This is a genomic window from Citrobacter sp. Igbk 17, from assembly GCF_028069775.1.
GTDB lineage: Bacteria > Pseudomonadota > Gammaproteobacteria > Enterobacterales > Enterobacteriaceae > Citrobacter.
This window is the reverse complement of record NZ_JANEWI010000022.1, coordinates 1-83,945: the sequence shown is the minus strand read 5'-3', so window position 1 is coordinate 83,945 and position 83,945 is coordinate 1. Positions and strand designations below refer to the sequence as shown.

The following is an 83,945-nucleotide window of genomic DNA, read 5'->3' as shown; positions in this document are numbered from 1 at the left end:
ATTATAAACAGTAAATAATTTCATTTCTTGCCATCTAATTATCCTAAATCTCCGACCGGTCTAATTTGCATACTTTGGTTGTGTATACTCGATCTCGCCCGAAATTCTTTTGGGTAAATCTCCATTCATGCAATGAAGGGAATTTGTGATGAAAAAAGTTCTGTATGGCCTGTGGGCTATATCTGCGCTTGCGGCGACCTCTGTTTATGCCGCCCCCGTTCAGGTGGGGGAGGCCGCAGGGTCGGCAGCGGCGTCGGTTTCGGCAGGAAGTTCCTCCGCAACCAGCGTGAGCACCGTAAGTTCTGCGGTGGGGGTCGCCCTGGCGGCAACCGGTGGTGGCGATGGTTCTAATACCGGAACAACCACTACTACAACCACCAGTACCCAGTAGTACCGGTACGTTTAACCATAACCACACTTCGGTGTGGTTATTTTGGATTGCCATAAGCCTGTGGGATTTGTAGGCCGGGGTAAACATAGCATCACCCGGCAATAATGCGGAGAAGCGTCGTGAAGCGACCAGCGCTGATATTGGTTTGCCTGTTATTACAAGCGTGTTCAGCTACCACCGAAGGGCTGGGTCATTCGCTGTGGGAGAGTGTGTTTGGGTCACCTGGCGTTCTGATGACGGATGATGATATCCACAATATGCCCTACGCCAGCCAGTATATGCAGCTCAACGGTGGTCCCCGGCTGTTTGTCGTGCTCGCTTTTACCGAAAACGGGCAGCAGAAATGGGTGACTCAGGATCAGGCCATTCTCGTGACGCAGCATGGGCGACTGGTGAAAACGCAACTCGGTGGCGACAACCTGATCGAGGTGAATAATCTGGCGACAGATCCACTGTTCAAGCCCAATCAGATAGTTGATGGCGCAACGTGGACCCGAACGATGGGCTGGACTGAGCATCAACAGGTCCGTTACGCCACTGCCCACTCGATTTTCAAATGGGATGGCCCTGATAGCATCAGCGTGGGCAGCGAAGAGACCGCGGTTCGGGTGCTGGACGAAGAGGTGACGACCGATCAGGCGCACTGGCATAACCGCTACTGGATCGACAATGAAGGGCAAATCCGTCAGTCAGAGCAGTATCTGGGTGCACATTTCTTCCTGGTGAAAACCACGCTGATTAAGGCGGCAAAACCATGATGAAACGGACAATTACCGCGTTGCTCGTCAGTCTGAGTATGTCATCTGTTTTTGCCGCAGGTGACGTAAAAGTGATGATCGCAGGCCACTCAGAACCGCAGATGTTGACCGGTGCTGAACATCTGATCGACCTGGTGGGGCAGCCACGATTAAGCAACAGCTGGTGGCCGGCAGCGGTTCTCGGTGAAGCGCAAGGCACTATCTCGGCACAACGCCAGCAGCAGGCATTACTGGCGCGCCTGGCAGTGCTGAGTGCAGAGGAAAGTGGTGAGGATGCTGCAGCGATTAACGCGCTACGCCAGCAGATTCAGGCAGTGAAGATAACCGGCAGACAGAAGATTAACCTCGACCCGGATGTTGTGCGCGTCAGCGAACGAGGCAACCCGCCGTTGCAGGGTAATTACTCGCTGTGGGTTGGTCCACAGCCAACGGAGATAACGCTATTTGGCTTACTAAGTCGTCCGGGTAAACAACCGTTTATGCCCGGCCGTGATGTGGCCAGTTATCTCGCTGAACAACATCGGCTCAGCGGTGCAGATCGCAGCTATGCGTGGGTGGTCTATCCCGACGGACATATGCAGAAAGCGCCAGTGGCTTACTGGAACAAACGCCACGTTGAGCCGATGCCCGGCAGCATCATTTTTGTCGGACTTTCCGAAGCCGTCTGGAGCAACGTTCCGGATGAAATCAATGCCGATGTTCTTCGCACCCTGACTCAGCGGATCCCTGAATAATGAGAAAAACTTATCTGCTCAGCCTGTTGGCGCTGGGCGTGAGCGTTGCCTGCCACGGTGAAACCTGGCCTGCACCCGTTGGACCATCACAGTCCGATTTTGGCGGCGTGGGGCTGCTGCAAACCCCGACTGCGCGGATGGCCCGTGAAGGTGAAATGAGCCTCAACTACCGCGATAACGATCAATACCGTTACTACTCAGGGTCGGTGCAGCTTTTCCCCTGGCTGGAAACCACGCTGCGCTATACCGATGTTCGCACCAAAAAGTACAGCAGTGTAGAGTCGTTTTCTGGCGATCAGACATACAAGGATAAGGCGTTTGACCTCAAACTGCGGTTGTGGGAAGAGAGTTACTGGATGCCGCAGGTCGCGGTTGGTGCACGGGATATTGGTGGAACCGGTCTGTTTGATGCGGAGTACATTGTGGCGAGTAAAGCCTGGGGACCGTTTGATTTCTCACTGGGTCTTGGCTGGGGCTACCTGGGGACCAGCGGCAACGTCAGCAACCCGCTGTGTTCCTACAGCGATAAATTCTGTTATCGCGACAATAGCTACAAACAGGCGGGTTCTATCGATGGTAGTCAGATGTTCCATGGTCCGGCATCGTTGTTTGGCGGTGTGGAATATCAAACCCCCTGGCAGCCGCTGCGTTTGAAGCTGGAGTATGAAGGCAATAATTATCAGCAGGATTTTGCGGGTAAGCTGGATCAGAAGAGCAAGTTTAACGTCGGCGCTATTTATCGCGTCACCGATTGGGCCGACGTTAACCTCAGCTACGAACGTGGCAACACTGTTATGTTTGGCTTCACGCTGCGTACCAACTTTAACGATCTGCGGCCCGCGTATAATGACAATGCCCGCCCGAAATATCAGCCCCAGCCCCAGGATGCCATCCTGCAACATTCTGTGGTGGCGAATCAGCTAACGTTGCTGAAATATAACGCCGGGCTGGCGGATCCTAAAATTCAGGTGCAGGGCGATACGCTATACGTCACCGGTGAACAGGTGAAATACCGTGATTCGCGTGAAGGGATCGAACGCGCCAACCGGATCGTGATGAACGATCTCCCTGACGGGATCCGCACGATCCGCATTACGGAAAATCGCCTGAACTTACCGCAGGTGACGACCGAAACGGAGGTTTCCAGCCTCAAGCGCCATCTGGAAGGCGAGCCGCTGGGTCATGAAACCCAACTGGCGCAAAAACGCGTTGAGCCCGTGGTGCCGAAAACTACCGAGCAGGGCTGGTATATCGACAAATCACGTTTCGATTTTCACATCGATCCGGTACTTAACCAGTCGGTGGGTGGCCCGGAAAACTTCTATATGTATCAACTGGGCGTGATGGGAACGGCGGATCTGTGGGTCACGGATCACCTGCTGACCACCGGTAGCCTGTTTGCCAACCTCGCCAATAACTACGACAAGTTTAACTACACTAACCCACCGCAGGATTCGCATTTACCGCGGGTGCGTACCCATGTGCGTGAGTATGTACAGAACGACGTCTACGTGAATAACCTGCAGGCCAATTACTTCCAGTCTCTCGGTAATGGATTCTATGGACAGGTTTACGGCGGTTATCTGGAAACCATGTACGGCGGGGCGGGCGCGGAAGTATTGTATCGTCCGCTGGACAGCAACTGGGCGTTTGGCATTGACGCCAACTACGTGAAACAGCGTGACTGGCGTAGCGCACAGGACATGATGAAGTTCACCGACTACAGCGTGAAGACCGGGCATTTGACGGCGTACTGGAATCCTTCGTTTGCTCAGGATGTTCTGGTGAAAGCCAGCGTGGGGCAGTATCTGGCGGGTGATAAAGGCGGCACGCTGGAAATTGCGAAACGCTTCGATAGCGGCGTGATAGTTGGCGGCTATGCGACTATCACGAATGCATCGCCGGACGAGTACGGAGAAGGGGATTTCACCAAAGGGGTGTACGTTTCCGTGCCGCTGGATCTTTTCTCCTCTGGTCCAACCCGCAGCCGTGCAGCGATAGGCTGGACACCGTTAACGCGTGATGGTGGTCAGCAGCTTGGGCGTAAGTTTGGTTTGTACGATATGACCAGTGACAGGAGTGAGAACTTCCGTTGATGTGAATGTTGATCGCCCGGTGGCGCTACGCTTACCGGGCCTACGGCAGGCCGGGTAAGGCAAAGCCGCCATCCGGCAAGAACCGTTGTGCGAACAAAATCTAAACAAAAAATGTAGATCTCTGTCACATTTTTGCGTTATACAGGAACCTCGCCACTGAGTAAGAGGTGCTGTTATGACGTCGCTATCTCGTCCGCGCGTGGAGTTTATCTCCACCATCTTGCAGACCGTGCTGAATCTGGGGCTGCTGAGTCTGGGCCTGATCCTGGTCGTATTCCTCGGGAAAGAAACGCTGCATCTGGCAGATGTGTTGTTCGCGCCGGAACAAACCAGCAAATATGAGCTGGTGGAAGGACTGGTGGTTTACTTTCTGTACTTTGAATTTATCGCGCTGATTGTGAAGTATTTTCAGTCAGGGTTTCACTTTCCGCTGCGCTACTTTGTCTATATCGGGATCACTGCGATTGTGCGGTTGATCATTGTCGATCATAAAGCACCCATGGATGTGCTGATCTATTCTGCGGCGATCCTGCTGCTGGTGATCACCCTGTGGCTGTGCAACTCGAAGCGGTTGAAGCGAGAGTAAAAAACAACACGCCGTTGGGGCGGCGTGTTGCAGGTCAGTCTTATTGTGCAGAGACGGGTTTGGCTTTCTCTGCTGCGGGTTCCCACAGCTCTTCAAGTTCTTCCAGTGTTTTACCTTTGGTTTCCGGTACGAACTTCCACATGAACAGCGCCGCCAGAATGCCCATACAACCGTAAATCCAGTAGGAGAAACCGTTGTGGAAATGGGAAACCAGCCAGGAGTTTTTGTCCATCATCGGGAAGGTCCAGGAGACGAAGTAGTTCGCCAGCCACTGGGCTGCGACCGCAATGGCGAGTGCTTTACCGCGAATCGCGTTCGGGAAGATTTCTGCCAGCAACACCCAACACACCGGTCCCCAGGACATAGCGAATGCTGCGACATAAAACAGCATCGACAGCAGCGCCACCAGGCCGGAAGCCTGTGTATAAAATGCAGTGCCGAGGCTGAACATCCCAATTGCCATGCCGAGTGCGCCAATGATCTGCAGCGGTTTACGACCAAACTTGTCCACCGTCATGATAGCCAGCACGGTGAAGCTGAGGTTGATTACACCGACAATAATGGTCTGCAATAGTGCCACATCGGTGCTGGCCCCAAGCGTTTTGAAGACTTCCGGCGCGTAGTACAGCACGACATTGATGCCGACAAACTGCTGGAAGATGGATAACATCACGCCGATGACAATCACGCCTGCACCAAACATCAACAGACGACCACCGGTTTTGCGTCCATGCTCAAGTGACTGATTAATCTCCTGCATTGCCTGAGTGGCGAGTGTGCTACCCATAATTTTGCGCAGAATACCTTCTGCCTGCTCATGTCTGCCGCGCGCCATCAGCCAACGTGGGCTTTCTGGTACGGTATACAGCAGCAGTAAAAACAGCAGGGCGGGGATACTTTCGGAGGCAAACATATATCGCCAGCCATCGGTATTCAGCCAGTTGGCATCACCAGAACGGGCAATAAAATAGTTAACGCAGTACACCAGCAACTGGCCAAAAATAATCGCGAATTGGTTAAAGGAAACCAGTTTTCCACGAATATGTGCCGGAGCCAGCTCAGCAATATACATAGGTGAAAGCATGGAAGCTAAACCTACGCCAATACCACCGATGATGCGATAAATAACGAATTCGGGGACATACCCTGCTAAATAAACAGGTACAGCATTATCGGGGTTAATGGTGGTAAAACCTAATTCTGGCCATGCGGAACCGATGCCGGAAATAAAAAATAACAGCGCAGCGATTTTCAGCGAATCCCGGCGACCAAAGCGGTTACTGCAATACCCGCCAAGCGCGCCGCCGATGATGCAGCCAATCAGTGCACTGGCAACACAGAAACCTAACAGCGAGTTAGCGGCGGATTCACTTAAGTGTTGTGGGGCAACAAAAACGGTATTTAAGGACTCTACCGTACCGGATATGACTGCAGTGTCATAACCAAATAATAGACCTCCTAATGTAGCAACTAGCGTAATCGAAAATATATAGCTGGAATTATATTGGGTATTCATTCAGACCTGCCTTAGACGATACAGCTCTTTTTATCAGTATTGGAGATGGTGGATTTAACAGGCTGGGAAGACAATTATCATTTTTTACATTGCAATTACGTTTTGTCTTTTCTGTGATCTTAGCTCTGTTTAATATGTTGCCAGTCAGGTGGAGAATTTAATTGCAGTGATGGAGAGCACGAAAGGAAATAATCATAACGGCAATGCAAAATAACATAAAAAAAGGGCGCTCCGTAGAGCGCCGAATAACAGTCACAGGTTGGGATAACATAAGTTGAGGGTTGCAGTGGCATTGCCCGTTGCCGGGCGGGGTAACACAACTACTTTGATGAAACTTAACCTTTCACACCACCCGCGGTCAGGCCGTTGACCAGCCAGCGCTGTGCCAACAGGAATACCAGCGTGATCGGAATGGCGGAAAGTACAGCTGCGGCGGCAAAGTCGCCCCACAAATAGTTCTGTGGATTGAGGTACTGCTGCATACCTACCGCAAGGGTGTAGCTGTTCACATCACGCAGCAGCAGTGATGCGACCGGGACTTCAGTAATGGCGGCAATGAATGACAGAATAAACACGACCGCCAGAATCGGTACCGAGAGCGGCAACAGCACCAGGCGGAAAGCCTGCCACGGCGTTGCGCCATCCAGCGCGGCCGCTTCTTCCAGCGATCCATCAATGGTTTCGAAATAGCCTTTAATCGTCCATACATGCAGCGCGATACCGCCAAGATAAGCGAAGATCACGCCGCCATGGGTGTTGAGACCGATAAACGGAATATATTGGCCCAGACGGTCAAACAACGCGTATAACGCCACCAGGGACAGCACCGCCGGGAACATCTGGAAAATCAGCATCCCTTTCAGCAGCGTTGCTTTGCCCGGGAAACGCATGCGGGCAAAGGCATAAGCACAAGTGGTGGAGAGCGTCACAATACCGATCGCGGTAATGGTGGCTACTTTCACTGAGTTCCACAGCCATAACAGCACCGGGAAAGGCGGTGGCGTCACACGACCATCCGCGTGCTCTACGCTAAAGCCCAGCGCCAGTTTCCAGTGCTCCCAGGAGATGTTTTCCGGGATCAGACTGCCAGTGGCGAAGTTACCTTCGCGCAGCGAGATGGCAATAACCATCAGCAGCGGGAACATGATCGCCGCAATGAAAATCAGTAGCCCTAAGTGCGTGATTAGAAGGCGGAGCTTCTGAGATTTAGGTTGTACCATAGCCATAATATTTTTTACTCCCCTTGATACCGCTCCAGGCTATTTTGCTTGCCATTTTGAACTCGGCAGTGCTCAGAATCCTCACGTACTACGTGTACGCTCCGGTTCTTCCGCGCTGGCCGAGCTCAAACTGCCCGCGCCAATGACGCCTGGTTATTCCAATTAATCAAACTTCATACGTGTGGCTTTCAGGTTCACGATCGCCAGTGCGCCTACCAGCAGGAAGATCAGCGTGGCAATCGCCGCCGCCAGACCGAAGTCCTGACCGCCGCCGCCTTCAAAGGCGATACGGTAGGTGTAGCTCACGAGCAGGTCGGTATAACCGGCTGGTGTGGTGGTGCCAAGTCGGTCCGGGCCACCGTTGGTCAACAGTTGAATCAGCACGAAGTTGTTAAAGTTAAAGGCAAAGCTGGCAATCATCAGCGGCGTTAGCGGCTTAATCAGCAGCGGAAGCGTAATCTTAAAGAAGTTCTGGAACGGACCGGCGCCATCCATTGCTGATGCTTCATACAGGTCATCAGGAATCGCCTTCAGCAGACCCATGCACAGGATCATCATGTACGGATAGCCCAACCAGGTATTGACGATGATAATCATCGAACGCGCGGTGGTTGGGTCGCTGAACCAGGCCGGTTTGATGCCAAACAGTGTGCTCAGCATCATGTTGATTTCACCAAAGCTTTGGTTGAACAATCCTTTGAAAATCAGAATCGAGATAAACGACGGCACGGCATAGGGTAGGATCAGCAGGACGCGGTAAATCGCTTTACCTTTCAGGGATTCCCACTGCACCAGACAGGCCAGCACCATCCCTACGGCAACGGTCAAAATAACGGTCAGTACCGAGAAGACTACCGTCCAGACAAAGATGGCGAAGAACGGCTTCTGGATGCCTTCATCGGTAAAGACGCGGGTGAAGTTGTCCCACCCAATAGCGACGGTATAGCCTGGGCTGAGCTTTTCTGTACCCCAGCTCCCGTCAGCGTTAATGGCCTGATAGTAACCAATATCGTTGTTGGCGCGGTATTTTACGCCGCTCTGGTTATTGGTGAGTGTGCCGTCATCAGCGAGCGTATAGAGCGGCTGCGTGCCGGAGAACTGACGCAGTGAACTCATGATAACTTTGCTGTCATCCGGCAGAATGGCCGTTAACTGCGTCAGCGCCTGACGATTTTGGGTGATGATGCGCAGCGTCGCGCGTTCGCCAGTTGGCAGTGCATCTGCGTCCTTCAGTTGCAGTTTCTGCTCGCCGCCAAATTTAAAGGCATCGGAAACGTAATTTTTTCCTGTTTCACCGTCGGTAAGGGCCAGTTGCCACTCATCACCCGCCGGGTACAAGCCGAAATTATAGGTTTTGCCCGCCTGATATGAACGCTCCATCAGGACTTGTTGAGCGCGTTCAAAGGTCAGCTGGTTAGTGCTGCTGTAGTTGGTAAAGGCAATGGCAATGGTGCAAACCAACGGAAACAGAACAAACAGCCCCATCCCCGCGACACCAGGATAAACATAGCGCCAGGCATAGGCTTTACGGTTAGCGAAAATATACAGGCCAGCAGAGCTTAAAATCAGCGTCATGATGGCAAACAGGTACTCCCCCTGAGCGTACATCAAAACAACAAGGTAACCGACCAGTAGCCCAAGCAGACCCATCACTGACCATTTCAGCGTGTCGCTTTGCCACCAGTGTTTCTTTTTAATGACATCCATGGGGATCTTCCTCTACAACATTGAACATCTGTCGGCAAAAGTGCCTGATGGCGCTGCGCTTATCCGGCCTACGGTGAGTTGTAGGCCGGATAAGGCATTTATGCCGCCATCCGGCACGTGTGCTACAGCACTACTTGGTGATACGACCCTGTGCGTCTTTCAGTGCAGCATCAACAGTCTGACGACCGCTGGCTGCGTTGATCACTGCGGTACGAACGGCGTACCAGAACGCTGACATCTGCGGGATGTTCGGCATGATTTCGCCTTTCTGGGCGTTATCCATGGTGGCAGCGATGCGTGGATCTTTTGCTAATTGATCCTGGAAGGATTTCAGCGCAACGGCACCCAGCGGTTTGTCCTTGTTCACTTCATCCAGACCCTGATCGGTCAGCAGGTAGTTTTCGAGGAACTCTTTTGCCAGTTCTTTGTTCGGGCTGGCGGCGTTAATACCGGCGCTCAGTACCCCAACAAACGGTTTAGACGCTTTGCCTTTGAAGGTTGGCAGCAGCGTTACGCCGTAGTTGATTTTGCTCTTGTCGATGTTCGACCATGCCCACGGGCCGTTAATGGTCATCGCGGTATCGCCTTTGTTAAAGGCCGCTTCAGCGATGGAGTAGTCGGTATCCGCGTTCATGTGTTTGTTCTTGATGAGATCAACCAGGAAGGTCAGACCGGCTTTCGCGCCAGCGTTATCCACACCGACGTCTTTCACATCGTACTTGCCGTTTTCAAACTTGAATGCGTAACCACCGTCGGCAGCAATCAGCGGCCAGGTGAAGTACGGTTCTTGCAGGTTGAACATCAGTGCAGATTTACCTTTCGCCTTCAGCTCTTTATCCAGCGCAGGGATCTCTTCCCATGTTTTTGGCGGGTTCGGCACGAGGTCTTTGTTATAAATCAGCGACAGCGCTTCAACCGCGATTGGGTAGGCAATCAGCTTGCCGTTATAGCGTACGGCATCCCAGGTGAACGGATAGAGTTTGTCCTGGAACGCTTTGTCCGGGGTGATTTCGGCCAGCAGGCCAGACTGTGCGTAACCACCAAAACGGTCATGCGCCCAGAAGATGATGTCCGGGCCATCACCGGTCGCGGCAACCTGCGGGAATTTTTCTTCCAGCTTGTCAGGGTGCTCAATGGTGACTTTGATACCCGTGTCTTTCTCGAATTTTTTGCCCACTTCAGCGAGGCCGTTGTAGCCTTTATCGCCGTTAATCCAGATAACCAGCTTACCTTCTTCAATCTTGGCGAGAGCCGAGGCGGAGAACATCATCGTCGTCAATGCGGACAATGCGAGGATGCGTGCGCCAGTTTTGATTTTCATAGTTCCCATCCTGTTTGGTGATTTTGCAGAGGTGGCTTAACGGTTACTAGTTTCTTTATACGACAACCTCTTTCCATCCTCCTTACCCCTACGCCCCACCCGTTCTTTATGTGATCTGTGTTACATAAATGTGAGTAATGCGTACTGGCGCACATAAAAACCCACTGATTTTTGCAGGCTGCATCACGAAATTCCTCTGAGGCAGGTAGCCAGGGTCTCAGACGCAGCTCTCTCATCCTCCCGCCTCCTCCCCCATAAAAAAGCTGGGGGGTGGAGGATTCACGCAGTTAAGGGATAACGCATAGTCAATCCATCAATGAATGTTGCTGTCGATGACAGGTTGTAACGAAGGGAGAAGGGCATGGCGAGCGTACAGCTGCGAAATGTAACGAAAGCCTGGGGTGACGTGGTGGTATCGAAAGATATCAATCTCGACATTCACGAAGGGGAATTCGTGGTGTTTGTCGGACCGTCAGGCTGTGGTAAGTCAACCTTGCTGCGTATGATCGCCGGACTTGAGACCATTACCAATGGTGATTTGTTTATCGGGGGGACCCGGATGAACGACATTCCACCCGCCGAACGTGGTGTGGGGATGGTCTTCCAGTCCTATGCGCTGTATCCCCATTTGTCCGTCGCAGAAAACATGTCATTTGGCCTCAAACTCGCTGGCGCGAAAAAAGAGGTGATGAACCAGCGTGTTAATCAGGTTGCGGAGGTGCTGCAACTGGCCCATCTGCTGGAGCGCAAACCCAAAGCGCTCTCCGGTGGGCAACGTCAGCGTGTGGCAATTGGCCGTACGCTGGTTGCAGAGCCACGTGTCTTTCTGTTGGACGAACCGCTGTCAAACCTCGATGCCGCACTGCGCGTCCAGATGCGCATTGAAATCTCCCGCCTGCATAAGCGTCTTGGCCGCACGATGATTTACGTCACCCACGATCAGGTCGAAGCGATGACCCTGGCCGACAAAATTGTGGTGCTGGATGCCGGCCGCGTTGCGCAGGTCGGTAAACCCCTCGAGCTATACCACTACCCGGCTGACCGCTTTGTTGCCGGGTTTATTGGTTCGCCAAAGATGAACTTCCTGCCGGTGAAAGTGACGGCAACGGCGATCGATCAGGTTCAGGTTGAGCTGCCTAACCGCCAGCAAATATGGCTACCAGTGGAAAGCCGCGCGGTGCAGGTTGGCGCCAATATGTCTTTAGGTATCCGCCCGGAACATCTGCTGCCCAGCGATATTGCTGATGTCACCCTCGAAGGTGAAGTACAGGTAGTCGAGCAGCTTGGTCACGAAACTCAAATCCATATCCAGATCCCCGCCATCCGTCAGAACCTGGTTTACCGCCAGAACGACGTGGTGTTGGTAGAAGAGGGTGCCACATTCGCTATCGGCCTGCCGCCAGAGCGTTGCCATCTGTTCCGTGAGGATGGCACTGCATGTCGTCGGTTGCATCAGGAGCCGGGCGTTTAAGGTCCCCATAAAAAAAACGAAACGCAAAACCATTCGTAGTTGCAGAAGGTGGCAGCGTTTAAAGAAAAGCAATGATCTCAGGAGATAGAACGATGATTACTCTGCGCAAACTCCCTCTGGCGGTTGCTGTAGCAGCAGGCATTATGTCTGTTCAGGCAATGGCTGTGGATTTCCATGGTTATGCTCGTTCCGGCATTGGCTGGACAGGTAGCGGCGGTGAACAACAGTGTTTCCAGGCAACTGGTGCCCAAAGTAAATACCGTCTTGGTAACGAATGTGAAACCTATGCGGAAATCAAATTAGGTCAGGAAGTGTGGAAAGAGGGCGATAAGAGCTTCTACTTCGACACCAACGTTGCCTACTCCGTTGCACAGCAGAATGACTGGGAAGCGACCGATCCTGCTTTCCGCGAAGCCAACGTGCAGGGTAAAAACCTGATTGAATGGCTGCCGGGTTCCACCATCTGGGCCGGTAAACGTTTCTACCAGCGTCATGACGTCCATATGATCGACTTCTACTACTGGGATATTTCAGGTCCTGGTGCCGGTATTGAAAACATCGATCTGGGCTTCGGTAAACTGTCTCTGGCCGCAACCCGTTCTCAGGAAGCGGGTGGTTCTTACACCTTCAGTAGCCAGAATATCTACGACACATCCAAAGATACCGCGAACGACGTATTCGACATGCGTTTAGCGCAGATGGCCATTAACCCGGACGGCATGCTGGAACTGGGTGTTGACTACGGTCGTGCGAATAAAACTGACGGTTATAGCTACGCGGATAGCGCATCTAAAGATGGCTGGATGTTCACTGCAGAACATACTCAGAGCATGCTGAAGGGCTATAACAAGTTCGTGGTTCAGTATGCAACTGATGCGATGACCACGCAGGGTAAAGGTGGCTCGCAGGGTACTTACGGTTCAACCTTCGATACCCAGGCAACACCAAATGATCCCGTTATCCATCATGTAAACAACAACATCAATAACAACGGTAGCCTGGTGCGCGTACTTGACCACGGTGCTATCTCTCTGGGCGACAAGTGGGACCTGATGTACGTCGGTATGTATCAGAATATCGACATGGATAACGACCTGGGTACTGAATGGTACACCGTGGGTATTCGTCCGATGTACAAATGGACGCCAATCATGAGCACCCTGATGGAAGTCGGCTACGACAACGTCAAATCTCAACAGACTGGCGATCGCAACAGCCAATACAAAATCACCCTGGCGCAACAGTGGCAGGCAGGCGATAGCATCTGGTCTCGTCCGGCAATCCGCGTCTTTGCAACCTATGCCAAATGGGATGAAGAATGGGGCTACGTGAAAAACGGAGATTCGGTCTCTAAATATGCTGCTGCAACCAACTCCGGTATCAGCACAACCAGCCGTGGCGATAGCGACGAGTGGTCCTTCGGTGCCCAGATGGAAATCTGGTGGTAATCCAGCATTAACCTGACGTAATGACCTAAAGAGGGGCGTAAGCCCCTCTTACTTACGGTTTAGCGCGCTATTGCCTGGCCACCGCTGAACCCATGCTATCTGAGGTGATAACAATGAAAATGAAGAAAAGTCTCGTTGCCCTTTGTTTATCGGCAGGGTTATTTGCCAGCGTTCCTGGAATCAGCCTGGCCGATGTGAATATCGTTCCGCAGGACACCGCCGCTGCACCGTCGATTCCGACGGCTGCATTGCAACAGCTGACCTGGACGCCAGTCGACCAATCGAAAACCCAGTCAACCCCGTTGGCGACAGCGGGACAGCGTCTGGACATTGCCGGTATTAGCGGCCCGGTAGCCGCCTATAGCGTACCGGCCAACATTGGTGAACTGACCCTGACGCTGAGCAGTGAAGTTAACAAACAAACCAGTGTATTTGCGCCAAACGTCTTAATTCTTGATCAGAACATGACGCCATCTGCGTTCTTCCCCAGCAGTTACTTTACCTACCAGGCTCCGGGTGTGATGAGTGCGGATCGCCTGGAAGGCGTGATGCGTCTGACGCCAGCGCTGGGACAGCAGAAGCTTTATGTTCTGGTCTTTACTACTGATAAAGATCTCCAACAGACCACCACGCTGCTTGACCCGGCGAAAGCGTATGCCAAGGGTGTGGGCAACGCTGTTCCGGATATTCCGGACCCGATTGCCCGCCATACTACCGATGGTCTGGTGAAACTGCAGGTGAAAACCAACAGCACCTCCAGCGTGCTGGTTGGGCCGTTATTTGGTTCCTCTGGCCCGGGGCCGGTGACAGTGGGTAATACCGCAGCGCCTGCGGTGGCTTATGCGGCTCCGGCTGCCGCGGTAGCCGCGCCGGCACCGCAACCCGTGAAGAAAAGTGAACCGGTGCTGAATGACACTGAGAACTATTTTAACCAGGCGATTAAGGATGCCGTGGCGAAAGGTGATGTTGATAAAGCGCTGAAGCTGCTTGATGAAGCTGAACGTCTGGGATCCAAATCTGCCCGTTCCACCTTTATCAGCAGTGTAAAAGGCAAGGGGTAACCATCTCCCCACATTGTTGATTTTGCAACAACTGGTGCGTCTCCTGGCGCACCTTTTTTTATCCTTCGATGCTACTTGTTACACTTATGTTGCCCTACCGATCACTTAATCGTGTTTGCTCACCCCGCAAAGCCTTTTCTGCGATACAATGCCCTCAGGTTATGAATCGGAGAGTAAGGCATGCCACACCCCGCGTTAACGCAACTGCGTGCTCTGCGTTATTTTGATGCGATCCCGTCGCTTGACCCTCAATTGCTCGACTGGTTGTTACTGGAAGATTCCATGACCAAACGTTTTGAGCAGCAGGGAAAACAGGTCACCGTAACATTGATACGAGAAGGATTCGTTGGGCAAAATGAGGTCACTGAAGAGTTGACGCTGTTGCCGGCAGAATCCCGCTATTGGTTGCGGGAAATCCTGTTATGCGCGGATGGTGAGCCGTGGCTTGCCGGTCGGACTGTCGTGCCGGAATCCACCTTGTGCGGCCCCGAACTGGCTTTACAAAATCTGGGGAAAACCCCGCTCGGGCGCTATCTGTTTACATCATCGACATTGACCCGCGATTTTATTGAGATTGGCCGCGATGCAGCGCTGTGGGGACGTCGTTCCCGCCTGCGGCTGAGCGGTAAGCCGCTGATGCTTACCGAGCTTTTTTTGCCTGCATCGCCGTTGTACTGAGAGGAAGATAAAGATGGAGTGGAGTCTGACGCAGAATAAGCTGCTGGCGTTTCACCGCTTGATGCGTACGGATAAGCCAATTGGCGCCTTACTGCTGCTCTGGCCGACGCTGTGGGCGCTGTGGGTAGCGACCCCTGGCGTACCGCAATTGTGGATACTGGCGGTGTTTGTCGCCGGTGTGTGGCTGATGCGCGCTGCCGGATGCGTGGTGAATGATTATGCCGACAGGAAATTTGACGGACACGTCAAACGCACCGCAAACCGACCGCTGCCGAGCGGTGCAGTCACGGAGAAAGAGGCCCGAACGCTGTTTGTTGTGCTGGTGTTGCTCGCCTTCCTGCTGGTTCTGACTCTTAACACGATGACGATTTTGTTGTCCGTTGCGGCGTTAGCACTGGCGTGGGTTTATCCCTTCATGAAACGCTATACGCACCTGCCGCAGGTGGTGCTGGGGGCGGCGTTTGGCTGGTCTATTCCCATGGCGTTCGCCGCCGTCAGTGAATCTGTTCCGCTGAGCTGCTGGTTGATGTTCCTCGCCAACATTCTCTGGGCGGTGGCGTATGACACCCAGTACGCGATGGTTGATCGTGATGACGATCTGAAGATTGGCATTAAATCGACCGCCATTCTGTTCGGTCAGAACGATAAGCTGATTATTGGCATTCTGCAGGTCGGTGTTTTGGCGCTGATGGCGACGGTGGGCTGGTTGAATGGGTTAGGACTGGGCTATTACTGGTCACTGCTGGTGGCGGGCGCGCTGTTTGTGTATCAGCAGAAACTGATTGTCGATCGTGAACGGGATGCCTGCTTTAAAGCGTTTATGAACAATAACTATGTGGGGCTGGTGCTGTTCTTAGGGCTGGCGATGAGCTACTGGCACCTTTGAGTTTGGCTTAACCTGCAAAATAAAAACCGGTCATTTCATTTTGACCGGTTTTTTTATGCTTACTCGCCCTGCGTTGCGCTTTCGATGGTCAGACGCACATCGGATGTGACCAGTTCGGCCAGCATCTGATAAATCTTCATCGTTTCTTCCGGTTCGGCATCACCGGTATCGCTGATGTAGCCCTCGTCACGCAGCGTCAGCACCAGAGAGCTGAACACGGCTTTATCGAAGAACTCCGGTGCGTTGATACCGTGCAGTACGGAAAGACGTTGTGCCACGGTGCGGCTCTCTTTTTCCAGTGTACTGCGGTTGATGGACGGGTTCGCACTCAGCAGCCAGAAGGTAATGGCATAGCGCTGTAGTGTTTCACGTGCGCCCGCAGCCAACAGCTGAAGCGTGCGAGAGTGAACCGGGTTGATATGCAGCTCATCGTTCTGCAGGGTTATCAGACCCTGACGCTGCATTTCGTTGGCCAGCTCGTCAATCACACCGGCAAGCTCATCGCGCTCCCAACGCAGGAACAGCTCTGCTTTCAGCATCGGGTATAGCGCTTCAATATGCTGCTGCAATGCGGCGCGTGAAATCCGACGGTGCTGAGTCACAATCGCGGCCATCAACGAAGGTAGCACCAGCATGTGCGCAATGTTGTTGCGGTAGTAGGTCATCAGTACCGCCTGCTCTCGCGGCAGAATGATGATGTCACCGATGGTGTCTTTCTCAACCTCAAATTTGTTCATCTGCAAGGCGTGGTCGATCAGTTCACTGGCGCTTTGTGTCGGTACTGTCGTATCCGAAGCATACGGCACATTGCGTAGCAGGCTCAGGTAGCAATCGAGCTGTTCGGTTAGCTGCTCGCGCGTCAAAGAACGCTGACGGGAAGCCAGTAACGCGGTACAACACAGGTTCATGGCGTTAGCTGCGCCTGCGTTGTTAATGCGTACCATCAGATCGGCGGCAATGTTATTTACCGTCGGCGTCAGCCAGGCCGGGCGAATAGACTCGATAGGATCGATAGATTCGCGCCACTCCGGCACATGCTGATTCAGGTAGGTCATCAATGGCATAGGTTCGCCAAAGTTAACGTAGCCCTGACCCAGATTACGTAGCTTGCTCAAACCGCGTAGCATTTGCGGCAGGCTCTCTTTCTCTTTGGTCGCGCCACGCAGCTCTTTGGCGTAAGTTCCCACTTCCATCACATGCTCATAGCCGATGTAAATCGGAACGAGGGTAATCGGACGCGTACCGCCACGCAGCATCGCCTGGATGGTCATCGACAGGGTGCCGGTTTTCGGGTCAAGCAGACGGCCGGTACGTGAGCGGCCACCTTCGACAAAGTATTCAACCGAGTAACCACGGCTGAACAACTCGCCCAGGTATTCGCGGAATACGGTGGAATAGAGCTTATTGCCTTTAAACGTACGACGAATAAAGAATGCGCCCAGACGACGGAAAATCGGACCTGCCGGCCAGAAGTTCAGGTTGATACCTGCAGCGATATGCGGTGGAACCAGCCCCTGATGGTACAGAACATACGACAGCAGCATGTAGTCCATATGGCTGCGGTGGCACGGCACATAGACGATTTCATGCCCGTCGTGCGCCAGTTGGCGTACGCGCTCGGCATTGTGAACGTTAATTCCCTGGTACAGACGGTTCCAGGTAAAGCCCAGGATACGGTCCGTCAGGCGGATCATCTCATAGGAGAAATTCGCGGCAATCTCTTCCATCAATGCGATAGCGTTTTGCTGCGCCTTTTCATGGGAGATTTTTTTGCTGCGTGCTTCATCTTCCACCGCGCGTGCGATGGCTTTTGAGGCCAGCAGTTTATTAAACAGATCCTGGCGGGCAGGGAGGCGAGGGCCAACCGCGGCTAAGCGCTGGCGGGCAAAGTGCATACGCGCCACGCGTGCCAGTTTCTGTGCGATGGTTTTATCTGTGCCGTGTTCGTCTGCCATGCGGCGCAGGGAGACGGAAGGTGAGAAGCGGACAAAACTGTCGCGCCCCAGCCAGGAGACGGCAAAGAATTTCTGCACGCCATTCAGCATGCGCAGTGGCGGGTTGACCTCGCCTTTCTCGCGCCCTGGGGCTCGGCCAAACATCACCGATACCGGCACCATCTGCACATCCAAATCGGGGTTGCTGCGATGCAGATCGAGATAGTTATGGAACAGCTTGATGGACTCTTCTTTTGGCGTGTAATAGGTGAATACACGCGGGCCGCCGTGTATAAACACGTAGCGCGGCAGCAAAGTCCCGTCTATCTCCAGCGGTTCCAGGGGATCGGGGAGGTCGTGCACCAGACATTGGGCACGCAGTGTCAGCAAGTCAGCTTTTGAGTTGTACGGTAAGACGTACATAATGGGACGAGAGGTATCGAGTCCCAATTCCGGGGCGGGTTCCGCCGGGATAGACTTGCTTTTTACCAGGATGCTTAATGGTAAATTCAGTAATTTGTAGTAAATTCGTGGCCAGCCGGACATAAACGATGTAAAGCCTCTGGTTAATAATGCAAATGCGCTGCAAGGATATCAGAAAGTTTAGTGAATTTCTGTGGTATCCCGTCATACTTCGCGCAGCTTTGCTTATGCCCTGAAACAAACAGGGTAACGAGACAATAATACTAACGCTAATAATGTAAAAAGGTTCTTTTGATGGCCAATAATACCACTGGATTCACCCGGATTATCAAAGCAGCAGGCTATTCCTGGAAAGGTTTCCGCGCCGCATGGATCAATGAGGCGGCATTCCGTCAGGAAAGCGTTGCCGTACTGTTGGGGGTAGCCATTGCCTGCTGGCTGGACGTTGACGCAATTACCCGCGTACTGCTGATTGGTTCGGTGATGCTGGTGATGATCGTTGAAATTCTGAACAGCGCCATTGAGGCGGTTGTCGACCGAGTTGGTTCTGAGTATCACGAGCTTTCTGGCCGGGCGAAAGATATGGGATCGGCTGCGGTATTGCTTTCTATTTTCGTCGCTCTGATCACCTGGGGCATCCTGTTGTGGTCGCATTTGCGATAAAGATTCCACAACTTCATAAATCTCCTGTTTTTTGTGCAGTTTGCGGTTCCAAATTCGCCTTTAGCTGTATATACTCACAGCATAACTGTATATACACCCAGGGGGCGGAATGAAAGCGTTAACGGCCAGGCAGCAAGAGGTGTTTGATCTCATTAGAGATCACATCAGCCAGACAGGTATGCCACCGACGCGTGCGGAGATCGCGCAGCGTTTGGGGTTCCGTTCCCCAAACGCGGCTGAAGAACACCTGAAAGCGCTGGCGCGGAAAGGTGTGCTGGAAATTGTTTCTGGCGCATCGCGTGGTATTCGTCTGCTGCAGGAAGAAGAGGAAGGCTTACCGCTTGTTGGTCGTGTCGCGGCCGGTGAGCCACTTCTGGCACAGCAGCACATAGAAGGCCATTACCAGGTTGACCCATCACTGTTCAAACCGAACGCCGATTTTCTGCTGCGCGTCAGCGGTATGTCGATGAAAGATATCGGGATTATGGATGGCGATTTACTGGCTGTGCATAAAACGCAGGACGTACGTAACGGCCAGGTCGTTGTTGCCCGTATTGATGATGAAGTCACGGTTAAGCGCCTGAAAAAGCAGGGCAACAAGGTTGAACTTCTGCCAGAAAACAGCGAGTTTAAGCCAATTATTGTTGATCTACGTGAGCAAAGCTTCACTATTGAAGGGTTGGCTGTTGGCGTGATTCGTAACGGTGAATGGCTGTAATGATCAGCTGATTTCCTGTAGGCCGGAAAGGGCGTTTACGCCGCTCTCCGGCAAATTGCCCGATGACGCTACGCTTATCGGGTCTACAAAAACGCGTTAATTTCTTTTCAGGCTCCTTTCCATGCCTTTCTTTACCTCCTCTGATAAAGCACTTTGGCACCTTGCCTTACCGATGATTTTCTCCAACATCACTGTTCCACTGCTGGGGCTGGTGGACACGGCGGTGATTGGTCATCTGGATAGCCCGGTCTATCTTGGCGGCGTTGCCGTTGGCGCAACAGCGACCAGTTTTCTCTTTATGCTGCTGCTGTTTTTACGCATGAGTACCACCGGTCTGACAGCCCAGGCGTTCGGCGCGAAAAATCCGCAGGCACTGGCACGCGCGCTGGTTCAGCCGCTGATGCTGGCGTTGGGTGCCGGATTGCTTATCGCACTGTTTCGTACACCGATTATCAGCCTGGCGTTACATATCGTGGGAGGTAGTGAAGCGGTGCTGGAGCAGGCCCGAAGGTTCCTGGAAATCCGCTGGCTCAGCGCGCCCGCCTCGCTGGCAAATCTGGTGCTGCTTGGCTGGCTGCTTGGCGTCCAGTATGCACGCGCGCCGGTTATCCTGCTGATTGTTGGCAATGTGCTTAACATCGCGCTCGATTTGTGGCTGGTGATGGGCCTGCATATGAACGTGCAGGGCGCGGCGCTGGCGACGGTGATTGCCGAATATGCCACTTTGCTGATCGGCCTGATGATGGTACGTAAAGTCCTGCATATACGCGGAATTTCGCTGGCGATGTTGAAGCTTGCGTGGCGCGGCAACTTCCGCCGTTTACTGGCGCTTAACCGCGACATCATGCTGCGCTCGTTGCTGCTGCAACTCTGTTTTGGCGCTATCACGGTGCTGGGCGCGCGTCTGGGGGGCGATATCATTGCGGTTAATGCCGTTCTGATGACCCTGCTGACGTTTACCGCCTACGCGCTGGACGGATTTGCCTATGCTGTAGAAGCGCACTCTGGCCAGGCCTATGGGGCACGCGATGGTAGCCAGTTGCTGGATGTCTGGCGGGCGGCTTGCCGGCAGTCGGGTATCGTGGCGATCCTGTTTTCCCTGGTCTATGCCCTGTTCGGCGAGCAGATCATTACGCTATTGACCTCATTGCCGCAGATCCAACTTCTGGCCGATCGCTATCTCATCTGGCAGGTGATTTTACCGCTGGTGGGCGTCTGGTGTTATCTGCTGGACGGGATGTTCATTGGCGCAACACGAGCCGCGGAAATGCGTAACAGCATGGCCGTTGCGGCCGCGGGTTTCGCGTTAACGCTACTGGCTTTACCGTGGCTTGGAAACCACGGCTTGTGGCTGGCGTTAACCGTTTTTCTCGCGCTGCGCGGGCTTTCACTGGCCTTCATCTGGCGACGTCACTGGCGTAATGGCACCTGGTTTGCCTGATGCTTATGGTTAAAAATTCTGAATAGTAAATAAAACCCAGAATCCCTGACTACACTTATTATCACGCCCAGCAAAAACAGCATGTATCCGGGCGCAGCACTCTCGCTATTCACAACCTAACGATGAGGACTTGATGATGAATAAAGACGAAGTCAGCGGTAACTGGAAACAGTTCAAAGGTAAAGTGAAAGAGCAATGGGGCAAACTGACTGATGATGATATGACGGTCATTGAAGGTAAACGCGACCAACTGGTAGGTAAAGTCCAGGAACGATACGGGTACGCGAAAGATCAGGCGGAGAAAGAAGTTAAAGATTGGGAAAAACGCAACGATTACCGCTGGTAATTAACCCCTCCCTCCTGAGAGTACAAGGATGTTCGCTCTTTTATTTACCGCCCGACTTTCTTCTTCACCTGAATGGTATGGTCATGCTGGCAATCGCCAGGATGGCGGCATGATTCCACTTCCACACATGCCGGACACAGGCCGTGGGCTTCAATCACGTTATGGCGCAGAGCAAATCCCATTTTAGCTGCCAGCGTATGCATAATATCTTCCACGCCTTCCGCACACTCTTCTTTTACCACGCCACAGCGGTCACAAATAAACATTGCCGAGCTATGGGTTGGCTGATCGAACAGATGACAGAGCACATAGCTGTTGGTGGATTCCACTTTGTGCACAAAACCTTGTTCAAGCAGAAAATCAAGCGCACGATACACGGTAGGGGGTTTGGCCTGCGGCTCGGTTTCCCGCAGCAGATCAAGCAGATCATAGGCGCTGATCGCCCCTTCCTGCAGGCTCATCAGGCGCAGCACTTCGAGGCGTTGTGGCGTTAGTCGCACGTTACGTTGCACACAGAGTTTTTCAGCTTGAGCCAATAACTCCTGCGTGGTGGTTTTGTCCATTTGGCGCCTCGATTTGTGTGGAAGGTTAATCCCTTACTTTATCATGTTCTGCTTAAAACGCCGAGATCCACCGCTGTGTGCTATACCTGACGCATCGCAACACTGGAAAATTAACATGAAAAGACCCGATTGTATTCGCCACTGGCGTGAAGTTGAGGGGCCTGATGACTCCACCTATCCAGGTAGCGATGAGCTATTTTCTATTGGCGCGCCGTTGGCCCGCAGGTTGGGGTTAGGGCGATTAGGCATTCATCACGAACGCCTGCCGCCGGGGCGTCGTACTTCTTATCCACACGCTGAAAGCGATGAAGAAGAGTTTATCTACGTGCTGGAAGGCTACCCGGAAGCCTGGATAAATGGTTACTTATGGAAGCTGGAACCCGGCGATAGCGTCGGTTTTCCGGCAGGAACCGGCGTGTGCCACACTTTTATCAACAACACCAGCGACGAGGTGCGGCTGCTGGTCGTCGGTGAGGCGAACAAGAAGCATAACCGTATCTACTATCCGCTCAATCCGGTCTACGCGGTCACGCGTGAGGATCGCTGGGTTGACCATCCTCCACAGTTTTTTGGTCCACACGACGGAAAACCTGGGCGGAAATGACGATCTACGCGAACGAAGGGCGCTATCCACGACGATGTGGCTCACTATCGCAACGGTCTATGCTATAGTAGCGCCCCTTTTTTAACCGGATGCTTGAATATTCGCCATGCTGCCTGAATCTCAGTCTACCGCTTTTCCCGCTCATCGTTTTTCTATCGCGCCGATGCTCGACTGGACGGACAGACACTGCCGTTACTTTTTGCGCCTGCTGTCCCGCCAGACGTTGCTCTATACGGAGATGGTGACCACCGGGGCAATTATTCATGGCAAAGGCGATTACCTGGCGTATAGCGAAGAAGAACATCCGGTTGCACTGCAGCTAGGTGGGAGCGATCCGGCCGCGCTGGCCCAGTGCGCAAAGTTGGCTGAAGCACGAGGTTATGACGAGATTAACCTCAACGTCGGCTGCCCTTCCGATCGCGTACAAAACGGGATGTTTGGCGCTTGCCTGATGGGGAATGCGCAACTGGTCGCCGATTGCGTGAAGGCGATGCGCGATGTGGTGTCGATTCCGGTGACGGTGAAAACGCGTATTGGCATTGATGACCAGGACAGCTACGAATTCCTGTGTGACTTCATCAATACGGTTTCCGGTAACGGTGAGTGTGAGATGTTTATCATCCACGCCCGCAAGGCCTGGCTGTCCGGGTTAAGCCCGAAAGAAAACCGTGAGATCCCGCCGCTGGATTATGACCGTGTTTATCAGTTGAAGCGTGATTTCCCGCACCTGACGATGTCGATAAACGGTGGAATTAAATCACTGGAAGAAGCAAAGACGCATCTGCAATATATGGACGGCGTAATGGTGGGTCGGGAAGCCTATCAAAACCCGGGGATTCTGGCATCGGTCGACCGTGAAATTTTTGCTGCGACTACTCCGGATGCTGACCCTGTCGCCGTGGTGCGCGCCATGTATCCCTATATTGAGCGGGAGCTGAGTCAGGGGACGTATCTGGGGCATGTGACCCGACATATGCTCGGGTTGTTCCAGGGCATTCCAGGCGCACGTCAGTGGCGTCGTTATCTGAGTGAAAATGCGCATAAAGCCGGGGCTGATATTAACGTTCTGGAACATGCGCTGAAACTGGTCGCAGATAAGCGTTAAGTTCTCACCAAAAGTTAGTCAATTTCACCACGCCCTGCGTTTTATCGCGGGGCGTTTTCGTTATAAATCAATGCATTAATTTTGGCATGTTTCTTGTAATGCAATGGAGAGAATTTCATTTCGGGAGAGCGTCATGCTGGAACTACTTTTTGTGATTGGCTTTTTTATCATGTTGATGGTCACTGGCATATCACTGTTGGGCATCCTCGCCGCGCTGATGGTGGCGACGGTAGTGATGTTCCTCGGTGGGATGTTTGCGTTGATGATTAAACTGCTTCCCTGGCTGCTGCTGGCCGTCGCCGTGGTGTGGGTGATTAAGGCGATTAAAGCGCCAAAAGTCCCACAGTATCAGCGCAATAACCGCCGCTTTTACTGAGGTATTGAGCGGTGCGTCACAACCTGCAACATTGCCTTTAGAACCAAATAGGAATTGATTATCAAATCTGTCACTATTGCGTGGTTAACGAATTCATCGAGCTGTACCCTACATACAGCCGAACTAAAAAAAGAAAGGGCTTCCTGCGGGAAGCCCTAATTCTTTCTTTCCCCGTCATAATTCAAACCGCAGGTGTGTTGGCTGCTTGAATTATTTAAGAGGGAAGTCTCACGGGATCAGCAAACTCGAACCCTGCGTGGCGCGGCTTTCCAGCACTTCATGGGCACGCCGTGCGTCGTGCAGCGCGAATGTCTGACCAGGCGCAACATCCACTTTAATCACCCCACTGGCAATCAACGAGAAAAGCTCATTGCTGGCTTCCGTTAATTCGTGGCGGTTGGTGATGTAACCCTGCAGAGAAGGGCGCGTGACATACAGCGAGCCTTTCTGATTCAGAATACCTAAGTTAACGCCGGTTACCGGCCCGGAGGCGTTGCCAAAGCTGACCATCAATCCCCGGCGTTGCAGGCAATCCAGTGAGGCTTCCCAGGTATCTTTCCCCACCGAGTCGTATACCACCCGTACTTTTTTACCACCGGTGATTTCCTTAACCCGTTCGACGATACTTTCTTCACGGTAGTTAATCACTTGCCATGCACCGGCCTGCTGCGCTATTTGCGCCTTCTGCGCATTGCCGACAGTACCAATCAGCTTCGCTCCCAGCGCTTTTGCCCACTGGCAGGCAATCAGCCCAACGCCGCCCGCTGCAGCATGGAACAAGAAGGGCTCGTCGGGCTGGATTTCGTAGGTTTTACGTAACAGATAAAAAACGGTCAACCCTTTCAGAAATGAGGCCGCTGCCTGCTCAAAAGAGATGGCATTAGGCAGAATGGCGGCTTTATCGGCTGGCACGTTGTGCACTGAGCTGTACGCGCCAAGTGTTGACTGGGCATACACCACACGGTCGCCAACTTTAATGTGCGTCACTTTGCTGCCGACTTTACTGACCACGCCTGCGGCTTCTGTGCCCAGACCACTGGGTAACGAGGGAGGCGGATAAAGTCCACTGCGGATGTAGGTGTCGATGTAGTTGATGCCAATCGCTTTGTTCTCGACCTGGATTTCATGTTCCGCCGGGTCAACGGGCGTAAACTCCACAGCCTTCAGTACATCAGGGCCGCCGTGCTTGTGAAATTCAATACGTGTTGCCATGCTTCCTCCAGAAATGTGGTAATCTTTCGACCCAATCATTATCTCGGTAACTCCATTCACTATGGCAGGAAATAAACCCTTCAACAAACAACAGACTGATGCTCGTGAGCGCGATCTCCAGGTCGCCGGGCTGAAAGTACCGCCGCACTCGATTGAAGCGGAACAGTCGGTGTTGGGCGGTTTAATGCTGGATAACGAACGCTGGGACGATGTGGCCGAGCGCGTGGTTGCGGAGGACTTTTACACCCGCCCACATCGGCATATTTTCACCGAAATGCATCGCCTGCAGGAGATGGGAAAACCTATCGACCTGATTACGTTGGCAGAGTCGCTGGAAGTTCAGGGGCAACTGGACAGCGTCGGCGGTTTTGCATACCTGGCTGAGTTATCTAAAAACACGCCAAGTGCGGCGAATATTAGCGCCTATGCTGATATCGTCCGCGAACGCGCCGTTGTTCGTGACATGATTTCGGTGGCCCATGAGATTGCGGAAGCGGGTTTCGATCCGCAAGGACGCTCCAGTGAAGACCTGCTGGATCTCGCGGAATCCCGTGTCTTTAAAATTGCCGAAAGCCGCGCCAATAAAGACGAAGGCCCGAAAAATATTACCGATGTGCTCGATGCCACCGTCGCGCGTATTGAACAGTTGTTCCAGCAGCCGCACGACGGCGTCACCGGGGTGAATACCGGCTATGACGACCTCAACAAAAAGACCGCGGGTCTACAGCCGTCGGACTTGATTATTGTCGCGGCACGTCCGTCGATGGGTAAAACGACATTTGCGATGAACCTCGTCGAAAATGCGGCGATGTTGCAGGATAAGCCGGTTCTTATCTTCAGTCTCGAGATGCCCTCAGAACAGATCATGATGCGTTCTCTGGCCTCGCTTTCGCGCGTGGACCAGACCAAAATCCGTACCGGTCAACTGGATGATGAAGACTGGGCGCGGATTTCCGGAACAATGGGTATTTTGCTGGAGAAACGAAACATCTATATTGATGATTCCTCCGGTCTGACGCCAACGGAAGTGCGATCGCGCGCACGCCGTATCGCCCGTGAACACGGCGGTATCGGACTTATCATGATCGACTACCTGCAGCTGATGCGTGTACCGTCGCTTTCCGATAACCGTACGCTGGAAATTGCCGAAATTTCCCGCTCGCTGAAAGCGTTAGCGAAAGAACTGCATGTGCCGGTGGTGGCGCTGTCACAGCTTAACCGTTCTCTGGAACAACGTGCTGACAAGCGCCCGGTCAACTCAGATTTGCGTGAATCAGGCTCTATTGAGCAGGATGCCGACTTAATCATGTTTATCTATCGTGATGAGGTTTATCACGAAAACAGCGACCTGAAAGGGATCGCAGAAATCATTATTGGTAAGCAACGTAACGGCCCAATCGGTACGGTACGTCTGACGTTTAACGGACAGTGGTCGCGATTCGATAATTATGCGGGCCCACAATACGACGACGAATAAATCTCCGTCATCCTTCATGCTGCAGATGCGTTGGCTACGCCTGTTCACCCCGGTCACTTAGTTTACTAAGCTCCCGGGGATTCTCAGGCTTGTCGCCTTTCTGCAACACGAATGATTTAGGCGATTCTTTTATTAAGGAATTAAAATGCAAGCGGCAACTGTTGTCATTAACCGCCGCGCTCTGCGACACAACCTGCAACGTCTGCGTGAACTGGCACCTGCCAGTAAACTGGTTGCGGTCGTGAAAGCGAACGCTTACGGCCATGGTCTGTTAGAGACCGCGCGAACGCTCCCGGATGCGGACGCTTTTGGTGTCGCTCGTCTTGAAGAAGCCCTGCGGCTACGCGCGGGAGGGATCACGCAACCCATCCTGCTGCTGGAGGGATTTTTTGATGCTTCCGATTTGCCGACGATATCCGCGCAGCGTCTGCATACTGCCGTACATAACCAGGAGCAGCTTGATGCTCTGGAAGCGGCCGAACTGACTGAACCTGTCACTGTCTGGATGAAGCTCGATACGGGTATGCACCGCCTGGGCGTACGCCCGGAGCAGGCTGAGGCGTTTTATCAGCGCTTGACGCAATGTGAAAACGTGCGCCAGCCGGTCAATATCGTTAGCCACTTTGCCCGTGCCGACGAACCTGAGTGTGGCGCGACCGAAAAGCAGCTCGATATCTTCAATAGCTTTTGCGCAGGTAAACCGGGGCAGCGATCAATTGCTGCATCTGGCGGTATTTTGCTGTGGCCGCAGTCTCACTTCGATTGGGCGCGTCCGGGTCTGATTCTGTACGGTGTATCGCCGCTGGAAAATCACTCCATCGGAGAAGATTTTGGTTGCCAGCCAGTGATGTCACTGACATCAAGCCTGATTGCCGTGCGCGAGCATAAATCTGGTGAGCCAGTGGGTTATGGTGGCACATGGCAGAGCGAACGCGACACACGTCTCGGAGTGGTGGCGATGGGGTATGGCGATGGTTATCCGCGAGCTGCGCCGTCGGGTACGCCAGTGCTGGTTAACGGCCGTGAAGTGCCGATTGTCGGTCGTGTTGCGATGGATATGATCTGCGTTGATTTAGGCCCCGAGGCGCAGGACAAAGCGGGCGATCCCGTGATCCTGTGGGGCGATGGCCTGCCTGTGGAACGCATCGCAGAGATGACGAAAGTAAGTGCTTACGAACTTATCACGCGCCTGACATCAAGGGTTGCGATGAAATATATCGATTAATTACCTGATATGCCGGATCAGGCGCTACCGTCGCCATCCGGCAATATTCTCACCAACTGCAACATCCTCTCGATCTTCTCCCGCTTCCGGTTTATTGTGTTCTTATCCCACTGCCTGTAAACCTGGAGAACCACACGTGTTTCAAAAAGTTGACGCCTACGCTGGCGACCCGATTTTATCGCTCATGGAGCGCTTTAAAGAGGATTCACGTAGCGACAAAGTGAACCTCAGCATTGGTCTGTATTACAACGAAGATGGGATTATTCCTCAACTTAAAGCCGTTGCAGAAGCGGAAGCCCGCCTCAATGCGAAGCCGCATGGCGCTTCGCTGTATTTGCCGATGGAAGGTCTGAACACGTATCGCCATACCATTGCGCCGCTACTGTTCGGGGCGCAGCATCCGGTACTCCAGCAACAGCGTGTGGCAACGATTCAGACGCTGGGGGGGTCTGGTGCGTTAAAAGTGGGAGCGGACTTCCTGAAGCGTTACTTCCCTGATTCTGGCGTATGGGTCAGCGACCCGACGTGGGAAAACCATATCGCGATTTTTGAAGGTGCGGGATTCGAAGTAAGTACTTACCCATGGTATGACGACGTGACTAATGGCGTTCGTTTCAACGACCTGCTGGCAACATTGAGCACCTTGCCAGCGCGTAGCATTGTGCTGCTCCATCCGTGCTGCCATAACCCGACGGGTGCGGATTTAACACCAGCACAGTGGGATGCGGTTATTGAGATCCTGAAAGCGCGCGACCTGATCCCGTTCCTCGACATTGCCTACCAGGGCTTTGGTGGCGGAATGGAAGATGATGCCTACGCCATCCGCGCGATTGCGAGTGCTGGTTTACCGACTCTGGTCAGCAACTCATTCTCGAAGATTTTCTCGTTGTATGGCGAACGTGTTGGCGGGCTTTCTGTGGTGTGTGAAGACGCAGATGCCGCTAGTCGTGTTCTGGGGCAGCTAAAAGCGACGGTTCGTCGTAACTACTCCAGCCCGCCAAACTTTGGCGCACAGGTTGTTGCCGCGGTACTGGGTGATGAAGAGCTGAAAGCCAGCTGGCTGGCGGAAGTTGAGGTAATGCGTACCCGTATTCTGGCGATGCGTCAGGAACTGGTCAACGTGCTGAACGCTGAGATTCCGGGCCGTAATTTCGACTACCTGCTGCAACAGCGTGGTATGTTCAGCTATACTGGGCTGAGTGCGGCTCAGGTTGACCGCCTGCGTGATGAGTTTGGTGTTTACCTGATTGCCAGTGGACGCATGTGCGTTGCGGGCTTGAATCACGGCAACGTGAAGCGGGTTGCGAAGGCATTTGCCGCAGTAATGTAATTAGGTGCCGGATGGCGGCGTAAATGCCTTATCCGGCCTACAAAGGCATATGGATTTTTCATTTGTAGGCCTGATAAGCGTAGCGCCATCAGGCACGTTTCCCAGTGTGATCGTCCTCTTTTTCTGTAACAAAACCAGAGAAAATCCTTCCTTTCCCTTCCCCCAGGGGGTAAGGTCAGATAGTTTTTTGACCAGTTGTTAAATAAAAAATCATAACTAACTGACTACTTAGGGAAAAATATGCGCAAGATTACTTTGGCACTGAGTGCCGTTTGTTTATTGTTCACGTTGAATCAGCCAGCCCAGGCTTTAGTTTCTTCTCCTTCTCAGCTCAATCCAGGTACTAACGTTGCAAAACTTGCTGAGCAGGCCCCCATTCACTGGGTCTCTGTTGCACAAATTGAAAATAGTTTGACGGGCCGCCCGCCGATGGCCGTTGGCTTTGATATCGATGATACGGTTCTCTTTTCCAGCCCGGGCTTCTGGCGCGGTAAAAAAACGTACTCCCCGGACAGCGAGGATTACCTGAAAAACCCAGCCTTTTGGGAGAAAATGAACAACGGTTGGGATGAATTCAGCATTCCGAAAGAAGTAGCGCGGCAGTTGATTGATATGCACGTGCGTCGTGGGGACAGCATCTTTTTCGTGACTGGACGCAGCCCGACGAAGACCGAAACGGTCTCTAAAACGCTGGCTGATAACTTCCACATCCCGTCTGCAAATATGAATCCGGTTATTTTTGCCGGTGACAAGCCAGGGCAGAACACCAAAACGCAGTGGTTGCAGGAAAAAAATATCCGCATGTTCTACGGCGACTCCGATAATGACATCACCGCCGCTCGCGATGTCGGTATCCGCGGGATTCGTATTCTGCGCGCCTCTAACTCTACCTATAAGCCGCTGCCACAGGCAGGAGGGTTTGGCGAAGAGGTGATCGTAAATTCAGAGTACTGAGGTCACCGAATGCGGGGTGATGATTTTTTAAACAAATTTACGTTACCGGCTTTTACCTTTTGCGGACTTGCTGCACACTGAATAAATGATGTTCTCATTAGGCGACTTGCTGGTAAGGGGAATAAAAATGACGAATTCGGAGTTGCTGCAATACTGCATGGCGAAAACAGGCGCGGAGCAGAGCGTGCACAGTGACTGGAAAGCCACACAAATCAAAGTCGAAGATGTGCTCTTTGCCATGGTAAAAGAGGTGGAAGAACGCCCGGCAGTCTCTCTGAAAACCAGCCCAGAACTGGCGGAGTTGTTACGCCAGCAGCATAGTGATGTCCGGCCAAGCCGGCATCTGAACAAAGCGCACTGGAGTACGGTGTATCTGGACGGCTCGTTGCCGGATTCGCAAATTTATTATCTGGTCGATGCCTCTTATCAGCAGGCGGTGAACACGCTACCGGAAGATAAACGCCGGATACTGGCGCAACCCTGATCCGTTTCGCCGGATGCGGCGCAAGCGCCTTATCCGGCCTACAGCTATTTATGTATTTTCGACCCGTTTCGTAGGCCTGATAAGCACAGCGCCATCAGGCGCAACCGTTGCCGGATGCGGCGCAAGCGCCTGATCCGGCCTACGGCTATTTATGTATTTTCGGTCCGTTTCGTAGGCCTGATAAGCACAGCGCCATCAGGCGCAACCGTTGCCGGGTGCGGCGCAAGCGCCTTATCCGGCCTACGGCTATTTATGTATTTTCGGTCCGTTTCGTAGGCCTGATAAGCACAGCGCCATCAGGCACAGCCATTGCCGGGTGTGGTGCAAGCGCCTTATCCGGCCTACGGCTATTTATGTATTTTCGGTCCGTTTCGTAGGCCTGATAAGCACAGCGCCATCAGGCACTGCCATTGCCGGGTGCGGTGCAAGACCTTATCCGGCCTACAATATTTACGGCTATACTGCAGGCCTGATAAGTTCAGCGCTATTACAGCAGCGGTTTGAGGAAGCGGGCCGTGTGTGAGGCTTCACACTCAGCAACTGTTTCTGGCGTACCAGAGACCAGAATTTCGCCGCCGCCGCTACCCCCTTCCGGACCGAGGTCGACAATCCAATCGGCTGTTTTAATCACGTCCAGATTGTGCTCAATCACCACAATGGTGTTGCCCTGATCCCGGAGCTGATGCAACACGTCAAGCAGTTGCTGAATATCGGCAAAATGTAGCCCGGTTGTTGGCTCATCAAGAATATACAGCGTCTGCCCGGTACCGCGTTTTGACAGCTCACGCGCCAGCTTCACACGCTGGGCTTCACCGCCAGAAAGCGTGGTCGCGGACTGGCCCAGTCGAATGTACGTCAAGCCAACATCCATCAACGTTTGCAGCTTACGCGCCAGCGCAGGAACAGCATCGAAGAACTCGCGAGCTTCTTCAATCGTCATATCCAGCACTTCGTGGATGGTCTTGCCTTTGTACTTAATCTCCAGCGTTTCACGGTTATAACGCTTACCTTTACACTGGTCGCACGGCACGTAAATATCTGGCAGGAAGTGCATTTCGACTTTGATCACGCCATCGCCCTGGCAGGCCTCGCAGCGCCCACCACGAACGTTAAAGCTGAAACGACCTGGCGTGTAACCACGCGCACGGGATTCCGGTACGCCGGCAAACAGTTCGCGCACTGGCGTAAACACGCCGGTGTAGGTTGCCGGGTTGGAACGCGGTGTACGACCAATCGGGCTTTGGTCAATGTCGATCACTTTGTCGAAATGTTCCAGACCCTGAATATCCCGGTATGGCGCGGGCTCTGCCAGCGTGGCGCCGTTAAGCTGAGTTTGGGCAATCGGGAATAATGTGTCGTTAATCAGCGTCGACTTCCCGGAACCGGACACGCCGGTAATACAGGTGAACAGACCCACCGGCAGCGTCAGGGTGACATCTTTCAGGTTGTTGCCGCGTGCGCCAGTCAGCTTCAGCACTTTTTCCGGATCAGCCGCAACACGTTGTTTTGGCACTTCAATCTTACGCTTACCGCTCATGTACTGGCCGGTTAACGATTCCGGTACGGCCATGATGTCTTCCAGCGTCCCTTCGGCCACAACCTGACCACCGTGAACGCCTGCACCTGGGCCAATGTCGATAACGTGGTCGGCGGCGCGAATGGCATCCTCATCGTGTTCAACCACAATCACGGTGTTACCCAGATTGCGCAGATGGATAAGTGTCCCGAGCAGGCGTTCGTTATCACGCTGATGCAGACCGATTGACGGTTCATCCAGCACGTACATCACACCGACCAGACCTGCGCCAATCTGGCTTGCCAGACGAATACGTTGTGCTTCGCCACCGGAGAGTGTTTCTGCTGAACGGGACAGTGTCAGATAGTTCAGGCCTACGTTGACCAGGAACTTAAGGCGGTCGCCGATCTCTTTGAGGATTTTCTCAGCAATCTTCGCCCGTTGACCTGCAAGTTTCAGGTTGTTGAAGAAATCCATTGCATGGCCGATGCTCATGTCGGAAATCGCAGGCAATGGCGTATTCTCGACAAACACGTGACGGGCTTCCCGGCGTAAACGGGTTCCGTCACAGCTGGCGCAAGGTCTGTTACTGATAAACTTGGCTAACTCTTCGCGGACTGCACTGGATTCCGTCTCTTTATAGCGACGTTCCATATTGTGCAATACACCTTCAAACGGGTGGCGACGTACGGACGTATCGCCACGATCGTTCATGTATTTGAATTCGATATTCTCTTTGCCGGAACCGTATAGCACCACTTTGTGGACCGCAGGATTCAGGCTGGCCCACGGGGCTTCTACATCGAATTGATAGTGCTCAGCCAGAGACTTAAGCATCTGGAAGTAATAGAAATTACGGCGATCCCAGCCACGAATCGCCCCGCCTGCCAGCGACAGTTCCGGGTTCTGGATCACACGGTCCGGGTCGAAGTACTGCTGCACGCCAAGACCATCGCAGGTCGGACACGCGCCTGCCGGGTTGTTGAACGAGAACAACCGTGGCTCCAGTTCGCGCATGCTATAGCCACAAATAGGGCAGGCGAAGTTGGCGGAGAAGAGCAGCTCTTCTGCTTTCGGGTCATCCATATCAGCGACCACTGCTGTACCACCGGAAAGCTCCAGTGCGGTCTCAAACGATTCGGCCAGACGTTGAGTGAGATCGTCTCGTACCTTGAAGCGGTCAATCACCACTTCGATAGTGTGTTTCTTTTGCAGCTCAAGCTTAGGCGGATCGGAAAGGTCGCACACTTCACCATCAATACGTGCGCGGATATAGCCCTGGCCTGCCAGGTTTTCCAGCGTTTTGGTGTGCTCACCTTTGCGTTCTTTAATTACTGGTGCCAGCAGCATCAGGCGTTTGCCCTCTGGCTGCGACAGGACGTTGTCTACCATCTGGCTGACCGTTTGCGCCGCCAGCGGCACGTCGTGATCCGGGCAGCGTGGCTCGCCAACGCGGGCATACAGCAGGCGCAGATAATCGTGAATTTCGGTAATTGTCCCAACCGTGGATCGCGGGTTATGCGACGTCGATTTCTGCTCGATTGAGATGGCGGGAGAGAGCCCCTCAATGTGGTCGACGTCCGGTTTTTCCATCAGCGACAGAAACTGACGTGCGTACGCGGAAAGGGATTCAACGTAACGACGCTGCCCTTCGGCATACAAGGTGTCGAAAGCGAGCGAAGATTTGCCTGAGCCCGAAAGCCCGGTGACGACAATCAGCTTGTCGCGCGGGATGACGAGGTTGATGTTTTTGAGATTATGGGTGCGGGCGCCCCGAACTTCGATCTTATCCATTCATCTTTCCCGGATTAAACGCTTTTTTGCCTGGCTGCATGTTGCTACCGGCGATCACAAACGGTTAATTATGACACAACCTGACCTGAATGGATATACAGTATTGGAATGCAAAACACAGGCGTCTGTGCAACAATGTCTGGCTGAGGTTGTTTACTGGAATCAACTTCGCAACGTAGTAAAAGCGCTATTGGAAATGCTACAATCCCGCGCTTACACTTATTCAGTAACGTTTTTCAGGAGACACGATCATGGCCAGCAGAGGCGTAAACAAGGTGATTCTCGTCGGTAATCTGGGCCAGGACCCGGAAGTACGCTATATGCCGAATGGTGGCGCAGTTGCCAACATTACGCTGGCTACTTCCGAATCCTGGCGTGATAAAGCGACCGGCGAAATGAAAGAGCAGACTGAGTGGCACCGTGTTGTGCTGTTCGGCAAACTGGCGGAAGTCGCCAGCGAATATCTGCGTAAAGGTTCTCAGGTCTATATTGAAGGCCAACTGCGTACTCGCAAATGGACCGATCAATCCGGCGTAGAAAAATACACCACTGAAGTCGTTGTTAACGTTGGCGGCACCATGCAAATGCTGGGTGGTCGTCAGGGCGGCGGCGCACCGGCAGGTGGTGGTCAGCAGCAGGGTGGTTGGGGTCAGCCTCAGCAGCCACAAGGCGGCAACCAGTTCAGCGGTGGCGCACAGTCTCGCCCGCAGCAATCCGCTCCGGCAGCACCGTCTAACGAACCGCCGATGGATTTCGACGACGATATTCCGTTCTAATCCCTCTGCTTTATTTCGTTGATCAGGGTTGCCCCAGTGTCGGGGTAACCCCATTCCTTTCTGTTATCAGTTCAACACCATCGGCCAGTCTGGCGGAGTATGGCTCATCACGTCGAGCATCACGGATTCGATGTTATTCCAGATAGTGGATACATCTACCAGGGTGATACCGAGTAATCCGGTTGCAAACCAGCAGGCAAAAACAAGCCCTAAACCGCTACTGATAACGGCCAGTCCAACATAATCTGATTTACGAAAACGAATATTGAGCGTACTGGCTAAAAACATCAGTACTGCGCTGAGCAGTTGCCACCGCAGAAGAACCACGCCAGTTGTTATTGTTGCCATGAAAAACGTCCTCAGAAAGTCTTGATGCCCAGGACAGCGCGGGGGTGTTCACAGAGGGTGTGGTACTCTGGCTATCGACGGGCAATAACATGAATGAAACAATGTTTCTGTTACATTAATTCTGTGAACTATATCACAACCGCTCGTTTGTTCACCAGTATCTGACGTTATTTTTGCCTGCCATTACCCATTGTTGTTGTGTGGTTATTTGGGTTCATAAACGAATAATAAATTATGCGTTATGTAAGATGCATTCATGTTGCTTGTTTTCTTTATCCGAAATTAATCGTTAAAAAAGTTAATGTGTTTTATACGTGCCGTCAGTATAACGCGTGTAAAACATTACTCCTTCTTGATAATGATGTTGCAAAATAAGCGTAACTTTAAGTTTGCCTTACGGGAAAATAATATCATCATCCACTATTATCAGACTTTTACATAGAGACGTCTGTTGATAATGTTGATAGATTCATGCAACTTAACCAGCTGGTGTTTATAGCATCCTGCCTTGATGGGTACTGGCATATACGAAACAGGGAAATAGGGCTGACATGAATCTCAGTGCGCAAAGCAAGATGCTGAAGCTCCTCGGCACGCTCACGGTGGTATTGCTCCCCGTGGTGCTGGCGCTATGGTTTGCTCATATCCGGGCGATGTCCGAAACCCGCACTCAACTCCGCTCTTTTGCTCAACTGGTGTTAAATAAAACGGAACTGGTGATCCAGCAAGCCGATTTAGCGCGTGATATGGCTCAACTGTATCAGGGCAAGATGTGTACCCCTGCACATCAGAAAAGTATGCTGAATATTATTCGCGGGCGTTTATATATCAGCGAGCTAATTTATGCACAAGCTGATCATTTTTTGTGCTCTACGTCGATGGCGCCGTCAGTTCCCTATATTATGCCAACCGCTGACTATAAACGTACGCCGGACGTTTCGATCTATTACTATCGCGATACGCCTTTTTTCTCTGGCTACAACATGACGTATATGCAAAGAGGAAACTACGTCGTAGTCATTAACCCATTATCTTACAGCGAAGTCATGTCAGATGACCCTGGCCTATTGTGGGGCGTCTATGACACGATAACGGATACTTTCTTCTCCGCCAGCAATCAGGCGCATGTTAAGCAATTTCTGCCACTGGTGCGCGGTAAAGCCTCTACCTTCCAACTGGACGATCGGTTCTATACCATCGTTCGTTCTGAGAAGCGCCCGATCGCGATTATTGTTTCGACTACCAGCGATCGCGTCCATCAAAATTTCTATCACGAAGCCGCACTAACGGTCCCCTTTGGAGTGATCTGCAGCATTCTGATGCTGTTGATGTGGTGGCGCACGCGCCAGCAGTACCATTCCCCTCGTCGTTTGCTAAGACGTGCACTGGAAAAGCGCCAGCTACGCCTGCATTACCAGCCGATCATCGATATCAAGAATGGTCAATGTGTGGGGGCCGAAGCGCTGATGCGTTGGCCAGGTTGCAAAGGTGAGGTCATGAGCCCGACGGAATTTATTCCGCTGGCTGAAAAAGAAGGCATGATTGAAAGGATCACGGATTACGTGGTCGAAGAAGTGTTCAATGATTTAGGGTATTTTCTTTCTGCGCATCCCCAGATTTATATCTCAATTAACCTCTCAGCTTCTGATTTCCATTCATCCCGACTGATTGCCCTGATCGCTGAGAAAGCGCGTGATTACTCAGTGGCTGCTCAGCAAATTAAAGTCGAAGTGACGGAACGTGGATTTATTGATGTGCAGAAAATGACCCCGGTAATCCAGGCATTCCGTCAGGCAGGTTATGAAGTGGCATTTGATGATTTTGGGACGGGATATTCCAATCTGCACAACCTGGCGGCACTGAACGTGGATATCCTGAAGATTGATAAATCTTTTATTAGTACGCTGGCGACCAACAGTACCAGCCACCTGATTGCCGAACATATCATCGAGATGGCGCAAAGCTTACATCTGAAGACAATTGCTGAAGGGGTGGAAACGGCAGATCAAATTGAATGGCTGCTTGAACGTGGCGTTCAGTATTGTCAGGGGTGGTACTTTGCGAAAGCGTTACCGCCGCAGGAGTTTATGCACTGGCTACAGCGCTCGCCCGCCATACTGACGCAGAGCGGGCAATAATCTTACAGGCGATGACGGTAGTCGCTGGGAGTGCGATCAAACTCGCGACGGAACACCCGTGAGAACGTTTGTTGCGACACATAGCCGAGATCCATTGCGATATCGAAAATAGGTCGTTCGGTCGTCCGTAGTTCCACGGCGGCTAACAAAAGTCGGCGCTGGCGGATATAGTCACCCAACGTCTGACGCATCACCGTGCGGAACATCCTCTGTAAATACCACTTCGAGTAACCTGATTTTTTCGCCACCGCCTCAATGTTCAGCGGTTGATCGATATGTTCATCAATCCATTCAATAAGGGTCTGAATTATCTGCTGATGGGACATAGGGCTGCCTCTTTCTCAGTATTCGATTCGTCGTTTTGTCTGTGGGCGAGTATAATTCCTCAAGTTAACTTGAGGTAAAGCGATTTATGGAAAAGAAATTACCCCGGATAAAAGCGCTGCTCACGCCAGGTGAAGTCGCAAAACGTAGCGGTGTAGCGGTATCAACTTTGCACTTCTATGAAAGCAAAGGGTTAATCAGCAGTATGCGCAACAGTGGCAATCAGCGTCGATACAAACGTGATGTGTTGCGTTATGTTGCGATTATCAAGATTGCTCAACGCATCGGGATCCCACTGGCAACGATTGGCGATGCGTTAGGGGTATTACCTGAAGGGCATTCACTCAGTGCCAAAGAGTGGAAGCAGCTCTCGTCGCAATGGCGTGAAGAACTGGACCGACGTATTCATACTCTGGTGGCATTACGCGATGAGCTGGATGGTTGTATTGGTTGCGGTTGTTTATCGCGCAGCGATTGCCCGTTGCGTAACCCAGGCGACCAGCTTGGCGAGCAGGGAACCGGGGCGCGCCTGCTGGAAGATGATTGATGGGTTTGAAATATGTGACGGGTATAAAACTAAAGCGCCACAGAGGGCGCTTTAGTTTGGTTCCGGTCTTTGTCTTTCACTCTATCCCGCTGGTTCACGGGAGGGTTTCCCCCGACATCAACACCCCTCAGTCGAGCACATTAGGGGAGGTTCCGGCTTGTGTTGATAAGGTAAGTGTATGCCACCCCCGTCTATTTACCAGTCAATTGGTGATTTTTTAGCCGAAAAATTTTCCGCATCTTCATCCATTTTTTTGCGCGAGTGAACGTGAAAGGCAACTGTCGAGGTTGTAATAACTGCGCGAAATTTGTTGCCAGATTGCGCATTGACGATAACGTTTGCGCATCGACTGGCTATTTCTTGTGCGTTATAAGAAGAAATGAGTAAAAAGCGGCAAAGTTCAGTTGAAAACCGGCACATGATCGCTAGATAATCGTTTGCTTTTTTTTACCACCCGTTTTTTATGCGCGGAGCTAAACGTTTGCTTTTTTGCGACACCCCTACTGACGCAAACCTGGCACAGGGAGAAAACGTTAAGCAGGCAGTGGATTGTCCAGCACGCATAATGACGAAAAATAAACTCTCAGGGGATGTTTTCTATGTCTACGCCTTCAGCGCGTACCGGCGGTTCACTCGACGCCTGGTTTAAAATTTCGCACCGTGGCAGTACTGTTCGACAGGAAGTCGTTGCCGGATTAACGACGTTTCTGGCAATGGTCTACTCTGTTATCGTGGTTCCAGGAATGCTGGGTAAAGCCGGTTTCCCGCCTGCCGCTGTATTTGTGGCAACCTGCCTGGTCGCCGGTGTCGGCTCTATTGTGATGGGGTTGTGGGCAAACCTGCCGCTGGCGATTGGTTGTGCCATTTCGTTGACGGCGTTTACCGCGTTCAGCCTGGTGCTGGGGCAGCATATTAGCGTACCTGTTGCGCTGGGCGCGGTATTCCTGATGGGTGTTTTGTTTACCATCATTTCCGCGACAGGTATCCGTAGCTGGATCCTGCGCAATCTGCCACAGGGCGTTGCGCATGGTACAGGTATTGGTATCGGCCTGTTCCTGCTGCTGATTGCGGCAAACGGTGTTGGTCTGGTCATTAAGAACCCGCTGGACGGCCTGCCGGTTGCGCTGGGTGACTTCGACACCTTCCCGGTCATTATGTCGCTGATTGGTCTGGCGGTGATTATTGGCCTCGAAAAACTGAAAGTACCGGGTGGCATACTGTTGACCATTATTGGTATTTCCGTTGTTGGTCTGATTTTCGATCCCGCGGTGCATTTTTCCGGTATTTTCGCCATGCCTTCTTTGAGTGATGCTGAAGGTAACTCTCTGATTGGCAGCCTGGACATTATGGGAGCGCTGAACCCTGTCGTCCTGCCGAGCGTGCTGGCGCTGGTTATGACTGCGGTCTTTGATGCGACCGGAACCATCCGCGCGGTTGCGGGTCAGGCGAATCTGCTGGATAAAGACGGTCAGATTATCGATGGTGGCAAAGCGTTAACGACGGACTCCCTGAGCAGCGTGTTCTCTGGTCTGGTAGGGGCAGCTCCGGCGGCGGTTTACATTGAATCTGCAGCGGGTACCGCGGCAGGTGGTAAAACCGGTCTGACGGCGATCACCGTAGGTGTTCTGTTCCTGCTGATCCTGTTCCTTTCTCCGCTCTCTTACCTTGTTCCTGCTTACGCAACGGCGCCGGCCCTGATGTATGTTGGTCTGCTGATGCTGAGCAACGTGGCGAAAATCGACTTTACCGACTTCGTCGATGCGATGGCGGGACTGATTACCGCCGTCTTTATCGTGCTGACCTGTAATATCGTTACCGGTATTATGATCGGTTTTGCCACTCTGGTTATTGGCCGTATTGTTTCCGGCGAATGGCGCAAACTGAATATCGGAACGGTGGTCATTGCCGTGGCGCTGGTAGCATTCTATGCGGGCGGTTGGGCTATTTAATCCCGATACGCTCTTGATCCTGAAAACGGGTGGCTTTTGCCGCCCGTTTTTATTTTCAGAACACACTCGTTGTCTTTTGCGTTACTCTCGAGTAGATAGAATTGAGGCACGACGCCTCTCATCACTAATCATAAGAAACATCGCAAACAGGGAACGCATGGAAATCTTTTTTACCATACTCATCATGACCCTTGTGGTCTCGTTGTCGGGGGTATTTACTCGCGTATTACCCTTCCAACTCCCTTTACCCCTTATGCAGATCGCCATTGGCGCGTTGCTGGCGTGGCCGACGTTTGGTTTGCATGTGGAATTTGACCCTGAACTGTTTTTGGTTCTGTTCATCCCGCCGTTGCTGTTTGCCGATGGCTGGAAAACGCCAACGCGAGAGTTTCTGGAGCATGGACGAGAGATCTTCGGTCTGGCACTGGCGCTCGTATTGGTTACGGTGGTCGGCATTGGTTTTATGATTTATTGGCTGGTCCCGGGGATTCCGCTGATCCCCGCTTTTGCGCTGGCCGCAGTGCTGTCGCCAACCGATGCCGTTGCCCTTTCTGGCATTGTAGGCGAGGGGCGTATACCGAAGAAAATCATGGGTATCCTGCAGGGCGAAGCGTTGATGAACGATGCGTCTGGCCTGGTATCGCTGAAATTTGCTGTGGCCGTGGCAATGGGGACGATGGTGTTTACCGTCGGCGGAGCGACGGTTGAGTTCTTCAAGGTAGCGATTGGCGGCATCCTGGCGGGTTTTGTCGTCAGCTGGTTGTATGGACGCTCTCTGCGCTTTCTTAGCCGCTGGGGTGGTGATGAGCCAGCAACGCAAATCGTTCTGCTGTTCCTGCTGCCGTTTGCTTCTTATCTGATTGCCGAACACATCGGTGTTTCCGGGATCCTCGCGGCGGTCGCAGCCGGGATGACGATAACCCGTTCAGGCGTAATGCGTCGTGCGCCATTGGCGATGCGTTTACGTGCTAACAGCACCTGGGCAATGCTGGAGTTCGTCTTTAACGGCATGGTCTTCCTGCTGTTAGGGCTGCAATTACCGGGGATTCTGGAGTCTTCGCTGGTGGCGGCAGAAGCCGATCCGAACGTTGAAACCTGGATGCTGTTTACCGATATCGTGCTGATTTACGTGGCGCTGATGCTGGTGCGTTTTGGCTGGCTGTGGACGATGAAAAAATTCAGTCTGCGCTTCCTGAAGAAAAAGCCCATGGAGTTTGGTTCCTGGACAACGCGTGAAATCCTGATCGCCTCCTTTGCGGGTGTTCGCGGGGCGATTACGCTTGCCGGTGTGCTCTCCATCCCGCTGCTGTTGCCGGATGGTAGCGGCTTCCCGGCGCGCTACGAGTTAGTATTCCTTGCCGCGGGCGTGATCCTGTTCTCGCTGTTTGTCGGTGTGGTGATGCTACCGATTCTGCTGCAACACCTGGAAGTGGCAGATCACTCACAGCAACTGAAAGAAGAACGGATAGCCCGTGCTGCGACGGCGGAAGTCGCGATTGTTGCTATCCAGAAAATGGAAGAACGTCTGGCGGCGGACAGCGAAGAGAATATTGATAATCAACTGCTGACCGAAGTGAGCTCTCGTGTAATCGGTAACCTGCGTCGTCGCGTCGATGGACGTAACGATGTGGAAAGCTCATTACAGGAAGAGAACCTCGAGCGACGTTTCCGCCTGGCGGCATTGCGTTCGGAACGAGCAGAACTGTATCACCTGCGCGCCACGCGCGAAATCAGCAACGAAACGCTGCAAAAACTGCTGCACGACCTGGATTTGCTGGAAGCGTTGTTGATTGAGAATCAATAAACGGTAGTGCCTGATGCGCTACGCTTATCAGGCCTACAAGACCGGCAATAGTGATGTAGGCCGGATAAGGCGTTAGCCGCACCCGGCAAAAGGTGTGCCTGATGCGCTACGCTTATCAGGCCTACAAGACCGGCAATAGCGATGTAGGCCGGATAAGGCGTTAGCCGCATCCGGCGAGAGGTGTGCCTGATGCGCTACGCTGATCAGGCCTACAAGACCGGCAATAGTGATGTAGGCCGGATAAGGCGTTAACCGCATCCGGCGAAGGTTGTGCCTGATGCGCTACGCTTATCAGGCCTACAAAACCGGCAATAGCGATGTAGGCCGGATAAGGCGTTAGCCGCACCCGGCGAAAGGTGTGCCTGATGCGCTACGCTTATCAGGCCTACAAGACCGGCAATAGTGATGTAGGCCGGATAAGGCGGTAGCCGCACCCGGCGAGAGGTGTGCCTGATGCGCTACGCTTATCAGGCCTACAAGACCGGCAATAGCGATGTAGGCCGGATAAGGCGGTAGCCGCATCCGGCGAAAGGTGTGCCTGATGCGCTACGCTTATCAGGCCTACAAGACCGGCAATAGCGATGTAGGCCGGATAAGGCGGTAGCCGCATCCGGCGAAAGGTGTGCCTGATGCGCTACGCTTATCAGGCCTACAAAACCGGCAATAGTGATGTAGGCCGGATAAGGCGGTAGCCGCATCCGGCGAAAGGTGTGCCTGATGCGCTACGCTTATCAGGCCTACAAAACCGGCAATAGCGATGTAGGCCGGATAAGGCGTTAGCCGCATCCGGCGAAGAATGTACCTGATGGTGCACAGCCTTCAGGTCTGCAAAAAATTATTCATCGTGTAATTTGCGAGCGGCTTTCCTGAACCAATCCATCTTTCTTGTCGATTCCCTCTTTTCTCCATACGGTTGAGAAAAGGGGGAAACATGTCTAACTATCGGCGCCATTACATCAGCGGTGGAACATGGTTTTTTACGGTGAATTTACAGGACCGTAGAAGCCATCTTTTGACATCCAACATTAACCAGCTTCGCTGCGCTATTTCGGCGGTAAAGAAGGTTATGCCTTTTCAAATCAATGCGTGGGTGGTTTTACCTGAGCATATGCATTGCATATGGACGTTACCTGATAGCGACGCTGATTTTTCCTCTCGTTGGCGGGAAATTAAAAAGCATTTCACCCGATCGTTATCCGCCGGCATATCTGGCAACCCCGCTTTTGGGAACATACCATTCGTGATGCGCGCGATTATTGCCAGCATGTGGATTACATTTATATCAATCCTGTGAAACACGGTTGGGTGCGGCAGGTGAAGTCATGGCCTTTTTCAACGTTTCATCGTGATGTTAAATCGGGGTTGTATCCGAAAAACTGGGCGGGGAATATGATGGACCTCCGTACAGGTGAACGAGCCTGATGGCGCTGTGCTTATCAGGCCTACAAAACCGATGTAGGCCTGATAAGGCGTTTACGCCGCATCCGGCACTTACGATTCTTGCGTTAGCCAGAACCCTTCGCAGCATGTCAGCCACGCCTGAGCGCTGTGCGAGAGATACACACCTTCACGCCAAATCATGCCGAGTTGCCAGCGTAAATCGCTCTCCAGCGGAATCCAGCGCAGCGTCTGTTTGTCCAGCCGTTGGCAAATTGGCTCCGGTAAAATGGCGATACCGACCCCGGCTTGCACCATGGCCGCCAGAAAATCCCACTGCCCGCTACGTACCGCGATGCGGGGTTTTACATCGTGCTGGTTAAACAGTTCCAGTAACTGACGGCTCAGGGCGAAATCTTCGTTGTAGATAAGCAGTGGGTGTTCCGCCAGCGCCTCGGGGGAAATGGATTCGCAGGTTGTCCACTGGCCCGAGCGCGGGACCAGCACGCAGAGCGGATGACTGAAAAGCGGCAAGGTTGCCAGCCCACTCTCTTCTTCAACCGGAAGTGCCGTCATTGCGACATCCAAATCACCGTTCATTACTGCCTGCTGGACGGTTAAGCCGCCAAACTCTGATACTTTAAGTTCAACGCCGGGATAACGCTGGCGAAACAGGCTGATGGGACCTGCCATCAACATACCGACCATTGGCGGGATACCAAGGCGTAATAGCCCTTTGTTCAGGTGGTTAATGTCGCTAAGTTCGGCTTCAAGCTGGCGAAACTCGGCCAAAATCGCCAGACCGCGCTCAAAAACAACCTGTCCGGTATCGGTCAGCAACAGCCGTCGTCCGTCGCGGATTAACAGCGTGCAGTTCAGCTCGTCTTCAAGGTTCTTCAACATTTTGCTGATGGTGGGTTGGGTGACAAAAAGCTTCTCCGCTGCGCGGGTAAAGCTCTGCTGACGCACCACCTCAACAAAATATCGCAGTGTTCTGATATCCATGATTATTCCTTAAGACTATGCCTGCAATGAGTTTAATTCATTTCAGTCCTGGACGGGGGCTCTCTATACTGGCGCTCTCTATTTTTTAAGGACATACCCTCATGGCTGTGGCGATAAGCCGCGTGACGCCTGCTGTCATTCACCGACTTCAGATACCTGTCCAGGTGCTGTTGTACGCAGGTTTATTTGTATTTGCTCAATATCTTGTCTCCTGGCTGCATTTACCGCTTCCCGCCAATCTGGTTGGGATGGTGCTGATGTTGGCGCTGATTGTCTGTCGGATCATCCCGCTGAGTTGGATACGCGCCGGCGCCCGCTGGTTACTGGCTGAAATGCTACTATTTTTTGTTCCAGCGGTGGTTGCCGTCGTCAACTATACGCAGCTGTTGTTGGTCGATGGCTGGCGTATTTTTGCTGTCATTGCGATAAGCACGCTGATGGTTCTCGGCGCAACCGCGTGGGTGGTGGATAAAGTGTACCGCTATGAAATGAGCAGGTTAAACCGTGAGTAACTTCCAGCTAAGCGTGCTGTGTCTGGTGATTACACTGGGTATCTATTTTGCCAACAAGCGTCTGTATCGCCGTTTTCGCAAATTGCCGCTGATGCCGCTGGTTCTCACGCCAGCGTTACTGGTGCTGATGCTGGTCTTCGGACATATCTCCTGGCAAAACTATATTGGCGAATCACACTGGCTGCTGTGGCTATTAGGTCCCGCGACCATAGCCTTCGCTGTTCCGGTTTACGATAACCTCGCGGTGATTAAGCGCCACTGGATGTCGTTGACGGCGGGGGTGATCACGGCAACGCTGGTGGCTGTCACCAGTTCCGTGTGGCTGGCGCGTCTGTTTATGCTGCCTGATGAGATCCAACGTAGCCTGGCGGTGCGTTCCGTCACCACGCCTTTTGCGCTGGCAGCGGCAGAACCCTTGGGTGGGCAGCCAGATCTGGTGGCGTTGTTTGTGGTGGTGACCGGTGTATTCGGTATGGCGGTCGGCGATGTGTTGTTTTTACGGCTTTCCATCCGTGAAGGTATGGCCAAAGGGGCAGGGTTTGGCGCAGCATCGCACGGTGCAGGTACGGCTCGCTCGTATGAGCTTGGTCAGCAGGAAGGCGTAGTGGCAAGTCTGGTGATGATGCTGTCCGGTGTGGTGATGGTGCTGGTTGCCCCGCTGGTTGCGAGGGTGATGTTCTGAGATTCGGTGATATCCTCCGGCCCGAAAGCCGGAGGATAAGTGAGATTAATGCGCGCGACCTTGCTCCACGCCGTACCCGGTCTGGGAACGGATGAACTGAGCACGGAACTGCTCACGCTCACGGTTACCTTCTTCTGAGTTATCCGTGGCAGAGAAGAACCAGATCCCGAGGAATGCAACGCTTATCGAGAACAGCGCCGGATATTCATACGGGAAAATGGCTTTTTCGTGACCGAGGATTTGTACCCAAATTGTTGGACCAAGTACCATCAGCACAACGGCAGTCAGCAGACCTAACCAGCCGCCCATCATGGCACCACGCGTGGTCAGTCTTGACCAGTACATGGAGAGCAGAATGATGGGGAAGTTACAGCTTGCCGCGATGGCAAATGCCAGACCTACCATGAAGGCGATATTCTGATTTTCGAACAGCACGCCGAGCACGATGGCAATGACACCCAATACCAGTACGGTAATTTTCGAGACGCGCAGTTCTTCACGTTCGGTCGCGCCTTTGCGGAACACGTTAGCGTACAGATCGTGCGACACCGCCGATGCGCCCGCGAGCGTCAGACCGGCAACCACCGCTAGGATAGTGGCAAATGCTACGGCGGAGATAAAGCCGAGGAACAGGTTACCGCCCACCGCGTTAGCCAGATGCACTGCCGCCATGTTGTTACCACCGATCAGCGCGCCTGCAGCATCTTTATACGCCGGATTTGCACCGACCAGCATGATGGCACCAAAGCCGATGATAAAGGTCAGGATGTAGAAATACCCCATAAAACCGGTCGCATAGAACACACTCTTACGTGCTTCGCGGGCATCGCTGACCGTGAAGAAGCGCATCAGAATATGCGGCAAGCCTGCCGTACCGAACATCAGACCGAGGCCTAACGACAGCGCGGATATCGGATCTTTAACCAACCCGCCTGGACTCATGATTGCGGAGCCTTTCGGGTGTACCGCCATTGCTTCAGTGAACAGATTGTTGAAGCTGAAGCCGACATGTTTCATGACCATGAAAGCCATAAAGCTGGCACCGAACAGCAGCAGTACCGCTTTGATGATTTGCACCCAGGTGGTCGCCAACATGCCGCCGAACAGCACGTACATCATCATCAGTACGCCAACCAGCACCACGGCAATGTGATAGTTCAGACCAAACAGCAGTTCAATCAGCTTGCCTGCGCCAACCATCTGCGCGATCAGATACAGCGCGACCACCACCAGCGATCCACATGCTGACAGAATACGGATGGGACCTTGCTTCAGGCGATAAGAGGCCACGTCGGCAAAGGTGTAGCGACCGAGGTTACGCAGGCGTTCAGCAATCAGGAACAGAATGATCGGCCAGCCGACGAGGAAGCCGAGCGAGTAAATCAGCCCGTCATATCCTGAGGTAAAGACCAGTGCGGAAATCCCGAGGAACGAGGCCGCCGACATATAGTCGCCTGCAATTGCTAACCCGTTCTGGAAGCCGGTAATGTTGCCGCCTGCGGTGTAATAGTCATTACGCGAACGCACACGTTTAGACGCCCAGTAGGTAATACAGAGCGTAAAGATGACGAAAATCAGGAACATGATAATCGCCTGCCAGTTCGTTGGCTGGCGTTGGACTGCACCGCTAATAGCATCCGCCGCGTTCGCAGCGAAGGGCAGCGTGGCGGCAAGCGCCGTCAGGACTCTCTTCATGATGCTTTAACCTCGTGCAGAACCGCGTTGTTAAGACGGTCGAATTCACCGTTTGCCCGCCAGATGTAGATCCCGGTCAGGATAAAGGAAATAAGGATCACGCCGACGCCAATAGGGATACCTCGGGTAACGCTGGTTCCCGCATGCAGTGGGGTGCCCAGCCAGCCAGGTGCAAAAGCAATCAGTAAAATAAAGCTGATATAAACTGCCAGCATGATGATGGACAGAATAGTGGCAAACCGTTGCCGTTTTTCAACTAACTCCCTGAAACGCGCACTGTCTTCTATCCGCTGATAAATTTGGTCATTCATCACAGAGCTCTCCAGAGGTCCCCCTGCGTCTTTCGCGCTACAGGTTCGTTGGCCGCACTCGCCCACCCCAGTCACATAGTGAACTATGCTCCTGGGGATGTGCTCGCTTGCCGCCTTCCTGTAACACGAAATCCTTTGGGGGAGGTTTTTTTATATTTCCCCCCCGGTGAAGAGAGGGTAGGGTCAGATTTGTAGGCCGGATAAGACGCTTTCGCGTCGCCATCCGGCATTTTCAGGACTTTGTTATGATGGCATCGCGATGGCCTGCTTCTCTTCGAGCAGTTTCTCTACCACGCCAGGATCGGCAAGGGTTGAGGTATCGCCCAGATTGCTGGTATCGCCCGCCGCGATTTTACGCAGAATGCGGCGCATGATTTTGCCGGAGCGGGTTTTCGGCAGTGAGTCGGTCCAGTGCAGCACGTCTGGCGTTGCCAGCGGGCCAATTTCTTTTCGTACCCAGTTGCGAACCTCGGCGTACAACTCAGGTGACGGCTCTTCGCCGTGATTCAGCGTGACGTAGGCGTAAATGGCCTGGCCTTTAATACTATGTGGAATGCCGACCACGGCGGCCTCGGCAATCTTTGGATGCGACACCAGCGCCGACTCGATTTCTGCTGTACCCAGGCGGTGACCCGAGACGTTCAGCACGTCATCCACGCGTCCGGTTATCCAGTAATAACCATCTTCATCACGGCGTGCGCCGTCGCCGCTGAAGTACATATTCTTGAAGGTAGAGAAGTAGGTTTGCTCAAAGCGTTCGTGATCGCCAAACAGTGTTCTCGCCTGACCCGGCCAGGAGTCGGTGATCACCAGGTTGCCTTCGGTCGCCCCTTCCTGCGGATTGCCCTCGTTATCAACGATGGCCGGTTGTACGCCAAAGAATGGACGCGTTGCCGAGCCGGCTTTCAGCTCGGTTGCACCCGGCAGTGGGGTGATCATGAACCCCCCGGTTTCGGTCTGCCACCAGGTATCGACGACAGGGCATTTTTCGTTACCGATCTTCTTCCAGTACCACTCCCATGCTTCCGGGTTAATCGGCTCGCCAACGGAACCTAAAATGCGCAGTGATGAACGGTTAGTGCCTTCTATCGCCTTATCACCTTCTGCCATCAGGGCGCGGATAGCCGTTGGTGCAGTATAGAGGATGGTGACCTGGTGCTTGTCCACGACCTGTGACATACGCGCCGGGGTCGGCCAGTTAGGTACGCCTTCAAACATCAGCGTGGTGGCACCGCAGGCCAGTGGGCCGTACAGCAGGTAGCTGTGGCCGGTAACCCAACCCACATCAGCGGTACACCAGTAGATATCGTCCTGATGGTAATCAAACACATACTTAAAGGTCGTTGCCGCGTAAACCAGATATCCACCCGTGGTGTGCAGCACGCCTTTTGGCTTACCGGTTGAACCAGAGGTATACAGGATAAACAGCGGATCTTCCGCGTTCATCTCTGCCGGCTGATGTTCAGGGCTGGCTTTCTCGATAAGATCGGACCACCACAGATCGCGGCCTTCCTTCCAGTCCGTTTTTCCGCCGGTACGTTTGAGGACAATGACATGCTCAACCGTCTTCACATTCGGGTTTTTCAGCGCATCATCAACGTTCTTTTTCAGCGGGATACCGCGCCCGGCACGTACGCCTTCATCGGCGGTGATCACCAGACGTGAATTGGAATCGATAATACGTCCGGCAACGGCTTCTGGAGAGAAACCGCCAAAGATGACCGAATGTACCGCGCCAATACGGGCGCAGGCCAGCATGGCAACCGCGGCTTCCGGGACCATTGGCATATAAATAGCCACGACATCGCCTTTTTTAATCCCCAAATCCAGAAGGGTATTAGCAAAACGGCAGACATCGCGATGCAGTTCGCGATAGGTAATATTTTTACTCTGGGTAGCATCATCGCCTTCCCAGATAATGGCGGTGCGATCGCCGTTTTCCTGTAGGTGGCGATCAAGGCAGTTTGCTGCCAGATTCAGCGTGCCGTCTTCGTACCATTTAATGGATACGTTGCCAGGGGCAAAAGAGGTGTTCTTTACCTGGTTGTACGGCTTGATCCAATCAAGAATTTTTCCCTGCTCGCCCCAAAATGTGTCGGGATCGGTAATGGACTGTTGGTATTTCGCTTCGTACTGCTCCGGGTTGATCAGGCAACGGTCCGCAATATTTGCGGGAATAGCGTGTTTGTGTATTTGGCTCATGGCTTTTGTTCTCCTTGTAGGATGTTAATAATATGTCGCACAAACGTTAAATGTAGGGGCTTTGCAAGTTTTGTTTAGTATTTGGGCGACAGATCACGCAATAACCGAATTGTGCAAATTAGCGGCAAACTGAATTTTGAAGAGAACTAGCAAAAATTGATTAAACATCGCGATAACATGCGGTTATATAGAGGGTTTTGAAAAGGTGATCTGTGTCGGGTATAGACAAAAGAGTAAGGGGTTAGAGGGGGTGAATAACTCTAAAGTGGTATTTTACATACACTTACAATTGATTAAAAACAACATTTCTTGTGGGGTTTCTTGTTACAAATAGGGTGGAGCAATGTCATGACAGTATTGTGTGGTTGCTGTTATGGAAAACAATAAAAGAACCGCCATTGCAGATAATGGCGACATCTGGATGAGACCCCTATGGCAAGGACAAAATCACGCGTACGCCGTTTCTTCAGCCTGATATTACCGTTTTTATTTATTACTGCCGTTCACGCTGAGCAAACCTCTGTACCCGCAAAGACCGTCACCGTTGAAGCGAAGAATGAAACCTTCGCCCCTCAGCATCCTGATCAATACCTCTCCTGGAAAGCCACGTCTGAACAGTCAGCCCGTGAAGATGCGCTGGCAGAAGACCCTCGCCTGGTGATCCTGTGGGCGGGATATCCTTTCTCCCGCGATTACAACAAACCGCGTGGACACGCGTATGCGGTTACCGATGTGCGTGAAACGTTACGTACCGGTGCGCCAAAAACGGCTGAAGATGGTCCGTTGCCGATGGCCTGCTGGAGCTGTAAAAGCCCGGATGTGGCACGTCTGATCCAGAAAGACGGTGAAGATGGGTACTTCCACGGTAAATGGGCGCGTGGCGGCCCGGAAATTGTTAACAACCTCGGCTGTGCTGACTGCCATAACACGGCATCAGCAGATTTCGCGAAAGGGAAACCGGAACTGACGCTGTCGCGTCCTTATGCCGAGCGAGCGATGGAAACCATTGGCAAACCGTTTGAAAAAGCCAGCCGCTTCGATCAGCAATCCATGGTCTGCGGTCAGTGCCACGTGGAGTACTACTTCGACGGTAAGAACAAAGCCGTTAAGTTCCCATGGGATGACGGCATGAAAGTCGAGAACATGGAGAAATACTACGACAACATAGCTTTCTCTGACTGGACCAACTCTCTGTCTAAAACCCCAATGCTGAAAGCGCAGCACCCGGAGTATGAAACCTGGAGTGCGGGCATTCACGGTAAGAACAACGTGACCTGTATCGATTGTCACATGCCGAAAGTGCAGAACGCAGAAGGCAAGATCTACACCGACCATAAAATTGGTAACCCGTTCGACAACTTCCCACAGACTTGCGCCAACTGCCACACCCAGGACAAAGCGTCCCTGCAAAAAGTGGTTGCTGAGCGTAAGCAAGCGATTCATGACCTGAAAATCAAAGTTGAAGATCAACTGGTACATGCGCACTTCGAAGCGAAGGCTGCGTGGGATGCGGGTGCGACGGAAGCGGAAATGAAGCCGATTCTGGAAGACATTCGCCACGCACAATGGCGCTGGGATCTGTCGATTGCTTCTCACGGTATCCATATGCACGCGCCGGAAGAAGGTCTGCGGATGCTGGGTAGCGCGATGGATAAAGCCGCTGATGCACGTACCAAACTGGTCCGTCTGCTGGCGACCAAAGGCATCACGCATGAAATCCCACTGCCGGATATCTCTACCAAAGAGAAAGCCCAGCAGGCGATTGGTCTGAACATGCAGCAAATCAACGCTGAGAAGCAGGACTTCATCAAAACGGTGATTCCGCAATGGGAAGATCAGGCGCGTAAAAACGGTCTGTTAAGCCAATAACCCCATTCCGCCTCGCAAGGGGCGGATAACTCAACGGAGTGAATATGAGCGTATTACGTTCGTTATTAACTGCTGGGGTGCTGGCGTCAGGTCTGTTCTGGAGCCTGAGCGGGATAACCGCCACGCCAACCCCGCAGGAGTCAGATCAACGCTGGACGGTCACCCAACAGCGTAATCCGGATGCGGCGTGCCTCGATTGTCACAAGCCGGATACCGAAGGCATGCATGGTAAACATGCAGAAGTCATCAACCCAAATAATAAACTGCCGGTTACCTGCACCAACTGTCACGGCCAGCCATCTCCAAACCACCGTGAAGGGGTGAAGGATGTGATGCGCTTTAACGAGCCGATGTACAACGTGGAGCAGCAGAACAGCGTCTGTATGTCCTGTCACCTGCCTGAGCAGTTGCAAAAAGCGTTCTGGCCGCACGATGTTCACGTGACGAAAGTAGCGTGCGCCAGCTGTCACTCACTGCATCCGAAGCAAGACACGATGCAGACGCTAAGCGATAAAGGACGGATCAAGATTTGCGTCGATTGCCACAGCGATCAGCGTAACAATCCAAACTTTAACCCGGCGTCTATTCCCTTGCTTAAGGAGCATCCATGAGTTGCTCTCGTCGCCAGTTTATCACCGGCGTCGGCGCGCTGGTGGCTGTTAGCGGGACGGCGGGACGCGTCGTAGCGAAGACGTTAAACATTAATGGCGTGCGTTACGGCATGGTACATGATGAGTCATTATGCATCGGCTGTACCGCGTGCATGGATGCCTGTCGGGAAGTTAACAGCGTACCGGAAGGCGTCTCGCGTCTGACGATCATTCGCAGTGAACCGCTGGGGACGTTTCCCGATGTGAAGTATCGTTTCTTCCGCCATTCGTGCCAGCACTGCGATCACGCACCCTGCGTTGACGTCTGCCCGACGGGGGCATCGTACCGCGATGCCGCCAGCGGCATTGTGGATGTGAACCCGGATCTGTGCGTCGGTTGCCAGTATTGCATCGCCGCCTGTCCTTATCGCGTGCGCTTTATTCATCCGGTCAGCAAGACGGCGGATAAATGCGATTTTTGCCGCAAAACCAACCTGAAAGCGGGCAAGCAGCCCGCCTGCGTGGAGTCATGTCCGACGAAAGCGCTGACGTTTGGTAATCTGGACGACCCCAACAGCGAAATCTCGCGGTTGTTGCACCAGAAAAATACCTACCGTTACAAGCTGGCGCTGGGCACGAAACCGAAGGTCTACCGCGTTCCCTTTAAATATGGGGAGGTGAGCCAATGACACCCGCTTCTGCATTTCATTTTGAATCACTGGTGTGGGACTGGCCCATTGCCATCTATTTGTTTCTGATAGGCATATCTGCCGGGCTGGTGACGCTGTCGGTATTGTTACGACGGCTGCACCCGGAAGCGGGCGGTGCTGACAGCACGTTGCTGCGCACCACGCTGGTACTGGGACCGGGAGCCATTATTCTTGGACTGCTGATCCTGGTATTCCACCTGACGCGTCCATGGACTTTCTGGAAGCTGATGTTCCACTACAGCTTCACGTCAGTGATGTCGATGGGGGTCATGCTGTTTCAGTTGTACATGGTGGTGCTGGTGCTGTGGTTGGCAAAAATCTTTGAAAAAGAGGTGATTGCCTTACAACAGCGCTTCATTCCACGCCTGAGCATTGTGCCGAAACTGCTGGCGTTGATCGCACCGTTCCACCGGATGCTTGAAACGGTGATGCTGGTGCTGGCGGTACTGCTCGGGGCGTACACCGGGTTCTTGCTGTCGGCGTTGAAATCCTACCCGTTCCTGAATAACCCGATCCTGCCGGTACTGTTCCTGTTTTCTGGGATCTCCTCCGGTGCTGCAGTGGCGTTAATCGCCATGGCATTACGCCATCGTAGTAACCCACACAGCACTGAAGCGCACTTTGTCCACCGTATGGAAACGCCGGTGGTGTGGCTGGAAATCTTCCTGCTGGCGGCTTTCTTTGTCGGGCTGGCGCTGGGTGATGACGGCAAAATGCGCGCGCTGGCTGCTGCCTTGGGCGGTGGGTTCTGGACCTGGTGGTTCTGGCTGGGTGTGGCAGGGCTTGGACTGATCCTCCCGATGCTGTTGAAACCGTGGGCGAATCGTAGCTCAACGTTTCATGGCGTACTGGCGGTATGTGGTGCCAGCCTGACTGGTGTTTTACTGCTGCGTTTCTTTATTTTGTATGCAGGACAGCTAACCGTTGCGTAAGGTGATATCTGGACGTCTTCCTTCCTGAAGCCGGTTTTCTGGCTCTGTTGTTAAGTTTCGGGGTCAACGTGTTGACCCCGCTTGTCGCGCTGGTGGGGCTCCGCCGGCGCTGGCAGGGTGTGATGCAGTTGGCCTGCGTGGGGACGTGGACGCAATTTACGCTACAGCTGATCGCTTTTGCCATTCTGGTCTTCTGTTTTATGACCAGCGACTTCTCGGTTGTCTATGTTGCTCAGCATAGCTATAGCCTGCTGCCGTGGGGACTAAAACTGGCGGCGGTGTGGGGCGGTCATGAAGGATCGCTGCTGCTGTGGGTGCTGTTTCTTTCCGGCTGGAGCGCGCTGTTCGCTCTTCGCTATCGGCGTGATACCGACGCGCTTTTTCCGCTGACGCTCTGCGTCCTGTCAATGATGTTGGCCTTACTGCTGTTGTTTGTCGTGGTGTGGTCCGATCCGTTCGTGCGTATCTTCCCACCAGCCATTGAAGGACGCGATCTTAATCCGATGTTGCAGCATCTTGGGCTCATCCTCCACCCTCCGCTGCTCTATCTGGGTTACGGTGGATTGATGGTTGCGGCTGGGGTTGCGCTGGCTTCGCTGCTGCGTGGCGGCTTTAGCGCAGAAACTGCATGGGTCTGCTGGCGCTGGGCTTTACCCGGCTGGTGTGCGTTGACGCTGGGCATCATCCTCGGCTCCTGGTGGGCGTACTGCGAGCTGGGTTGGGGCGGCTGGTGGTTCTGGGACCCGGTGGAAAACGCCTCTTTATTACCCTGGCTTTCTGCCAGCGCATTGCTGCACAGTTTGTATGTCTCACGCCAGCGCGGGCTCTTCCGTCACTGGTCGCTGCTGCTGGCCATCGTCACACTGATTTTATCGCTGCTGGGGACGTTGATTGTGCGTTCCGGCATCCTGGTGTCTGTTCATGCTTTCGCGCTGGATAATGTCCGCGCTGCGCCGCTGTTTGCACTATTTTCCGTCTTAAGCCTGGCGTCGCTCGGGCTGTACGCCTGGCGGGCACAGGATGGTCGCCAAACTGCGCGTTTCGGCGGTTGGTCGCGCGAGATGCTCATTCTGATCGCGTTACTGCTTTTTTGTGCGGTGCTACTGATTGTGCTGATCGGCACGCTCTATCCCATGATTTACGGTCTGTTTGGCTGGGGGCGACTCTCGGTTGGCGCGCCGTACTTTAACCGCGCCACGTTGCCGTTTGGGTTATTGATGCTGGCGGTCATCGTTATCGCAACCATCAGAAGCTGGAAAGGATCGCTGCGAAGCCAGCTTCCGGCCCTGTTAGCGCACAGTGGGGTACTGGTTTTCGCGGCGGGGATCGTCTTTTCCAGCGGCAGTCGCCAGGAGATTAGCCTGAATCTGAGTCCGGGCCAGCAGGTTGAGCTGGCAGGTTATCTCTTCCGTTTTGAGCGTCTCAATCTGGAAGCCAAAGGCAACTACACCAGTGAAAAAGCGCTGATTACGCTGTGGCAGGATGAGAAACGTATCGGCAGTCTTCAACCCGAACGGCGCTTCTATGCCGCGCGTCGCCAGCAAATGATGGAGCCGGGTATCCGCTGGAATCTGCTGCATGACTGGTATGCGGTAATGGGCGAAAAAACAGGGCAGGATCGTTATGCCATGCGCTTATACGTGCAAAGCGGCGTGCGCTGGATTTGGGGGGGAGGACTGCTGATGGTATTTGGTGCGCTGCTGAGCGGCTGGCGGGGAAGGAAATGCCCTGAGTTATTGCCTGATGGCGCTGCGCTTATCAGGCCTACGAGTGAAAAGCCTGGTAGGCCGGATAAGGCGTTCACGCCGCCATCCGGCAAAACGATGTTACTTATGCTCTTGCTGATTTTTCTACCTTTCATCACGCATGCTCAGGTTGTGGATACCTGGCGCTTTGCAAACCCGCAACAGCAGGAAAAGGCGCTGTTTATTGCCAGCCAGCTGCGGTGTCCACAATGCCAAAACCAAAACTTACTGGAATCCAATGCGCCGGTGGCGGTCAGTATGCGTCACCAGGTTTATAGCATGGTTGAAGAGGGTAAAAACGAAGCAGAGATCACTGCCTGGATGACCGCGCGTTACGGTGATTTCGTTCGTTATAACCCCCCACTGAATGAGCAAACGCTGCTGCTATGGGCGCTACCGTGCGTGTTATTGCTGCTGGTGGGCGTGGTGATTTGGCGGGTGAGATCGCGCCAGCGTACTGAGGAGGACGAGCGATGAGTCACTCCGAACGCGCCGTGGCACCGTTTCGTCCGATGCCGGTAAAACGGCTGGTTACCGCGGTTGTGATGATGGTTATTGCCTGCATCGGAGGCTATCTGTTAACACCAAAATGGCAGGCTGTCCGTCAGGAGCAAGCACGACTGGCCGACCCATTGCACGCGTTCTCTGATGAAAATATTCAGGAAAAACAGCTGCTTTCTTTGCAGTCGCAGATTCGTGCCACGCCACAGGACGGTGTGTTATGGGCGCAACTGGGGGAATATTATCTTTGGCAAAATGCGTATCACAATGCACTGCTGGCCTATGAGCAGGCGCTGCGTTTTCGGGGTGAAAACGCCGAAATCTATTCGGCGTTGGCGACGGTATTGTATTACCAGGCCGGACAGCATATGACACCGCAAACGCGCGAAATGATAGATAAATCCCTGGCGCTGGACGGCAATGAAGTCACCGCGCTGATGCTGTTGGCTTCTGATGCGTTTATGCAGGCTGATTACGCACAGGCGATTTCAATGTGGCAAAAAGTAATGGATTTAAACTCGCCTAGGGTGAATCGTGCGCAGTTGATCGACTCCATTAATATGGCGAAATTGTTGCAGAATCGGCAAAAATAAATTTGTTTTTTTTGTGATTTGTATCATTTTGCCTGTTTAAAAAACAGGCAGTCGAACAAGTGGGTAAAAAAAACTCACGGAAGAACTTCTTCATTTTTTATCAAATAAAAATTCTTTTATAACAAAAAGTTATTCATGATTACCGATATAAACTCGCGTTTTTATGCATAATTTCAGCTAAACCCCCTGTTCTGAAAGGCTTGCGCGAGATAGCGTGCAAATGATAATGATAATAAGCGTTAAAAAACTCTATAAACGAACGCAACACAAATCATACCCTTTCAGTATGTACTGTTCTCGCATTTTTATATGCGGAATAGCGCTCCATCGAGGAAGTCCGTTGTTATGAAAAATTTGAAAGTCAGCCTGGCATGGCAGATCCTCATCGCCATGGTGCTGGGCATTTTGCTGGGGAGTTACCTGCACTACCATAGTGACAGCCGCGAATGGCTGGTGTTAAACCTGCTGCAACCGGCGGGTGATATCTTTATCCACCTGATTAAAATGATCGTCGTGCCCATTGTGATTTCCACGCTGATTGTGGGTATCGCCGGGGTGGGGGATGCAAAACAGCTGGGCCGTATTGGCGCCAAAACCATTATCTATTTCGAAGTGATCACCACCGTGGCGATTATCCTCGGTATTACGCTGGCGAACGTATTCCAGCCAGGTACCGGCGTTGATATGTCGCAGCTGGCGACTGTGGATATTTCGAAATATCAAAGCACAACGGCAGAAGTGCAGAGTCATGCACATGGCCTGATGGGTACAATTTTGTCACTGGTGCCGACCAACATCGTTGCGTCGATGGCGAAAGGGGACATGCTGCCGATTATCTTCTTCTCGGTGCTGTTCGGTTTAGGTCTGTCTTCTCTGCCTGCCACGCACCGTGAACCGCTGGTTACCGTGTTCCGCTCTATCTCCGAAACCATGTTTAAAGTGACCCACATGGTCATGCGTTATGCGCCGGTCGGTGTCTTTGCGCTGATTGCCGTCACGGTCGCAAACTTTGGCTTTGCCTCCTTGTGGCCGCTGGCGAAGCTGGTGCTGTTGGTGCATTTTGCCATCCTGTTCTTTGCACTGGTGGTGCTGGGTATCGTGGCGCGTGTCTGTGGTCTGAGTATCTGGATCTTAATCCGTATCCTGAAGGATGAGCTGATTCTGGCGTATTCAACCGCCAGTTCTGAGAGCGTACTGCCGCGTATTATTGAGAAAATGGAAGCCTACGGTGCACCGGCATCAATCACCAGTTTCGTGGTGCCGACCGGCTATTCATTCAACCTGGATGGTTCGACGTTGTACCAGAGTATCGCCGCTATCTTTATTGCCCAGCTGTACGGTATTGACCTGTCGCTGTGGCAGGAAATCGTGCTGGTACTGACGCTGATGGTAACCTCGAAAGGGATTGCAGGTGTGCCGGGCGTATCGTTTGTGGTGCTGTTGGCGACGCTGGGTAGTGTGGGGATCCCGTTGGAAGGTCTGGCATTTATCGCCGGTGTTGACCGTATTCTCGACATGGCGCGTACTGCGCTGAACGTGGTGGGTAACGCGCTGGCGGTACTGGTAATCGCCAAGTGGGAACACAAGTTTGACCGCAAGAAAGCGCTGGCTTATGAGCGTGAAATATTAGGTAAGTTTGATAAGACCGCTTTGTAGGCCGGATAAGGCAACGCCGCCATCCGGCAACCTGCTCCGGGTTGCCTGATGGCGCTACGCTATCAGGCCTACAACGACTACGTTCATCCGGCAATGCAAACCATTACCCGTTGGTTAACTTATCAAACTCTTCGCAGCCGGTATCGAATCCTTCTGTACAGCTCAGATTCAGCCAGTGCAGCGCCTTCTGTTTATTCTTTTCAATAAAACCCTGCTCGCCGTTTAAGAACATCATCCCGGCCCAGTATTCGGAATACCCGGTGCGAGAAATGGCCGAGCTGCGCTTGAAATACCAGGTGGCTTTCTCATCGTCGGCAGGAATACCCACGCCATTGGCGTAGATCAGTCCGAGCAGCATTTGCGCATCGACAGCGGAGTCGTTCTCCAGGTTTTCCGAGGCGTTTTGCAGCAATGTAATCGCTTTGGGGTAATCTGTGTGCCCGGCCTGCGTGTTCACCAGAATGCGCGCCAGCGTAATTTCCCCCGCCTTACTACCTGCCTGGGTCGCTTTTTCGGCCAGCGTTTTGGCTTGTGGATAATCCAGACTGACCGGGTTGGTTATCTTAATTTGCGCCAGTAAGGCCCAGGCATCCGCATCACCGCTGTCGGCTGCTTTTTGGGCCCAGTATTCGGCTTTGCTCAAATCGCCTGAACTAAACCAGGTATCGGCGAGAAAGTATTGTGCGCGTCGGTCTCCAGATTCGGCTGCCTTCAGAAACTGACTGCCAGGCTCTTCGGCATGAACAAAGCCTGTTATTAGCAACATCAAGGCGAAAAGTCGTTTCATCTTATATTTAGATTTAGAGTAGGGAATGGACAGTATAGAGAGATTATTGGCATAAAAAAACGGCCTCCGAATGGAGGCCGTCAGGGGAAGCTTAACCCATCGCGCTTTCGCGCAGGCTGGCTTTCAGCTTGGTGTACTCATCAATGACATACTGCTCGGCAGCGCGCTGATCGGCAATGCGTTCAACGTTTACAGCACAGTACTTGTACTCCGGCGTTTTGGTAATCGGGCTTAAGTTCTCGGTTACCAGTTCATTACATGCACCAATCCACCACTGGTAGGTCATGTAAATCGCGCCTTTGTTTGGACGATCGCTTACTGCAGCGCGGGTGATAACCCGGCCTTTACGCGAGTTCACCCACACCAGCTCTTCATCCTGGATGCCCAGGCGTTCTGCGTCGGCGGTGTTGATCTGGGCATAGCCCGGTTCATCCGCCAGCGCGGCCAGCGCCGCACAGTTACCGGTCATCGAACGGCAAGAGTAGTGGCCGACTTCACGCACCGTTGACAGTACCATTGGGTACTCTGGGGTGAGTTTGTCGATTGGCGCTACCCAGTCGCAGGTGAAGAACTGCGCCAGGCCGTTCGGGGTGTCGAACTTCTCTTTGAAAAGATAAGACGTACCCTGGTCGGCTTCTGAGGTGTCGCGGCAAGGCCACTGGATATAACCCAGTTCGCCCATTTTCTCGTAAGTGGCACCGTAGAAATCCGGGCACAGATGACGCAACTCGTCCCAGATTTCCTGGGTGTTGTTGTAGTGCATCGGGTAACCCATACGGGTGGCGATTTCACTGATAATCTGCCAGTCCGTTTTCAGATCCCACTTCGGCTCAACGGCTTTAAAGAAGCGCTGGAAGCCACGGTCAGCCGCGGAGAATACGCCTTCATGTTCGCCCCATGACGTAGACGGTAAAATAACGTCTGCGGCAGCAGCGGTTTTGGTCATGAAGATATCCTGCACGATAACCAGTTCCAGATCTTCGAAGCCTTTGCGCACTGCGGAAAGCTCAGCATCGGTCTGTAATGGATCTTCACCCATAATGTACGCCGCGCGTACTTCGCCATGCGCTGCACGATGCGGCAGTTCGCTGATGCGATAGCCGGTATGAGCAGGCAGACTTTCCACGCCCCAGGCTTTAGCGAACTTCTCGCGGTTAGCCGGATCTTTCACATACTGATAGCCCGGATAGGTATCCGGCAGCGCGCCCATGTCACATGCGCCCTGAACGTTGTTCTGGCCACGAACCGGGTTAACGCCCACGCTCGGCTTACCGAGGTTGCCGGTTAGCATTGCGAGGCTGGTCAGAGAACGCACGGTTTCCACGCCCTGATAGAACTGGGTAACACCCATGCCCCACAGGATGGCCGCGCTTTTCGCCGAAGCATACATACGTGCAGCCTGACGGATATCCTGAGCGCTAACGCCAGTAATATCTTCGACAGACTCCGGCGTGTAGCCTTCGACAATCTTGCTGTACTCTTCGAATCCTTCCGTACGCGAGGCGACGAACGCCTGGTCGTACAGTTTTTCTTCGATGATGACATGACCCATAGCGTTAAGCAGCGCGATATTCGAGCCGTTTCTCAACGCGATGTGCATGTCAGCAATACGCGCAGTTTCAATTTTGCGCGGATCGCAGACGATAATTTTCGCCCCTTTACGTTTAGCGTTGATCACGTGATTCGCCACGATAGGGTGGGAATCCGCCGGGTTATACCCGAAGATGAACACTAAATCGGTGTCATCAATTTCATTGATGGCATTACTCATTGCGCCGTTACCGACCGATTGGTGCAGACCTGCAACCGAAGGGCCGTGTCAGACGCGAGCGCAGCAGTCAACGTTATTGGTACCAATAACGGCGCGCGCGAATTTTTGCATTACATAGTTGGTTTCGTTACCCGTACCGCGAGATGAACCGGTCGTCTGAATGGCGTCCGGGCCATACTTCGCTTTGATGGCGCTCAGGCGATCGGCGACGTAATTAAGCGCTTCATCCCAGGAAACGGATTCCAGTTTGCCGCCACGCTGGCGACGGATCATTGGGGTCTTCAGACGAGGGGTCAGGATCTGGGTATCATTGATAAAATCCCAGCCATAGTAGCCCTTCAGACACAGGGTACCCTGGTTGGTTTTCCCCTGCGCCGCTTCAGCCCGGACGATTTTGCCGTTATCGACCACCAGGTTGATTTTGCAACCTGATGCGCAATATGGGCAAACCGTGACGACTTTTTTCATCGGTCTCGCTCCAGTTAATCAAATCGCGCATACGCGCTTGTCGCTTTCGTTATGCATCTTTTATGCCATGTTTTTATCAGGGGCATTCGCCGATAATACGGGCGAATTTTGCGCAAAACCCTGACGAAAAACAGGCTGTCGTCATATTTGACGTGACGAATCTTCAATACGTGACGCCCCGGCAGTGTGACCGAGGTTATGTTTCCCACATGTCCTTGTGCCTTATCGCTGTCACTCTGTGCAGAATCAATCACACTCATTTAAGTTGGCCAGAAATGGGGAGGAACAATGAAGCCAGCCATACTGGTTGTGGATGATGACGAGGCAATCTGCACACTGCTCCAGGATGTGCTGAGTGAACACGTCTTTGCGGTGACCGCCTGTCATACCGGACAGGATGCGCTGCGCTGCGTTGATACTCAGCCGGATATAGCGCTGGTATTGCTGGACATGATGTTGCCCGATATTAATGGCCTGATGGTGCTTCAGCAGGTGCAAAAAATAAGGCCGGGATTACCGGTGGTGATGCTGACAGGGTTAGGTAGCGAATCGGATGTGGTTGTGGGGCTGGAAATGGGGGCTGACGATTATATCGGCAAACCGTTCAATGCGCGGGTACTGGTGGCGCGGGTAAAAGCCGTGCTCAGGCGTGTCGGTGTTTTAACACCTGAAAGCAGCGGTCCACAAACCACGGGGTTATCCTTTAATGGCTGGCATCTGGATACCGCAGGTTGTCAGTTACGTAATCCTCAGCAGTTGAAGGTGGACCTGACGCAGGGCGAATACAGTCTGCTGCTGGCGCTGGCACAGAACGCCCGCCGGGTGCTTAGCCGCGAACAATTGCTGGAGTTGACGCGCAGCGACAGCGTTGAGGTGTTTGACCGCACTATTGATGTGTTAATCATGCGACTACGGCGAAAGATAGAGGTTAACCCTCATCAGCCGATGTTGATTAAAACCCTGCGCGGTCTGGGTTATGTTTTTGCCGCCGACGTGCAGCATCACGATAAGGCGGCGTGATCTGCGCAGTTGCCGGATGCGGCGTAAACGCCTTATCCGGCCTACAAAAGCGATAACGACCCCGTATGCCTGATAAGCGTAGCGCATCAGGCATCAGCCATTCCGGCTTTTAACTCCTCCAGCGTTTTTGCGCCGTCGATTGCATTGGCACACAGCAGGCTTGCCCGCGCGCAGGCGTGTGCCAGCCTGATACTGTCCGCTAACGACCAGCGCTCGTGGCAGCCATACAGAAAACCAGCGCAAAATGCATCTCCTGCCCCGACACTGCCGACGATCTCTTCCTGGGCCAGAAATTGTGAGGGTATCCAGGTGCCAGCCTGATCAGGATCTTCACCCCATGCGCCTTCCGGACAGTGGATCACCACCCGCTGGCGTACACCCGCGTCCAGTAGTTCACGGGCGGCGGTAGCGATGTGCGGAATATGCAATTCGCCGTTGGGCTGGCGGATCTCCAGTCCGCTGAATTCCCCGGCCTCCAGTTCATTGATCACCAGATAGTCAAGATGGCGAAGCGCTGGCATCACCAGTGGCTGGTAGCGAGGATCGCCTTTGCGTGAGACCAGATCCAGTGACGTTTCAAAGCCATTTTCACGCATTTGTGCCAGTAGTCGTGCGCTTCGCGTACCGAACTCATCGTCAGGCATGTCCAGACTATCGAGCAGCAGCAGATACCCCAGATGGAAGATTTTCATCGAGGTATCCAGCAGCTCAAAAGCGGGCAGATCCAGCAGTCGGTTTGCGCCGGGCGAGTGGAAAAAGGTGCGCTGGCCGCTGGGATCGGTCATCACCTGCGACATCGACGTGGGGGCTGATGTCGTGCGCTGAACATGCTGGCGATTAACGTGATACTGTTCCAGCATCGCCATGATGTAGTCGCCATCGCTGTCCTTGCCAATTAAGCCCACTGCCTGCAACGGTAGCCCGGTGTGCATTTTTGCCAGCGTGAGCAATACGTTAAGCGGAGCCCCCCCCGTTGCGCGTTCGCTATGGGTTATCTCCGCCAGCCAGCCGCGTTCTGGCCATTGCACAATCTGATGTACATGATCGACCAGCATGTTACCTGCGGCGATAATGCCTTTACGTTCCATCAGATCTGCCCCGCGCTACCAAAAATACGCATCTGTTCAGAAACGGTATCGGTAATGGCTTCCTCAATACTCAGCAGCAGTTCGGCGAATTCGTCGTACAGCGGCTGGCGATTAGCCATCCGCGTCTCCACTGCCGACAGCGCCGCCTGCGACATACCGGTGTAGAAGTTGATTTTGTGAATGCCAAGCTCGATTGCCCGACGGAAATCGTCGTCGCTAATGCCGGAGCCGCCGTGTAGTACCAGCGGAATTGCCGCCTGTTGGCGAATAGCGTCCAGACGGGGAAAATCGAGTTGTGGCACGCCTTTGTACTTGCCGTGTGCATTGCCAATAGCAACTGCCAGCGCATCAATACCGGTTCGATCGACGAAATCCCGTGCCAGCATGGGGTCGGTAAACAATGATTCATCGGCATGACCATACAGTGCTCCGCCTTCATCGCCGCCCACCGCGCCGAGCTCTGCTTCCACCGACACACCCACCGCATGACACATCTTCACGACTTCGCGGGTTTGACGGATATTGTCTTCGTATTCCAGCGTGGAACCATCAAACATGACCGAACTGAAGCCTAAGCGCAGCGCCCGAACCACTGACTCAAAGTGCAGGCCGTGGTCAAGGTTTAGTACCACCGGAATATCATGGCGTGCGGCTTCAAATTTGACCGCTTCGACGAGGGAGTCCAGCGAGATATATTTAAAATGCACTTCGGCAATGTTGATAATAAAAGGCGAACGTTCCTGTTTTGCGGCGGCAAACAGCGCGCGCAGGAAGTGTGAGTCCAGTACGTTAAATGCCCCTAAGGCATAGCGGTGCTCGCGGGCATGGGCAAGCCCATCGGCGAGGGAAATTAACGGCATAATACGCTCCTTGGTTAACGGAACAGGCGGTACTCGTTACACAGCACCAGATGCGCCGGTTCGTCTTCTTCAATGTCGTTATAGCGGGCTATCGGTTGCAGAAAATGGTTATCGTGGTCGTCGTCATTGACGGAAGAAACCTCACCGACCAGCACGTCACCAAACCCTTCCTCAGCCCAGAAGCTGTGATACAGACCGGGCGTCAAACAGATGCTTTCCCCTGGTGCCAGGCGTAGCTGGCTACCTGCAGCATGGATTTGTCGGCAACCATCAATGACCACATTGACGTCGCTGTCCTCTGTTTGTTCTCTGATACCGGCGTTCCACAGTTCGACAATCAGATTGCCGCCGCCGCGATTAATGATGTCTTCACGCTTGCGCCAGTGAAAATGCATCGGCGTAACCTGGGCATCGCGAACATGCATGATTTTCTCTGCGTAGCACTTCTCGTATGGCATACCTTTTGGCGAGCCATTTCGCAGGGTGAACAGCGTTAAGCCCTGAGCGGCGAAATTGTCGCCGCCAAATGCGGTGACATCCCAACCTAATTTGAGGTCAAAGACTTCACTCCAGGCGGAAGCATCAAGTTTTCGCCATTGCGTGGGCGGGAAACTGGCGAAAGCGGGGAGATGCACGTCGTGCTGGGAAAAAAACTGGCGTGTGTGGCCAAGAATTTCGTTTATTGCGGAGCGTTTCATGGACAGAATTCTCCTGATTATAATGCCGAATGGCGCTGTGCTTATCCGGCCTACAAATTCATATCGATCTTGTAGGCGGGATACGGCATTTTTGCCGCCATCCGGCGTTGTTGTAGCGGGTTATTTCACCGTCCAACCCTTATAGCTACCGACGTTGTTTTTATCGATCATCGTCACTGGGATCAGCACAGGTTCTTTCGGTGCGGGTTTCCCCTGTAATATGTCATAGCCGATTTCGACTGCCTTGGCTGCCATTACCTGCGGATCTTGTGCCGGAGTCGCCACAAATAGTGAGTTTTCGCGCTTCAACGCTTCTTCGCCGTCCGGCGATCCATCTACGCCGACAATAAAGAATTCATTGCGCTGTGCCTGTTTCGCTGCCAGATCGGCACCGATCGCAGTCGGATCGTTAATGGCGAATACGCCGTCGATCTTCGGATTAGCCGCCAGCAGTGCGGTCATAATCTCCAGGCCGCCTTCGCGACTGCCTTTGGCGTTTTGGTTATGTGATAGCACCTTGATATCGGGATGGCGTTTGAATTCAGTCTGGCAGCCTTCCACGCGGTTCTGAACGGCGGAAACTGGTGGCCCGTTGATGATCACCACGTTGCCTTTACCTTTCAGGCGGTCGGTGATGTATTTACAGGCCATTTCGCCTGCCTGGGTGTTATCGGAGGTGATGGTTGCATCAGCACCTTCCGCCGCCACGTCAACGGCGACCACTACAATCCCCGCGTCTTTCGCCCGTTTAACCGCCGGACCGATGCCTTTGGAATCCGCTGCGTTAAGAATGATCATGTCGACTTTGGCGGCAATAAAGTTGTCGATCTGCGATACCTGTTGCCCCAGATCGTAGCCGCTGGATACCAACGTTACTTTGACGTTATCACCCGCCAGTTTGCGAGCTTCCAGCTCCGCGCCTTTGGTTATTTGCACGAAGAACGGGTTGGCCAGATCGCCCACCGTAACGCCGATCGATTTCAGTTCTTTTGCCTGCACAAACGGAGCTGCAGCAAGCAGTGCGCCAGCACAGAGCGCGGTCACTAATGGCTTCAAACGCATACTCGTTTCCTCACGTAGGGTATTGTTGTTATACGCCTGATGGCGCTGCGCTTATCAGGCCTACGAATGAGTAGGCCAGTAAGCTTGTCTATGCACTTTGATGGTGTCGGGTACGGTATTTGTCGATCAGCACCGCTATGATGATCACCGCCCCTTTGATCACCAGTTGCCAGAAATAGGAGACGCCCATTAGCGTCATGCCGTTATTAAGCGTGGCGATAATCAGCGCCCCTACCAGCGTGCCGGTGATGGTGCCAATACCGCCGACAAAGCTGGTGCCGCCGAGGATCACCGCCGCGATGGCGTCCAGCTCGTAGCCCATGCCTAAGTTGCCGTTGGCGCTGTACAGCCGCGAGGCGCTCATCACCCCACCAAGGCCCGAGAGCAGACCGCTCATGCCATAGACGAACAGCAGCACCAGCCAGACTTTGATACCGGTTAAACGTGCGGCCTGCATATTGCCGCCAACCGCGTAGATATGGACGCCCAGCGTGGTGCGGCGCAGAATGAACCAGCACACCACCACCACCGCCAGTGCAATCACCACCAGCCACGGTACCGGACCGAGATAGTTATTGCCGATCCACTCAAAGCTGATGTTGGAGTTGATAACCGTCGTGCCATCCGCCAGCAGATAGGCCGCACCACGTAACGCGGTATAAGTCCCAAGCGTGACGATAAACGGCGGCAATCCGGCGAAGGCAACCAGTGCGCCATTGAACAGCCCCAGCACCAGGCCGAGCATCAGCGCCGCCGGAATCGACAGCATGGCAAACTCAGGAATAAGAGAAACGACCATGGCCGCAACGGCGGTGGTGCCGAGAATTGAACCGACGGAGAGATCGATCCCGCCGGTCAGGATGATGAAAGTCATGCCGGCCGCCAGGACGATATTGATCGACGCCTGGCGGGTAATATTCAGCAGGTTGCTCTCAGTAAAAAAGTTTGGCGCGATAAAGCCAAACACCGCCACAATCAGGATCAGAATGGGTAAGATGCCGACCGTTTGCATTAGATCGCTCATCAACATCTTTTTTGCAGAGGCGGATTTCGCCACCTGCTGGGAAGGGGTTGGATTATTCATGGGGCACCGCCTGATGATGGGAGTCGTTCACGCCGGTTGCCAGCGTCATAATGTTTTCCTGGGTAATGCTTTTCCCGTCCAGTTCGCCGGCAATACTGCCTTCCCGCATGACATATACCCGATCGCTCATGCCGACCACTTCCGGCAATTCACTGGAGATCATCAGGATCGCCACGCCTTTGCGCGCCATGTCGTTCATGATCCGGTAGATCTCGCTTTTGGCACCGACGTCCACGCCGCGCGTGGGTTCATCGAGGATCAAAATGCGGGGGCCGATCGCCACCCAACGCGAGATCAGCAATTTTTGTTGATTACCGCCGGACAGCCCACCCGCCCGTACCTGAGCATGCGGCACGCGGATGTTGAGTAATTGAATCGCGTCATCGGAAATGGCCTGCGCTTTTTTGCGATCGAGCAACCCCCAGTTGGCATCACGTTCCAGCGTCGCCATGGTGATGTTCTCCGCTGCCGCCAGTTCTAAAAATAACCCCTGTTCTTTGCGGTTCTCCGTCAGAAAGCCAATACCGTGGTCAATTGCTTCACGCGGGGAGTGGATCACTACCGGTTCGCCGTCGACTTCAATCATGCCGCCGATCGCTTTGCGTACGCCAAAAATCAGTTGCGCCAGTTCGGAACGTCCGGCTCCCACCAGACCTGCAAGGCCGACAATCTCCCCAGAGCGCACCAGCAGACTACACGGTTGCACTTTGTTGCCATCAGTCAGGTGATGAACGTTCAGGCGCGCTTTGCCTAAGGGAATATCGCGCTCCTTGTTGAACAGGTCGCTCAATGGGCGGCCAACCATCATGCGCACCAGTTCCGAAGCATTAAGCTTGTCGCGGGTCAGGCTACCGACATACTGCCCATCGCGCAGGACGCTGACGCGATCGGACAATTCATAGACTTCCGCCATGCGGTGACTGATATAGATAATCGCCATTCCTTCATCGCGCAGGCGCATGATCAGTTCAAACAGGCGGTGCGTCTCACGCGAGGAGAGGGCTGCTGTGGGTTCATCCATGACCAGGATACGGCTGTTACGGTGTAGGGCGCGGGCGATTTCGACCTGCTGCTGCTCGGCGATGGTCAGCGTCATTACCCGGTCGCTGGCCTTAAACTGGGCTCCGAGTCGGTCGATAACTTTCTGCGACTGCATCACCATCTCTTTGCGCTGGACCAGACCACCGCGCGACAATTCACTGCCGAGGAAGATATTCTCCGCTACCGTCAGGTTAGGTGCGAGCTGCATCTCCTGATAAATCAGGGTAATGCCGGCACTTAACGCATCCTTGGGTCCACGAATATGAAAAGGCTGTCCGTCAATCAGGATCTCGCCGCTGGTGGCGGTATAGGCCCCCGCGAGGATCTTCATCAGGGTGCTTTTCCCCGCACCGTTTTCGCCCATCAGGGCATGGATCTCACCCGGCCAGACCGTTAAATCGACCCCTTTCAGCGCGTAAAATTTGCCAAACGCTTTGGCAATGTTGCGCATTTCCAGAACCGGTGTCCTGCTCATCGCGGATCTCCTGCGGGGTGGCCGATATCAGCAGTCCATCACAGGAATGTAAATGCAAAATGTCAGAAGCCGTTCATATTTGTCATATTGCGATTTTTCTTCATGGAGCGTGATATGCCGCAACCGGGACGTCACTTTTTCGCCAGCGCGCGCGGGCGATTACTGTTTTTCAACCTGCTGGTGGTGGCGGTCACGTTGATGGTCAGTGGCGTAGCGGTGCTGGGTTTTCAGCATGCCAGTCAGATTCAGGAGCAGGTGCAGCAACAAACGGTTGATGACATGACCGGCAGCATGAATCTGGCGCGCGATACGGCAAATGTAGCAACGGCGGCGGTGCGGCTCTCTCAGGTGGTGGGGGCGCTGGAATACAAAGGCGAAGCGGAACGTCTACAGGAGACCCAGCGGGCGCTGAAGCAGTCGCTGGAACAACTGGCCGCTGCGCCGCTGGCACAGCAGGAGCCGGGGTTGGTTGAGCGTATTATTCAACGCAGCAATGAGCTGCAAAGCAGTGTGGGAGGTATGTTGCAGCGCGGACAGCGGCGGCATCTGGAGCGTAACGCGCTACTCAGTTCGCTGTATCAGAATCAAAGCTACTTACGCCATCTGCAAAAGTTGACTGACGCACAGGATGACGCGCTGCTGGATCAAATGGATCGCTTAATTATGGCCGCCATTGAAACACCTACGCCGCGATCGGTGGTCAAACAACTGGACGGCGTGATGCCTGCGCTGCCTCTGCAAGCCAGTAACCTGCTGATTAGCCGTATTCTCAATGATTTCAATCAGGAACTGCATAAGCTGGAGCCGCTTTCTGCCGCCCTGGAACAAAGCGATCTGGCGATCAACTGGTATATGTTTCATATCAAAGCGCTGGTCGCGATCCTCAACAGTGATATCAACCAGTATGCTTCGCAGGTGGCGTTAATCTCCGAACAGCGGGTGGCGCAAAGCCACCAGGAGCTGCAATCCGGCGCGTTGTTTATTCTGGTCTTTGCGCTGCTGGCGGTGGTGATCACCGGTTTTGCTGGCTGGTATATCTACCGCAATCTTGGCTCCAACCTGACCGCCATTTCGCGAGCGATGACCCGACTGGCGCACGGTGAATCGGACGTCAGCGTCCCGGCTCTACAACGCCGCGATGAGCTGGGCGAACTGGCGCGTGCCTTTAGTGTATTCGCCCGTAATACGGCGTCGCTGGAGCACACCACCCGCTTGCTAAAAGAAAAAACCAGCCAGATGGAAATCGACCGCACCGAGCGCCAGGGGCTGGAAGAAGCGCTGCTACACAGCCAAAAGCTGAAAGCGGTAGGGCAACTGACGGGGGGGCTGGCGCATGATTTCAATAACTTGCTGGCGGTGATTATCGGCAGTCTGGATCTGGTGAATCCGGATTCGCCCGATGCACCGCGGATTCATCGGGCGCTAAAAGCGGCTGAACGTGGGGCGCTGCTGACCCAGCGGCTGCTGGCCTTTTCACGCAAACAGTCTTTGCATCCGCACGCGGTAGAGCTGAAAACGCTACTGGAAAACCTGGGAGAGTTGATGCGTCATTCGCTACCTGCCACATTGACCCTGGAAATTGAGGCCCAATCGCCCGCCTGGCCGGCGTGGATTGATGTCAGCCAGTTGGAAAACGCCATTATCAATCTGGTGATGAACGCCCGTGATGCGATGGATGGGCAGGCCGGTATAATTAAGATCCGTTCGTGGAATCAGCGCGTTACGCGTAGCGATGGCCGCAAGCAGGACATGGTGATGCTGGAAGTGGCTGACCAGGGCAGTGGCATGTCACAGGAAATTAAGGCACAGGTCTTCGAACCGTTCTTCACGACCAAACAAACCGGTAGTGGGAGTGGGCTGGGGCTGTCGATGGTGTACGGCTTTGTGCGTCAATCTGGCGGTCGCGTAGAGATCGAAAGCGCGCCGGGGCAGGGAACCACCGTCAGATTACAGCTTCCTCGTGCCGTTGTGCCAGTGCAAGTTCCGGTCGAACCGATAGCAGAGCATCCTGCGACCCGCGGTGAGAAGCTGGTTCTGGTGCTTGAAGATGAGGCCGATGTGCGTCAGACGTTGTGCGAACAGTTACACCTTTTGGGCTACCTGACGCTCGAAGCCGCTAACGGCGAACAGGCAATGCATATGCTGGCGGCTTCAGCAGAGATTGATATTCTTGTCAGTGACTTAATGTTGCCAGGCGGATTGAGTGGTGCGGATGTGGTCAATCATGCCCTGAAGCATTATCCCCAACTGAATATTCTGCTGATTAGCGGCCAGGATTTACGCCCGGCGCATAATCCGGCACTGCCGGATGTGGCGCTATTGCGTAAACCGTTTACCCGAGGGGAGCTGGCCCAGGCGCTGCGACGCGCACGTAATTGAGATTCCTCCGCTACTCGCGTCAAAGCACTTTGATTACCGTGGAGCCAGTTTCTTTATGAGGCTGGTTTTATGAAACGCTCCCCGACGCTCTTTTTATTCAGTTTGTTGATGTTGACGACGATTTCGGCGCATGCAGACATTATTGATGACGCCATTGGCAATATTCAACGCGCCGTCAGCGATGCTTATAATCCGGATAACAATCGGGATTATGACGACTCACGTGATGATGGCTGGCAGCGTCAGATGAGTGACGATCGCCGTAGGCAGTACGACAATCGTCGTCGCCAGTTCGAAGACCGCCGTCGTCAGTTAGACGACCGCCAGCGGCAGCTCGATCAGGAACGTCGACAGTTAGAAGACGAAGAACGCAGGATGGAAGAGGGCTACGATCGTTAGCTGTAACGATATGAAACAGGCATCCAGAAAACCAACGACTGTGGGTGATATCCTGCAATATGAATACCTGGAACCGCTTAACCATCTGTTTGTAGGCCGGATAAGATGTTTTCATCGCATCCGGCAAATTTCCTTACTCCAGCACAATTTCCATTCCGTCATACCCGGCCTCAAACCCTGCCGGTAGTGGATTTTCCATCATCCACAGGTCGAACTGATGGCTGATGTGCGTCAGGATCACCCGTGGGCAGCGGATAACCTCGTTTAGGGCGATGACGGTATTTACATCGTTGTGATTGCGTGGCGGCTCGGCGCGTGGGGCGTGACTGCAGTCAATGATAATCACTTGAGGCTGGTTATTGTGGAGAAACTTCAGCGTCTTGTCGGGAAGCCCGGCGGTATCGGAGAGCCACGCCACGCGGCTGTGCGCGGTTTCCAGCAGATAGCCAAACGTCAGCTTAGAGTGGTTGAGCGGTAAAGGGGTCACCTGCAGTCCCTGTAAATCGAACACCACAAACGGTGCGACGGTCTGGCTAAAATCCAGAATACCGGGGTGCTTAAACAGATCGTCACAGCCCTGTTCATCCGGTGGGCCGTACACCGGGATCGTTTTCCCCACCCCCCAACGCAGCGGAAACAGTCCCTGTACATGATCCATATGATAGTGAGTGAGCAGGAACTGCTGGAAACTGCCTGCCGGCCAGTCGTCCATCAGATGGGGGAGCCCTGCATCCAGGAGCGTCACCGCGTCGTTGAATTTGACCACGCCACTGCAGGGGCGTCGGCGGTATTGCGCCTGTAAACGTGCTCGTTGGCAAGCGGCACAGTTGCAGCCAAAAGCCGGTACCAACTGTGCGCCGCTGGTTCCTGTAAGCGTAATGGTCAGACTCATCGCATCCCCCTACAACGGCTTGGTAAAGCGAAAATGGCTCTGCGTATAACCTTCGCGGCGGTAAAAACGATGCGCATCAAGGCGCTGCGTGCTGGTGGAAAGCTCGGTCATTTCCGCCCCCGCTTCGCGCGCGGTGGCTTCGGCCCAGGCCAGCAACTGGCTGCCTACCTTCAACCCCCGAGCCTGTGGCATCACCACCAGTTCCTGAATCTCACCAATCCAGTTAGCGTGGTGCAGGTGAAACTGCAAATGCAGACCGATCAATCCGATAACCTGTCCGTCAAGCAGCGCCAGTTGGTAGTGCATATTGGGGTCTTGCAGATTTGCTATATACCCGGTGCTAAAGGCCTGGTGGTCGAATTTACCCTGCTTCAGTTCGCAGACCAGCGCGTAAACCGCATCGGTGTCATACAGCGTAGCGCGGCGTAATTCACAGACAGACATGTTTCTTCTCCTTGCGTCCCATCAGGGTGAGCAGTGTATCGACTGACTGTAGCAAACTTCCATCGTTATTGAGGACGTGGCAGTCGTAAGGCGCGTAGCGGGCTGCGCGTTCAAGGCGGGCAGCGATTTCCGTTTCGCTTTCCCGTCCGCGTGCCTGCAGACGTTGGCGTAAAATCGCCGGAGAAACCTGTAAGCAGATAGGCATTAAAGCCGTGCCATAGCGTGATTGCGCCTGCGGAAGATGGGCGCGTGAACCGTTGACCACCACATCAAAACCCGCATGCAGCCAGAGGTCAATCTCCACGCCGACGCCGTAGTACAAACCGTTGGCATGCCAGCTTAGCGCCAGCAGGTTCTGCCCGGCGCGGGTAAAAAACTCTTGTTCACTGAGGGCGATGTGGTTTTCATTCCCGGCATTGGCCGCCCGGGTGATGTAACGATGTGCCACCAGCAATTGTGCCGGTTCCTGTTGGCGGAGTTCCGCCAGCAGACTGTCCTTTCCGGAGCCGGATGGCCCCATCAGCCAGATCAGTTTACCCATAGTCAGAATACCCTTTTGCCCTGACGCCAGACGTGGTCGATATGGATGTTGCCGCCTTTGCGGTGTGCCAGCACCAGGTCTGCACGTTTTCCTTCGGCAACCACGCCACGGTCGTCAAGATTCAACGCCCGTGCGGGATTACGGGTCACCAGACGAATCGCCTGTGGAAGCGTAAAACGGTTGGTATCGTCATCCGCGACACGAAATGCTGCGTCGAGCAGACTGGCGGGGTAGTAATCGGAAGAGAGGATATCCAGTAGCCCCAATTCGGCCAGCTTATGGGCCGCTACGTTGCCGGAGTGCGAACCGCCTCGCACGATATTCGGCGCGCCCATCAGCACGTTCATACCATGCTGGCGTGAGGCTTCGGCAGCTTCGAAAGTCGTGGGAAATTCGGCGATCACGCTGCCAAGTTGATGCGATTCAAGGACATGATCATGAGTGGCGTCATCGTGGCTCGCCAGTGCAATCTGCCGTTCACGACACATCTGCGCGATGGCGGTGCGGTTGGGTTGTGACCAGCGTGCCGCCAGGGCGAGTTGCTCTTCTTCATAGCGGGCCATCTGCTCGTCGGTCAGCGAATACTTGCCCTGATAGTACTCGCGGTACTTCTCACGGTTGGCGAACTGACGCTGGCCCGGTGAGTGATCCATCAACGACACCAGCGTCACCGGCTCACGACCAACCAGCTTTTCAAACAGCGGCAGGGTGGTGTGGTGCGGCAGCTCACAGCGCAGATGCAGACGGTGTTCGGCACGGTTGACACCGCGCTTTTGCGTCTCTTCCACCGCATTGATCATTTTTTCCAGGTTTTCCAGACGGTCTCCACCGTCTCGCACATCGCCAATCGCCACCGCGTCCAGTACGGTGGTAATACCGCTGGCAACCATTAAAGCATCGTGGCTGCTCATCGCTGAGTGGGCAGGCCAGTCTACTTTTGGGCGTGGGGTAAAGAACTTGTCGAGGTTATCGGTATGCAGTTCAATAAGCCCCGGCAGCAGCCAGCCGCCTTCACCGTCCAGCGCTTCAGGCAAGCTGCTCTGGCTTTCGGCAAAAGTGCGAATAACCCCGCCTTCAATCTCCAGCGATCCTTGCACCACTTCATCTTCCAGCACCAGCTTTACATTGTTGATAATCATGCTGTTATTCCCATCAGGTGCAGACGATCCGCGACGCGGTCACGCACGGTTTGATCGTGAAAAATGCCGACAATTGCCGCGCCGCGGGCTTTTGCTTCTTCAATCAGCGCCACCACGGCGGCGCTGTTTTTGGCGTCCAGCGAGGCGGTAGGCTCATCGAGCAGCAGAATGGGGTAATCGACAATAAACCCACGGGCGATGTTGACGCGCTGCTGTTCGCCGCCGGAAAAGGTTGATGGCGCGAGATGCCATAAGCGCTCAGGAACATTCAGGCGGGTGAGCAGGCTTGCGGCTTTGGCGGCACATTCCTCACGAGATACGCCCAGATCCAGCAGTGGCTGCATCACCACATCCAGCGCGGAAATTCGAGGGATCACGCGCAGGAACTGACTTACCCAGCCGATAGTTGAACGACGGACCTCCAGCACTTTACGGGCCGGAGCCTGCACCAGATCCACCCATTCGCCGCTATGGCGAATATGGATATGCCCTTCATCTGGCAGGTAGTTGGCGTACAGCGAACGTAGCAGCGTCGATTTACCGCTGCCGGAATGGCCGTGCAGCACGACGCATTCGCCGTTTTTAACGTCCAGAGTCGCGTTTTGCAGCACCGGCAGACGCACGCCGTTTTGCTGGTGGAGCACGAAGGTTTTACTGACATTTTCAACGCGGATCGCGTTCATTTTTAGCCTCTTTAAACATTTGTGCGTTCAATTGCCTGATGGCGCTGCGCTTATCAGGCCTACAACCAATGCCGCTCCGTAGGCCGGATAAGGCGCAGCCGCCATCCGGCACAAGCGATGCTGCTCCGTAGGCCGGATAAGGCGTAGCCGCCATCCGACACAACAAAAAATCAGTTCTGCAATACCGACGACACCAGCAACTGGGTATACGGATGATGCGGATCGTCGAGCACGCGATCGGTTAACCCACTTTCCACCACCTGGCCCTGCTTCATCACCAGCAAACGGTCTGCCAGCAGACGTGCCACGCCCAAATCATGGGTGACAATCACCACCGCCAGATCCAGTTCCACCACCAGGCCACGTAGCAGGTCGAGCAGCTTGGCCTGTACCGAGACGTCCAGGCCGCCGGTCGGTTCGTCCATAAACACCAGTTTGGGATGGGTGACGAGATTGCGGGCGATCTGCAAACGCTGCTGCATGCCGCCGGAGAAGGTGGTCGGCAGGTCGTCGATACGTGAGGCGGGGATTTCCACCTCTTCCAGCCAGCGCTGGGCGGTGGTACGGATGTCGCCGTAGTGGCGAGCCCCGGTGGCCATCAGGCGTTCGCCGATATTGCCGCCAGCCGAAACCTGGCGGCGCAGGCCGTCCATCGGATGCTGGTGCACTACGCCCCATTCCGTGCGCAGCAGGCGGCGACGATCGGCTTCGTTCATGCCGTATAGCGAACGGTTCTGATATAAGATCTCACCGTTTTGTGGCGTCAGCCGTGAAGAGATAGATTTTAGCAGCGTAGTTTTACCGGAACCGGATTCCCCAACGATGCCCAGCACTTCGCCAGGCCACAGGTCAAAAGAGACATCGCTGAAGCCTTTGCCCGGCGCGTAGAGATGGGTCAGGTTGTTGACTGAAAGCAGCGGTTGCGTCATTGGCTGAGGGCCTCGCTCTGTTGGCGGCAGTAGTCGGTGTCGGAGCAGACAAACATGCGTTTGCCGCTGTCATCGAGCACCACTTCGTCGAGATAGCTATGGGTTGATCCGCAGATGGCGCAAGGTTCATCCCAGCTCTGCACGGTAAACGGGTGATCGTCGAAATCGAGGCTTTCCACCCGCGTATACGGTGGTACGGCATAGATACGTTTTTCGCGGCCTGCACCGAACAATTGCAGGGCAGGCATCATGTCCATCTTCGGGTTGTCGAATTTCGGGATGGGCGACGGGTCCATCACGTAGCGGCTGTTAACCTTCACTGGATAGGCGTAGGTGGTGGCGATATGGCCGAAGCGGGCGATATCTTCATACAGTTTTACCTGCATGATGCCGTACTCTTCCAGTGCATGCATGGTGCGGGTTTCCGTTTCGCGCGGTTCGATAAAGCGCAGCGGCTCGGGGATTGGCACCTGGAAGATGATTATCTGATCTTCCACCAGCGGCGTTTCCGGAATGCGGTGGCGAGTCTGAATTAGCGTGGCGTCTTCTGTACGTTCGGTGGTGTTAACGCCGGTTACGCGCTTGAAGAAGTTGCGGATCGACACAGCGTTGGTGGTGTCATCCGCCCCCTGGTCAATCACTTTCAGTACATCCGGCTCGCCAATCACACTGGCGGTAAGCTGAATGCCGCCCGTACCCCAGCCGTACGGCATTGGCATTTCGCGTCCGCCAAACGGTACCTGATAACCGGGGATGGCCACCGCTTTCAAAATTGCGCGACGGATCATGCGTTTGGTCTGCTCATCAAGATAAGCAAAGTTGTAGCCGGAGAGGTTAGTGGTCACGGTCGGCCTCCTGTTGCAGGCGTTTAAGCAGTTCCAGTTCGGCCTGGAAATCGACGTAATGGGGGAGCTTGAGGTGCGAAACAAAACCCGCCGCCTCGACGTTATCCGCATGCGCCAGTACGAATTCTTCGTCCTGCGCCGGTCCCGTAACCGTTTCATCGTAGTCGGGTGCCTGTAGGGCGCGGTCAACCAGTGCCATCGCCATTGCTTTACGTTCGCTCATGCCGAACACCAGCCCGTAACCGCGGGTAAAATGGGGGGATTCGTTTTCTGGCGCGACAAAGCCGTTAACCATTTCACATTCAGTCATTAGAAGTTCGCCGACGTTCACCGCAAACCCCAGCTCTTCCGGCACGGTTTCCAGCTCAACATAACCGCTGCGGATCTCCGCGGCGAACGGATGGTTGCGCCCGTAGCCACGCTGGGTGGAGTAGGCCAGTGCCAGCAGGTAGCCTTCGTCACCGCGCATCAGCTGTTGCAGTCGCGAAGCGCGTGAGCAGGGATAAACGGGGGGGGTGCGGGTGATATCGTCAGGCGTCGCGCCGCTATCCTCTTCACGTTTTGCCAGTCCTTGATTTGCCAGCAGAGAAAAGACGTGCGGAGAGGCGTCCTGCGTATTTTCAGCGCTGCGCAGCGGTGGCGTTTCCCCGTTGGCCAGCAAGGTAAAATCCAGCAGGCGATGGGTGTAGTCATAGGTTGGACCCAACAGTTGCCCACCGGGAATATCCTTGTAGACGGCAGAAATTCGGCGTTCAAGGCGCATTTCTGCGCTGTTAATCGGTTCGCTAACCGTCAGCTTTGGCAGTGTGGTGCGATAGGCGCGTAGCAGAAAGATGGCTTCGACGTTATCGCCGCTGGCCTGTTTTAGCGCCAGTGCCGCCAGCTCGCGGTCGGCAATGCCGCCTTCGGTCATCACCCGGTCGACGGCCAGGTTCATCTGTTGTTCGATTTGCGCCACGCTCAGTTCAGCAATGCTCTCATCGCCCCGGCGTCGACTTTCCTGCAGGGCATGGGCGTTGGCTATCGCCTTTTCGCCCCCTTTGACGGCGACATACATCAGCACACCTCCACATGGGTGGTTCGCGGAATAGCCAGCAGTCGTTCACCGCAGGTAAGGATCAGATCGACCCCCAGCGGGAAAGGATGTGGGCGCTCGGTAAGTTCGTGAATCAGACATTCCGGTAGCTGTGGCGCGATCATGCGTTCTTCGGCAATACCCGCTCCGGTCAGACGCAGCATGCGTCCGCCGCTTAAGCCTGCAACCTGTACAATCAATGTGGCACTGGTCTCTGGTGCCACAGAAGAACCCGCGGAGAGGGCATTCAGCTGTTCGCTGCTGATGCGTTCGTCGGCGACAGCAAAGGCGGCCTGTTGCGGCTGGTCCACCAGCGGCGCGTTGGTGTGAAAACGCAGGTTCTGCCGGGCGATATCGTTATCTATCGAGGGTGCCAGCCAGACAGGCGTGTCGCCATCGACCAGCGTCAGCAGCACGCTGGTAGTTGCCAGACCCAGCGGCTGCCAGCCGTGTTTCAGTTGATGCAGGGCGACGATTACGCCCGGCTCGCTCATCGCCTTCAGCAGACGACGAAAGCTCTGCTGAGCATCCTGAACGGGTAAATTAAAAGCGGTTTGTAAGGTCATGCGTTATCTCCGCGTACCAGCGTGAAGAAGTCGACCCGGCTGGCGTTGACTTCGGCACGGCGTGCGCTAATCAGCGCTTCGCGTTCCGCTTCCAGCGGGGCAATTAAGGTTTCCATTAGGTTCTGGAAATGCGTCTGTTCCTGCAGCAATGCGTCAATTACCGCGCACTGCTCGGCGTGTTGTTTATTGCGACCCAGCAGGTAGCTGTAGCCCAGCGTGCCGCTCTTCAGGCGAATAACCGCACGGGTGAGTGTGGTGTCGCCCGCAAAGAAGCGATTACCGGTGCCGCCCATGCGGGCCTGGATCTGCATCAGTCCGCTTTCCGGGGCGCGGATAAGCTCATAGTCCGGCGTCAGTTTGAGCGCCTTGATACGCGCATTCAGGGCATCGGCATTGCTGTAAGCCAGCGCGCGCATCCAACGCTGGCGAGTGGCGGTATCGAAATGCATTCAGTGCTCCATGGTGAATTCGATCATGTCGGCGCGGGTCAGGCTGACGGAATATTCCGCGGCCTGTTCTTCGCCTTCACGGTGGTTCAGGGTGCGCACGCACAGCAGCGGCGCCATGTTGGGGATTTCCAGCACTTTGCTCTCTTTGGCCTGTGCGCGGCGGGCGCTGATACGCGTTTGCGTGCGTAGCAGCGTCAGGCCCGACTGTTCGCGCAGGTAGTCGTGCAGTGAGCCGTGGTTAAAGCCTTGTAATAGCGGCCAGAGAGTGAGGTCGGAAAAATAGTGGTCGATTTGGCACAGGGCGATGCCGTTGACCCGGCGCAGGGTGCGCAAATGAATGACGTTATCGCCCTCGTTAATGCTCAGCGCATCAGCAATGTGGCTGGAAGCCGGACGCAGTACCGCCAGCAGTTTTTCGCTGGTGGGGTGGCTGCCCTGGTCCAGTAGGTTCTGGCTGAAGCGCGCCTGGGCATTCAACGGGTAGTCGAACGGGCGCATCAGCACCAGTACGCCCACGCCCTGACGACGTTGAACCCAACCGCGCTCAACCAACTGGTCAATGGCGCGGCGCAGGGTGTGGCGGTTTACCTCGTAACGCGCGGCCAGTTGATGCTCGGCGGGCAGGTAATCACCGCAGCGATAATGTTGACGAAGCTCCTGCTCAAGTCTCGCGGCAATTTCCTGATAACGCGTTGGATAACTGGTCGGATGTGTAGACAAGTGCATAGCAATCAATGCCTCGCTAGTCAGATAAAGTGCTTACGCAAACGCTGGGAGAGGAAATCCAGCAGACTGACGGTGACGATGATTAACACCATCAGGGCGCAGGTTTGCTGGAACTGGAAGCCGCGAATCGCTTCCCATAAGGTCACGCCGATACCACCGGCTCCCACCATCCCGACCACCGTGGCCGAACGAACGTTGGACTCAAAGCGATACAGCGAGTAGGAGATGAGCAGCGGCATGACCTGTGGCAGAACGCCGTAAAGAATCTCTTCAATCTTGTTGGCTCCGGTGGCGCGAATACCTTCTACCGGACCGGGTTCAATGGCCTCTACCGCTTCGGAAAGCAGCTTGGAGAGCACCCCGGTGGTGTGGATAAACAGCGCCATTACCCCGGCGAACGGACCCAAACCAACGGCGACGACAAACAACATGGCGAAGACCATTTCGTTGATGGCGCGACAAGCATCCATCAGGCGACGCATCGGCTGGTAAATCCACCACGGCACGAGGTTATCGGCGCACATCAAACCGAACGGAATCGACAACACCACGGCGAGGGCGGTACCCCAGACGGCGATTTGTAGCGTGACGGCCATTTCACCGAGATAGTCCTGCCACTGGCTGAAGTCCGGTGGGAAGAAGTCGGCAGCGAAGGTTGCCATATTGCCGGAATCCTGGATCAGCGTGAGCGGGGCCATTTCGGCACCTTTCCACGAGACCACCAGCACGGCGAGAAGAATGGCCCAGCTCAGCAGCGAGAACCAGCTACGCTTGGGCGGGGCGACGGTGATGGTTTGCATGTTTAGCTCCGTGCGTCGGTTATTGCCGGATGGCGGCGCTTGCGCCTTATCCGGCCTACGATGTCCTGTAGGCCCGGTAAGCGAAGCGCCACCGGGCATCAGGGTTACTGCACCGCTTTGGTGACGCTGGTCATGGCGCCCAGCGCGGCGGTCAGGCGGTCGAGATCATCAAGCTGTGCTTTCAGCGCCGAGGTTTTGCTGGTTTTTTCTTCTGCATTCAGGCCTTTGTTGTCCTGCACGCCCTGCATCTCTTTAAACAGCGCCAGTTGGCGAATTGGGACCAGTTGCAGATCGCTGGAGGCGCGGAACGGTGCCCAACCCAGGCGTTCCAGGACGGTTTTCTGCTCCGGCGTTTTGCCGTAATTCATAAAGAAGTCGTACACCTTGTCCTTGGTGGCTTCAGAGAGGTTCTTACGCCAGACAATCGGATCGCCTGGGATCAGCGGTGACTTCCAGATAACCTTCAGCTCTTTCAGCTTGTCCGGCGCGGAGGTTTTCAGCTTGTCGAGGTTTTCGGTGTTGTTGGTAGCCACATCCACCTGTTTGTTGGCGACGGCCAGGGCGTTGGTTTCGTGTCCGGCATTGACGGTGCGTTTGAAGTCGGTGGCGGAGATGTTGTTTTTCGCGAAGACGTAGTAACCAGGGACGAGGTAGCCTGAAGTGGAGTTAGGATCGCCGTTGCCGAAGGTCAGATCCTTACGTTTGGCGATCAGATCGTTCAGGTTGTTGATCGGGCTGTCCTTGTTAACGATCAACACGCTCCAGTACCCCGGAGAGCCATCGGCAGCGACGGTCTGGGCAAACACCTGTCCGTTGGCGCGATCCACCGCTTCCATTGCTGAGAGGTTGCCGTACCAGGCGATATCGACTTTGTTAAAGCGCATTCCCTGGATGATCCCGGCGTAGTCCGGCGCAAAGAAGGCGTTTACTTTTACGCCCAGTGATTTTTCCATATCTTTCAGGAACGGTTCCCACTGCGGCTTCAGGTTTTGCTGTGATTCAGTCGAAATAATGCCAAAGTTCAGCGCTTTTTCTTGCTCTTCGGCAAATGCTGGATTCAGCAGAGTACTGACGCTAAACATGCTGGTGAAAGCCAGCGCGGCAACTGTCTTATAGCTCATTTCCATTCCTCATTGTGGGGATGTCAGGCAGCCTGCGCGTTCTGTTCGACGCGGTTCATGCTGCGGTAGAGATGATCAAAACGATCGTTATCGAAGTGCTGACTGCTGCCATCAAAGAAGACGTTCCCCTGACGCAGCGCGACAATGCGTTCGCAGTAGCGCAGGGCGTAATCCACCTGATGCAGCGTGACGACCACGGTAATACCGTCGGTCTGGTTAATGTCGCGCAGGGTGTCCATCACGATGCGCGCCGATTCCGGATCCAGTGAGGCAATCGGTTCATCGGCGAGGATCACTTTTGCCTGTTGCATCAGTGCACGGGCGATTGCGACGCGCTGTTGTTGCCCGCCGGAGAGCGTGGAAACGCGCTGATAAGCAAAGTGCGCCATACCCACGCGGGTCAGCGCCTGTAACGCGCGTTGCTTCTGCTCTGGCGTAAACCAGCTAAAACAGGTGCGCCAGAATGGCGTGCTGCCGAGTGCGCCAATCAGCACGTTCTCCAGTACGCTCAGTCGGTTCACCAGATTGAACTGCTGGAAGATGTAGCCGGTGTGGGCACGGCTTTTGCGGATGTCACGTGCCAGTCGGCCTTCACGTTGAACGGTACGGCCTAATAACTCGACGTGACTGCCTGGCGATTTATCACCCGTAATCAAACCGCTTAGATGACGTAAAAGGGTGGATTTGCCGGAGCCAGATGGCCCAAGCAGAGCCACCATCTCACCGGCACAGATATTCAGGTCAACTGCATTAAGCGCCTGATGTTGATTGAAGGATTTGGAGAGTTTCTCGACGCGAATAACCGTTTGCATGATGCGGCCTCCCTAAAAAAGTGGCCCCATCGTGGCGGATTAATGTGACGTTTTCGTTAAAGGAAGGTTACTTGGCGATGAAGAGTTGAGCGATATTTGATGACAGTCCGGGAGGACGAGCCTCCCGTTACATCACTCGGTAGGGGGTTGCTGTTGCTTGACGACGTTGATCATCCACGGCACGCCGTATTGGTCGGTTACTTTACCGAAACCATGTGCCCAGAAGGTCTCTTGCCAGTCCATTTCGATTTGTCCTTTTGCGGCCAGGTTATCAAACCAGCGCTTCCCTTCATCGACATTTTGCGTGTCAAGAACCAGCGTGAAGCCGGAGTAGTGGGCTTTTCCAGTAGCGACGCTATCGCTCATCATGATGTCGCTGCCTGCAATGCGCAGGTTGGCATGAGCAATGGCGGTATCGGGGAATTTCAGTCCGGAAGGGCAACCTTCTTCGCTGTCCTGCGCGGATTTGGGCATTTCACCGAAGTTGATTTTGTAGAGTAGCTCAGCGCCTAACGTTTTTTGATAGTAGGCGATAGCGTCAGCGCAGTTGCCTGCAAAGGAGATATAGGGACTTAACGGCATAATTTTTACCTCAGGTAAAAGAAGCCAGTTAAGTGTAGATGTCGTGTGCAAAAACAAACCAGGCGGGAAGTATGGGTTTCCCGCCTGACAAATAAGCTGGAGCAGGCCTGATAAGCGTAGCGCCATCAGGCAAGTTAAATCAGTTCTTTTTCACAAACTCAGATTTCAGCTTCATTGGGCCAAAGCCATCAATTTTGCAATCGATGTTGTGGTCGCCTTCAACCAGGCGGATATTCTTCACTTTGGTACCGATCTTCAGCATGGAAGAGCTACCTTTTACCTTCAGATCTTTTACTACAGTAACGCTGTCGCCATCGGCGAGCAGGTTGCCGTTAGCATCTTTAACGATCAGTTCGTCGCTGTCCTGAGCGGGTTCAGCGTCGTTCCATTCGTGAGCGCATTCCGGGCAGATGAACATGCCGTTATCTTCGTAAGTGTATTCGGAGTTGCATTGTGGGCAGTGTGGTAATGACATGTGGATTTCCTCAAAAGTCAGCAGGGGCAAAAGCGCCCAAAAGTTGGCAGATTGCCGAAAAAGGCCGCAATTATACATAAAATCCCTGCTTTTGTCGGGGCTACAGGCCAATTATGCGCAACTATCTGTTGTGGCGTCAGGTTGCTTTCACGTCTATGAAAACCAGAAGGAATATTTTTTAAGGGAAATTGCTACGTTTAGTTATTTAAGATAAGGTGAGGCGAAACACCCGATATTCATAGGTAGCATGGCTTACAGACTAGCTAAGTCATTGTGAGTGAATACTTTGTGACCCCCTTAATTTTGGTAGGGGAATTAAGCTGGCATTGTTTAAAACTGAACTACTCTGTTTATCTTTCTTACTTAATATAGTAAGTGAGAGGCATCAGGCCAGCAGTCATACGATAAATTTTATTTTAATAATATCAGC

77 protein-coding genes and 4 pseudogenes are annotated in these 83,945 nt (G+C 53.7%); 42 read left to right on the top strand and 39 right to left on the bottom strand.

The window, feature by feature from the left end; genetic code table 11:
- The first annotated feature begins 148 nt into the window (after nucleotides 1-148).
- The 5 genes from yjbE to psiE all read left to right on the top strand — a co-directional run bounded on the left by yjbE (nucleotide 149) and on the right by psiE (nucleotide 4,565).
- Nucleotides 149-391, top strand: a complete 243-nt coding sequence (gene yjbE, locus NNO08_RS14360; RefSeq protein WP_003826562.1) for an exopolysaccharide production protein YjbE — start codon at nucleotides 149-151, stop codon at nucleotides 389-391.
- Nucleotides 392-510: 119 nt separating this feature from the next.
- The gene (locus tag NNO08_RS14355; protein WP_271456971.1) at nucleotides 511-1,149 is read left to right on the top strand and encodes a YjbF family lipoprotein; all 639 of its coding nucleotides are present in this window, start codon (nucleotides 511-513) and stop codon (nucleotides 1,147-1,149) included.
- The gene (locus NNO08_RS14350; protein ID WP_271456970.1) at nucleotides 1,146-1,883 is read left to right on the top strand and encodes a capsule biosynthesis GfcC family protein; all 738 of its coding nucleotides are present in this window, start codon (nucleotides 1,146-1,148) and stop codon (nucleotides 1,881-1,883) included. Before NNO08_RS14355 ends, NNO08_RS14350 begins: the two co-directional genes overlap by 4 nt.
- Complete coding sequence (locus NNO08_RS14345; protein WP_271456969.1) at nucleotides 1,883-3,979, top strand: YjbH domain-containing protein; 2,097 nt, start codon at nucleotides 1,883-1,885, stop codon at nucleotides 3,977-3,979. Before NNO08_RS14350 ends, NNO08_RS14345 begins: the two co-directional genes overlap by 1 nt.
- Nucleotides 3,980-4,154: 175 nt before the next feature.
- Complete coding sequence (gene psiE, locus NNO08_RS14340) at nucleotides 4,155-4,565, top strand: phosphate-starvation-inducible protein PsiE (protein ID WP_003031674.1); 411 nt, start codon at nucleotides 4,155-4,157, stop codon at nucleotides 4,563-4,565.
- Between the two features lie 40 nt (nucleotides 4,566-4,605).
- Here the strand turns inward: psiE and xylE are convergent, their stop codons facing one another.
- From xylE to malF, 3 genes are all read right to left on the bottom strand, one after another.
- Entirely contained in the window at nucleotides 4,606-6,081 is a 1,476-nt protein-coding gene (gene xylE / locus NNO08_RS14335; RefSeq protein WP_137381191.1) for a D-xylose transporter XylE, read from the bottom strand.
- Between the two features lie 335 nt (nucleotides 6,082-6,416).
- Nucleotides 6,417-7,307, bottom strand: a complete 891-nt coding sequence (gene malG / locus NNO08_RS14330; RefSeq protein ID WP_137381190.1) for a maltose ABC transporter permease MalG — start codon at nucleotides 7,305-7,307, stop codon at nucleotides 6,417-6,419.
- Between the two features lie 156 nt (nucleotides 7,308-7,463).
- Nucleotides 7,464-9,008 carry a maltose ABC transporter permease MalF gene (gene malF / locus NNO08_RS14325; protein ID WP_121585325.1) on the bottom strand — a complete coding sequence of 515 codons (1,545 nt, stop codon included), beginning with the start codon at nucleotides 9,006-9,008 and terminating at the stop codon, nucleotides 7,464-7,466.
- Between the two features lie 40 nt (nucleotides 9,009-9,048).
- On the opposite strand from malF, the pseudogene NNO08_RS23205 reads away from it, so the two are divergent.
- Nucleotides 9,049-9,123: pseudogene (locus NNO08_RS23205) on the top strand (hypothetical protein); the annotation flags it as partial.
- Between the two features lie 15 nt (nucleotides 9,124-9,138).
- Here the strand turns inward: NNO08_RS23205 and malE are convergent.
- The gene (malE, locus tag NNO08_RS14320; protein ID WP_003031680.1) at nucleotides 9,139-10,329 is read right to left on the bottom strand and encodes a maltose/maltodextrin ABC transporter substrate-binding protein MalE; all 1,191 of its coding nucleotides are present in this window, start codon (nucleotides 10,327-10,329) and stop codon (nucleotides 9,139-9,141) included.
- 361 nt (nucleotides 10,330-10,690) lie between these two features.
- Between malE and malK the strand changes: the two genes are divergently transcribed.
- From malK to ubiA, 5 genes are all read left to right on the top strand, one after another.
- A complete protein-coding gene (gene malK / locus NNO08_RS14315) occupies nucleotides 10,691-11,800 on the top strand; it encodes a maltose/maltodextrin ABC transporter ATP-binding protein MalK (RefSeq protein ID WP_271456968.1) in 1,110 nt (369 codons plus the stop codon).
- A 92-nt stretch (nucleotides 11,801-11,892) separates the two neighbouring features.
- A complete protein-coding gene (locus tag NNO08_RS14310) occupies nucleotides 11,893-13,248 on the top strand; it encodes a maltoporin (protein WP_271449296.1) in 1,356 nt (451 codons plus the stop codon).
- A gap of 113 nt (nucleotides 13,249-13,361) precedes the next feature.
- Complete coding sequence (malM, locus tag NNO08_RS14305; protein WP_137381187.1) at nucleotides 13,362-14,309, top strand: maltose operon protein MalM; 948 nt, start codon at nucleotides 13,362-13,364, stop codon at nucleotides 14,307-14,309.
- A gap of 180 nt (nucleotides 14,310-14,489) precedes the next feature.
- Entirely contained in the window at nucleotides 14,490-14,987 is a 498-nt protein-coding gene (ubiC, locus tag NNO08_RS14300; protein ID WP_005132668.1) for a chorismate lyase, read from the top strand.
- A 13-nt stretch (nucleotides 14,988-15,000) separates the two neighbouring features.
- Nucleotides 15,001-15,873, top strand: a complete 873-nt coding sequence (gene ubiA, locus NNO08_RS14295) for a 4-hydroxybenzoate octaprenyltransferase (RefSeq protein WP_137381186.1) — start codon at nucleotides 15,001-15,003, stop codon at nucleotides 15,871-15,873.
- 59 nt (nucleotides 15,874-15,932) lie between these two features.
- On the opposite strand, the gene plsB is transcribed toward ubiA, so the two are convergent.
- Nucleotides 15,933-18,353, bottom strand: a complete 2,421-nt coding sequence (plsB, locus tag NNO08_RS14290; RefSeq protein ID WP_188232235.1) for a glycerol-3-phosphate 1-O-acyltransferase PlsB — start codon at nucleotides 18,351-18,353, stop codon at nucleotides 15,933-15,935.
- A gap of 171 nt (nucleotides 18,354-18,524) precedes the next feature.
- On the opposite strand from plsB, the gene NNO08_RS14285 reads away from it, so the two are divergent.
- From NNO08_RS14285 to NNO08_RS14270, 4 genes are all read left to right on the top strand, one after another.
- Nucleotides 18,525-18,893, top strand: coding sequence for a diacylglycerol kinase (locus tag NNO08_RS14285; RefSeq protein ID WP_003031701.1), 369 nt, complete (start codon nucleotides 18,525-18,527; stop codon nucleotides 18,891-18,893).
- 109 nt (nucleotides 18,894-19,002) lie between these two features.
- The gene (gene lexA, locus NNO08_RS14280) at nucleotides 19,003-19,611 is read left to right on the top strand and encodes a transcriptional repressor LexA (protein ID WP_103777801.1); all 609 of its coding nucleotides are present in this window, start codon (nucleotides 19,003-19,005) and stop codon (nucleotides 19,609-19,611) included.
- A 121-nt stretch (nucleotides 19,612-19,732) separates the two neighbouring features.
- On the top strand, nucleotides 19,733-21,052 hold the full coding sequence (gene dinF, locus NNO08_RS14275) for an MATE family efflux transporter DinF (RefSeq protein ID WP_271440974.1): 1,320 nt from the start codon (nucleotides 19,733-19,735) through the stop codon (nucleotides 21,050-21,052).
- Between the two features lie 136 nt (nucleotides 21,053-21,188).
- Nucleotides 21,189-21,398 carry a CsbD family protein gene (locus tag NNO08_RS14270; RefSeq protein ID WP_005132658.1) on the top strand — a complete coding sequence of 70 codons (210 nt, stop codon included), beginning with the start codon at nucleotides 21,189-21,191 and terminating at the stop codon, nucleotides 21,396-21,398.
- A 44-nt stretch (nucleotides 21,399-21,442) separates the two neighbouring features.
- On the opposite strand, the gene zur is transcribed toward NNO08_RS14270, so the two are convergent.
- Entirely contained in the window at nucleotides 21,443-21,961 is a 519-nt protein-coding gene (gene zur, locus NNO08_RS14265; RefSeq protein ID WP_137381183.1) for a zinc uptake transcriptional repressor Zur, read from the bottom strand.
- 115 nt (nucleotides 21,962-22,076) lie between these two features.
- Here zur and NNO08_RS14260 point away from each other — a divergent pair, with 115 nt between their 5' ends.
- The 3 genes from NNO08_RS14260 to pspG all read left to right on the top strand — a co-directional run bounded on the left by NNO08_RS14260 (nucleotide 22,077) and on the right by pspG (nucleotide 24,046).
- Nucleotides 22,077-22,565 carry a cupin domain-containing protein gene (locus NNO08_RS14260; protein ID WP_048213928.1) on the top strand — a complete coding sequence of 163 codons (489 nt, stop codon included), beginning with the start codon at nucleotides 22,077-22,079 and terminating at the stop codon, nucleotides 22,563-22,565.
- Between the two features lie 106 nt (nucleotides 22,566-22,671).
- Nucleotides 22,672-23,670 (top strand): tRNA dihydrouridine(20/20a) synthase DusA, encoded by a 999-nt coding sequence (gene dusA, locus NNO08_RS14255; RefSeq protein WP_271454531.1) that lies wholly within the window; start codon nucleotides 22,672-22,674, stop codon nucleotides 23,668-23,670.
- Nucleotides 23,671-23,803: 133 nt separating this feature from the next.
- On the top strand, nucleotides 23,804-24,046 hold the full coding sequence (gene pspG / locus NNO08_RS14250) for an envelope stress response protein PspG (RefSeq protein ID WP_271456967.1): 243 nt from the start codon (nucleotides 23,804-23,806) through the stop codon (nucleotides 24,044-24,046).
- A gap of 228 nt (nucleotides 24,047-24,274) precedes the next feature.
- On the opposite strand, the gene NNO08_RS14245 is transcribed toward pspG, so the two are convergent.
- Entirely contained in the window at nucleotides 24,275-25,258 is a 984-nt protein-coding gene (locus NNO08_RS14245; protein WP_271456966.1) for a quinone oxidoreductase, read from the bottom strand.
- Nucleotides 25,259-25,319: 61 nt separating this feature from the next.
- On the opposite strand from NNO08_RS14245, the gene dnaB reads away from it, so the two are divergent.
- The 3 genes from dnaB (at nucleotide 25,320) to tyrB (ending at nucleotide 29,290) form a co-directional block, all read left to right on the top strand.
- The gene (gene dnaB / locus NNO08_RS14240; protein ID WP_137381179.1) at nucleotides 25,320-26,735 is read left to right on the top strand and encodes a replicative DNA helicase; all 1,416 of its coding nucleotides are present in this window, start codon (nucleotides 25,320-25,322) and stop codon (nucleotides 26,733-26,735) included.
- Nucleotides 26,736-26,880: 145 nt separating this feature from the next.
- Nucleotides 26,881-27,960 carry an alanine racemase gene (gene alr, locus NNO08_RS14235; RefSeq protein WP_271456965.1) on the top strand — a complete coding sequence of 360 codons (1,080 nt, stop codon included), beginning with the start codon at nucleotides 26,881-26,883 and terminating at the stop codon, nucleotides 27,958-27,960.
- Between the two features lie 136 nt (nucleotides 27,961-28,096).
- Nucleotides 28,097-29,290, top strand: coding sequence for an aromatic amino acid transaminase (gene tyrB / locus NNO08_RS14230; protein WP_271440971.1), 1,194 nt, complete (start codon nucleotides 28,097-28,099; stop codon nucleotides 29,288-29,290).
- On the opposite strand, the pseudogene NNO08_RS23200 reads toward tyrB, so the two are convergent.
- A pseudogene (locus NNO08_RS23200) lies at nucleotides 29,291-29,409 on the bottom strand (hypothetical protein); the annotation flags it as partial. It abuts the gene before it with no gap.
- A 121-nt stretch (nucleotides 29,410-29,530) separates the two neighbouring features.
- Between NNO08_RS23200 and aphA the strand changes: the two are divergent.
- Nucleotides 29,531-30,244 (top strand): acid phosphatase AphA, encoded by a 714-nt coding sequence (gene aphA / locus NNO08_RS14225; RefSeq protein WP_271449293.1) that lies wholly within the window; start codon nucleotides 29,531-29,533, stop codon nucleotides 30,242-30,244.
- Between the two features lie 127 nt (nucleotides 30,245-30,371).
- On the top strand, nucleotides 30,372-30,728 hold the full coding sequence (locus NNO08_RS14220) for an MmcQ/YjbR family DNA-binding protein (protein ID WP_006688292.1): 357 nt from the start codon (nucleotides 30,372-30,374) through the stop codon (nucleotides 30,726-30,728).
- 487 nt (nucleotides 30,729-31,215) lie between these two features.
- Here NNO08_RS14220 and uvrA read toward each other — a convergent pair whose 3' ends face one another.
- On the bottom strand, nucleotides 31,216-34,038 hold the full coding sequence (uvrA, locus tag NNO08_RS14215) for an excinuclease ABC subunit UvrA (protein WP_137381174.1): 2,823 nt from the start codon (nucleotides 34,036-34,038) through the stop codon (nucleotides 31,216-31,218).
- A 251-nt stretch (nucleotides 34,039-34,289) separates the two neighbouring features.
- Between uvrA and ssb1 the strand changes: the two genes are divergently transcribed.
- Entirely contained in the window at nucleotides 34,290-34,814 is a 525-nt protein-coding gene (gene ssb1 / locus NNO08_RS14210; RefSeq protein ID WP_003826621.1) for a single-stranded DNA-binding protein SSB1, read from the top strand.
- Nucleotides 34,815-34,880: 66 nt separating this feature from the next.
- On the opposite strand, the gene NNO08_RS14205 is transcribed toward ssb1, so the two are convergent.
- The gene (locus NNO08_RS14205; protein ID WP_048213921.1) at nucleotides 34,881-35,162 is read right to left on the bottom strand and encodes a YjcB family protein; all 282 of its coding nucleotides are present in this window, start codon (nucleotides 35,160-35,162) and stop codon (nucleotides 34,881-34,883) included.
- 551 nt (nucleotides 35,163-35,713) lie between these two features.
- Between NNO08_RS14205 and NNO08_RS14200 the strand changes: the two genes are divergently transcribed.
- Nucleotides 35,714-37,300 (top strand): EAL domain-containing protein, encoded by a 1,587-nt coding sequence (locus NNO08_RS14200; RefSeq protein ID WP_271440969.1) that lies wholly within the window; start codon nucleotides 35,714-35,716, stop codon nucleotides 37,298-37,300.
- A gap of 2 nt (nucleotides 37,301-37,302) precedes the next feature.
- Here the strand turns inward: NNO08_RS14200 and soxS are convergent, their stop codons facing one another.
- Complete coding sequence (soxS, locus tag NNO08_RS14195) at nucleotides 37,303-37,626, bottom strand: superoxide response transcriptional regulator SoxS (RefSeq protein WP_005132611.1); 324 nt, start codon at nucleotides 37,624-37,626, stop codon at nucleotides 37,303-37,305.
- An 86-nt stretch (nucleotides 37,627-37,712) separates the two neighbouring features.
- Here soxS and soxR point away from each other — a divergent pair, with 86 nt between their 5' ends.
- The 4 genes and pseudogenes from soxR (at nucleotide 37,713) to NNO08_RS14175 (ending at nucleotide 43,346) form a co-directional block, all read left to right on the top strand.
- Nucleotides 37,713-38,171 carry a redox-sensitive transcriptional activator SoxR gene (soxR, locus tag NNO08_RS14190; protein ID WP_003826630.1) on the top strand — a complete coding sequence of 153 codons (459 nt, stop codon included), beginning with the start codon at nucleotides 37,713-37,715 and terminating at the stop codon, nucleotides 38,169-38,171.
- A gap of 599 nt (nucleotides 38,172-38,770) precedes the next feature.
- Nucleotides 38,771-40,120 (top strand): guanine/hypoxanthine transporter GhxP, encoded by a 1,350-nt coding sequence (gene ghxP / locus NNO08_RS14185; protein WP_137381172.1) that lies wholly within the window; start codon nucleotides 38,771-38,773, stop codon nucleotides 40,118-40,120.
- Nucleotides 40,121-40,277: 157 nt separating this feature from the next.
- Nucleotides 40,278-41,924 carry a Na+/H+ antiporter gene (locus NNO08_RS14180; RefSeq protein WP_040229801.1) on the top strand — a complete coding sequence of 549 codons (1,647 nt, stop codon included), beginning with the start codon at nucleotides 40,278-40,280 and terminating at the stop codon, nucleotides 41,922-41,924.
- Nucleotides 41,925-42,855: 931 nt separating this feature from the next.
- A pseudogene (locus NNO08_RS14175) lies at nucleotides 42,856-43,346 on the top strand (REP-associated tyrosine transposase).
- A gap of 69 nt (nucleotides 43,347-43,415) precedes the next feature.
- Here NNO08_RS14175 and NNO08_RS14170 read toward each other — a convergent pair.
- Nucleotides 43,416-44,306, bottom strand: coding sequence for a LysR family transcriptional regulator (locus tag NNO08_RS14170; RefSeq protein ID WP_271440967.1), 891 nt, complete (start codon nucleotides 44,304-44,306; stop codon nucleotides 43,416-43,418).
- A gap of 101 nt (nucleotides 44,307-44,407) precedes the next feature.
- Between NNO08_RS14170 and NNO08_RS14165 the strand changes: the two genes are divergently transcribed.
- Entirely contained in the window at nucleotides 44,408-44,818 is a 411-nt protein-coding gene (locus NNO08_RS14165; protein ID WP_271440966.1) for a CidA/LrgA family protein, read from the top strand.
- Entirely contained in the window at nucleotides 44,811-45,500 is a 690-nt protein-coding gene (locus NNO08_RS14160; RefSeq protein ID WP_137381170.1) for an LrgB family protein, read from the top strand. Before NNO08_RS14165 ends, NNO08_RS14160 begins: the two co-directional genes overlap by 8 nt.
- A gap of 45 nt (nucleotides 45,501-45,545) precedes the next feature.
- On the opposite strand, the gene actP is transcribed toward NNO08_RS14160, so the two are convergent.
- From actP to acs, 3 genes are all read right to left on the bottom strand, one after another.
- Nucleotides 45,546-47,195 carry a cation/acetate symporter ActP gene (gene actP, locus NNO08_RS14155; protein ID WP_271449288.1) on the bottom strand — a complete coding sequence of 550 codons (1,650 nt, stop codon included), beginning with the start codon at nucleotides 47,193-47,195 and terminating at the stop codon, nucleotides 45,546-45,548.
- Nucleotides 47,192-47,506: a DUF485 domain-containing protein gene (locus NNO08_RS14150; protein ID WP_003031750.1), complete on the bottom strand. Its 315-nt coding sequence runs from the start codon at nucleotides 47,504-47,506 to the stop codon at nucleotides 47,192-47,194. Before NNO08_RS14150 ends, actP begins: the two co-directional genes overlap by 4 nt.
- A 243-nt stretch (nucleotides 47,507-47,749) precedes the next feature.
- Entirely contained in the window at nucleotides 47,750-49,708 is a 1,959-nt protein-coding gene (gene acs, locus NNO08_RS14145; protein WP_271449287.1) for an acetate--CoA ligase, read from the bottom strand.
- Between the two features lie 432 nt (nucleotides 49,709-50,140).
- Here acs and nrfA point away from each other — a divergent pair, with 432 nt between their 5' ends.
- The 7 genes from nrfA (at nucleotide 50,141) to gltP (ending at nucleotide 58,304) form a co-directional block, all read left to right on the top strand.
- Complete coding sequence (gene nrfA / locus NNO08_RS14140) at nucleotides 50,141-51,577, top strand: ammonia-forming nitrite reductase cytochrome c552 subunit (RefSeq protein WP_137381165.1); 1,437 nt, start codon at nucleotides 50,141-50,143, stop codon at nucleotides 51,575-51,577.
- A 44-nt stretch (nucleotides 51,578-51,621) separates the two neighbouring features.
- Complete coding sequence (gene nrfB, locus NNO08_RS14135; protein WP_137381164.1) at nucleotides 51,622-52,188, top strand: cytochrome c nitrite reductase pentaheme subunit; 567 nt, start codon at nucleotides 51,622-51,624, stop codon at nucleotides 52,186-52,188.
- Nucleotides 52,185-52,856, top strand: coding sequence for a cytochrome c nitrite reductase Fe-S protein (nrfC, locus tag NNO08_RS14130; protein ID WP_202037163.1), 672 nt, complete (start codon nucleotides 52,185-52,187; stop codon nucleotides 52,854-52,856). Before nrfB ends, nrfC begins: the two co-directional genes overlap by 4 nt.
- Nucleotides 52,853-53,809 carry a cytochrome c nitrite reductase subunit NrfD gene (nrfD, locus tag NNO08_RS14125; RefSeq protein WP_202037162.1) on the top strand — a complete coding sequence of 319 codons (957 nt, stop codon included), beginning with the start codon at nucleotides 52,853-52,855 and terminating at the stop codon, nucleotides 53,807-53,809. The genes nrfC and nrfD overlap by 4 nt, the downstream gene beginning before the upstream one ends.
- A gap of 8 nt (nucleotides 53,810-53,817) precedes the next feature.
- The gene (nrfF, locus tag NNO08_RS14120; protein ID WP_271456973.1) at nucleotides 53,818-56,031 is read left to right on the top strand and encodes a heme lyase NrfEFG subunit NrfF; all 2,214 of its coding nucleotides are present in this window, start codon (nucleotides 53,818-53,820) and stop codon (nucleotides 56,029-56,031) included.
- Nucleotides 56,028-56,648: a heme lyase NrfEFG subunit NrfG gene (nrfG, locus tag NNO08_RS14115; protein ID WP_271449286.1), complete on the top strand. Its 621-nt coding sequence runs from the start codon at nucleotides 56,028-56,030 to the stop codon at nucleotides 56,646-56,648. Before nrfF ends, nrfG begins: the two co-directional genes overlap by 4 nt.
- Nucleotides 56,649-56,993: 345 nt before the next feature.
- Nucleotides 56,994-58,304, top strand: a complete 1,311-nt coding sequence (gene gltP, locus NNO08_RS14110; protein WP_271440963.1) for a glutamate/aspartate:proton symporter GltP — start codon at nucleotides 56,994-56,996, stop codon at nucleotides 58,302-58,304.
- Between the two features lie 103 nt (nucleotides 58,305-58,407).
- Here the strand turns inward: gltP and yjcO are convergent, their stop codons facing one another.
- Both yjcO and fdhF read right to left on the bottom strand, forming a co-directional pair.
- Nucleotides 58,408-59,091: a Sel1 family TPR-like repeat protein YjcO gene (gene yjcO, locus NNO08_RS14105; RefSeq protein ID WP_271440962.1), complete on the bottom strand. Its 684-nt coding sequence runs from the start codon at nucleotides 59,089-59,091 to the stop codon at nucleotides 58,408-58,410.
- A gap of 91 nt (nucleotides 59,092-59,182) precedes the next feature.
- A complete protein-coding gene (fdhF, locus tag NNO08_RS14100; protein ID WP_271456964.1) occupies nucleotides 59,183-61,330 on the bottom strand; it encodes a formate dehydrogenase subunit alpha in 2,148 nt (715 codons plus the stop codon).
- Nucleotides 61,331-61,618: 288 nt separating this feature from the next.
- Between fdhF and NNO08_RS14095 the strand changes: the two genes are divergently transcribed.
- Nucleotides 61,619-62,350, top strand: coding sequence for a response regulator (locus NNO08_RS14095; RefSeq protein WP_271440960.1), 732 nt, complete (start codon nucleotides 61,619-61,621; stop codon nucleotides 62,348-62,350).
- 86 nt (nucleotides 62,351-62,436) lie between these two features.
- Here the strand turns inward: NNO08_RS14095 and NNO08_RS14090 are convergent, their stop codons facing one another.
- The 6 genes from NNO08_RS14090 to NNO08_RS14065 all read right to left on the bottom strand — a co-directional run bounded on the left by NNO08_RS14090 (nucleotide 62,437) and on the right by NNO08_RS14065 (nucleotide 68,658).
- On the bottom strand, nucleotides 62,437-63,441 hold the full coding sequence (locus tag NNO08_RS14090) for a carbohydrate kinase family protein (RefSeq protein ID WP_271456972.1): 1,005 nt from the start codon (nucleotides 63,439-63,441) through the stop codon (nucleotides 62,437-62,439).
- A complete protein-coding gene (locus tag NNO08_RS14085) occupies nucleotides 63,438-64,298 on the bottom strand; it encodes a ketose 1,6-bisphosphate aldolase (protein WP_271456963.1) in 861 nt (286 codons plus the stop codon). The genes NNO08_RS14090 and NNO08_RS14085 overlap by 4 nt, the downstream gene beginning before the upstream one ends.
- Nucleotides 64,299-64,312: 14 nt before the next feature.
- A complete protein-coding gene (locus NNO08_RS14080; RefSeq protein ID WP_271449283.1) occupies nucleotides 64,313-64,996 on the bottom strand; it encodes a D-lyxose/D-mannose isomerase in 684 nt (227 codons plus the stop codon).
- Between the two features lie 120 nt (nucleotides 64,997-65,116).
- Nucleotides 65,117-66,058, bottom strand: coding sequence for an ABC transporter substrate-binding protein (locus NNO08_RS14075; protein ID WP_271440957.1), 942 nt, complete (start codon nucleotides 66,056-66,058; stop codon nucleotides 65,117-65,119).
- Between the two features lie 88 nt (nucleotides 66,059-66,146).
- Nucleotides 66,147-67,142 (bottom strand): ABC transporter permease subunit, encoded by a 996-nt coding sequence (locus NNO08_RS14070; RefSeq protein WP_271456962.1) that lies wholly within the window; start codon nucleotides 67,140-67,142, stop codon nucleotides 66,147-66,149.
- Nucleotides 67,135-68,658, bottom strand: a complete 1,524-nt coding sequence (locus NNO08_RS14065; RefSeq protein WP_202037148.1) for a sugar ABC transporter ATP-binding protein — start codon at nucleotides 68,656-68,658, stop codon at nucleotides 67,135-67,137. The genes NNO08_RS14070 and NNO08_RS14065 overlap by 8 nt, the downstream gene beginning before the upstream one ends.
- Before the next feature lie 114 nt (nucleotides 68,659-68,772).
- Between NNO08_RS14065 and NNO08_RS14060 the strand changes: the two genes are divergently transcribed.
- From NNO08_RS14060 to NNO08_RS14050, 3 genes and pseudogenes are all read left to right on the top strand, one after another.
- Complete coding sequence (locus NNO08_RS14060; protein WP_271456961.1) at nucleotides 68,773-71,037, top strand: hybrid sensor histidine kinase/response regulator; 2,265 nt, start codon at nucleotides 68,773-68,775, stop codon at nucleotides 71,035-71,037.
- Nucleotides 71,038-71,106: 69 nt separating this feature from the next.
- Complete coding sequence (gene yjdP, locus NNO08_RS14055) at nucleotides 71,107-71,436, top strand: DDRRRQL repeat protein YjdP (protein WP_271456960.1); 330 nt, start codon at nucleotides 71,107-71,109, stop codon at nucleotides 71,434-71,436.
- A 10-nt stretch (nucleotides 71,437-71,446) separates the two neighbouring features.
- Nucleotides 71,447-71,518: pseudogene (locus NNO08_RS14050) on the top strand (HigA family addiction module antitoxin); the annotation flags it as partial.
- A gap of 51 nt (nucleotides 71,519-71,569) precedes the next feature.
- On the opposite strand, the gene phnP reads toward NNO08_RS14050, so the two are convergent.
- From phnP to NNO08_RS13970, 16 genes are all read right to left on the bottom strand, one after another.
- Entirely contained in the window at nucleotides 71,570-72,328 is a 759-nt protein-coding gene (gene phnP, locus NNO08_RS14045; RefSeq protein WP_271456959.1) for a phosphonate metabolism protein PhnP, read from the bottom strand.
- A gap of 9 nt (nucleotides 72,329-72,337) precedes the next feature.
- A complete protein-coding gene (phnO, locus tag NNO08_RS14040; RefSeq protein ID WP_137382893.1) occupies nucleotides 72,338-72,772 on the bottom strand; it encodes an aminoalkylphosphonate N-acetyltransferase in 435 nt (144 codons plus the stop codon).
- Entirely contained in the window at nucleotides 72,759-73,313 is a 555-nt protein-coding gene (phnN, locus tag NNO08_RS14035) for a ribose 1,5-bisphosphokinase (protein WP_271449278.1), read from the bottom strand. Before phnN ends, phnO begins: the two co-directional genes overlap by 14 nt.
- Before the next feature lie 2 nt (nucleotides 73,314-73,315).
- Complete coding sequence (gene phnM / locus NNO08_RS14030; RefSeq protein WP_271455189.1) at nucleotides 73,316-74,452, bottom strand: alpha-D-ribose 1-methylphosphonate 5-triphosphate diphosphatase; 1,137 nt, start codon at nucleotides 74,450-74,452, stop codon at nucleotides 73,316-73,318.
- Complete coding sequence (gene phnL, locus NNO08_RS14025; RefSeq protein ID WP_271456958.1) at nucleotides 74,449-75,135, bottom strand: phosphonate C-P lyase system protein PhnL; 687 nt, start codon at nucleotides 75,133-75,135, stop codon at nucleotides 74,449-74,451. Before phnL ends, phnM begins: the two co-directional genes overlap by 4 nt.
- 170 nt (nucleotides 75,136-75,305) lie before the next feature.
- A complete protein-coding gene (gene phnK, locus NNO08_RS14020; protein WP_271449276.1) occupies nucleotides 75,306-76,064 on the bottom strand; it encodes a phosphonate C-P lyase system protein PhnK in 759 nt (252 codons plus the stop codon).
- A complete protein-coding gene (gene phnJ / locus NNO08_RS14015) occupies nucleotides 76,061-76,852 on the bottom strand; it encodes an alpha-D-ribose 1-methylphosphonate 5-phosphate C-P-lyase PhnJ (protein ID WP_271440983.1) in 792 nt (263 codons plus the stop codon). The genes phnK and phnJ overlap by 4 nt, the downstream gene beginning before the upstream one ends.
- Nucleotides 76,853-76,898: 46 nt before the next feature.
- Nucleotides 76,899-77,966, bottom strand: a complete 1,068-nt coding sequence (locus tag NNO08_RS14010) for a carbon-phosphorus lyase complex subunit PhnI (protein WP_271456957.1) — start codon at nucleotides 77,964-77,966, stop codon at nucleotides 76,899-76,901.
- Nucleotides 77,966-78,550, bottom strand: coding sequence for a phosphonate C-P lyase system protein PhnH (phnH, locus tag NNO08_RS14005; RefSeq protein WP_271456956.1), 585 nt, complete (start codon nucleotides 78,548-78,550; stop codon nucleotides 77,966-77,968). Before phnH ends, NNO08_RS14010 begins: the two co-directional genes overlap by 1 nt.
- Nucleotides 78,547-78,999 carry a phosphonate C-P lyase system protein PhnG gene (gene phnG / locus NNO08_RS14000; protein ID WP_048213880.1) on the bottom strand — a complete coding sequence of 151 codons (453 nt, stop codon included), beginning with the start codon at nucleotides 78,997-78,999 and terminating at the stop codon, nucleotides 78,547-78,549. Before phnG ends, phnH begins: the two co-directional genes overlap by 4 nt.
- Nucleotides 79,000-79,725 carry a phosphonate metabolism transcriptional regulator PhnF gene (gene phnF, locus NNO08_RS13995; RefSeq protein WP_271449273.1) on the bottom strand — a complete coding sequence of 242 codons (726 nt, stop codon included), beginning with the start codon at nucleotides 79,723-79,725 and terminating at the stop codon, nucleotides 79,000-79,002.
- Nucleotides 79,726-79,745: 20 nt separating this feature from the next.
- The gene (gene phnE / locus NNO08_RS13990) at nucleotides 79,746-80,525 is read right to left on the bottom strand and encodes a phosphonate ABC transporter, permease protein PhnE (RefSeq protein WP_016155398.1); all 780 of its coding nucleotides are present in this window, start codon (nucleotides 80,523-80,525) and stop codon (nucleotides 79,746-79,748) included.
- 104 nt (nucleotides 80,526-80,629) lie between these two features.
- Nucleotides 80,630-81,646, bottom strand: a complete 1,017-nt coding sequence (gene phnD, locus NNO08_RS13985; RefSeq protein ID WP_271456955.1) for a phosphonate ABC transporter substrate-binding protein — start codon at nucleotides 81,644-81,646, stop codon at nucleotides 80,630-80,632.
- 23 nt (nucleotides 81,647-81,669) lie between these two features.
- Nucleotides 81,670-82,458: a phosphonate ABC transporter ATP-binding protein gene (gene phnC, locus NNO08_RS13980; RefSeq protein ID WP_271456954.1), complete on the bottom strand. Its 789-nt coding sequence runs from the start codon at nucleotides 82,456-82,458 to the stop codon at nucleotides 81,670-81,672.
- 132 nt (nucleotides 82,459-82,590) lie between these two features.
- The gene (gene yjdN / locus NNO08_RS13975) at nucleotides 82,591-83,040 is read right to left on the bottom strand and encodes a VOC family metalloprotein YjdN (RefSeq protein WP_271456953.1); all 450 of its coding nucleotides are present in this window, start codon (nucleotides 83,038-83,040) and stop codon (nucleotides 82,591-82,593) included.
- 139 nt (nucleotides 83,041-83,179) lie between these two features.
- A complete protein-coding gene (locus tag NNO08_RS13970) occupies nucleotides 83,180-83,515 on the bottom strand; it encodes a zinc ribbon domain-containing protein YjdM (protein ID WP_003031835.1) in 336 nt (111 codons plus the stop codon).
- Nucleotides 83,516-83,945 lie beyond the last annotated feature (430 nt).

Excerpts from the sequence above, each read along its gene's own strand:
- nrfG (WP_271449286.1), top strand. The coding sequence starts at position 56,028 with ATGAGTCACTCCGAACGCGCCGTGGCACCGTTTCGTCCGATGCCGGTA.
- phnJ (WP_271440983.1), bottom strand. The coding sequence starts at position 76,852 with ATGATCCGTCGCGCAATTTTGAAAGCGGTGGCCATCCCCGGTTATCAG.
- malM (WP_137381187.1), top strand. The coding sequence starts at position 13,362 with ATGAAAATGAAGAAAAGTCTCGTTGCCCTTTGTTTATCGGCAGGGTTA.
- NNO08_RS14070 (WP_271456962.1), bottom strand. The coding sequence starts at position 67,142 with ATGAATAATCCAACCCCTTCCCAGCAGGTGGCGAAATCCGCCTCTGCA.
- malK (WP_271456968.1), top strand. The coding sequence starts at position 10,691 with ATGGCGAGCGTACAGCTGCGAAATGTAACGAAAGCCTGGGGTGACGTG.
- phnE (WP_016155398.1), bottom strand. The coding sequence starts at position 80,525 with ATGCAAACCATCACCGTCGCCCCGCCCAAGCGTAGCTGGTTCTCGCTG.
- NNO08_RS14205 (WP_048213921.1), bottom strand. The coding sequence starts at position 35,162 with ATGGCAACAATAACAACTGGCGTGGTTCTTCTGCGGTGGCAACTGCTC.
- phnF (WP_271449273.1), bottom strand. The coding sequence starts at position 79,725 with ATGCACTTGTCTACACATCCGACCAGTTATCCAACGCGTTATCAGGAA.
- zur (WP_137381183.1), bottom strand. The coding sequence starts at position 21,961 with ATGGACAAAACCACCACGCAGGAGTTATTGGCTCAAGCTGAAAAACTC.
- NNO08_RS14095 (WP_271440960.1), top strand. The coding sequence starts at position 61,619 with ATGAAGCCAGCCATACTGGTTGTGGATGATGACGAGGCAATCTGCACA.
- soxR (WP_003826630.1), top strand. The coding sequence starts at position 37,713 with ATGGAAAAGAAATTACCCCGGATAAAAGCGCTGCTCACGCCAGGTGAA.
- soxS (WP_005132611.1), bottom strand. The coding sequence starts at position 37,626 with ATGTCCCATCAGCAGATAATTCAGACCCTTATTGAATGGATTGATGAA.
- ssb1 (WP_003826621.1), top strand. The coding sequence starts at position 34,290 with ATGGCCAGCAGAGGCGTAAACAAGGTGATTCTCGTCGGTAATCTGGGC.
- NNO08_RS14200 (WP_271440969.1), top strand. The coding sequence starts at position 35,714 with ATGAATCTCAGTGCGCAAAGCAAGATGCTGAAGCTCCTCGGCACGCTC.
- NNO08_RS14220 (WP_006688292.1), top strand. The coding sequence starts at position 30,372 with ATGACGAATTCGGAGTTGCTGCAATACTGCATGGCGAAAACAGGCGCG.
- phnO (WP_137382893.1), bottom strand. The coding sequence starts at position 72,772 with ATGTCTGTCTGTGAATTACGCCGCGCTACGCTGTATGACACCGATGCG.
- phnG (WP_048213880.1), bottom strand. The coding sequence starts at position 78,999 with ATGCATTTCGATACCGCCACTCGCCAGCGTTGGATGCGCGCGCTGGCT.
- yjbE (WP_003826562.1), top strand. The coding sequence starts at position 149 with ATGAAAAAAGTTCTGTATGGCCTGTGGGCTATATCTGCGCTTGCGGCG.
- yjcO (WP_271440962.1), bottom strand. The coding sequence starts at position 59,091 with ATGAAACGACTTTTCGCCTTGATGTTGCTAATAACAGGCTTTGTTCAT.
- plsB (WP_188232235.1), bottom strand. The coding sequence starts at position 18,353 with ATGTCCGGCTGGCCACGAATTTACTACAAATTACTGAATTTACCATTA.
- NNO08_RS14260 (WP_048213928.1), top strand. The coding sequence starts at position 22,077 with ATGAAAAGACCCGATTGTATTCGCCACTGGCGTGAAGTTGAGGGGCCT.
- nrfC (WP_202037163.1), top strand. The coding sequence starts at position 52,185 with ATGAGTTGCTCTCGTCGCCAGTTTATCACCGGCGTCGGCGCGCTGGTG.
- NNO08_RS14270 (WP_005132658.1), top strand. The coding sequence starts at position 21,189 with ATGAATAAAGACGAAGTCAGCGGTAACTGGAAACAGTTCAAAGGTAAA.
- phnK (WP_271449276.1), bottom strand. The coding sequence starts at position 76,064 with ATGACGCAACCGCTGCTTTCAGTCAACAACCTGACCCATCTCTACGCG.
- NNO08_RS14245 (WP_271456966.1), bottom strand. The coding sequence starts at position 25,258 with ATGGCAACACGTATTGAATTTCACAAGCACGGCGGCCCTGATGTACTG.
- alr (WP_271456965.1), top strand. The coding sequence starts at position 26,881 with ATGCAAGCGGCAACTGTTGTCATTAACCGCCGCGCTCTGCGACACAAC.
- aphA (WP_271449293.1), top strand. The coding sequence starts at position 29,531 with ATGCGCAAGATTACTTTGGCACTGAGTGCCGTTTGTTTATTGTTCACG.
- phnM (WP_271455189.1), bottom strand. The coding sequence starts at position 74,452 with ATGATTATCAACAATGTAAAGCTGGTGCTGGAAGATGAAGTGGTGCAA.
- lexA (WP_103777801.1), top strand. The coding sequence starts at position 19,003 with ATGAAAGCGTTAACGGCCAGGCAGCAAGAGGTGTTTGATCTCATTAGA.
- NNO08_RS14350 (WP_271456970.1), top strand. The coding sequence starts at position 1,146 with ATGATGAAACGGACAATTACCGCGTTGCTCGTCAGTCTGAGTATGTCA.
- NNO08_RS13970 (WP_003031835.1), bottom strand. The coding sequence starts at position 83,515 with ATGTCATTACCACACTGCCCACAATGCAACTCCGAATACACTTACGAA.
- phnC (WP_271456954.1), bottom strand. The coding sequence starts at position 82,458 with ATGCAAACGGTTATTCGCGTCGAGAAACTCTCCAAATCCTTCAATCAA.
- nrfA (WP_137381165.1), top strand. The coding sequence starts at position 50,141 with ATGGCAAGGACAAAATCACGCGTACGCCGTTTCTTCAGCCTGATATTA.
- NNO08_RS14085 (WP_271456963.1), bottom strand. The coding sequence starts at position 64,298 with ATGCCGTTAATTTCCCTCGCCGATGGGCTTGCCCATGCCCGCGAGCAC.
- actP (WP_271449288.1), bottom strand. The coding sequence starts at position 47,195 with ATGAAGAGAGTCCTGACGGCGCTTGCCGCCACGCTGCCCTTCGCTGCG.
- NNO08_RS14345 (WP_271456969.1), top strand. The coding sequence starts at position 1,883 with ATGAGAAAAACTTATCTGCTCAGCCTGTTGGCGCTGGGCGTGAGCGTT.
- NNO08_RS14150 (WP_003031750.1), bottom strand. The coding sequence starts at position 47,506 with ATGAATGACCAAATTTATCAGCGGATAGAAGACAGTGCGCGTTTCAGG.
- dusA (WP_271454531.1), top strand. The coding sequence starts at position 22,672 with ATGCTGCCTGAATCTCAGTCTACCGCTTTTCCCGCTCATCGTTTTTCT.
- malG (WP_137381190.1), bottom strand. The coding sequence starts at position 7,307 with ATGGCTATGGTACAACCTAAATCTCAGAAGCTCCGCCTTCTAATCACG.
- nrfB (WP_137381164.1), top strand. The coding sequence starts at position 51,622 with ATGAGCGTATTACGTTCGTTATTAACTGCTGGGGTGCTGGCGTCAGGT.
- gltP (WP_271440963.1), top strand. The coding sequence starts at position 56,994 with ATGAAAAATTTGAAAGTCAGCCTGGCATGGCAGATCCTCATCGCCATG.
- psiE (WP_003031674.1), top strand. The coding sequence starts at position 4,155 with ATGACGTCGCTATCTCGTCCGCGCGTGGAGTTTATCTCCACCATCTTG.
- yjdP (WP_271456960.1), top strand. The coding sequence starts at position 71,107 with ATGAAACGCTCCCCGACGCTCTTTTTATTCAGTTTGTTGATGTTGACG.
- pspG (WP_271456967.1), top strand. The coding sequence starts at position 23,804 with ATGCTGGAACTACTTTTTGTGATTGGCTTTTTTATCATGTTGATGGTC.
- yjdN (WP_271456953.1), bottom strand. The coding sequence starts at position 83,040 with ATGCCGTTAAGTCCCTATATCTCCTTTGCAGGCAACTGCGCTGACGCT.
- ghxP (WP_137381172.1), top strand. The coding sequence starts at position 38,771 with ATGTCTACGCCTTCAGCGCGTACCGGCGGTTCACTCGACGCCTGGTTT.
- malE (WP_003031680.1), bottom strand. The coding sequence starts at position 10,329 with ATGAAAATCAAAACTGGCGCACGCATCCTCGCATTGTCCGCATTGACG.
- malF (WP_121585325.1), bottom strand. The coding sequence starts at position 9,008 with ATGGATGTCATTAAAAAGAAACACTGGTGGCAAAGCGACACGCTGAAA.
- phnD (WP_271456955.1), bottom strand. The coding sequence starts at position 81,646 with ATGAGCTATAAGACAGTTGCCGCGCTGGCTTTCACCAGCATGTTTAGC.
- NNO08_RS14285 (WP_003031701.1), top strand. The coding sequence starts at position 18,525 with ATGGCCAATAATACCACTGGATTCACCCGGATTATCAAAGCAGCAGGC.
- phnN (WP_271449278.1), bottom strand. The coding sequence starts at position 73,313 with ATGGGTAAACTGATCTGGCTGATGGGGCCATCCGGCTCCGGAAAGGAC.
- nrfD (WP_202037162.1), top strand. The coding sequence starts at position 52,853 with ATGACACCCGCTTCTGCATTTCATTTTGAATCACTGGTGTGGGACTGG.
- ubiC (WP_005132668.1), top strand. The coding sequence starts at position 14,490 with ATGCCACACCCCGCGTTAACGCAACTGCGTGCTCTGCGTTATTTTGAT.
- NNO08_RS14310 (WP_271449296.1), top strand. The coding sequence starts at position 11,893 with ATGATTACTCTGCGCAAACTCCCTCTGGCGGTTGCTGTAGCAGCAGGC.
- dnaB (WP_137381179.1), top strand. The coding sequence starts at position 25,320 with ATGGCAGGAAATAAACCCTTCAACAAACAACAGACTGATGCTCGTGAG.
- NNO08_RS14060 (WP_271456961.1), top strand. The coding sequence starts at position 68,773 with ATGCCGCAACCGGGACGTCACTTTTTCGCCAGCGCGCGCGGGCGATTA.
- NNO08_RS14170 (WP_271440967.1), bottom strand. The coding sequence starts at position 44,306 with ATGGATATCAGAACACTGCGATATTTTGTTGAGGTGGTGCGTCAGCAG.
- phnL (WP_271456958.1), bottom strand. The coding sequence starts at position 75,135 with ATGAACGCGATCCGCGTTGAAAATGTCAGTAAAACCTTCGTGCTCCAC.
- ubiA (WP_137381186.1), top strand. The coding sequence starts at position 15,001 with ATGGAGTGGAGTCTGACGCAGAATAAGCTGCTGGCGTTTCACCGCTTG.
- xylE (WP_137381191.1), bottom strand. The coding sequence starts at position 6,081 with ATGAATACCCAATATAATTCCAGCTATATATTTTCGATTACGCTAGTT.
- phnH (WP_271456956.1), bottom strand. The coding sequence starts at position 78,550 with ATGACCTTACAAACCGCTTTTAATTTACCCGTTCAGGATGCTCAGCAG.
- NNO08_RS14080 (WP_271449283.1), bottom strand. The coding sequence starts at position 64,996 with ATGAAACGCTCCGCAATAAACGAAATTCTTGGCCACACACGCCAGTTT.
- NNO08_RS14065 (WP_202037148.1), bottom strand. The coding sequence starts at position 68,658 with ATGAGCAGGACACCGGTTCTGGAAATGCGCAACATTGCCAAAGCGTTT.
- NNO08_RS14165 (WP_271440966.1), top strand. The coding sequence starts at position 44,408 with ATGGCTGTGGCGATAAGCCGCGTGACGCCTGCTGTCATTCACCGACTT.
- NNO08_RS14010 (WP_271456957.1), bottom strand. The coding sequence starts at position 77,966 with ATGTATGTCGCCGTCAAAGGGGGCGAAAAGGCGATAGCCAACGCCCAT.
- NNO08_RS14075 (WP_271440957.1), bottom strand. The coding sequence starts at position 66,058 with ATGCGTTTGAAGCCATTAGTGACCGCGCTCTGTGCTGGCGCACTGCTT.
- dinF (WP_271440974.1), top strand. The coding sequence starts at position 19,733 with ATGCCTTTCTTTACCTCCTCTGATAAAGCACTTTGGCACCTTGCCTTA.
- NNO08_RS14180 (WP_040229801.1), top strand. The coding sequence starts at position 40,278 with ATGGAAATCTTTTTTACCATACTCATCATGACCCTTGTGGTCTCGTTG.
- uvrA (WP_137381174.1), bottom strand. The coding sequence starts at position 34,038 with ATGGATAAGATCGAAGTTCGGGGCGCCCGCACCCATAATCTCAAAAAC.
- phnP (WP_271456959.1), bottom strand. The coding sequence starts at position 72,328 with ATGAGTCTGACCATTACGCTTACAGGAACCAGCGGCGCACAGTTGGTA.
- acs (WP_271449287.1), bottom strand. The coding sequence starts at position 49,708 with ATGAGCCAAATACACAAACACGCTATTCCCGCAAATATTGCGGACCGT.